Here is a 98,150-nt window from a genome sequence, read left to right as displayed (position 1 = left end):
TTTGCCGTGTTTTCCTGAGTTGACCACCTGTCAACAAGAGCGGGTGGCTGCGGCCATTGCTGAAATCCTCTCAGAAAAAACCTGCCCGTAGCACTGGTTATGGTGATTTCAAATTACACTGAAGCGGCTTGTAGATTCCAGACCTCTTTCTCTTTGGGAGAGGGGCTGGGGATGAAGGAGTGATGAGGGGACTGCGGTGTTGTGGAAACGAAGCCGAAAACTAGTTCCACTACTTCAACAGACGGGAAACCTGGGGATCTTCTCCTCAGAGCAGGAATCAAGGCGCCAGGTTCGCTTTCTGCGCCGCTTCCGCTTTACCCGTATCGGGGGGCGGTTTATCGGGATCGCCCTGTTGGTGAGTATTGCTGCTTTCAACACCGGCAACAATCCCCTGTACTTGTTGCTGGGGATGCTGCTCAGCCTCATCCTCATCAGCGGTACCCTCTCTGATATCACCCTCAAAGATTTGGAGGTGAGCCGGCAGTTGCCCAGCCACATTTTTGCCGGTCAGCCTGTCTTGCTGGGGCTTACGCTCATCAACCGCAAACGGCGCTTGCCCAGCTTTTCGTTGCAGGTGAGCGAACGCATTGAGGGGCTGAGGCGGGAAGATTGGCCTTCCAGCTATGTTTTGCGGGTGGATCCCGGTGCCAAGGTGGACACTTTTTATCAGCATACTTTTTCAAGGCGGGGAGTCTGGCAGTTGCAAGGTTTTGAAGTTGCCACCAGCTTTCCATTTGAACTCTTCCGCAAGGCGGTAGAGATTAGGGATCCCCAAACGGTGATCGTGTTTCCGCGGCTCGCCCCGGTTCAAGGATTGGCGCTGTGGGATCAGCTCAGCAGCGGCAACCAATTGCACCCCCAGCCTGGTCGAGAGGGAGACTACCTGAGCTTACGGCCCTACCGCCCCCAGGACGATGTGCGCTCTGTCCATTGGAAGATCTCGGCCAAACGGGATCAACTAATCGTGCGGGAGTTGGAGCGTCCACGATCCCAAGCCATCACCCTCTGTTTTGAAAACCGCTGGCAGCCCCAGAAAGAGAGGCCCGAGATCCATCGAGACAAGTTGGAGCGAGCTGTAGAGCGCTGTGCCGGGATCCTCTTCTACTTGATGCGAGAAGGTTACCCGGTAGCACTTGTTACGTTACAAGAGCGGACTCCTTTTGGGTCAGACCTGGCCCATCAAAATCACCTGCTGACCGTGTTGGCACGACTTACTTTTGTCGGGGATCCCCAGCTCAGCCCTCCACTGGAAAGAGAGCCTGATCCCTCTGTCAAGTTTGACCTCACCCCTCAAGATCGCTGTGTGCTGCTGGCCCATCCCGACCAGGATGGAAAATCTGCCCCGGCCCATCTCATCCACACGGGATCGCTGTTGCAATTTATCCCAATTGAGTGAGCTTCAGGCCCATTTTGATAGCAGGATCCATCTGAGATTGTTTGGAAAGCTTGGGCGCAGATCCTTGCAAAGCTTTAGGTTAAACTGCTGAAGAAGTGGTGGTTCACTGCTCCAACTTTTGTCGCAATTCTGGAATGGCCCGCCGCATTTGTCGATAGCCCTCCTGAATAATCGGATCTGCTTGATGAAAATCGAAGATCCCATACTGGCTCAGCTTGGGTTGTAAGAGCAAATCCGGCGGATGTTCGGCTAAAACACTGCGGGTAACGATTTGCTCCATCACGTTCAACGTCTTGCCAATAACGTCGAAAATATTGGGACCAGAGGGCTCATCTGGAAACCATTGGCTAATTTTTTCTTGGATCCCTTGTTGTAGGGATTGATAGCGTTTGCGAATGCGGGTGATGAAGTTGGTTTCTTCTTCGATCACTTCTCCTTCAGCATTCAAGCGCTGTCGCCGTTGAAGGGTTTCTTCCACCTCTGTTTCTTCCAGTTGCGACTCCACATCCGCGGGATCCACATGGTTGAGATTGACCGCAACAACAACATCGGCCCCCATCTCTCGCACCACCCGCACTGGCACCGGGTTGACAATGCCCCCATCTCCGAGATAGCGCCCTTCGTAGTAAAAGGGTGTAAAGATCCCTGGGATAGAGATGCTGGCCCGCACGGCATCTGCCATTTTGCCCGAACGCAACAGCACCTCCTGGCCTGTGATCAAGTCGGTAGCCACACAGCAAAAGGGGATCCCGGCCTCTTCAATACACAGCTCTTGCAAATGTTCTGTCAGCAGCTCATAAATTTTGTTGCCATCCAGCAGGCCACAGGTGGGAAAGACCACATCAAACAAAGACAGGATCATCTTCCAGTTGAGATCTCGCACAAAGTCTTCCAGCTCATCCAGTTCTCCCGCTGCATAAATGGCTCCCACAAAAGCGCCAATGCTCGTCCCAGCAATGTAGTCAACGGAGATCCCAGCCCGCTCTAGAGCTCGAATCACACCAATATGAGCCCATCCCCTCGCTCCGCCGCTGCCCAGTGCTAATCCCAGTTTTTTGCCCATGATTGCTCCCTCAAAAAGAGACCCAAAAGACCTCAAGAATCCTAAACCTTGCTCCCTCTAACAATTAGGTACCTGCCCTTTCCCGCAGATCGGGAGGCAGATAGCTGCGTTCCCCTAAGATTTCCAGAAGGGGGCCATAGCGGTCAAACTTGACCACGCTGACCGAGGCGGCCAAAACCTCAATGCGATCCCGGTAGCGACCCAGGTCGATGCCCAGCAGGCTGCAGAGAATGACCCGAATGGTGGCCTTGTGGGAGACGATCAAGACGTGGCCGCCTGTCCATTTTTCCTGGATCTCGGCCACAACCGGCATGGCCCGATTGGCAATTTGCACGGCGGTTTCGCCCCCCGGAGGGGCGTTCCAGGCCGGCTCGGTCATCCAGCGCCAATAGGCTTCTGGGTAGGCTTCTTGCGCCTCAGCGTGGGTTTTGCCCTCCCACTCGCCGTAGTGAATTTCTCTTAGGCCCTCTCGAATCTGCATCTCCAAGCCAACTTTCTCGGCCAGGGGGCTCAAGGTAGCCAAGGCACGCCGCATCGGGCTGACGTAGAGAGCTTGCCAAGGGATCCCAGCATAGGCTGCGGCAAAGGCTTCTGCCATTTGTTTGCCTTCGGGGGTGAGGTCGGGATCCAGAGCGCCGCAAAAGCTGCCGGAACGGCTGTAGGGGGTTTCGCCGTGTCTGAGGAGGTAAAGTTTCAGGCTCATGGGAGATGTGCGGATGGGTGGTGAACTTCGCCACTCTAGCTCTCCTTATCCCCCTTCGGGGCGGTGGTTGGTGGTGGGGATGTAGATGCGGCTGCCCGCCCACTGCAATTTTTCCCGCAGAGTGCGAAAGTAGGAGAGCTCTTTTTCCAGGATCATCAGCTTGGCCGGTGTAGGCGCTTGCTGAATGTGAACCCACTGGCCGGGATTCACCGACTGAGCCAACACGCCATCTGTCCACAAGCGGGTCAACCCTTCGGGATCGGCAAGAGGCCAAATGTCCACCCTGGCTGTGCCGCTGATGACAATAGGACGGCTAGACAAACTCAGGGGACAAATAGGGGTGATGATGATGGCGTCGAGGGTGGGCTCGAGGATGGGGCCATTGGCTGCCAGAGTGTAAGAGGTGGATCCCGTCGGTGTGGCCACCAGCACGCCATCCCCGTGGTACTGATCCAAAATCTCTCCGTTGACCTCGATCTCCATGATCGCGGCAGGCAGCCGTTCTCGGTTGATTGGCTTCAGGCAGATCTCATTGAGGGCATAGTAGACTTCGCTAACCGGGCGGCCCTGGGGTTTTCCCTCTCCACGGGCGGCCAAGGGATCCCCTTGCCCCAACTGCGGCTGTTCCCAAATCTGGGCTTGCAACATCATGCGGGCTTGCAAGAAAAAATCTCCTGCCTGAATGCGATCCCAGGGATCCTGTTGCAGCACCCGCTCCGACTGGGCCAAAAACCCCAGCCTACCCCCCGCTTTGATCGGCAAAATCGGGATCCCATGGGGAGCTAGGTATCGTGCCGCCGCCAACACCGAGCCATCTCCCCCCAGCACCACTGCCAGATCGATGGGATCCGAGGTGGCCTCCAAAAAGACTGGGTAGGGGTTGTGGTGCAAGCCAGTGGGAGCTGTCAACACCGTAACACCGCGCCGGCGCAACTGCTCCGCACACCTCTGGCAGGCGGCTTTGCTCTCCCGATCCCCCTCTTTGTAGGCAATCACCACCAAGCCCAAGTCCATGGTCAACCTCATCAAGGGATCCCTGTCGATTGTCCCCTTCTTCAGACTGGGGATTGCTCAGGATAATCCAGACTATCCCCCCCAAAGTTAACCAGAAAATGTTCTCTTGGACGGTGAAACCGATCACCGCAGCTCTCCCTTGAGCGTCACTGCCCCCGCCAGAGCTTTCTTCTACAACTTTTAAGTAACAGTTAAGTAAATCTGAGAAGTCACCTTGAAGAATCAACCGAAAACCCCGCCATTTCCAACAGATGGCCCCAATCCGGATCCCTGAGTTCAGCCGCGACCTAGGCTGATGCAGACCTCAGCAATTCGGTTTATGGTATGGACATTCCCCCTGCAATTCCTCTTCTCCAAGCTGCAAACCCATGACCGCAGATCTCACCAACCGCATTTTGGGCAACCGCTACCAGCTGATTCAAGAAATTGGTAGCGGTGGTATGGGATCCGTCTTCCGCGCCTTAGACTTACACAACAACGGCCAAGAGGTAGCTGTCAAGATCTTATATGCCCCCATGCTGCTGAGCCGGGGCGACTTCCAGACAGACTTGCGCCGTCGCTTTGCCGAAGAGATCCGCGTTAGCACCCTTCTGGGGCAGCATCCTCGCATCGTCAAAGTTCTGGATCACGGCCAAGAGGGGGAGCAAGCCTATCTGGTGATGGAGTACCTCAAGGGGCAGGATCTGGGCAAGCTGATCCGAGAAAAAGGGGCTTTGCCGGTTCGACAAGCCGTTCGACTAGCCTTGCAGGCCTGTGAGGGGCTGCACTTTGCCCACACGTTTCAGGCCAAGGTAGAGGGTCGCGAGATTCGAGGCGTTATCCATCGCGACATCAAACCCAGCAACCTCTTCATCGAGCAAGTTTTTCAAAATGGCAAGCTTATCCCCCAACTGAAAATCCTCGACTTTGGCGTGGCCAAAACCCTGGCGGATCACACCCTCAGCCTGGGCACCCAAAAAGGGGGAGGATTTATCGGCACAGCTCGCTACGCCTCTCCCGAACAGATACGGGGCAAAGCCTTGGATGCCCGCTCGGATATCTACTCCTTTGGGGTAGTGCTCTACGAGATGCTGACGGGATCCATGCCCTTTCAGCTGGAAACCGACTCCCTGCACAGCTGGATCCACGCCCATTGCTACGAAAGCCCAATCGAGATCAACCCGAAGGCAGCCCCCCAGCCGATCCCACCCCCTTTAGCAGCCGTGGTGATGGATTGCCTGAAAAAAAACCCAGACGAACGACCGCAAACGATGCAGGAGCTGGGGGAACGACTGCTGCAAGCCTATGACCTGACGGCAACCACCCAACTCTCTAGTGGCCAAGCCAGCACTGTGATCCTGCCCACCGGCAGCGCTAAGGCTCAACGGGATGCTCCACCCTCTTCTGAGTCCAAGCCACCGATCCAAGCCACCCGCAATACAGGATCGGCTTCTGGAGCCTTTGAAGATATCCGCGATGAGGATCTGGATCTCATCGAAGATGAGCCGGTCTCTCCCCCCTCCCCAGGTGCAGGGATCCCCTATTACATCACCGAGCGGGAACCCTCCTCAGCAGAAGCTTCGCCGGAAACACCGGATCCCTCTCCCCAAAGTGAGGATGAAACTCCCAAAACGCTCTCCACAGTGATCCCAGCCAGCAACGCTCTCCCGACCGTTCAGGATCCCCCCGTCGCTCGCCCTGCCACGCCGGCACGAACCGATACTCCCCGCACTCGCCCTCTGCGGCAAGCTGCCCCCCAAACGGTTCTGCAACCTTCCGACAGCAACCTGAAGTGGGTTTTGGCCAGGGGATCCCTAGGCGTCATGGCTCTGCTGGCTGCCTTTTTGCTGTGGCCACGCCCAACGATCCGCGATAGCCGGGAAGAACCGGATCCGATCCCTACCGCTGAAGTAACCCCAACGCCTACACTCGAACCTGCTCCCACTCCAACGCCGACACCCACCCCGACTCCGACACCGGCACCCACTCCCACTCCAACGCCGACACCCACCCCGACTCCGACACCGACACCCACTCCCACTCCAGCGCCGACACCCACCCCGACTCCAGCACCAACACCCACTCCGAGACCGACACCCACCCCGACTCCAGCACCAACACCCACTCCGACACCGACGCTTACCCCTATCCCTCGATTCACCCCGCTTGTCCCTCGTACTCCTACCCCCACCCCGACTCCATCCCCCACTCCCACTGCCACACCTGCCCCAGCAACGCCAACACCTGCGGCAGAGCTGGCCCTCAGCGGCGAGTGGCTTTACGAGGGAGGATCTTTTATCTGGCAGGGATCCCTGTGCAAGGTCAATGTTGCGGCTGGCGTCCAGGAAACCGTCTCCATTCGTCAGGAGGGCAACCAGATCAGCGTTTCCTCCCCCAGCTTTTCTGAGCGCAGCGGCCAGCTTATCGGCAGCCAACTTTCTGTTAGCGGCAGGATAGGGGGTAGCGGTACCCCAACCGTTGCTTGGAGTGGCACGGTCAGCCCTGACGGGCGCGTGATTCGCGGCAGAGCCACCTGTGGCAGCGCTGACTTTGCCATCAAGCTCACCCGCCAGAGCTAGAGGCCGACACCCCCCCCTCGGTCTCCGCCACCGCCGTTTTCCCTGTCGTCAGGCTTCTGCTGGATGGGAGGGGGAGGAGGAGGCGCGGCAGAGGTTTCCCTCACCACCTCGAGGGTATAGGGACCTCGGCCTGGGCTACCCGGAGCAACGCTGCGGGCATTCTGGGCCCAGTAGCTTTCCACCAGCACTAAGTAACAGCGGTCTAGCCGTACTGGGATCGTCAGCTCGGAGGTGGTGAAATCACCAGGCTTTGCGTCATCGTTGATGAAGAAGAATTCCGGATCAGTCTCCCTGTTGACATCAAGACCAAAGATGACCAGCACAGGGTCGAAGACTGGACTAGTTAGGCGGATAGTAACTCCTGTAACATTGGCTGCAGAAGGAAAGTAAAGGAATCCATCGACATAAAAGGTAAACGTGCCAGGGGGAGGTGGAACTTCCCGGGCATTTATGACATTGTCCCTCTCATCGAAGTAGATCTCCAAGTCGCTATTTGGCCCCAAGGTTCCACTGCGCCTATCCCCCTGTCGGCGCAGACCAATCGATGCAAAAAGGCCTGGACTGAAGGCTTGTTCGCAGACGTTCACCAGAGGCGGTATTGTACTCCCTCCACTTCCTCCACAGCCTGCCAAAACCGCAGCCGAGGCCAAAAGGCCCAAGAAAACCCTCTGCAGGGATCCCTGCGGAGTTCTAGAAGCATTCGATGCTGGCCCTGGCATAAGCACTCCTCCGGACACCGGATGTCAATGTTCCTCTAGATTACGATACTCTGAGCAATTCTCAGCAAAATGCAGATCACTGACAGGATTTTCCCACGTTTAGGCTTGCACCGGCCTGGGGGAGCTGTTTCACTGCTGGCATCGAGAAAGGAGCTTCCAGAGTGTAGTGGAACCATTGAGCCCATCTTGTCCTCAGGAAGGGATCCAGAGCAAAACCCTTTTTCGCGGTGGGCTAATCACGACCAGCGTCGGGCTTCTTGGTGAGGAAGAAATGGGCCAGGGCTGCCACACATTCTCGATCTTCGAAGAGTAGGTGGCATCGCTGCCGAACCTCCTCAGCCATGTGGTAGCGAAACTCAGAATCGGATCCCAGTTTTACGGCCAAATCCTCGTAGCTTTTAAGATCCGAGGCAATTAAGCTGTCCAGCTCCATTCTTTTGAGAATGGCATAGGTATGCCGCCCCCGCATCAGCTTTCCAGGGCAAGTGATTACAGGTAACCCAATCGCAACGGCTTCTAGGGTGGTGATCCCACCTGACCAGCCATAGGAATCTAACATAAGATCGGCACAGCGGTTGAGATCCAAGTAGTCTTGATAATCCAATCCGGGCAGGATCAGGCAGTGGTCTTCTACATTGAGGCCATACAAAGAAAAAGCCCGGGTGAGCCGTTCCCGAAATTGTCGGGCAATAGCAGCATTGGGTAGAGCCAAAAAAACAAATTGAGCGTTGGGCACTCGCTGAGCAATAGCGGCAAAAAGATAGTCATATTGGGGCAGATATTTACCCAAGTATTGACAAGCTAGGTAAACCACTGCATCTTCACGCAGGCCGAAATCCTCACGATAGCGCTTTTGCTGAGGCAAAACCGGCTTTTCGAAGCAAGTGCCCAAATGAGGTAGCCGGATCAAGGTTTCACTGTAGTGTTCCTGAGCATTCTCCGGCTCCATTAAATCGCTGGAAAGGAAATAGTCAATCGTAGAAAGCCCAGAAGTTACAGGATGAGCCCAAGTGGAGCACTGTATCGGTGCCAGTCGCAGGGAAGCCAGTTGCAGAATGAGAGGCGAAAGGCCGATCTCCAAATACACCAAAATATCCAACTGATCCTGTAGGATTTGTTGGGCTGCATCCTCGAGGCTGCTGGGAATGTGCCTAAACACATCGGCATATTGACGATACCGGTCTGTCATGAAATCGGTTCTGGGATCCAAGTGATAAGCGAAAACTTGAAACTTCTGCTTAGAGTTAGCCTGTCCATCAATCCAATTAGCATTTAGGTACTTAACCCAACCCAGAGATAAGCGGCTGTAAGAGCAAGCTCGCATGGAAGCTGAGGCAAACCCAACTCGGAGGGGATCCCCTGGTTGGGATTGGCAAGGAAGATATCTCCAATCGGGATAACAGGCGTTGACTATGCGTTGAACAAACTGGGCATATTTTTTCTGCAAATCCAGGTCGTTGTAGCCTTGGTACTGTAGGTAGTGATTGGTTCCCAGTCCTGACGCCCACAGCGCTCTGCGACGTTGCTCCTCCGTTTCTAGGGGAGTTTCCTCAATAAGACAATCCAGATGCTCGATAAAGCGAGCACGAAAGGAGTTGAGTTCTTCCTCGCTCCGATAGACTGCTGGCAGATACAGATGATAAAACCAACGAGCCTGTTCTAACTGGGGATCCAAAGCCATTGCTTTCTCCAGGTGATCCAACGCAACAGCGTGTTCTCCTTGATCTCGACAGGCGATGGCCAGATTCAGATGCACCTGCGCCAAAGGGATCCCTGTCTGTTCATCCGAGTTTTCCAGTAGAGGATTGAGTAGGGCAATGGCTTCTTCGCTACGTCGCAGGTTAACTAAGATTTTTCCAGCTTGAAAGGCAGATCCAGCAGCGTGTGGATTCAGTTTCAGGCTTTGCTGATAACAGGATAGCGCTTCCTCCAGTTGACCCAAAGACTCATAGACGACACCCAAATTGTGGTGATACAGAGCCACTTCGGGATGTTGCTCAATGGCTTCTGCAATGAGAGCCGCTGCCAATTCCGAGTCTCCTCTGGCTTGAGCTACCGTTCCCAACAGGTGAAGGGCATCTGCATGCTCAGGAAAATCCGCCAAGATTTCGGAGTAAATGGCCTCTGCTTGCCGCAGATCTCCTGCCTGCTGAGCTCGGATCCCGGCCAGAAGTTTGTCTGTAGGTGTCAAGTCCGACATCCGCTACAAAGTGGCTAGAAATTCCCCAGATTTCTCTGCCCAGTATAGTCATTTCAAGTGGATACAAACATCCCCCAAGCTCCACCATTAGCCCTTTTCCCAGAGGAAGAGGGGAGTTGGGGATCAACGGAACAACAGTTTCACTGCTATTGGGAATGCCCCCGTTGTGTTGCTTCTGAGTTGTTGATGTTTGGATGTCTATGTCGGCATTTCGAGGACTTGTAACTCGCTTTTCCAAACCGGTAAGCGAGGAGAAGGGCAACCTAACTCAAATCCGCTGCCACCCGGTGGGCGCAGGCAAAGCCGGAGAAGGCAACGGCATTGAGCCCTTGGCCGGGGAATGTGCTATCCCCCACGCAGTATAGGTTGGGGATGGCGGTGCGATTGAAAGGCATGCCCAGCAAGCCCCAGGGATCCCGGCTGGGAATGGGCCCATAGGTGCCGTTGCTGCGGCTCAAGAAGCGGCGGTGGGTGCGGGGGGTGCCTATCTCTCTGAGCTCAATGTGGGATCCCAGTTGGGGCCAAAGGGCCTCCAGGCGGCGGATAAGCCGGTCGGCGGCTTGCTGTTTCTGGGTCTGGTACTGGCTTGGGCTTAACCCTTGCCAGGTGGATATCCAACTGGGGGTAAAGGCATGAACAATGTGGCGGCCCGGGGGAGCCAGGTCGGGATCCAACAGGGTGGGGACGGAGACGAAAAGGGTGCCCTGCTCAACCTCCATCTGATCCCAGTCTTCCAGGAGAATGTGGTGACAATAGCGTTCGCCGGACAGGGCCTCGGCCCGCACCCCCAGGTGCAAGCTCAAGAAGCTGGGGGATTGTTGGTAGCGTTTTTGCCACTGCCGCTCTGCCGTGGGTAGGGATCCCGGCCATAGACGCTCAAAGGTGTCCCAGCGGGTGGCATTGGAGATGATTGTGCGGGCAAAGAGCTTTTCCCCGCTGGCCAGTTCTACGCCCACCGCCCGACCTCTTTCTTCCAGGATCCGCCGCACGGGTGCTTTGTAGCGGATCTGCCCGCCATGGGCCTCTAGCCCCTGGGCCAACTTTTGGGCGATCTGCCCCACCCCCCCTTTGGGATAGTTAATACCGCCGTAGTGTCGGTCACAAAACACCATCCCGGCGTTGATCAGGGGCGTGCGATCCGCCGGCACCACCGACCAGCAGTAGCACTCCATGTCCACAAAGCGCAGCAAATCCGGATCCCGCAGACAGCGCCGCGCCACCTGGCCCACATTCACCGGCAAATAGCGCGCCAAGGTCAGGCAGCCGAGGGGATTGCTCACAAAAGAACGAAATAGATAGCCCCACTCCTCCAACGAGAGCAGCTCCATGGCGTTGAGGCTGTTGAAGATGGGCCACAGGCTATCGTAGAACCGGCGAATGCCGGCGGCTTCCTGGGGAAAGTAGCCGGATAGCTCCTGCAAAAACTGCCCGTAATCCCGGTGTACTCGGGGATTCAGCCCCTTGGGCAGGTGGTAGGCAATCTGCACCGGATCGGGGATAGAGTCTATGGACTGGCCCACCGCTGCCAAAGCCCGTGTCAGCAAGTTAGTGGTGCCTTGGGTGCCCAATCCAAAGATCATGGAAGCGCCCACGTCAAAGCGGTAGATCCCGTTGCCTAAGGGATCCGGACGCTCAAAATAGCCGGCGCTGCCCCCTGGAATGAGGTATTTTTCCAGCACCAGCACACGGTATCCTTTGGCAGCCAACTGGCTGGCCGCGACCAATCCCCCGATCCCAGCACCGATGACGATGGCATCCCAAGCAGGGGAAGGGGTGTGCAGAGCCTGCAAGAAGGTCTGAGAAGGCAAAGTTGAGGTCAAGGGATCCTTCTGGAAACTCAAACGCAAGATCAGTATCTTTACCGTACCAGAGGTTCTAGGGTTTCCCCATGAGTTGAGCTCCCCTGGGAATGAGTTTGCCCAGATCTGCAAGATCCCCAAATAGAGATTGTGGCGCGGGCTACGGAACCGAATTCACGAATTTGCTATACAGAATCCGGCCACACGACACAGATGGTTTTGCCATGTTGGTGACCCAGCATCCTGTCTTTCGGCGCTTTTGGTACCCGGTGATGCCCCTCAGCCGATTGGAGCAGGGATCCCCGCAACCTTTCGAGCTGCTGGGAGAGAGGATCGTCCTTTGGCTGGACAAAGCCGGACAGCCCCAGGCAGCCGCAGATCGCTGCTGTCATCGGTCGGCGCAATTGTCCAAGGGAATCGTCTGTGATGACCATATCCGCTGCCCCTACCATGGCTGGGAGTTTGATGGCACGGGAGCCTGTGTCAAGGTGCCGCAACTGCCGGATCAGGCCCGCATCCCGGAGAGCTACCGCATTCCCGCCTATCTCTGCCAGGCCCGCTATGGCTATGCTTGGGTGTGCTTGCATCCCCAGCCTCTACGGGGGATCCCGGTCATCCCAGAAGCCGAGGATCCCAGTTACCGGCTCATCCACGAGTTCTACGAACGCTGGGAATGTGCCAGCTTGCGCATCTGCGAGAACGAGTTCGATGCCGCCCACATCAGCTTTGTACACCAGAACACCTTTGGCAGTATGGAAGACTTGGTACCCAGCCACTTCGAGGTCGAGGAGCTGGACTACGGGATCCGCACCCGCACAGTGCTCGGTGTAGCCAACCCAGAGCTGCAACAAAAAAACCTGGGCATTGCTGCCGCCAAAACCGAGCGCACCACCACTTCAACCTGGCATTTGCCCTTCACCAACCACCTTCACATCCGCTACCCCAATGGCCGCAGCCATGTCATCGTCAACATCCCCACCCCCATCAACGACCGAGCCTCCCAGGTGGTGCAGTTTTGTTTGCGCAACGACACCGAGGCCGATACCCCAGCCGCCGAGGTTATCCGCTTTGACCGGGCCGTGACCCTGGAAGACAAAGCCATTTTGGAGACCACGGATCCCGACGTGCCCCTCACCCTCAGCGCCGAACAGCACATGCTCACCGATAAGCCCGGGATCCTGATGCGCAAGCAATTGGCGGCTCTGCTTAAAGCCCACAGCAGCTCCTCAAACCAGATTTTCTAGGCTGCGGGTGCCGGCGTAGCGGCTGTAGGCGTAGATCAACCCCAGGGTGAGGCCGGTAACCAAAAAGCTGAGGGCCGCCCCGAAAGGATAGTCCAGGCTGGAGCCAAACTGCAACTGAATCACATTCCCGATCAACAGCGTTTTGCTGCCCCCCAACAGATCCGGCACTACGAACATGCCGAAAGCCGGGATCCCCACCAGAATGAGGCCCGCCGCCAGTCCAGGCAAGGTCTGGGGCAGAAGCACCCACCAAAAGACCTGCCAACCCTTGGCATAGAGATCCCGTGCCGCTTCCGCCAGCCGCCAATCGATGCGCTCCACCGCCGTGTACAGGGGCAAGACCATGTAGGGCAAAAACGTGTAGACCATGCCCAGATAAACCGCCAGCCAACTGGGATACAGAGCCGTTTGCGGTGGGATCCAGCCCAGCCAGGCCGCCAAGCGAGCCGGCCACCCTTCCGGGGCCAGCACCACCATCCAGGCATATGTGCGGATCACCAGGTTCGTCCAAAAGGGCACCACCACCAAGGTGAGCAACAGATCCCGTTGTCGGGGTGGGTGGGCGGCAATGAAGAAAGCCAATGGGTAGGCCAGCAGCACGCAAAAAAAGGTGGTCACCCCCGCCACCAGCAGGCTGCGGCCCAAGATCTGCCAGTAGATGGGCGTCCATCCCAAGGGGCCAAAGCCGAGAATGCGCAGATAGTTCTCCAGGGTCAGGGGCAGTTGAATCTGGCCAAACTCCCCGCGGCTGAGAAAGCTGCACACCAACAGCAACAGCCCCGGCAGCACCAGAAAAAACATCACCCACAGCACCCCTGGCCCAGCAAAAATTAGGCTGCGCCCCAACTCCTGCCAAGGGGTGAGCAGCTCCCCAAATCGCACCTGGGCTTGGCCAGGGATCCACTTGCCCACAGGAGATGGCAGCTTCAACATCCAGTCTCCTCCTGACGGGGATCCGGTCGCAAACGGATTAGGCTTTTCGGGGGTAGGTGGGCCACCAGCGCTGCGCCGATCTCAAACCCTGCATCCTCAATATCGGTGTTGAGGGCCGTGGCCTTGAGCTGCTGACCTTGGTTTGTCCGCAACAGGTATTGGTTCTCAGCCCCAGTGTAGATGAGGTTTTCCACCCGCACCGGCACCTGGTTGGGCAGCAGATCCCAGCCGCTGCGAGAGAGCTGGATCTTTTCCGGGCGAATAGCCAATTGCACCGGTTCCGAGCTGGCCGGGATCCCCAAGACCTTCAGCTTTCCCAAGGGCGTATCCACACAGTCCGTCCCACAGGCGATCCCCTCGATCAGGTTGCTGGCCCCTAAAAAATCGGCTACGAAGGCCGTCGCCGGGCGCTCATACACCTCATCGATAGGGCCCACTTGCTCAATGCGCCCCGCCCGCATCACCGCCACCCGGTCGCTGGTCACCAAAGCCTCTTCTTGGTCGTGGGTAACGAAAATAAAGGTCATGCCCAGGCGGCGCTGCAACTCGCACAACTGCACCTGAAGCTGCTTGCGCAACTTGGCATCCAACGCCGACAGCGGCTCATCCAACAAGAGCACTTCCGGCTCGTTCACCAAAGCCCGAGCCAAGGCCACCCGCTGCTGCTGTCCCCCCGACAGCTCATGGGGCTTCCGCTTGGCCAGAGCTGCAATCTCCACCAATTCCATAGCAGCCGCTACCCGCTTGCGCAGAGCTTCTCCCCGCACACCCCGCATGCGCAGGCCGAAGGCGATGTTGTCCTCCACCGTCATAAAAGGGAAAAGGGCATAGCTCTGAAACACCGTGTTGACGTTGCGCTTGTGGGCGGGCAGGTGGCCTACCGGGCGACCTCGAATCACCACTTCCCCAGCATCGGCCATCTCCAGGCCGGCCAGGATGCGCAGCAGGGTGGTCTTGCCGCAGCCGGAAGGGCCCAGCAGGCCGAAAAACTCCCCCCGCCGAATGTTCAGCTCAATGCCATTGAGGGCCACAAAATCGCCAAAACGCTTGTGGAGGCCGGTTACTTCCACATCCCAGTCGGGATCCCGGACGGTGGAAGTACTGGAGATGACACTCGCGATCACAGTTGACAGCGCTGATAAAACCATCTAACCCAGTATGCAAGTCTCCGAGAAAATTGCAGTTATTCTCCACACCAGGGGCACCAGTTCCACGCTCAGCCCTGCAAACGGGGATCCCTGGCCGTAGCCTTTCCAGATGGGAAACGTTGGGAACAAAGGACTCCGTCTCGCTATCGCGAACGGCCCCATAATAGGGTATGCATGGGTTGCTGCCAAAACAGCTCCTGCCCCGGCCCTCAATAGGTATCAGGGATGGGATCCTCAGGCGGCGCAGGCTCTTGCATGGGCCAAACCCAATCTGTGAGGTCTTGGGAAGGGATCCCTTCCGGTAGCAGCCCATGGCAGCGGGAGCGAAACAGACAACTGTTGCAGCGCTCAGTGTGGGGGGTCATGGGAAAGTCTTGCGCCTCCAGTTGCCGCAGGTGGTTCAGAGTGGCTCTTAGGTGGGCCAGGTCTTGCTCATAGGCGGCGGCGCTGTAATACCGGTGGAAGGGCTGCTGCGGATGTTGCACATACCAAAAGGTCAGTTGCACCTGCTCCGGCTCAAAAGGGCCTTCCAGGGGCAGCTGCTGGGCCACCTCGCAGAGCAGCAGAGGGTAAAGGCGCACCTGCCAGTCTTGGGCCAACTGTTCATCGCGAGGACGTTGACGCTCAGTTTTCCAGTCCAGGATGTGCAGGGATCCGGGGATAATCACCAGCCGATCCAAACGGGCTATCAACTTAAAGCCCTCAATCCGTTGCCACAGGGGCAACTCCGCCAACACCCGTCCCTGGGGATGGGCATGGGAGCTGGCCAAGAACACCTGCCACCACTGCTGCACCCCTTCATCCAGGCCGGACAAACGCGGCTCCACCTGCCGCCCGCGGCTGTGCCACTCCACCAAACGGTGAAACTGCCGTCCGCGCCTCTGCTCCAGCTCGTGCTCAAAAACACTGGCAGCGGGCCAGATCAACCGCTCCAGGTACACATAGCGAAACAGGCGGGGGCAATGGTCCAGCAAGGCCAGCGAAGAGGCGGAGAGGTTGACCTGCTCAAGACTCAACCTCTCCAGAGAAGGGGCAGAGCCTGGTCGCGAAGCAGGCGTAGCCTCAAAGGGGGCAATCGGGATCCCAGACATGGGCAAGTTCTGGCGAGGGTGGGATAGTTCAACTGTTCGCGCTAGCAGGACGGAGTCCTTTCCGCCAACCCCATCCGCTTTTCCGACATAGAGCCTGGCCCGGAAGGGAGCTGGATTGCCGTTGGCCCTCAGAAGACAGAATCCCTGCCTGGACAGCCAGACCCGGAACCGTCTGTGGTTGCGCTAGGTTCCCACCGGACTTGCCCAGACCCAGATGGCGACCATCCCATCCCAGAGCAACAGAAGCAGAGCAAAACATCCTAGGAGCCCGTACATCCAAGGCTGAACGTAGGGGCGCAGCCCGCCAATCTCCAGTTGAGCGTGCCGTCGAATCTCAGCCAACAGCTGCTTGAACCTGGTCACCCGCATCGGCAAAAGTACGCGATCCCCCCCTCGGCTGACCAGGTAATACACCATACCACCCTGGCTGGTGGAGCGGGGCTCAATGCGCTCGATATCGGCCCACCGGATCTGCCACTCCTGCCGCACAAAAGGCGGCACCCAACTGGGGTAGGTGGCCTGCATGCCCTCTTCGTCCAACTGAATCTGCTGGCTCAGGGATCCCAGGACTACCCCCCATCCCAGCAGCAGAGCAATCCAAAGGGATCCCAGCTCAAGAGGTGTTGCCTGTTGCCGAGCCAGCAGGATGGGTAGGGGCAGAACCAGTCCCCAGTACAGAGCCTGCACAGCGCAGCGAATTAAGGGAGAGATGGGGAAGGTCATCGTCGGCAAGATGAGGCTGGCTTTATCAATAAGATAGCGCTAGATAGCGCTTAAAAAGGCACCTCCTCCTCCAAGGACTCCGTCCCGCTGAGGCGAACGGCAAGCTGAGAAGACTGCTCACGCCGGTAGGACGGATTCCTTACTGCATTGGGAAAGTCTACGGGATGAGGACTCCGCCCCGCTGACGCGGACGGCTCTGCTCCTGTTGGCGAGCCGTAGGTCTCACCGGAGAGCAGGTCAGGGGATCCCTCGGCTTCTATAGCCTCTATTGAGGAGAGCTCTTCCGTGGCTCCCGTCACGTCAGACTCCAACACCCCTTCCAAATCCACCAAGCTGCCGTTGAAGTGGTCGGCAAAACGGCGGGCAATCTCCGCCAGCTCCTGGGTTAGATCGAAGGACTGCCCACCGTGCAGGGTGTCGCGGCGCTCTGCACGACTTGGAGAATCGGTCGCGACAGCGGTGCGGAGCACTTTGTTCGCACCGGCGGGAGAAAGTCCTTGGGTTGCCAAGCCGGCCACCTTGGGGCCACCCATAGGATTGTCCCGCTCAGGCTCTGGCGAAGGTGGGCTGGAGTCAGAAGGGGAATGTTGCTGTCGCCGGGCAAGGCCGTGGCTCTGCGGTTCTGCTCTGGGCTCCCTTGAGGAAGCACGACTGTTGGTGCTATCGCTCTGCAACCCCGGCGTGGTGACAGGATCCGGGGCCACGGGGGCGGGGGGCAGGTCTGTTTCTCGGCTGGGCAATGCCGAGGACTCCGTCCCACTGACGCGAATGGAAACATGCGGCCCGCTGGAGCGCTGCACAATCAAGTTGAGCTGCACAGGACGCTGGAGCAGGTTGTGGAGCACCGACCGCAGTTCGGCTTCTTTGCTGCGCACTTTTTCCACCAAACCCTTGCTGGGAAAGGCGAGGGTAATTGCCTCAGGAGTCTCTTGGTACAGGTGGCCGGATCCCATCAGAGCCTTGGTGAGGGGAGAGAGGCGCTTGAGGAACTCGTCCCAGTGGGGGCGCAGCAGCTTGACTGTGGCGGCGTCCCTTGCCGGTTCTCTGGGCTGCTCCGAGGACTCCGTCCGAGTAGCGCGATCTGCCTTCTGGCTCCCAGCAGGGGATGCTGGCGCAACAGACTTGGCAATTGCTGGGCCAACAGTTGGCTTATCTGGCTCATCAACAGGGAGTGGAGAGACAGTTGCAGCCGCTGCAGGGGCTGGAGGGGTGGTGGGGAGAGACTCTGTCCCCTCCGGGGGAGTCATCTGGGGTGCAGGAGATAGGTCAAGGGCTGGGGAAGGACTCTGTCCTGCTGACGCGAACGGTTCTTTATCCTCGGCCACCATGCTTGGGCGAAGCTGGCCCAGCAGATCCACCAGGGCAATTTCCAACCACAGTTGGGGCTGTCCGCTTTGGCGAATTTGCGGCTCACACTGGCGCAGATGGCTCTGGGCTGCCAGCAGCATCTCCACCGAGTAGCGAGGGGCCCGTTGCTGCAGAGCTTCCCAGGTGGAATCCGTTACAGCCACCAACTCCCGTTGCCGGGGGGCCGTCTTGACCAGCAGCAGATCCCGATAGAAGGCCACCAGGTTCTGCAACACGACCAAGGGCTCTTTGCCCCGCTCCAACAGTTGCCGAGTTTGGCCGAGTACCGCCTGCACATCCTGAGCCAGCAGCGCATCCATCAGAGCCAAAAGCTGCTGTTCCGGGATCCCGCCCACCAAGTCCCAAACCGCCTCCGGGGTGATGGATCCTTCCAAGAGGCTGAGCTGGTCCAGCAGGCGTTCGGCGTCCCTCAGGCCCCCTTGGGAAAGTTGGGCCACCAGTTGCAGCGCCTCCGGCGTGATAGGGATCCCTTCTTGGGCGGCGATCTTGCCCAGGTGGGCCACCATGTCGTCGAGGGGGATGCGGCGGAAGTCAAACCGCTGACAGCGGGAAACAATGGTGGGCAAAACCCGCTGCGGGTCAGTGGTGGCCAGGACAAATACCACGCGGGGGGGCGGCTCTTCAAGAGTTTTCAGCAAGGCGTTGAAGGCCGCATTGCTGAGCATGTGGCACTCGTCGATGACATAGACTTTGTAGCGGCTGTTCACCGGGGCAAACTGGGCCCGCTCGATCAGCTCGCGGATGTTGTCTACGCCGGTGTTGCTGGCCGCGTCAATCTCGAGAACATCCAGGGAGGCTCCCGCAGTAATGGCGCGGCATTGGCTGCACGCCTGGCAGGGATCCGGCGTCGGCCCCTGTTCACAATTCAAAGACTTGGCCAAGATGCGGGCGCTGGAGGTTTTTCCCGTGCCCCGCGGCCCGCAGAACAAATAGGCAGGCGCCACCCGCCCCAGCCGGATGGCATTGGCCAGCGTTTGCACCACCGCTCCTTGGCCGACCACATCGGCAAAGCGCTGCGGGCGGTATTTTAAATGCAGGGGTTCATAGTTGCCAGCGGTGGCCATTTCCGGGATCTCCAAGCAAGCAGCGCCCCAACCGGAACCGCGCAAGAGCTCTGCTCTGCTGACGCGATCCCACCGGGGCTCTCCTATTCTGGCTTCTCGATGGCGGGATCCCTCCCTGCCCATCAAGAGCAGGGCTGGACACCAGAGGGGGAGACCGGCAGAGCTTTTGTGCTCCGCTCCGCTGAGGACTTGGGATCCCGGCGACGCAGAGAGGGAAGCTGGGGCAGTTGCACTCTCCAGCCGGGCGAGTCAAGCTGATCCATGTGCTGCACGCGGTAGCTGAGCTGATACACCTCCTTCCTGAGCTGGCGATTCTCTGCCTGGATGGCGGCGATGCGCTCGCGAATGGGCTGAAGGCGGGCCTGCAGCTTGCGCCGGTAGAGCTCCGGCAACTCCTGGATCATCTGCTCCAGCAACTGCTTCTCTTGGTAAAGCTGCTCGATCTCCGCCTCATAGCTGCGAATTTGCCGGTGTTGCTTTTCTTGGCGCAGCTCCAGAAGGTCTATCTGGCCCTGCAAGATGCGATTGCGCTCTCGCAAAAGCTGGATTTCCCGCTCCCGCGCGGCCAGAGCTTGAGCAAACTCCGTCTTGCCGATGCAACCTGCTTCCTGCATCGTTTCTCCCTCAACCCATCCGTACATGGATACCAAGGGATCCGTCCCACCAGACCCTATCCGTCACTGTATCCGGCCCGCGGGGGTGAGGCAAATGGCCTCTGGCCCGCCGACGCCAAAGCTTGCTTCACCTGGGCTTCCAGCTCAGCCAGGGATCCGGAGTTGTCCAGCACCACATCGGCACGGCGCACTTTTTCCGCCAAAGGCCACTGGCTGGCGATGCGAGCTTCGATTTCTGCCGGTGTAAGAAGATCCCGGCGAGCAAGGCGTTGCCGCTGCTGCTCTGGAGTGCAAGTCACCACCCAAATTTCATTCACCCACCCCTGCAGGTGGGCTTCAAACAGCAACGGGATCATCAGACAAACGGTTTGGGATCCCTGCCCAGAAGAAAATCCTACCCCGCTACGCTTTTGGGAGGCAGGCTCTTCCTCAAGCGGCACCCCATGGACTTTAGAGCTCTGCTCCGCCAACGCGGACAGAAAATCTTGCAGTTGAGCTCTAACGAAAGGGTGGATTTGGGCCTCTAGCCAAGCCCGCTCAGCGGCATCTGCAAACACGATCTGGCCCAACTGCCGGCGATCCAGATCTCCAGAGGGCGTTTGGATGGCCTTTCCATAGCGTTCCAGCACCCTGTCTCGAATAGGGGATCCCAATGCCAAAGCCTGGCGGGCCATTTGATCGGCATCGGCCACCGGGATCCCGTGCTGCTCCAAGATGCGGGCGACCGTGGATTTGCCCGTGCCCACTCCGCCTGTCAGGCCGATGATTCGCATAGCTGTCGTGGTTACGGTTTAGCTTGCTGGGGTAGAGGGGCGCTGCCAGGGTAAAGCCAGTTGAAGGTTTTTCTTCAAGGGGAGGCCGTTTTTGCAGCCAGCGGAGAAGAACGGTGCTCTGCCGCAGCCGGCAAAGGAGAGCTGGGCGGCAGCAGGCTATACTCAAAGCCCTCCACCAAAGCCCGACAGGAGGCCTCGATGATGTTGGTGGAAACCCCCACCGTTGTCCAACGGCGGTGACCGTCGCTAAACTCCACCAGCACGCGCGTTTTGGCCGAGGTGCCGGCTCGCCCATCCAAAATGCGCACCTTGTAATCAGACAGGTGAATCGCCTCCAGTTGGGGATAGAACTCCAGCAGCGCCTTGCGCAACGCCCCATCCAGAGCGGCCACCGGCCCATTGCCTTCCGCCGCCGTCACCCGAGTCTGCCCCTGCACCGCGATTTTCACCGCTGCCAACGATTGCACATCCGTTGCCTCGCCACTGGGATCCCGGTCTTTGCTGTTCCAATCGGAGCGGGTGGTGGTCGTCACGTTGAAGCTGAGCACCTCAAAAGGATGGGAGCGTTGTCCCAGCAAGCCCCGCACCAACAGCTCAAAGCTGGCCTCAGCAGCCTCAAACTGATAGCCCTGCAGCTCCAAAGTTTTCAGCCGCTCCAAAATCAAGCGCGCCTGTGGATCCGACTTGTCCAGCCGGATCCCGAATCCGGCCATTTTGTGGAGAATGTTGCTCAGCCCCGCCTGTTCTGAGACCACGATGCGGCGACAGTTGCCCACTTGCTCGGGGGCGATGTGCTCGTAGGTGAGGGGGTTTTTCTGAACGGCGCTGACGTGGATCCCGCCCTTGTGGGCAAAGGCCGATAGGCCCACAAACGGAGCATGGTCATCCGGGGCCAAATTGACCACCTCGCTGATGGAGCGGGAGATCTCCGTCAGGTGCTTCAGCTTCTCTTGCGGCAGACAGCGATAGCCCAGCTTCAGTTGCAAGTTGGGAATGACGCTGCACAGGTCGGCATTGCCGCAGCGTTCCCCATAGCCGTTGATGGTGCCCTGCACCATGCGCGCCCCTGCCTGCACCGCCGCCAGGGCATTGGCCACAGCAGTGCCGGAGTCGTTGTGGGTGTGAATGCCCAGAGGCAAATGCCGCAGGTGATGGGATTCTGCCAAGACGGCTGCGGTAATCTGGGCGATCTCATGGGGCAGGGATCCGCCGTTGGTATCGCAGAGAACCAGCCACTCCGCCCCCGCCGCCGCCGCTGCCGCTAGGGTTTGCAGGGCATAGTCGGGGTTGTGGCGGTAGGCGTCGAACCAGTGCTCGGCATCGTAGATGACCCGCCGCCCCTGGGATCGCAGATAGGCAATGGTGTCGCGGATCATGGCCAGGTTTTCCTGCAGCGTGGTGCCCAGGCCCTCGGTGACGTGGAGATCCCAAGACTTGCCGAAGACGGTTATATAGCGGGTGCCCGCCGCCAAAATGGCCTGCAGCATGGGATCGTCTGCCGCCCGCCGCCCCGGCTTGCGGGTAGAACAAAAAGCCACCAGCTCGGCTTGCTCTAGGGGCTCTTCCCGCATCTGCCAGAAAAACTGCACATCCTTGGGATTGGCTCCTGGCCAGCCCCCTTCAATAAACGGGATCCCCAGCCGATCCAGCAGCTTGGCAATCTGTAACTTGTCTTGCACCGACAGCGATAGACCCTCTCGCTGGGCCCCATCCCGCAGTGTGGTGTCGTAGAGAGTGATGGTGGCTGAGCAACCCAGATCAATCTTCATATCGCATCAGTTTCTTGTAAAAGGCGGTGGAGAAATCCGGCTGTTGTCCGCGCTGCACCAAAGAGACGACATCAATCAGATAATCCACAAACTCGTAGTTGGCGATGGAGAGCTGATAGGTGAGATCTGCATCCTGAGCAAAGATCACCTGAACCACCGTCAGATCCGAAGGCAACGGGGACGTATGCCAACTGGCCAAGAAGCGGACAGGCTCTTCCCCCTCGATGGCCCTCTGCCCTTCCAGGCTGGCTTTTTTGTAGAGGCCCACCGCGAGGGCTAGGTACTGTCGGCGGGCAACGGCGTAATAGGGCTGATAAACGGCCACTTCTGGCGGGCTGGCGGGTTCAAGTTGCAAAGCCATGGTGCGCTAGGAGAGGGGTACCGCTTTTTCTAAGTTTCATGAAGTTCTGCAAGATAGGTGGGATCCCTATAACCAAGTAGATATCTCTGCATTGGCTGTAGCAAGTGTCGCCGGAAAAAGCTGTGAGGTCAATTGCGGCAGAGAACCCAGAAAAAATTATAAGGGGCCACTGCAACCCATCTTATTCAGCGTATCGCGAAGCGGTGCGGTTCCCGGTAGGGTGCCGGAGGCATAGCACCATCGCGACAGCAGGTCAGCGGACTACGGATAGATTGCCCAATTGTCTACTTTTCCTTGAGGGATCCCGCATCCCATGCTGGGGAGAAGCGTTGGAAAGTCGGGGATCTCTGGGAAAGAATAGAAAGAGGGGGGATCCCTGCCCCTGATAGCAACCGGCTTTTCTCCTGCCGGCAATAGCGAGATGGCATCCTTGCCTGGTTATCCAAACGCTTGGCATCTTCTGTCTTCATGAGCACAGCCCAAGGCCCAACCGCTTCTCGTCTCGACCTTCTCCCCCCGGGAGAGGGAGGAACAACGGCCAACCTCCTGCTGGAGTGGGATCCCGTCCTGCAGCACAAGTTCCAGCAGCTTGTCCAGATCTTCGCCGAGATGGAGCAGGTCTTGGTGGCCTACTCGGGGGGAGTTGACAGCAGCTTGGTGGCCAAGTTGGCCTGGGATCAGTTGGGGGAGCGGGCCCTGGCTGTCACCGCTGCTTCTCCTTCGCTGCTGCCCGAAGATTTGGAAGAAGCAATTCAGCAGGCTCGGCAAATCGGGATCCGCCATCAGATCGTCGAAACCCACGAGCTGGAGGATCCGAGCTACGCCGCCAACCCTGTTAACCGGTGTTACTTCTGCAAAAGTCACTTGCACGATACCTTGCGCCTGTTGGCCCAAGCCCAGGGATATAACCATGTGGTGGATGGTCTCAATGCCGACGATCTGGCCGATTACCGACCGGGGACACAGGCAGCTCGGGAGCGCGGCGTGCGTTCCCCTTTGGCGGAGGTGGGGATGAGCAAGCTGGAGGTGCGGCAATTGTCTCGCCACCTGGGGCTGTCTTGGTGGGATAAACCGGCCCAACCCTGCCTCAGCTCTCGCTTTCCCTACGGGGAGGCAATCACCCCTGAGAAGCTGCGTCGGGTGGGAGCGGCGGAGCGCTACTTGCGCAGCTTGGGTTGGCGGCAGGTCAGGGTACGCTCGGAGAAGGACACCGCCCGCATCGAACTTCCTCCGGATCAGATCGTGGAGTTTGTGCAGAAAACCAATCTGGAAGCGCTGGTCAAGGCCCTGCAATCCTTCGGCTATCTCTATGTCAGTCTCGATTTGGAGGGCTACCGCAGCGGCAAGCTCAACCGAGTCCTCAACCTTTCCCAGTTGGCCACAAGCTAGCGGGCTGGGGAAGCCGTAGGGGATCTGTGTTGAAGTTTTGCGCCGGGTGATTATGAGAGGGTTGCGGTTGCTCTGGCTCTGCTTGGGGGTGCTGGGGTTGGCAGTTGCCGGCCCTGCTGCGGCTCAGGTGGAGTCCCAGAAGAAGGGGGTCGCCCAGCCCATAAGTACGACCGACCTCGGCGCCCTTGCCGACCGAACGTTACGGCTGCGTTCTGATCGGCAAACCTTCGACCAACGGGCGGAAGTTTTCCAGGCGGAAGGCAATGTGGAGATGCGGCTGGGTCGCTCTGTGTTGCGGGCGGATCGCCTGCGCATTGAGCTGCGACAGCGGCGGGCTGTGGCCGAGGGCAATGTTTCTATTCAACTGGATCGGCAGCGCATTCAGGGATCCCGCCTAGAATACGACTTTGAGCAAGAGCGGGGATTTTTGGAAGAGGCCTTCGGGCAGGTGGATATTGGCCAGTTGCAGGCCAGTGGATCCCCGGCAGCCGCCCTCTCTCCGCAGCGGCTGGTGCGCTTTCGTGCCGTTCGCATCCGCTTCGATGCCACCACCTGGGAAGGAGAACAGGTGCGGCTGACCAACGACCCGCTGGATCCGCCGGAGTTGGAGATTCGCAGCCCACGGGTGACCTCCACTCTTCAGGCAGATGGTTCCAGCCTGCTGATTGCCGAGGCGGGGCAATTGGTTTTCGACCAGGTCTTGTTTCTGCCCCTGCCCATTCGGCTGCGCTTCGACTCGTTGAACCGTCAGCCTCCGGTCAGCATCTTCTACGACGATTTCGACCGAGAAGAATTGCGACGGGGCCTGATCCTGCAACCCAACTTCGAGCTGCTGCGGGATCCCAACGTGAGCTTGGTGCTCTCCCCGCAACTGTATCCACAACGTCTTTGGGGCAGTGAGCAGGGCCTTTTGGATGGGATCGGGCTGCGGGCCGATTTTCGTTGGCGGCAACCGGAAGCCAACGCTCAAACCTCGCTGTTTGCCGAGCTGCGGGGGATCGTCTTCCAGGAGTTTGCTCAGCGCTTGCGAGCCCAGGTCGAACACCGCATCACCACCGGCGATGGTGGAGAAGTCGCCTACACCTACGCCTATCGGGAACGCTTCTTCAGCGGTCGCCTGGGGTTTCAAATTGTGGAAAACCGCCTCGGTGCCAGCTACCGCTCACCCACCCTGCGCCTAGGGAATACCGGCTTGGATCTCAGCTACCGCATAGCCGTCGACTACATTGATGCCTTGGGGCAGCCGGATGAAATCGACACGGATCCGGAGTTGGCCTTAGCCAACACCACCGACCGCATTCAGCTCTCCCGCCTGCAACTGGGGGCAACCTTGAATCGCTCCTTTCCCCTCTGGAGCCCTCCCAAGACGGCGGCGGATCCCCCACCCCGCTTTTCCGCTCTGCCCATCGAGCAAGGGATCTGGCTCAGCACCGGTGTGAGCAGCAGCCAGTCTTTTTACTCCAATGGCCGAGCCCAGAGCTATACTGCCGGCAGTATTGGCATTGATGCGGTGATTGGGGCTTTTGTGGCCGATACCTTCGACTACACCAACCTGAGGGTGACCTACTCCAACGGTTTTTTGGCCGGAGCCTCGCCATTTTTGTTCGACCGCATCACCACGCGGGAACAGCTCGTCCTGGGCTTTTTGCAACAACTGTACGGCCCGCTGCGGGTAGGGGCAAAGACAACGGTAGATTTGCAGTCGGGCCAGCAGGTGGATGTCGTCTATCGCCTGGGCTACGACCGCCGCACCTATGGCTTTAGCCTGCAGTACAATCCGGTGCGCCAGTCGGGGGCTCTGGAGCTGCGGGTGGAGGGCCTGAACTGGGATCCCGGCCAATCCTCGCCGCAGCCGACGACGGGATCGAGGATCCAAGAGCCCTGATCCCCAAACTCCAAGGGAACGGAAAAATGTAATCCTGACTACTACTCTGTGGAGATTTTCTATGAGAAATTACCCCAACTTGGGGAGAAATCCTACCTCAAATCTGCCTTGAATTGCAGAACCCTTCTGGACATCGAAACGGTAAGGTAAGATACAGAAGTTACAGTCATTTTAAACAGGAATGAGACCTTTCCGTGGCATTGCTTCCTAACTCTCCTCTCCCAAAGGAGAGGGGCTGGGGGTGAAGGATGACTCCCTCTGTAAGCGGCGCGGAACGCTTGGGAAGTGTTTCAATCTAGTTTGGAATGACTATGAATGACTATGTTTTTCCAGGATTGATTTCTGCCAGTTGGGATCGCCGTATCGCAGACTACCGCAGTGATCCCCAGACGGTGTTAGGGTAGATGGTAGGCTGAGCAACGTGGTCTGGTAATCTGAATTATGCAAACACTCGATGCAATCCCCGATAAAAAACGAGCAGAGCGAATAACCTGTAGCTACATCAATGCGACCAGCTCTATTCAGGTGGTTCGCATCACGAATATCGAAAACTGGTACTTTGAGCGGGTGGTCTTTCCAGGCCAGCGGCTGCTCTTTGAAGCGGTGCCTGGAGCCAAGCTAGAGATTCACACGGGCATGATGGCCAGCTCCATTCTGGCAGACACCATCCCCTGTGAAAAGCTGCGCGTTCGAGAAACGGAGCCGGCGACCGTAGGCGCCTAAATCCCCAGAGGCCAGCGGTGCGGACTAGGTTTCGCGGCCTTGCTGCTTTCTCTCTTCTCTTTCCGAACTGGGGGAAGGCTGAGGTGAGGGGCTGGCGGAGCGGCGCGGCTTGGGAGGTAGGGGGATCTCCAGGAAACGGGCGCTCAATCTCACCAGGCTGGTCTCTTGGGGCGGCCAAGGGATCCCCAACCAACGGGCTGTGAGCTCCAGCAAGCTGGGGGGTGGTGTCGGCGTAGGAGTTGGCGTGGGTGATGGGGTGGGATAGAGATCCAGGCGCGGTGGCCGTGGGGTGCTGACCCGAAAAGCATCGGGAGGGGGTTGGGTCAGGGGTACATTCGGATCCCCGCATCCCAGCAAGCCCAGCCCGCCGGCAAGCAACAGGCCGTACAATTTTCGAGTGCCTCTACTGCCCATGAATACGCTGCTGGACACCTCCAACAGGGTATCATCGAGAGCCCAAGGTTCTGAGCTGAGCTTGTAGATCTGCCTCCAGGCCGGACAGCTCACGAGCCAGGGTTGCGTAGCGGTTGCCAGTCAAGTTTTTGGCGGTAAACTGCTCCAGCAGTTGCTGATCCCGGGCAACCATTTGGTTGAGATACTGAGCCACAGAGGCTTGTGGATCCTCGATCAAAGCTCGGCACACCTGTAGGGCCATCACCAGTTGGGCCCGCACCTGCAAAAACAGCGACTGGATGTACTTTTGCTCAGCCTCACTGAGTTGCCGAAAATCCCGCCAATGCTGCCCCCCCTGCAGGGATTGTTGGAGCTCGTTGACCCAGTGGTTGTAGTCTTTTACTTTGCGGGCCAGATCGGTGGCAAACTTCATCACCTCGGGGGTGCTGTTGAGCAGATGGGCTTCCTGCCAACGCTGCCGGATGCGATGCAGGCTTTTTCCCAAGCGCAAGTTGGCTCTCAGGATCCCCAGCACGAGCAGCAGCAGGATCCCGGTAGCTGCGGCATAGGGCACCCAAGAGCCGGGATCCCGCATCCCCAAGAAGATGACCAAGGCTATTGCCACCCAACCAAAGGCCAGCATGCCCCAGGAGCGTAGCCGCTGTTGCTGCAAACGCAGGTACTCTGCCCGCAGATCAAAGGCCTCGCAGCAAGCGTCCAGATCGGCGGCCATGAGCTGGCGAAACTCGTCCGCGGAGATCGGTTCCACATTCATCATCGAGGGCACCCTTAACGCAAGTGGATCGAGGCCGAACGGCATCAAGACCTGCCCTGCCAATCACGGGCAGCTTCCGTACTTTCTTGTAGAGGCTCCAGGGTTTCGCTGGCCGGAACCACCATCAACCCATACCCTCCGCTGCGGCAAAAATCGACGATCTCCTGCGTGTCAAAGCGTTCTGCCACGGGCTTGGGCAGTCCCTGTTGAGCCAACCGCTGCGCATATTTTCTTGCCGCAAACGAGCTCTCGAAAGCAATGACGATATCTTGACCCCCAACCTGGCGCGTGCAGATTCCCTCCTGCCCATTGGCTTGGTAAAGCAGCACAATCACCTGGGGGGGCAAGTCCTCTGGGCTGACCCAAGACAAACCCTTCTCAGCCTGGGATCCCCCGCTGAGCAATACATCCCGCGCCTCATTCAGCCGCGCCAGTTGCGCCTCTAGCAAGGGTCTTTGTCGCTCGTCCTCCAGTTCTGCGAGGGCAGTACTGAGGGTTTGGTATTCCTGAAACAGTCGCCCCCGGATCTGCCGCTCGGTTGCGTCCGGCGGAAGGTTGAGAATCTGAAGGGCTTCGGCGGTGTTCATCATGGGCTCTGATTTATTCAAAATCATTGCCTAGACTAGCTGCTTTGAGAGTCTCTGGAGAGAAATTCTCCTATGATCGTGGCTGCCCGCTTTCTCGGCCAGACGAGAGGGTGGGCTCACCAAATGCGGCGATGATGACTTCCATCTTGGGGCTGCTCAGCAGGGGAATTGACCTGGGGTTGGTCAGATAAAGAGGGAAGGGGGAAGCCCAACTCAAAAGCCTCTCGTGCCAGCAAAGCCAGCAGAGATGGATTCAACTGGGCGCGTTTCACCCGCTCTTTGAGACGATTCCACAGGTGTGCTCGGTGGATGCGTTCCAACTCTTCTCGCTGTTCACGTATCATGTTGTTCCCACCTCTCTTGTATCAATCCTAACTAAGCAACAGGGGAGCCGGTGTCAGGGAACTTTGATGGATTTTAGGAGATGGGATCCTCATTTTCTCCGAGTTGACCCGCCGGGATCCCTGGGGTTGCCAGCAGGGAACACCATTCACATCTGTAATTTCTTGTGTTGCAGCAAGCCCGTCTTCGGAATGTACAAGGGCGGGATCCGACAGTTTTTCTAGGGACATTTTGGGATCCCTGCGCGCCTTAGAGGTCTTCCACACAGGGAACTGCGGCCTTGACAGGGCCAGCTTGCCCCAATCTATCCAAAAAATGCTGCAGGAGCTGAAAACCGGGTGGGTTGAGGCTGTAGTAAATCCAGCGCCCCTGCTGGCGAGCATTGACCAATTTCGCATCCCGCAGGGTTTTTAGGTGAAACGAGAGCTTGGATTGGCTCACCTTCAGCTCCTCGCAGAGATCACAAACGCACAACTCACGCCCCTGCAGCAGTTGCAGCACACGCAGGCGAATCGGGTCGGAGAGAGCGTGGAATCCCTCCCGCACCTGCTCATCTGTCAAATTCCCCTCTACCTCAACCAGGAACGAAACCATCATTCAACCAGGGTAGCAGGAGTTTTGCGCTCCAGTTGTCGATCAGTTGGACGGCAGGGAAAAGGCGCAACAGTCAACCGGCTCAGCGACGGTAGGTCAACCGCGCTTGAAGATAACACTGCCAACATTCCGTTGCCAACTTTGTGTTCTCTTTAACGTTTCTTGTTGCTGCCTTCACAAGCTCTCTACAGTTTCGCTGGAATCAATCACCGGGATCCGTTATGCGAGAGACACAGTTGCACCGGCTATGGCTGGTGTTGCTGGAAAAAGCTGCTTTGAATCATCTGTTGAAAAGCCTGGGCTGCTCGCGAAGTGTGCAGAACCCTCGCGAGAGCATGCCTCTAACCCCCAAAACCCTGAACTTTGCTGAATTTACTGAGCTTTAGGCGGTTTGGCAAAAGTCATTGAGAGGGATATAGTAGACCAAGTTTCCCCCTGATCCTTGAGTCCACCGCAACGGTTGCCGGGAAGTGAAGGGGGAAAGCGCTCGGGGGGTATTCCTCAGGGCTTTGCGGGATACCGCCTTCCTGCTCAGAGATAGGCAGGATGCGATTGCTTCTTTCCTGAACCATGTTCAGGAGAGTTCAGCGTGAATGTATCAGCATCTACAAACGGCTCATCAATCTTTTGCCAAGACGGAGACGTTAATCCCGACACAGGGATCCAATACGAGCTTGGCAGGTGGCGATTTCTTGGGGGGTGAGGTTGTCCCAATTGACGTCGCGGCGCAGCACCAAGCCATTGTGCCCGGTGATGAAACGGGGCAGCTCTGCTTGGTCGATCACGCTCAGATCCCGCATGTGATAAGTGGTGTAATAGGTAACATCTGGGCTCTCGAAATCTACGTCGATAAGGGTGAGGGTCTTGCGGGGGGGCAGAGGGCTGCCCAAGAGGGGACGAGGGCCAGAGCCGAGAATGCCGCAGTGAAGCAGTTGCAGTTGCCCTTTGTGGCCAGGGTAGTAGCCGTGGTCGTGGCCGCTGATGTAGGTGTGGACGCGGTACTTCTCCAGCAGAGCCCGTTTGGCATCCGCCTCCAGCAGCACTTCTCCCGGATCGTCGCGCCCGACAGTGATGGCGTAGAGGGGCAGATGGCCGATGACAATGCGCAACTTGGCCTTCTGAGCCCGTTCGCTGGCCAGAGCCGCTTCCGCCCAGGCCATTTGTTCGGGCGGGATGTAATTGCAGGTGGCATCCCAGACTAGGTAAAACACATCGTCTTTTTCAAAGGTGTAGTAGAAGGGAAAGTCCCCCCGATCCACAAAGTTCAAACCTGGGTCGTGGGCCGGATCGTTCCAAAACTCGCGGGCCAGATCCCGTTCTTTTTGAAAGAGAAAGCCGCCCCGCGTGGTGCGGGCACAGGAAGCATCGTGATTGCCCAAGGTAAAGCCGTAGGGAAGTTTGGCCGCACGGATTGGGCCAGCCACATGCCGGTCGAAGGCTGCCCACATGGCGCGAATGCGCTCCTCCGACAGGCGGGGATCCTGACCGGCCACCATATCTCCTCCTCCCAAAACAATATCCGGCTGAAGATAGGGGATGAGGCCGATGCCCCGATCCACCTCTGGGTCGTATTCCACCGAGCCGTAGATGCCGTTCATGTCACTGATGACCAAGAGGCGCAGATCTCGGCGGGGGGGGATGTAGAGGCCATGGGGGGCATCTGGATGGGGGACGACGGTGGGGGTGGGCTGGGGGGTAGGAGAGGGGAGAGCGGCTCTAGGGGATCCCATCCCTGGGGCTAGATGAGAGGGCTGCTGCCGACTGGCCCAATAGGCTCCTGCCAATCCACTGCTGCTGGCCAACCCCAACAAACCCAGAATTACCTTGCGCCGCTGCATGATCTTTGCCCCCAACACTCCAGCGGTATTGTAGAAAATCAAAAGGCTGATGTTGGGCTCTTCCATCTGCGCACGGCCTGGACTCGGCTCGAAGATGGCTATGCGCGGCAGCTCTTGTAGAGTTCGGGGTGTTTTTTGAACAACTGTTGACGCACAAATGCTACCTTGGTAGAGATGAGCAACTACCTATCTCAGACTCGGTATGACTTGAGGTTTTCCATGCCTCGCCCCTTGGATTCTTTGGAAGCTGCTTTGGAACGGTGCCGGGAGTGCAATCTGCGTTTGAGCCGACAGCGCCGTTATATCCTGGAGCTGCTGTGGCAGTGTGGCGAGCACCTCTCCGCCCGCGAGATTTACGATCGCCTAAATCAGCAGGGCAAACCGATTGGCCACACGTCCGTTTATCAAAACCTGGAAGCTTTGGCCAGCCACAACATTGTCGAGTGCTTGGATCGTGCCGATGGGCGCCGCTACGGCAACCGCACCCATCCCCACAGCCACGTGAACTGTCTGGATAGCAACCGCATCTTGGATGTGGACGTGGAGCTGCCGCCTGAACTGCTGGCCCAAGTGGAGCAACAAACGGGCACCCGCATCCAAAGTTACCGCATTGAGTTTTTTGGGGTGGAAAAGCCTGCGGAGTCCCAGCCGTAACCTTGGCAAAGGGATCCCTGCTGCCCTGAGCAAAAGTTGGGCAAAGGTCAGTAAGCCCGGTTTTGGCCTTTGGTGATTTGGGACTGGATTTGCTCGAGAGAACTGGCAGGGGCCAGGCATTTGTTGCCCCAGCACACCAGCCCTAAAGCTCCTTCCGGCAGAGGTTCGGCTTCGGTGGGGAGAGCAAAGACAGTGGTGGGCCAAGATCGTTGCTGAAAGGCGGGAATGGAATCGGCCTCCAGGGTGACTTTCACCCAATTGCTATACCAATCCAGTCCGGCAAAAAGGCTGGGGCAGGTGCGCGGCTGGGTGCTCATGATGTGGGCAAAGGTTTTCAAGGCCTGCTCTGCCCGCTCCAGGTAGTCCAGATCTCCAGTGAGGGCGGCAAGGCGCACCAGGTTGGCAATGGCCACCCCATTGGCTGCAGGGGTAGCGTTGTCCTGGAACTCCTTCTCTCGCACCAACAGCTCAGGGGCACTCTGGGCATCGCTGACAAAGTATCCCCCCCTGGCCGGATCCCACAGTTGCGCATCCATCTCCTGCTGGAGCTGGAGGGCAGCCTGCAACCAGTCTTGAGGGGTGGGATCCCCCACCAGGGGCAGGCAGGCTTGCTGCAAGTCCAACAGGGCCTTGATCAGCAGGGCGTAATCTTCCGATTTGGCGGGCACCTGAGCTGTGCCATCGTAGTTCAGGCGCAACAGGGATCCGGTCTCAGGGTGGCGCTGCTGGCTGAGGATGAATTGGGCTGCCCGCAGAGCGAATTGCAGATAGTCTGCGTTGCCGAACACTTGATAGGCCCGCGCCAGGCCGGAGATCATCAAGGCGTTCCAAGAGACGATCATCTTGGTGTCGGTGACAGGTGGGATCCGCCCCGGCCAGGATTGCAGACGGGCCGACTGGGCATCCACTGCCGGAGGGAAGGGAACTCGTCGATCCGCAGAGCCATAGCGTGCCTGAAAAAGATGGGTGGTCAAGGCGGCTTCAACTTCTGGCGGCAACGCTCCTCCCTGTTGGCGCTGCAAGACGATGCAGCCGGGCCGATCGGGGAAATTGCCCCCCGGAGACAGGTCAAACGCCTGCTGCAAGGCGCGGAAGGTTTCTTCCCCCAAGAGATCCTGCAGCTCCTGCCAGCGCCAGACGTAGAACTCTCCCTCCTCTGGCTCTCGATCCTCTGCCCGGGCAAAGCTGTCGGCATCTTGAGCGGCGTAGAAATACCCGGCAGGGGCGGTCATCTCCCGCGCCACCCACTCCACCGTCAGCCGCACCGCCCGCTCAATGGCCGGATCTTGGATACCGTGCGCCCACAGATCGGAGAGAAACTCTAGGATCTGCCCGTTGTCGTAGAGCATCTTTTCAAAGTGGGGCACCGTCCAGGTGGGATCCACGGTGTAGCGGTGAAATCCTCCGGCCACATGGTCGAAGATCCCTCCCAGCACCAAGGCCATGCCTCGCTCTTTGGCCCGTTCCAGAGCGCTCTGCGAGCCGGGGATCCCTTCTGGTGGGTCGAAGCGGGCCGAACGCAATACCAACTGAGCGTAGGGCATCATGGGAAATTGCTGCACCGCCCCGGCATTGGCGAGCAAAGGCTGGATCTTAGGGATCCCAGAGCGCAGCAGGTCGGCGGGAATGTGGTCTTCCGGCACTAAGTCGCTGAGGGTGGTCAGAGCCGTCAAAATCTGGCCTTTCATCTCCTCTATTTTTTCCTTTTCCTGCCGGTAAAACTGCAGGATGCGCTGCAGCAAGGCCAGAAACCCCGGGCGGCCAAAGCGGGGCTCTACAGGAAAATAGGTGCCGGCGTAAAAGGGCACCAGGTCATCGGGCGTGAGGAAAACATTGAGGGGCCACCCCCCCTGCCCGCTCATAAGCTGCAACGCCTGCATGTAGATGCTGTCGAGATCGGGCCGCTCCTCGCGATCCACCTTGATGGGCAAAAAATGGGCATTCAAAAAGGCGGCAATTTCAGGGTTGGAGAAGGCCTCGCCCTCCATGACCGTACACCAGTGGCAACTGGAATAGCCGATGGATAGGAAAATCGGCCTATCCTCGGCCCGGGCTTTCTCCAGAGCTTCTGGGATCCAAGGCCACCAGTCCACCGGGTTCTCGGCGTGCTTGCGCAAATAAAGGCTGGAACTTGTGGCGAGGCGATTGGCCATGAGTACACCCTCTCACCCTTTTTGCTTTTCAGGCTAGCGCGTCCTCCTCCCAAGGCAGAGCCAACCCACTGTTGTTCAAGATACACTCACCCAGGATCCCTGTCGGTCAAGCCTGCTTCTGCTCGGCAGCCGGGACTAAAAACTCCAGAGGGCGCCCGTGCAAGACCAAGGTGGTGCTGGGGTTTTCCACAAAGCCGATCCGCTCGTAAAAGCCGCGCTGATGGGTTGTGAACAGGTAGATGCGCTCCACCGACTGCAGGTGGGGATGGCTGATCAGGGTTTCCACCAACTTGCGGCCAATGCCCTGACGTCGGTAATCGTGATCGACCACGATATCCCAGAGGACGGCCCGGTAAACCCCATCGGAAGTGGCGCGGCCAAAGCCAATCAGGCGCTCCCCATCCCAGGCGCTGACCACCGGATGGCTGTGAGCAACGGCCCGCTCCATCTCCTGCCGCCGGCGATTCTGCGCCCAAAAGGCATTGCGGTTCAACAGCAGGAGAAGTTGATCCAGATCCAGCTCGCCCCGCTCCAGAGAGAAGCGAATGTTGCGGTTGTCCACCGGCTGACGAGAGAGGGCAATGACAGGCTCAGGAGAGGGATCGGGCATGAAGAAGACCTTTGCAGCAGTGAGGGTTGGCAAGGAAGGGGGAGTTCAGCAAAACACTTGGGCCTGACGAACGGAGACTAGCTGGCCGAGGCATTGTCGGCGGTTGGCCCCGCCTGCTCTAGGGCATAGGCTTTGAAGCGCTCCAGATCTGCCTGGATGGTGCTCTCCACCACTTTGCCCACAAACAGGCCATCCAAGATTTTGCCGAGGATCCCCGGGAGCTTGTAGGCCACCGACAGCTTCACAATGGTACTGCCTTTGCGGTCGTAAAAGCGCAGCGCGCCCCGATTGGGCAGCCCCTCCACCGAACTCCAGCCGATGTGTTGGTGTTTCACCACCGTGTGGGTGCGGGAGATCCAACTGAAGGTGAGGCCGCGGGTATCCAGTGTCCACCGGGACAGCTCCTGATCCAGCAATTCCACCGAGCGGATCCACTTCATCCAACGGGGCATGAGGGTGAGGTTGGCCCACAAATCCCATACCTGCTCGATGGGAACAGGCACCTCCACCTGACAGGTATGCTCTAGCCAATCCGACTCTGACATAGGGCCTCCCACGCAACACCCGGCAGAAACACAAACCATCCAGGGGCTTGACCACAACGCCTCGGAACGGGATCCCTGCCTTTACAAAATTTTATATCGACCTAAGATAGCATTATCGGCCTCGTGAAAGTTTGGGGCTCTGCGCTTTTTGGCAGCCCGGTTTCTTTTTCGAGCAAGTTGCGGCTGCCCCCCATGAGGGCAATGCAGAAGGCAGGTATCATGATTGCCATCTGCAAGCTTCACTTGCAAGGGTTCGATGCATCCACTCGGTTGACTCGACGGAACGACCTCACCATGGTTTCTCAATGGAAACAGCATCTGAAGAACTACTTCGTGGCGGGGTTGCTGGTGGTGATCCCTCTGGCAACTACCATTTGGCTGACGGTGGAGGTGGCCACCTGGAGCATTGGCTTTCTGACCAGCATTCCGAAGCAGTTCAATCCCATCCAGGGTTTGCACCCGATCTTGATCAACCTCATTGATCTGGCGGTGGGCCTGTTGACGCCGATTGTGCTCATCCTGTTGATTGGCTTCATGGCCCGCAACATTGTCGGCCAGTGGCTGCTCAATCTCAGCGAACAGTTGCTCCATGCGATTCCGGTGGCGGGTCTGGTGTACAAGACCTTGAAGCAATTGGTCAGTGTTTTGTTTGCCCCCAACAATCAGCGCTTTCGGCGGGTGGTGCTGGTGGAATATCCCCGACCAGGAGCTTGGGCGCTGGCCTTTGTGACGGGCACCATTCAAACTCCCATTCGGCCCGATGGGCCGCAGCGCTCCCTTGGCCTGTTTGTGCCCACCACCCCCAATCCAACGACGGGCTGGTACGCCATTGTGCCGGAAGACCAGGTGGTGGAAGTGTTCATGCCGGTGGAAGATGCTTTTAAGATGCTCATTTCCGGCGGCATTGTCACCCCTGAGAGTTTTGAAGCGGGGCTGCAGCGGCGAGAAGGAGCTTTGGCCGTGACCATGCCCAGTTTGCGGGAGCTGGTGGAGCAGGAGCGGGTGGCAGGATCCTCCAGGGCCGACTCGGTGCGCTCCGAGGTAGGTTTTGAGAGCGAAGGGATCCCTTAATCCTGCTTTCCTGTCCCTGCAGAAGGGCCGGGCTGCCAGAGCTGGTACTCTTTGGCCTGTTCCAAGCGCACATAAAAAGGCCGCATTTGCCGATCCAATGCCTCCACTTGCTCGGGGGAAAAGGCTTTCCAATCAGCGCGGCTGGCCCAGCGGAGGATGAGGTGGACAAGTTCGGGATCCTGCTGATCCAGCCAAACTTCTTTGCCCAGAAAACCCGGATGCCGGCGCAGGGCGGATCCCCAAACCTGCTCGTCTTGCTGAAGAAAGGCTGCTACCCCACCGGGAGGAACCCGGAAGCAGAGATGTTCAATAGCGATAGGGCCGGGCGGGCTGGGATGGGTTGACACAAGAACAAGGGCGACAAAGTTAGAGATGGGGATGTGGTCAATTCAAATAGCAACAAGACACTGGCCAGTGCAACAGCTCTGTTCGCGAAAGCGGGCCGTAGGTCTTATCCCTTCACCAACGGAACCAGGCTCTCACTCCCGTACTTCTGAACCCATCCCCTCAAGACCCTGGAGTGCTGAATTCTCTCTTCTCGATCCCGCTCTCGATACCCTAACTCTTTTTTTTCGTGTTATTTGCAGCTTCCTGAGAGCATAGTAAATAGCACTGGGTTGGACGCCGAACCTCTGGGCTCTCTCCTTCAGTCGAGCTTCTGGGTACTGGTCCACATCTTGCTGCAGGGCGGCCAAGTCTATCTTGCGTTTCCGGGTCTTGACTTTTGTCGGCCTAAGATCCTCTCGATTCAGCCAGCGATAAACCGTTGCGCGACTGACTTTGTAAATCTGTGCGGCTGTGGTGGGGCTGCCCCCTTCCTGGACATACCCTACGACTCTTTCTCTCAGGTCTAAGCTGTAGCCCATGGAGCTTTCTCCTGAGTCTGCCTTCATGCCATCTTACTTTAATACCGTCTCATCATCAACTGAATTGACCATAGATCTTCGCTCCCCACAAGATCCTCTCAAGACTCGAGGGAAGAAGCTGTCAATCGTTGCAGGGTGGGAATGAAGTCGGGGTAGGAGATGCGGGCACAGTCGGCTCCTCTGAGGAGGGTGGATCCCTGCGCTCCCAGGGCTGCCACCATCAGACTCATGGCGATGCGGTGATCCTCGTGGCTATCGACCTCAGCTCCATGAAGGGGGATCCCTCCTTTGATTTCCAGGCCATCGGGATATTCGGCGACCTGGGCTCCCATGCGGCTCAACTCTTGGGCCATGGCTGACAGGCGGTCGCTTTCTTTCACCCGCAGCTCTGCGGCATCGCGAATCACCGTGATCCCTTCGGCAAAGGCCGCCGCCACCGCCAAAACCGGGATCTCGTCGATCAGGGTGGGGATGAGATCGCCGGCGATGGTGCAGCCGCGCAAGCGGGCCGAACGCACCCGCAGATCTCCCAGGGGCTCGCCGGCCATTTCCCGGCAGTTTTCAATTTGAATATCGGCCCCCATCTCCTGCAACACCCGTAGTGCACCGGTACGGGTGGGGTTGAGGCCCACATCCCTTAGCAGCAATTCGCTCTCGGGCACAATGGAGGCGGCCACCAGCCAAAAGGCTGCCGAGCTGATATCTCCCGGCACCTGAACTTTTTGGCCCACCAGGTGGGATCCTCCCACCACGGCCACGGTTTTTGTTTCCGGATCCACCTGAATGTTGGCCCCGAAGGCCCGCAACATCCGTTCCGAGTGATCCCGAGAGAGAGCCGGCTCGGTGACTTGGGTGGTGCCTTCCGCCAGCAGACCCGCCAGCAAGAGGCAGGATTTTACCTGCGCTGAAGCCACCGGGGAGCGGTAGTGAATGCCCTTGAGGGATCCCCCTTGTACGGCCAAAGGTGCCAAGGTTCCACCGGCCCGTCCCCAAATGCTGGCCCCCATCTGCCGCAGTGGTTCTACCACCCGTCCCATGGGCCGCGAGCGCAGGGAGCGATCGCCAGTGACGGCAAAAAAGCGCCCGGCCTGGCCAGCCAGGATCCCCAGCATCAGGCGCAAGGTGGTGCCGGAGTTACCTGCATCCAACACGTCTGCCGGTTCTTGCAGCTGGCCCAGGCCAACTCCCCGAATGCGAACACACTCGCTGTTGAGCTCCGAAATATCTGCCCCCAGCGCCCGAAAGCAGGCTGCCGTACTGCGGGGATCCTCTCCCAGCAACAGCCCTTGGATGGTGGTTTCTCCTTCGGCCAGGGATCCCAGCATCAGGGCGCGGTGGGAAATGGACTTGTCGCCGGGGATGCTCACTTGGCCGCGCAGGCCCTTGGCCGGCGAGAGAGTGAGGATATCGGTAGAAGAAGAGTGAGTCAACACAGCAACTCTGATGGCAGACTGGGCAAAAGCGGCAGCAGTCTCATCTTACTCAGGCCCGGACTCATGCCCCAGAGATCTTACCAGGGATCCCAAGACAGCCTGTCTTTTGACGGCCACCCCTCTTTTCCCAGAGGATCACCTTAACAACATGGATTCCTCGGTCGGGGCCTGGCCTCGGCCTTTTTTTTGCAGATACTGAACTTTGTAGCAGCAGAAATAGAACCCCCGCAGACCGTGCTTGGCAAGGTGTATCAACACGATTCCGTTTTGACCGAGGAGGTGATGGCCTACCTGCAACCCCAGGGGGGCGGCACTTTTCTGGATGTGACGTTGGGAGGGGGTGGGCACAGCTTGGCGCTGCTGCGGGGGGGAGCTGCCCGAGTGGTGGGGTTGGATCGGGATCCGGCGGCTCTGCAGGCGGCGCAAGCGCGTTTTGCAGCAGAAGGGATCCCCGGCAGCCGCATCCAACTGTGGCACCTCAATTTTGCCGATTTCGATCTGCAGCAGCATGGCTTTCGGGATGAGCAGGGGCAGGGGATTCCCTTCGATGGCATCGTGGCCGACTTGGGGGTGAGTTCGCCGCAACTGGACTGCCCTGAGCGGGGATTTAGCTTTCGCGGAGAGGGGCCGCTGGATATGCGCATGGATCCCAGTGCCGCTCAGGAAACCGCTGCCGATTGGGTTAATCATCGCCCGGTCGAAGAGTTGATCGAGATTTTCACCCGTTACGGCGAAGAGCGATTTGCCCGCCGCATTGCCCATCACATCGAGCAGGCTCGTCCCCTCGCCACAACCACTCAGTTGGCCCAGGTGGTTTGGCAGGCAGTACCTCCGGCAGCTCGGCGAGGCCGCATCCACCCGGCCACCCGCGTCTTTCAGGCGTTGCGCATTGCCGTGAACCGAGAACTGGAGGCTTTAGAAACCTTGCTGGCCCAAGCCCCCACTTGGCTGAAACCCGGCGGCAGGTTGGCCGTGATCAGCTTCCATAGCCTTGAAGATCGCTTGGTGAAATGGGCCTTCCGCAGGGATCCCCGTTGGCAGGTGCTCACCCCCAGGCCCTTGTCCCCTTCCGAACTGGAACGGCAACGTAATCCACGGGCCCGCTCTGCCAAACTGCGAGTGGCTGCCCGCAGCAGTCAGATGTAGGTTTAGGTTGGTTCTCCCGCTCTCAAGAGATCGGCTACCGTGAAGCGGACAGCTGTCCTGCTGAGGCCGGGAATCGGGAGAAGGGGGTTGCTGTTGGGGGGCGCGGGGAACTAGGGTGAAGCGGAACCGGCAGTCCTGCACCGTCGGATCCCTTGGTGTGTGTGAGGTTAAGCCCCATGGTTAGCCAGCCTTTGAACGCAGGTCTTGATCGTCCCAAAAACCCTCGTCGCCACAGACGGTCTTCTGCTCTGAGCCGACCCCTCTCCGGTACAGTTCAGGCCAGCCGCACCCAACCTTTGAATTTGAAGTTGAAATCAGCCCATCCTCGCAGCCAGCATCTTGCTTGGGCAGAACACCTAGCCTGGTGGAAGCAAATCTCCACAGGGATGGCTATCCTCTCCGGCGTTTCAGTGTTGAGCCTTTACAGTTGGACTGTGCATACCCAAAGCCGGTGGAGCCAGCGTTACCAGGTGTGGCAGCAGATGCAGCGCAACGAACGACAGTTTCTGCTGACTCAGGAATCCATTGCCAATTCTCTCCGGGAAATCGCCGACCGCTCCGAAATGGTGCCGCTGGTACCGGATCGGATGATCGAGGTGCCGATTGCCTCTCCCAGCCATGTTGAACCGGATCCAGCCCACCAGACGACAGCCCCGCCTGAAATCGAAAAAGCTCCTCTTTTCTACCCGGTTGGGTACTAATTCATACGGATCCCGCCCATGACGGCTAGGCCAGCGTCCCCATCTTGCTTTCCCAAAAGCTGTGGGTCTTGTGAAGTCTCAGCGTATCTCTGTTCCCTAAAAGGCTAAGGGATCCCTGGGCCTCGCGATCTGGAGTAGCAGCGGGCTATCCTTCAACTGCTTACAAAGCAGTGAAGAAATCTGGCCTAAATGGGATGTGGCCCATCCGAAGCCCTGGGATTGCCGTTGGGATCCCGTTCACCCCTGGGGATGACATCCCCCCTGGCAGGATAGGAACTCCAGAGCAGGGGATGTATGATGCCTAGCACGGCTTTTTCGGAGCAATCGCAGAGAAAGCTGTACCGACAGGTTGTCCTGGGGATCAGCCAGGGCATGTAAAGGGGAAAGTCCGGTGCAAATCCGGCGCTGTGCCGCAACTGTGATGGGCTTGGGCTAGACCCATGCCCTCAGTCAGGATGCCCGCCTGCGGTTTTGGCTCGCATTTCTTCCGCGTCGCACGGAATCAGGAGCTTTAGGAAAATGAATCCCATTCTAGGTCTCAGCCTGGCGCTGGGGGGCTTTGTTTTGGGGATCCCAGCGTGGGCGCAGCCGGCAGCTTCCCCGCCCTCAGCTCAAGAGGTTTTGGAAACCGGCGTTAGCGCCGAGATTTTAAATCAACCCGTCACCACGCCTTTTCGTCGCCCCGGCTTGCTGCGGGATTCTTCCCGCCCGGTTTACGTCATTACCCGCCAGCAAATTCGAGAGCAAGGGGCAAGAACCGTTCAGGAGGCCCTGCGCTACCTGCCCGGGATCCTCAGCGACGGCACGGCGGGAACCCAGTTGGGAGCCCTTAGCTCCCAGTTTATGCGGGGAGGACGAACGGCCCAGGTGTTGGTGCTCTTGGATGGCCGCCCCATTAACGACCTGGGCTTTTTTGGCGGGTTCGATCTGTCTCAGATCACTACAGATGTGGTCGAGCGTATTGAGATCTCTCCAGGTGGGGGCTCCACCTTATACGGCTCCGATGCCGTTGGCGGGGTCATCAACATCGTGACGCTGGATCCAAAGCCGGGATCCGAGACCGTGCTGGAAGCGGCTATCGGCAGCTACGGCCTCAACGAGCAAGGGATCCAAAACCGCGGCCAGGTGCAGGATCTGGGCTGGGTGGTCAGCTATCGCCGTCTGCAGAGCAACAACGACTTTCCCTTTGAAATTAGGCGTTTGGGCAAAGCCGGCAGGCGGGAAAACTCGGCGGTGGAGTACCACAACCTACAAGCCAAGCTCACCTGGCAATTGGCAGAAGGCCAAGTCCTAACCGGAAATGCCCTTTATCTCAACAAAGCGTTTCAGGTGCCTGGCAGCACCGAGTTTCCCTCCCCCGATGCAGTGCAAAACACCAACGACCTGCTGTTAGATCTCAGTTGGCTGTGGAATCAAGAGAAGGGATCCCTGCAAGCTAGGGTATTTTTTGACGACCTCAACTATCGCTTCAGCGCCCCACAAAGCCAGGGATCCCGGGATGAGATCCTGCGAACGGGGTGGGGATCCCAACTGCAATACACCTGGAAGGCTGCTGAAAACCTGGAGCTTACTCTAGGAGCAGACTACCGATCCATTTCAGCTCGCAACACCACCTTCTCCTTTGCCAGGGGATCCACCAATGTCAACTACGACAATACCGTGAACCAAGGGGCCCTCTTTGCCCGCCTGGATTACAAGCCACAGCCCAACTTTTATCTCAACTTAGGTGTTCGCCAAGATTCGAGCAATCTGGTCAACGGTTCGGCCACCTCTCCTGCCGCAGGGATCCGCTGGGTTTTGGCAGAAGGCACCACCCTGAGGGCCAATTATGCCGGCAGCTTTCGCACCCCCTTGATCTCAAACTTATTCTTTCGTTTGCGGGGCTTTTTTGAAGTCGACGGCAACCCCAATTTGCGCCCGGAGCGGGGAGAGAGTTTTGACATTGGCCTGGATCAGGCTTTGGGAGATTTTGGCCTACTGCGCTTGACCTTTGCCCATAACCGCATCCGCGATGGCATTACCTTTGTCAGCACTGGCCCGCGCAGGGGAACCTACGAAAACATTGAGCTCGTGGAATACACGGGCTTGGAAGCAGCCCTGGATTTGCGATTGGGGGAAAACTGGACTCTTTTTGCCAACTACACCCTGAACGATCCCATCATCCGCTCGGCGCTGGATCCCAAAGCGGTTGGCAAACAGCTAGCCTTCGTGGGAGCAGACAGCTTCAACCTGGGCCTGAGCTACCGCGATGCAGAGGATCGGTATGCCTCAGTTTTCCTGCATCACATTGGCACTTTCTTTACCAACAACGCCAATACCCAATCTCTGCCCGGCTACACCAACCTGGCTCTGCGGGGAGGGATCCCAGTAGCAGAAAATCTCGCTCTCGAGGTGGGAGTCGATAACCTGCTGGATGAGCAATATGAGGTTTTCCCCGGCTACCCCGGAGTGGGTCGCACCGTTCGGCTTAATTTAAGGGGCCAATTTTAGAGCGACTTGAGGCTGACTTTTAGCTGTCTAACTCACTGCTGAATCCTTGGCCAAGACATTGAGATCGTCTTTGCCTCTTCTCACACCCTTTGCTTGGACAGAAACCTATGACTATATCAAGGAGCACCATGTCTCGATCAACTTCCCAGTTGCCAGTTCAAGCTGGCAGCGCTGCTCAGCAACCCAGCGGTCATTATCTCTGGGTTTGCATCACCTGCGGATCTCAGTGGGTTAACGGCCAAAAAGAAGGGACTAGCAAGGGAGAAATGCTGCTGTCTGCCCTGCAATCCCAAACCCTCCACCCCCAACTAACTCTAAAACCAGTTGCCTGTATGAGCGCCTGCAGCCATGCTTGCGTTGTTGCGTTGGCAGCACCTCAAAAGATGACCTATGTTTTTGGAGATCTGGATCCAAAAGATGTGGAGCTGATTCTGCAGACAGCAGAGCTCTACCTCACCAAGCCAGATGGGATCCTACCCTGGGCCGAGCGCCCTCTCAAAAAAGGGGTGATTGCTCGTATTCCACCACTGCACTGAGGAGCTTTCTCATGGCCACTTTTACCCCCTGGATAACCCCCCTCCATCAAGCTTGGCAGGAAGTTTCTTTAACGGGTTGGACAACCCTTTATGAAGGGATCCCTGCCCACATCGACTGCTTGGGGCCGTTGCTCTACGAGCTGTTTCAAGAGCACTGGGCCGAGATCCAGGTGGGCCATGTGGCGGAAGGCGGGGTGCTGGAGCTGGCTTTCAAGAAACCTCCAGCTTTGTGCGTGCTCTACGATGGCTATCTAACCGTTGCCACCGAAACTTGGCACCTGCATTTGTGCCTGGAGGAGCACCAAGGCGGCCCCCATCGCAAGACCCCACCCGAGCTGCGCCGCAAAAGATTGGTTAGCCGTGCTGCTCTCTACCGGCGCCTCAATCCCCAAGGTCAGCCCCGCATGTGGGGAATCCAATTCTGGAATGGAGCAGAAGAGCCTTTGCTGCAGATTTTTCTGCCCAGCCCCTTTTTGGGGCCAGAGGAAGACTACCTGCCGGAAGGCAAAGCAGATTACCAAAAGCTTTCTCTTTACGAGCGCATCCACGCCATCTATGTGCAGGGGAAAGAGCGGATCCCCTATGAGGATAACCCTCTTAAACGTCCCTACCTTGCCGTCTGTCGTTCCAGCCGTTGTTATCCTTCCCGCAACTACCAACCGGTTGTGGAAGCTCTGGAATTGGCTCTTCGAGAAGCCAACCTAGACGTACAGGTTATCACCTCAGGCTGCTTGGAAGTTTGCCAACAGGGGCCCGTGGTTTTTTACTCTGGGGATCGCACCTGGTACAAGCGGGTTACTCCCCAAGTAGCTCGGCAAATTGTTTTTGAGCATTTGCTTAATAGCTGTCCTCTGAAAGACCACCTTTTTCCAGGAGATTAAAGCATGATTGGCCTGCAATCGAGTGCTCAACCTATCCCCAGATCTTGCCGCTTGATCTCAGCCCCACTTTGGATACAAGCTGCTCAAGATTTGGCCCAAGGCTGGTTCTGGCCCAGCTTGTTTACCACCGTCGGCTGTCTCAGCAATATTGCTTATACATGTACCCTTCCTTTTGTAACTGTTGGTATTGTTGCAGGCACAACTTTAACCCGCCAAAGGGCAATCATTAGTGCTTTGATGATTTGGCTGGCCAACCAAATCTTTGGCTACACCTGGCACAACTATCCCCGCACTCCCGATTCGTTTGCCTGGGGGTTGGTGCTGGGGATCGGCACGGTGGGGATTGCTCTTGCTGGCGGTTACCGACCTCTGTTTTCTCAGTCCAAGCCGCTTCGGCCAAGGCAACTGCTGCTGAACTATCTCTGGATCCCGGCCATGCTCATCTTGGGGTTTCTGGCTTTTGAAGGGCTGATTTTGGCCGCCGGCCTGGTTTTGGGGGGAACGGAGGGCCTGACCCTGCCCATTCTGGGCAAAATCTGGCTGCACAACTGGCTGTGGACAGGACTTTGGATCGGGATCCACGCGCTGCTGGTGTGGGACAGAGGACGTCGCCGGGTGTGGCTGGGAGAGGAGAAACTGCGGTGAGCTGCTCCCGTACAAGCTCTTCCCATCCCGTCAGCGGTGCGGAGCACCTTTGCAGTGATCTAGAGCATCCCCAAGAGGGATCCAGGCCAAAATAGGGGCGACCTATGTGGGAGGGGATCCCTTTGCAACTCAGTCGCGTTAACAGTGAGGAGCATTCCTGCCATCCTCTGCTCTTGGCTTCCCAACGCCTCTTGCTGTTCAGCGGCAAGGGAGGAGTGGGCAAAACAACCTTGACCTGCGCGCTGGCTCGCCAACTGGCCCAGGTGGATCCCCAGCGCCGTCTGCTCCTGATGTCCACAGATCCCGCCCACTCGTTGGGGGACGTGCTGCAAATCTCGGTTACGGATGTGGCCCAACCCCTGCCGGATCGCCCCAATTTGCAGGTGCGGGCTTTGCAAGCGGAGATTTTGCTGCGGTCTTTTCGGCAAACCTATGGGCCGGCCCTGGAGCTCATTGCCGAGCGGGGCAGTTGGTTTGGCCGAGAGGATCTGCTGCCAATCTGGGATTTAGCCTGGCCGGGGGTGGATGAGCTGATGGCGATTCTGGAGGTCAACCGGCTGCTGGCTGGGGAGGAGGTGGATACCGTTATCTTGGACACGGCCCCCACCGGGCACACCCTGCGGCTGTTGGAGCTGCCCGACTTTTTGGATAATCTGCTGGCCGTGTTTGCCACCTTTCAGGCCAAGCACCGGGAAATCGCCCAAGCCCTGACGGGCACCTATCGACCGGATGAGGCGGATGCATTTTTAGCCCAGTTGCAGAGGGAACTGGAGGGGGGCAAAGCCCGCTTGACCACTCCGGAGAGCACCTCTGCTTGGCTGGTGATGATCCCGGAGCAGTTGAGCGTGGCGGAAACCCGCCGCTTTTGTCAGCAACTGCAAAACCGCCGCGTGCCCATCGGCGGTCTTCTGGTCAATCAGGTGCTGCTTGCAAGAGAGAATAACAGCCAACCTTCGCTGCCCGCTGCTCTCCCCTCTCCTCTCTACTTGGCGCGGCAACAGGAACAGCGGCGTGTGCTCAAAGCCCTACAGGAGGAGCTGCCCGGATATCCTATCTGGATCTGTCCCTATCAACTGCAGGAGCCAATTGGGTTAGCGGCCCTGGATGAGCTGGTTCAGCAGCTTCGCCCCTTGCCAGAGGTGCTGCTGGAGTTGGAAGGGATCCCAGAGCAAAAAGCAGAGAGCCAAGAGAAGAGAAAGTCTCTCTTCTCCACCCTCTTCCCTTCCTTCAAGGGGATCCCGTCCCTACCGGATTTTTTGACCCAAGGGATCCGACTGGTGTTGGTGGGGGGCAAAGGGGGTGTGGGCAAGACGACGGTGGCCGGGGCCCTGGCTTGGACCTTGGCCAAGCGCCATCCCGACAAGCAGCTCTTGCTGGTCTCCATCGATCCGGCCCACTCGTTGGGGGATCTGTTTCAGACGAAACTGGGTCAGGATCCCATTCCCCTGCTGCCCAACCTGCTGGGGCAGGAGGTCGATGCGGCGGCGGTGCTGGAGCAATTCCGGCAGGATTATCTGGAGGAGGTGGCGGCCATCTTGGCAGGGGAGGGGACGGCAGGGGTGGAAGTCCAATACGACCCACAGGCGTGGCGGCAACTGCTGCAGATGCCCCCACCCGGCTTGGATGAGGTGATGGCCCTGTTGAGTGTTCTCCGACAGGAGACGAGCGGGCAGTTCGACCTGGTGGTGCTGGACACGGCTCCCACAGGCCATCTCCTGCGGTTTCTGCAGATGCCCCAGGCTCTGGAAGGTTGGGTAAGCTTGGCCCTGAAGCTGTGGCTGAAATATCGGGATGTGGTGGGCAGGTCGGAATGGGCGCAGCGGATGCGGGAGCTTTTGGCCCAGGTGCGGCAGCTTCGGCAGCAGCTCCAGGATCCCCAGCTTGTCACCTTTATCCCCGTCTTTAACCCCGAGCAGGCGGTTCTGGCAGAAACCGAGCGTCTTTTGGCGGAATTGGATGCTTTGGGGATCCCTCATCCCTACGCCGTTCTCAATCGAGTGTGGTTAGAGGATTCTACCCCCTTTGGAGAGGCCCTCCGCCGTCGTCACCAGGCTCTTCTGGCCCAGCTCCCCCAGCTATTTTCCCAGCAGGCTATCTTGATCATTCCCTCGCTGCATTCTCCCAGCGTGGAGAATATCGGCTCCTACTTATTGGCTCCTCAGGAGCCCTAACCTAGGGGTAGACCTTGCTCACCCAAAGCGTTATGGATCCCAAGTTGGAAGAACGCGCCCGCGAGCTGCGCACCCTGCTGCAGAAGGCCAGCATTGCCTACTATGTCCACGATGCTCCCATCCTGGAAGACAGCGTTTACGACCGCCTTTACCGCGAGCTGCAAGAGCTGGAGCGGGCTTACCCTGAACTGGTCACCCCCGATAGCCCTACTCAGCGGGTGGGAGAAAAACCTGCAGAGCATTTTCCCACGGTCTTCCACCGCATCCCCCTCTACAGTTTGGAAAACGCTTTCAACCCAGAAGAACTGGAGGAGTGGCAAGAGCGCCTGCTGCGAGTTTTGGGCCGTGCCCCTGTTCCCGACAGCAGGACAGAGGGAGAGCTGGAATATGTCTGTGAGCTGAAGATTGATGGCGCCGCCTTGGCCCTAACCTACATCGAGGGTCTTTTGGAGCGGGGCGCTACTCGGGGGGACGGGCAGGTCGGAGAGAACATCACCCCCAACGTGCGCGCCATTCGTTCCATTCCCCTGCGGCTGGCGACAGCAGATCCGCCTCCCGTTTTGGAGGTGCGGGGGGAAGTCTATCTGGCCCTAGCCGAGTTTGAACGGATCAACCAAGAGCGTCGTTCCGCTGGGGATCCCCCCTTTGCCAACCCGCGCAACTGTGCTGCCGGCACCTTGCGGCAGTTGGATAGCCGCGTTGTGGCTGCCCGCAAGCTCAGCTTCTTCGCCTACGCCCTCCACTGGCCGGAAGGATGGCCCGCCGGGGATCCCCCGCAAACCCAGTGGCAGTGTCTGCAGCAGCTCAAGGAATTGGGATTTCCGGTCAACCCCCTCTCCCAGGTCTGTCGGGGCTTGGGGGAAGTGATCCAGTTTTACGAGCGGTGGCGGGGTGCCCAGCTCCCCTACGCCAGCGACGGGGTGGTGGTGAAATTGAACTCCTTGCGGCTGCAGGAGGAGGCCGGCTTTACGCAAAAATTTCCCCGCTGGGCCATTGCCCTCAAATACCCAGCTCAAGAGGTTCCCACTCGCATCCGCGCCATCGTGGCCAGCGTGGGCCGCACCGGCGCCGTCACCCCGGTGGCAGAGTTGGAGCCGGTTCCTCTGGCCGGCACCCTTGTCAGCCGCGCCAGCCTGCACAATGCCGATCGCCTGCGGGAGCTGGACGTGCACATCGGCGATACTGCCATCGTGCGCAAAGCCGGGGAGATCATCCCGGAGGTGGTCGGGATCCTAAAAGAATTGCGCCCTGCCGATGCCGTTCCCTACAGCCTGCCCAGCCAGTGCCCGGAATGCCACACCCCCTTGGTTCGTCCCCCCGGCGAAGCCGTGACCCGCTGCCCCAACCCCGAGTGCCCGGCTAAGTTGCGCGGCCAATTGCAGCACTGGGCCAGCCGCGATGCTTTGGATATCGAAGGCTTGGGGGAAAAGCGGGCAGCCCAATTGGTGGAGAACTTGGGAGTGCGCACCGTAGCCGATCTCTACCGCCTCACCCCAGAGCAGTTGCAGGGCTTGGAGGGGATGGGATCCCGCTCCAGCCAAAAGCTGGTGCAAGCCATTCAGCGCTCTCGTCAACAGCCCTGGGAACGAGTGCTCTACGGGCTGGGGATCCCCCATGTGGGGGTGGTCACCGCCCAGATTTTGGCCGGCCATTTTCCCACCCCTGAGCTTCTGGCCCAGGCCAGTGCAGAAACCATTGCTCAGATCTACGGGATAGGCGCGGAAGTGGCCGAAGCGGTGGTGGCCTGGTTTGCCAAGCCGGCCCATCGTCGCCTGTTGCAGGAGTTGCAGGCGCTAGGGATCCCCGCTCTTCCTCAGCAGGAGAACCCTGCCGTCTCCCAGATCCTGGCCGGGAAAAAATTCGTAATCACCGGCACCTTGCCCACCCTCTCCCGCCAGCAGGCCAAGGCTTGGATTGAGAGTCGGGGGGGCAAAGTCACCGCCAGCGTCAGCCGCCAAACCGACTACGTAGTGGTGGGCTCTGACCCCGGCTCTAAGCTGGAGCAAGCCCAACAACTGGGGATCCCCCTGCTGACCGAAGCGGAGCTGTTGGCGCTGGATCCCACCGTGGAATCCGGTGATCTGCATCCTTGACAGGGTGGATCCCCGAAAAACTTGGGTAGGGTGGGTTGTCTTAGCGGCAGGGATAATTTATGATTCACCTCTAGTGAGGAGTGGACGCCAATAGGGGGAAGCGAACGCAACACGGACAGTTCCTTCCCCTTTTTGGTTGGAGAAAGGCGCGATTACTCCCAAAAGTATCCAACTTAGCTGAAAGATTCCTTTGCCTCCGATGACTGCCTTTGCCAGTGCCAGGTAAGTTCAACTATGATGGGATCAGCGGAGACGCATGTTTCCGTTCACTCCTCACACCATCTTCCGCTCGGCGTCAAGTCGGGCGGTTTTTCTATAAATCCGTCCAAAGGATGTATGACCATTCCCGATAGCAGCGAAACGGCTCACCCCTTCCATTTCCAGTTTTCCTCCTTGTAAGACACTTGGGGAGAACCGAGGCTGTGGCGTTTGCACGGGTAGCGCAGAGCGCTGGAGAAGCTTATGGTCACTTTGAAGCAAGAATGAAACACCTCCGTTGCATTGCTTCCCAGCTCCCTTTTGAAGAGTGGGTGGTCGCGGAAGCGACACGGAGCGCTTGGGAAGTGTCTCAATCCAGTTTGAAATGACTATATCTCCAGTCTTTCCAGTTGATCCCCATGGGAATCTCTTGGCACCGTGCCCCCTTGGGGATCCGGAAACAAGCCCTACGAGCCCAGTGGAGATGCTAGACTAGTATGTCAGTGAGATTCCACCAACTTCGGCCTCCTTACGCTTTCGCAGCCAATTTGCGACTGGATTGGAAGGTTTAGTTTTCTTCTGGCTTTTGCCGGATTAGGATAGCCAAGAGCAAGCAGCAACGAGGATCCCATGGCCAAATATGACTCCCATCTAAAGTGCTCCTTCTGCAACAAGTCACAGGATCAGGTGCGTAAGTTGATTGCGGGGCCGGGGGTCTACATCTGTGACGAGTGCGTGGAGCTCTGCAACGAGATTTTGGATGAGGAACTCTACGACGGCAACACTCCTCCTGCTGCCGCCCCTGCCGGCGGCCGGCGTGAAGCTCCTAAAAAATCCTCCCGCAGCCTGCCTTCTCTGGCTCAGTTGCCCAAGCCGCAGGAGATCATGCGCTATCTCGACCAATATGTGATTGGCCAAGAAAAAGCTAAGAAGGTTTTGTCGGTGGCGGTTTACAACCACTACAAGCGTCTGGCTGCCAAGGCCAACCCCGGTAGCGTCGGAGTTTCGGAACTGGATGAGGTGGAGCTACAGAAGTCCAATATCTTGATCATTGGCCCCACCGGCTCCGGCAAAACCCTGCTGGCGGAAACCCTGGCCCGCATGTTGGATGTGCCTTTTGCGGTTGCGGATGCCACCACCCTTACGGAAGCTGGCTATGTGGGCGAGGATGTGGAAAACATCCTGTTGCGCCTGCTGCAGGTGGCGGACATGGACGTAGAAGAGGCCCAGCGCGGCATCATCTACATCGACGAAATCGACAAAATTGCCCGCAAAAGCGAGAACCCCTCCATTACCCGCGATGTCTCCGGCGAGGGGGTGCAGCAGGCTTTGTTGAAGATGCTGGAAGGGACAATAGCCAACGTGCCTCCCCAGGGAGGGCGCAAGCACCCCTATCAAGACTGCATTCAAATCGACACCTCCAACATCCTCTTCATTTGCGGGGGGGCTTTTGTTGGCCTGGAAAAAGTGATCGAGCAGCGCATCGGCAAGAAATCGATGGGCTTTATCAAGCCAGGGGAGCAATTGTCGGTTAGCCGCGAGCAACGTATGGCCAGTGCCCTCAAGGCTTTGGAGCCTGAAGACTTGATCAAGTACGGCATGATTCCCGAATTCACGGGGCGGCTCCCGGTAGTGGCGACTTTGGATCCGCTGGATGAGAAGGCGCTGGAGGCGATCCTGACGCAGCCCAAAAACGCCATTCTCAAGCAGGCGCAGAAGCTGTTGCGCATGGACGGGGTGGAACTGGAGTTTGAACCTGCCGCCATTGCTGCCATTGCCAAAGAGGCTTATCGCCGCAAGACCGGGGCTCGCGCCCTGCGGGCTATTGTGGAAGAGCTAATGCTGGATGTGATGTACGAGGCACCCTCCCGCCGCGACCTAAAGCACATCCGCATCACCGCAGAGATGGTGGAGCGCCGTTCCACCCGCGAGCTGATTCCTCACCCCTCTACGCTGCCCAAGCCTGAGTCGGCCTAGAGTCGCGGCCCTTCCGATCCCTGCTGGATGAACTTATGATCTGTTCTTGAAAGAGGGGGCAGGAGATCCTATGGCAGGGACTGCGTTCCGCTGGCGCGAACGACAGCGGGTGGATCGTGAATATGCGGTAATTGGTCTGGGGCGCTTTGGTTCTAGCTTGGCTCTCACCTTGATGGAGCGAGGGCACAATGTCTTGGGGATCGACCGCAGCCGTGAGATCGTGCAGCGCCTGGCGGATCAGCTGACGCAGGTGGTGGCCCTCGATTCCAGCGATGAAGATGCGCTGCGAGCGGTGGATATCCTCTCCTTCGACACGGTGGTGGTGGCCATTGGCAGCGATTTTGAGAGCAATTTGCTGACGACGGTGGCCCTGAAAAGTCTGGGGGTGCGCAATGTGGTCTGTAAGGCGTCGACCGAGCGGCAACGCTCTATTCTCCTGCGAGTGGGGGCAGATCGGGTGGTGTTGCCGGAGCAAGAGGCAGGGCGCCGTTTGGCTCAGGTGTTGACAGCACCGGGGATCCTAGATCAGCTAGAGCTGGAGCCGGGCTACAGCATTACGGAATTACAGGTGCCGGAGGCGTTGGTGGGCCATACGCTGGCGGAGTCGGATCTGCGTCGCCGCTTCGGCATCACGGTGCTGGTGGTGAAGCGAAAGCAATCGCTGGTGGTCTCTCCCCCCGCAGACTACCTGCTGGAAAAGGGGGATTTGCTGGTGGTTCTGGGGGCCAATACCAACATCTCGCGGCTGAATGAAATGTAGGGAGGGCTCCGATGAGAGAGGGCTCCGTCCCGCTTCCGCGAGAGGAGGGCTCTGAGCGCTTGGTTCCACCGGTACCATCCCGCGCCCGCCACCTGCCGACACCGGGCTCGGCATTGTCTCAGTCCTCTAGGGCCTTTGGGAATCGTCTGCAGTGGTTTTTCGGGGGGGACAGGCGTCGCCCGCTGCCACCGCCATTGCGCCTGGTTGTAGGGTTGGGGCTCTTGGCAGTGGTGGGAACTTTGGTGCTCATGTTGCCGGGGATCGGGCGCGGGGATCCCTTGAGCTGGAATGAGGCGCTGTTTACGGCCATGTCGGCCCTGAGCGTGACGGGGCTCTCGACGATTGTGGCGGCGGAGGATCTCACCCTGTTGGGCCAGATTGTGCTGCTGATCCTGATTCAGATTGGCGGGGTGGGCTTCATGGTGTTGGCGGTGGTGGTGTTTCAATTGATCGGGCGGCGCATTTCCCTCCTCAATCGCTTGGCGCTGTGCAATTCGCTGGGTCTAATCGATCCGGGGGCGATCCTGGAATTGACTCGGCGGGTGCTGCTGGGGGTCACTCTCATTGAGTTGGGGGGGGCTCTGCTGCTCTGGGTGCACTGGCGGGATCTCTATGGGCCGGGGCGGGCAGTTTTTCTGGCTATTTTTCACGCGGTGTCGGCCTTTTGTAATGCAGGATTTGACCTGTTTGGCCGGGAAGGGATCCCTACAGACGGTCTGTCGCTGGCGATTTTGGCCGGTCTGATTTTTATCGGCGGTTTGGGCATCCCAGTTTTGTCGGATTTGTTAACCTGGCCATGGGGCCACCGCCCCTCTCTGCACACCCGGATTACCCTGGGCGTGGTGGTGGTTTTGCTCTGCACGGGCGGCATTGGCTTGTTTTTGGGAGAGAGCTTGCCCGGCGGATCCCTGCTGGAGGTAAGCTGGCCCCGCCGCTTGGGCCTGACGTTTTTTCAGTCGGTTTCTGCCCGAACGGCTGGGTTTGCCGGGATCCCCATTGAGGATTTGACCCCGGCAAGCCAGTTGCTGCTGATGGCTCTCATGTTTATTGGGGCAGCCCCAGCTTCTATGGGGGGCGGCATGACCACCGGCACCTTGGCGGTGTTGGTGTTGGCCCTCTGGGGCTATGCCCGCGGTTTGCCCAGCGCTCAGATTGCCGGGCGCAGCTTGGATCCCTCCATGGTGCGCAAGGCGGCAGCGGTGTTAACGGTTTCTCTGTTTGTGGTATTGTTGGCGGCTTGGTTGATTTTGCTGACCCACAGTAACAGTAGGTTGGATCCGGTGTTGTTTGAAGTGATCTCCGCCTTTGCCACCTGCGGCCTCTCGACGGGCTTTACCGGGGAGCTCAACTGGTTTGGCCAACTGATCATTGTGCTGGTGATGTTCTGGGGCCGGTTGGGGGCATTGACGATTGTCTTGGCCTTGGCTCAACAACAGCCCCGCCCGTTGGTAACCTACCCTGAAGAGTCGATCCTAATCGGTTAGTCCAGAACTGAGGAGAGAGCAGCCTCCGTTAGACTGAGTAAGGGATCCCTTCGTCCCTCTCGTTACCGGGAGCCATCCGTGTCCAAGTTCCTTTTAATTGGTTCTACTGAGCCCTTCAGCGGTAAGTCGGCTGCCATCTTGGGTTTGGCCAAGCATCTGCAGCAGCAAGGGATAAAAGTCACCTATGGGAAGCCCATCGGTTCTTGCGAGCGGGAAGATTGCTCGCTGGAAGGGGGCGATCCGGATATGCGCTTTGTGGCGGAGTCTCTGCGGCTGACGATGGATCAAATGCCGCCGATGCTGCTCCGGCTCAACGAAGAGGCTTTGCTGGCTCAAATGAAGCGAGCTCCCGGGGATCCAGCTCCAGAGTGCCCGGTTGCCCCTCTGTTGGAGTTTGTCCAGCGCTCCCCTGCCGATTTGGTGCTGCTGGAAGGCCCAGCCGATCTTTACGAGGGGGAATTGTTTGGCCTGTCGCTGGCCAAGATGGCCCAAGCCCTGGATGCTCCGGTACTGCTGATCAGTCGCTACCATTCCTCCTTGGCTGTTGATTCTCTTCTCTTTGTCCATCGTCAACTGGGATCCCGCTTGGCAGGCGTGCTGCTGAACGATGTGCCACCTGACCAAATGCAACCGGCAAAAACGATCATTCGGCCTTTTTTGGAGGGACACGGGATCCCGGTGCTGGGGATTTTGCCCTCCCATCGCATTTTGCGCAGCATCAGCGTTGGGGAGTTGGTGCGGCAACTGGGTGCCGAGGTGCTCTGCTGTCCGGATCGGATGGACCTGATGGTTGAAGACATTGCGGTAGGGGCGATGAACGTCAACTCGGCCTTGAAGTACTTCCGTAAGCTGGATCACAAGGCGGTGATCACCGGCGGAGACCGCACCGATATTCAACTGGCCGCCCTAGAAACTTCCACCCTCTGCCTGATCTTGACCGGCAAGCTCCCTCTGGATCCCCGCATTCGGTCTCGAGCAGAAGAGCTGGAAGTGCCGATTCTCTCGGTGGATCTGGACACCTTCACCACCATCAACCGCATCGAACGGGTTTTTGGGCAGATTCGCCTACACGAGGAGGTGAAAGTCCGCTGCATCCAAGAGCTAATGTCAGCAAATTTTGACTTTTCCCGTCTCTATGCCCATTTGGGCTTAACACAACCCCTAGTGTCGGCGGCAGGTGCGTAGGATAAAGTCATTAAGGCTTCTCTACATCTGGTGTCTAAATAGGTAGTTCTCCGAGAGCGAGCACTATACCTGATCAAGATGAAATAAGCTCAGTTTTGACGCGCTGGTCTCTAGTGTCTGATGCTTTCCAGTATCTGCAATGATTTCTGCAAAAAAACGCAGGGATCTATCGCCGGTTTGGCCTACTCACCGAATTCGAGAGATATCATGCGAGTATTCATCACCTCAACACACCACTCCTCCCCCAGATTTTCTGGGGGTTTTTGTTCGTACTGTTTTTAACCTTGTGCGTCAGTGTCACGTAAGCTGATGTTGACGGGGTTTATGCTGCTAATAGTGTGAAACAAAGCTTTTCTGAAGCTGAATACACTAAACAGTGGTGCCGGCACGCCCTTCTGCAATAAGATGCAGTGTCTGTTGTCGAGCCGGGATCCCAAATGTTGCCGTTAGCGCCGGATGAGCACCATGACCAAGGTTTCACGGATGCACAGCCGCAAAGGAGCGGGCCCCAGCCGTCTGGTTGCCTGCCCCCACAGTGGCATCTTCACCGACGGGGGATGTTCTCCCAATCCGGGGCCAGGGGGATGGGCTGTGGTGGTGGTTCAAGATGATCAAATTGTGGAAGAGTTTTGGGGAGGGGATCCCGATAGCACCAGCAACCGCATGGAACTGACCGGCTTAATTCGGGCTTTGCGGTATTGCCGTGACACCCAAGGCAACAGCGTGGACACCATCTACAGCGATTCCCACCTCTGCGTGCAAACCTACAACCGTTGGATGTCGCAGTGGGCAGCGCAGGGGTGGCGGCGGCGCACAGGCCCGGTGGAAAACCTGGATTTGATCCAGGAACTGTATCGGCTAAAGCAGCAGTGCCCTCAGGTGCAGGTGGTTTGGATCCAGGCTCACGAAGGGTTGCGCTGGAACGAGTACGTGGATGAGTTGGTCGCTCGCGCCCGGCCAAAGTAACAATTTCTACATATTCCGATGTATGAGGCTGCGATCACAGACAGGCTCTGAGTCCATCGCCTATCCTCAAGAGGACGGCTCGTCGCAGGTGTGATATGAAGACCCAACTTCAGTGCCGGTTTCGTCCTCTCTCCCTTACGTTGATGGCGGTGGGGGGCTCTTGGCTCCTGGGATCCTGCCAACTCAGAGGGCCACAGGTACAGTTGCCCGGCGATGTTCTGCCGGAAACCGCGCTGGTTCCCCAGTCGGCGCCCCTGGTGCTGACCTTTTCTACCCAACCGGAAGAATCTTTTCGCACTCACCCTGACCTTTTGGCCCAGTGGGAGAGCTGGACGGCAGAAGCTTTGGCTGAAACCGGCAAGGAGTTCTCTCGGGAAGAGATGCAAGCTTGGGCTGGCGAGCAATTCACGATGGCAGTGGTGATCCCCAATCTGGTGCCCGGAGCTGCCGAGCCGGTGCCTGGGATCCTGTTTGGAGCCAGCACCCGCAACGCTGATTTGTCTGGGCAATTCTTGGCCCAGGTGCGGCAACAGGCAGCAGCAGAAGGGGCCAACTTCGAGCAGCGCCAGGAGCAAGGGGTCACCTTGTATGTGCAAACCAACGGAGAGCCGGGCGAGCGATGGGTAACTGCTGAGTTTGGCAACCGCTTTGTGGCGGTGGCCAACGACCCGAGGGTGATGCAGCAGGCGATTGCTGTGTATCGCGGCGAAGCAGAGCCGATTGGCCGCTCCGAAAGTTTCCGCACCGCCGTTGGCGATCTCTACAAGAAGAGCGGCACGCTGGCCTTTGCCTACTTCAACTTCCAGGCTTTGCAGGAGGATCCCGAGTCTTTCCAAGACTGGATGCAGGATCTGGATCCGGCGACGCTGGGATCCCTGCAACCCCTGCGCTCTTTGGCCATGGCTGCCCACTGGCAGGAGCAGGGCCTGCGGCTGCGCATGTTGACCCAGACCGATCCGAAAACCCAGGGGCAGGGAGGGTGGCAACCGGCTCGCGGCGAACTTATTCAGCGGCTGCCCGGCAATGCCCTGGCGGTGCTGACCACCCAACAGATCGCCCAGCGCTGGCAAGCCGTTGTGCCTGAGCTGGAGAAAGATCCGCCGGTCAAAGAGTCGTTAGAGGAGCTGCGGGCTGAGTTTCGCGCCAATACTCGCTTGGACTTGGAAAAAGATCTGCTGGCCTGGATGGATGGGGAGATGGCCTTGCTGGTGGCACCGGATGCCCAGGCCCATCCGCTGTTGCAGGGCATGGGAGCAGCCCTGGTGATCAAGACCAGCCAAAAAGACAAGGCCAACGCGGCCCTGACTCAGTTGGATCGGCTGGCCCAAGAATCGGGAGTAGGGGTAACGGAAGCCGGTGGGCAGGTGATCTGGGCGGATCCCTTGTTTAACCGCCCGCTTTTGACCCGCGCCTGGGAAGGCAACTATTTGATCGTGACCAGCAGCACGGCGGCGCTGCAAACCCTCGCCCAACGCCAGGGCAATTTGCTTCCCCAAACCGAGCCGCTGAAAACCCTCTACGATCAGTTGCCCAAGCCCAACTACGGCTACTTTTTGCTGAATTGGCAAGGGATCCGAACAGTGCTGGAGGCCACACTACCGGGTGGTTTGGCAGGCTTGGAGCCGGAGGCCCGTGAGCTGCTGACCCGCATCGATGGGCTGGGGATTACCAGCTACCCTGCCGGGGATCACGCCTTTGGGGTGGAGCTGCTGGTCACCGTGCCGCCCAAGCCACAGCCGTAAGCTCTTTCCCCCCTCTCCCTTGGGGAGAGGGGCTGGGGGTGAGAGCTACAGCCGAATCAAGCCATAGGTGAGAGCATAGCGCACCAGCTCGGTGCGGCTGCTGGTGCCTGTCTTGTTCAGCAGGCGGGTGACGTATTTTTCCACGTTGCGCACGCTGGTTTGCAGCTGCTTGGCAATCTCCTTGTTCATCAGCCCTTCTGCCACCTTCTCCAACACCTGTTGTTCCCGCGGCGTCAGCTCTACCTTGATGGGTGGGGGCAGGGGGGTGGGGGCAGAGGTCTGGGCAGGCGTGGCTGTGGCAAGGGTGCGCTCCGACAGCAGGGCGCGAATCGAGGCCAGCTCGCGGGCCACCACCTCCGAAGGGCTGGCAGCGCGGGATCGCTCAATGAGATTGGAGACGATGGCCACCAGCTCCTCCGGATCGAAGGGCTTGGGCAAATAGGCATCGACACCGGCCCGGTAACCCTGGATGCGGTCGGCGGTCATCCCCTTGGCGGTGAGGAACACCACCGGCAGATGGCTGTAGGGCTCGAGTTTTCGCAGTTGGGCCAAAAATTGATAGCCATCCATGCCCGGCATCATGATGTCGGAGATGATCAACTGAGGCTGGGCCGTGCTGAGCAGTTGCAGAGCCTGCTGGGCGTTGGCCGCCGGGATCACCTCAAAGCCGCTGTCCTCGAGGTAGGCTTGCACCGCTTCCCGTAAGCCGGGTTCATCATCTACTAGCAGAATGCGGGCTGCTGGACTGGCAGCAGGGGGTTCGGGTTTGGCTGGGGGAGAAGAGGCCATCTGCAGCTCCTGGGTAGCGTTCAAGCGTTTGGCGGCACCTGCCATCCCATATCTCTACAATCTTCCTACTAACCTGTGGGCAATCTCAGGCGAAAACAGGAGCCTTGGGGGGAGCTTTCCACCTGGAGATCTCCGCCCATCCGGGTGGCCAGGTCGCGGCTAATGGCCAACCCCAGCCCCTGCCCTGGCTTAGAAAGATCTGCCCGAAAAAAGGGATCGAAGATCCGCTCCAGGTTCTCAGGGTGGATGCCGGGGCCATTGTCACAGACGGCAACGAACACTTCCCGTTGCGAAGCAGTTGAGGGATCTTCACCCAACTCCACCCTCAGCCGGATCTCACCTGGGGGCGGGGTGTACTTGCAAGCGTTGTCGATCAAGTTATCAAGCACCTGCCGCAGGGCACGCGGATCGGCTTGTACAGGGGGTAGGGAAGGGGGCAGGACGGCTTGAAAGTGGTGTCCCTGGGTTTCGGCCAAGGCTTGATAGATGGGAATCCACTCCCGCAGCAGGTCGGCCAAGGAGAGGGGCTGAAGCTGGAGGGGGGCCGGGATCCCGTCCAAACGCTCGAACTCCGCCAGCAGCTCCTGCAAATGCTTGCATTCCTGTTCAATGCTCAGGCCAATCCAGTGGTTGCGATCCTCGGGGGGCAAGCGTTTTTGCAATAACTTGGCCAGCGTGCTCAGGGCGGTGAGAGGATTGCGCATTTCGTGAAGCAAAGTGGAAAGCTGCTGGGCAGAGAGAGTGACCCCCTTGACCTTGGGTTCTCCGGCTCCGCAGACGGGTTCAGGCTCTGGGTGGTGTTCAGCAACTTTTCTGGCTCTCGGCATGGATCCAATCCCTAGACTCTCCCGGCGCTGGCAGATCGATCCTAGCCCCATCTTCCCTGGGTTCCGCCACATCAGCGTTGAGACGGTATCGGGATCCCAACCGGGTGGCTTATAGCTGGCGGGGCAGGTAGATGTTGAGAATTTCCCCCCGACGGGCGCGGTGGCGCACGGTGAGGTAGCCCCCCAAGGCGCGGAACAGAGTTTGGGTGACGGGAAGGCTGAGGCTCACTGCACCGGTATCCGGCTGCACGACCAACAACTGCCCAATCGCCTGAGGGGATTTGGGCTCTGAGGCAACAGTGGCGTCGCTGCCCTCAGGTGTGTTGACCTGAAACTGAAGTTTGACCAGCTCCCCTGCGCTGACCAACTGGGCGCGAATGTGGCTGCCAGCCGGCGTGCTGCGGGCAATGCGGTCGACCATGCCAAACAGCACCGCTTCCAGCGCCTTGGGATCGCTGACCACATCCGGCAGCTCATCGGGAATCTCCAACTCCAGTTGGGATCCCCGCCGTTCCACCTGCTCCTGCCAGCGAGGCAGGTTTTGCCGCACCAAGTCCACCAGCGCAATGGGCTCTAGCTGAAGCCGACGCCCCTCCTGTGGGGTAGCAGCGGGCATCACCGTTTCTGTAGCCTGGAAAAACAGCCCGAAGCGGTTGATTTGCTCGGTACATTCGCGGTCAATTTTCTCCACGTATTCCCGTACCCGCGACGGCAGATCGTGCCGCTTCAGGATGAGACTAACCAAGGTGCGGATGGTGCTGAGGGGCGTCTGGATCTCGTGGATGAGAGCCCGCAACAGTTCTGCCTCCGAAAGGCTGTTCTGTTGGCCTTGACCGGCAGGCTGGCCATGGGAAGGAGGAGACCGCCGCTTCTGCCAATCTTCTGGCCGGGTTGTGGGCGCAGGGGAGTTCTCGGCTCTGGCGGGGGGTAAGCGAGCGGGCGGGGATCCCGACTCGGCCAAGTTTCCCAGCAGAAGAAGGCTGCTGAAGCGGGCCAGCACCCGCACATGGGGCTCCATCAGGGGATGGTGCTTCATCAACTGCTGCCAGAAGGGCAAGCGATCCGGCCTACCCTGTTGAACCCGCTGCTCCAGGATCTGCCAAGCCCGATGCACCACCTCCGGCTCAAAAGACACCATCATCCCCCTCTGCCGCGTGTGGGGGTGATGCCCTTGGGCGGCCACCGCCGAAAAAACAGGGGTGAGCACCAGCAAAAAAGGCTCCTCCACCAGGGGATCCTGCGGCAGGAGAGGGATCACCGTCTGGCCAGGGGTCAGAATCGACTCGGGGGACAAGTCGGGGGTAAACAGCCAGGGATCTTCACGGGCCAGCTCCCGCAGCTTCAGGTTTGGCTCTGGAGCGTCAATGGGCGACGGCAGTTGAGGCAGCGGCTCCCGAACCACCCAGGGGGGCCACCAAGACACCGGCCCACCGATCACCACCCCAAACTGTCCAACTTCTTGCCATAGCTGGAGCAGGGCTGCCACCGTCTGCTGCCAGGAGCGCTCTCCTGCCCCCGGCAACCATTCCGGCAAGGGCAGATCGGCCCACAAAGCTTCCATCAAGGACAGAAATCGGCGGCTGTTCACGGATCTCTTTGACCCATCCTTCCCTTGTAGGGTAGCGGTTGTGGCCCCTCTGGGGCAGGGGAAAACCTCACCTTTTCCGGGGCGGATCCCCGTCTTAGCCAGTGATAAGAATCCTCGTCTTGTGAGGCGGCGAGCCGGTCAAATCAGCCTATCCGTCCATCCGGCAGGGTTGCCCCGCGCAAATTGGCCCCGCTGAGGTTGGCTGTGCTCAGATCGGCTCGGGTTAGGATTGCCTCGCCGAGATCGGCATTTTCCAGGTTGGTGCGGCCCAAATAGGCATCCACCAGGTTGGCACACCGCAAATCGGCCCCGGCCAGATTGGCCCGACTGAGATCCGTCCGCGCCAGTTTGGCCGAGCACAGACAACTGGCGGAAAGATCGGCTGCGGCCAGATCCGCCTCGCTTAAGTTGGCCTCTGTCAAATTCACCTGGCGAAGTATCGCCTCCTTCAAGTTGGCCCGCGCCATCTGCACCCCTTGCAGGTCTGCCCCCAAAAAAGAAACCCCCCTCAGGTCGGTCTCTCTCAGGATGGCTCCCTGCAAACGGGCTTGCTGCAGGCTGGCCCCTTGCAAGTTGGCCTTGATCAAACTGGCCTCTTTTAGGTTGGCCCCGCTCAGGTCGGCCCGTGTCAAATCCGCTCCCGACAGGTTGGCTCCGCTGAGATCAGCGCGGCTAAGATTGGCGTTGCGCAATACCGCTCCCCGGCGGCTATCGAAACGGAGATTGGCCCCCCGCAGGCAAGCCCCTCCCAAGTTGGCACTGGTGAGGTTGGCCCAGCGCAGATCCGCATCCAGCAGGTTGGCATCGATCAACAGAGCCAGCGTCAGGTTGGCCCCATGCAAATCTGCCCCTTGTAGGGTGGCGCCGTGCAACTGGGCATCTCTGAGATCCGCCTCGCTCAAGTCCGCCTGGCTGAGGTTGGCCCCACCAAGGTTAGCCCCGACGAGGTTGGCCTTCTGCAGCTTGGCCCGCCCCAAGAAGGCGAAGATCAAATTGGCACTGTGCAGGTTTGCTTGGGAGAGATCCACCCCGATCAAATCGGCCCGGCTCAGGTCAAGGGCGGCCAGGTTCTCGCCGGCAAAGTTGATCCGTCCTGCCCGGTAAAGCCGAAGCAGATCCTTGGCATCCATAGAAGAGAGGGGAGAGCTCAGAGAAGTGAGAGAGGAGCTGCACTGGTGGTTATTCTAGATAAGGATCCGGGCGTTTCCCCAACACTCGGCGCGGCTGATCGTGAGTGTTGAACGGGATCCCCGAACAGCGGGCTTGGCTCTCAAACCAGTCCGAACAGACGGCGCTCTGCCTCCTCCATGCGATCCAAGAAAGCAGCAAATTTGGTGGAGATCTCCCCCACTTCCTGCAAAAAGGCGCGTAGTGTTTGGTACTTGAGAACCAAGGCTTCCTCTAGGGTGCAGGTTTGGAACTGCTCATCCAACGCCTTGCCCAACTCGCTCAGGGCCTGTTCGATAGCAGTTTTGACAGAGCCGACGCTGCGCCGCACCAAACGCATCACCTCCTGCTCCAACTGCGGCTTTTGACGGGCCAGCTCGCTGCTGGCCAAGACTTGTCTCAGGGAAGCATAGGGATCCGCAAGGTTGGTGGGCACCTCAGTGATCGCCTCCGGCAAAGCGTATTCCCCACTGCTGACGTGAGGGGGCTGCACCAAGCGCCACTCCGATTGTTCTAGCTTTTTCAAGATCCCCATGAACATTGCGGCGGATCCCTCGACATCCCTCAAGAAGCCGCGCAGCACCTGGTGTTTGAGGGTCAGATATTGGACGGGATCCTCATCCTGCAGACCTTCGTCCAGGGCGTTGCCCAACTCGCTTAGGGTGTTCTCGATGGCAACCATCAGGGATCCGGCGCTGCGATGGAGCAGTTGGCGGCAGGACTCTGGGATCTCCTGTCGCAGGTCAGAAGAGGGGCCGGGTGGTGTTGCCGGGGTCGCAAAAGCCGAAAGCTCTGCAGGCTCTTCCTCATCCTCTGGGATCCCAGCGTCAATCCAAGTCATGGGGCTGGCCAGGGACTCTGCCTCGCCCGCGCGAGCGGCATCTTCGGTATTCAGCCAATCCAGATTGGCGGAGAGAGGCTCAGCAGCCAATCCTCCGCCGGGGAGGGTCGCTGGGGGCACGTCAACGTAAAGAGGCTTCAGCATCTGCAGCACAGCATTGGCGGCTTGGCCATCCTGATCCGGCTCCTGCAACTGCTGCACCGCCTCCTTCAGCCGGGTTTCCAGTTCTTGGGGGGAGTGGCAGGCATCGTAAAGGGCTCTGAGCAGTTCGTCCAGGCTGTGGCGTCGCAGGGCGGCCAACCCTTGCAGGGTGGGCTCTATTTTGTGGTACAAAGCCGTGAACAGAACCAGCTTGGCCCGCAAAGGACTGGTTTGCCGCATCACCCCTGCCCGCAACTCGAAGGGATCATAGTCTTGCTTTTGCAGTTGCAGACCGCCATATTCCAAGGACAAAACAGGCGAGGGCGTAGCCCAAACTGAGGGATCCGCTTGAGGCTGTTGATACAGAGGCTGTAGCTTGTTCAGCAGCATCTTGGCGACGCGGGCATACTCGGCTTTTTTGTTGATGCGGCTGATGGCCTCTCGAAAGCGTTGGCCCAAAGCATCAAGGGTAGCGTGCTCACGGCAAAGCTGCTCCAGCAGGGCTTTCAGATCTATCTGGCTCAACTTGCTGACATCGCCTTCCCATGTGCTGGTGCAGGCAAAGTAAACCAGCTTTTTCACTCGGTCTGCGTACCCGCCCTGCTGCACTTCTTGCACAACAAGGCCAAAGGGATCCGAGACTACCATAGGGAGCTGCCAAGCAGGAGTAGGTGAATTTAAGAGGAACTTTGCGGTTTTTGAACAGGGACGGGTACCTTGCTGGGCAGAATAGCATATCCTTCCCAGGCAGAACCCACCTGATGTTTGCCCAGGGATCCCCCAGCCATCAAGTGGGATTTGGCGGATTTTGCGCCTTTCTTGATCCGGATTGAAGAGTAAGTGGGCTCGCCTTCACCCAAAAGATAGGTCTGTGTTGGCTGCAGTCGGTGTTGCCGGAAAAAGGCAGAGAGGTTGGAAGATCAGCAGCCTATTTTCTGCAGGGCTTTTTCCACCTGCACCACATGGCGGTTCAGTCCCAAGTTTTTCGCCGGGATCCCCAGGGCCAGGCCCACCAATTGTGGCAAATGCAGGATCGGGATCCCCAGCTTGCGCCCGATCACCTCTTCCACCTCCGGCTGCCGAGAGTCCAAGTTGAGGTGACACAGGGGACAGGGGGTGACCAAACAATCCGCTCCCGCCTCTATGGCCTCCAGAAGATGCCGGCCTGCCATCGAGAAAGACTGCTGCGGGGCATAGCTGGAAATGGGCCAGCCGCAACACTGGGTGCGCCCGCGATACCAAACAGGGGTGGCCCCCAAACGCTCGAAGAGATCCTCCATCAAACGGGGATCCCGTGCCACATCAAAGCGGGAGATGTCGTAGGCCCGCAACAGATAACACCCGTAGAAGGCAGCGCAGCGCAGCCCCAAGAGGGGCCGCTTGACCTGTTGGGCCAATCGCTCCAGGCCGTAGTCATGAACCAGCACCCACAGCAAATGGCGCACATCGCCTGTGCCCTGGTAACGGCTCTCACAGCCCCCTTTCTGGCACAGGGCTTGCACCTGGTGAAAGTACTCTGGATTCGCGGTTTTCGCAGCTTTTAACTTTTCATTCACGCGGCCCAACACCCCCTGACAGGTGCTGCAGTGGGTGAGCATCGGCAACCCCAGCGCCTCGGCCAAAGCCAGGTTGCGGGCATTTACCGTATCTTCCAGCAGCTCCGATTCTTCTTTGAAGGTGCCAGAACCACAGCAAGAAGCAGCCTCCAGCTCCACCAGTTCAATGCCCAGATGCCGCGCAATCTGGTCGGTGGAGTCGTACAGCTCACGACAGGCCCCTTGGGCCACACAGCCGGGGTAGTAGGCGTAGCGCAAAGGTGAAGGAACAACAGCGCCGACATTCTCCCTGCCCTAAATGGCAAGGATTCTTTCCCAGGTTGCAGGATGACTCCTACTTCCTGGGCTACACCACCTTTGCAAGTGGTGAGGGATGCTATGACCCCAACTACTGGGATGAACTCCCAGATACTTTCCCTGTTGACACTGCGCCATATTCAAGTTGGCGGAGTTCATTCAACACCATAGCACAAAGCCGACCTGGTTGCGTCAGCGGGCCGTAGGCCTTAGGGCGGGGCTGGCAACCCAGTTTTCTTGGTCAGCAGTGCAGTTTTTGACAGGGTGCCGTAGGCATAACGCTTTAGACAGCAGGGCTAGGCGCTGGCCGCCTTCTTCGGAGTGGGCTGGAGCTTCACCCCGTTGGGAATGCAGATTAAGTTTTGATCCAGCACCTGCACAAACCCTTTCGAGCGCAGGGATCCCAGAAGGCGAGTCACCGTCACACGAGTGGCCCCAATGGCATCCCCAATCTGGGCGTGGGTAAGGGGCCAGGGAAGATACATCCCCTGTTCACAGGGCTGCCCATACTCCTCGATCAACAGGCTCAAAAAGCCCTTGAGGCGGTCGATGGCGCGCCGTTGGCCCAAGTTTCCCAACCACAGCAGCTTCCGTTGCAGTTGCTGGCGAAAGTTTTCCTGGACTTTCTGGTGCAAGTAGGGCCACTGCTCCAGGTCTTGCCAGTAGAACCACATCACCGTGGTGCGGTCGGCGTGGGTGCAGGCTTTTAACTCAAAGCGCTCTGGGTTGCTCAGCTCAAAGGGAAACCCAGCCGTGATAAACCCAACAAAGACCTCCCGCCGCTCTGGAGTTTGGCTGACCAAGCGCACCACCCCCTCTTGGGTGATGTACACCAATCCCGGACGGGTGGGGATGCGCACGTCTTTGGGAAAGGTGCGACAGCGGTAGTGCTCCTCGGCCCACTGGCAAAGCTCACGCCATTCCTGAGCCTCTGTTGCCGATGTGATGGAAACAAGTGACATGAGATCAACTTCCTGTCGCTCGAGCGACCTGATGGGTTTTACAGACTCCCCAGCTTTGCCCCGCTGTTCGCTTTAGCGGGAAGGAGTCTCAAGGGGATATGGATGAGGAAACAGCAAGATGCAAACAAGAAGGCACAACAAAGAGGAAGGAAACCGCAGGGTTTACTTTACCTTAGCTTCATAATGGCACTTGACCTCATGGGGTGACATTGTGTTCCTACTGATATTGTTCGAAAGGCTACGTCCAATAATAACCTCAAGAGGCCGTGAATTTTCAGATTTCGTCGCTGAACTTGGCTACCTGAGGGATCAGAGCGGATCGTTGGGTCAGACTGGTGTATGTCTAAGGGCGGGTGTGGGGTGGCTGCGATGAACATTCTCATCAGCAACGATGATGGCATCCAGGCGGCGGGGGTACGTTGTCTGGCCGCTGCTCTGGCTCGGCTGGGCGCACATCAGATCACGGTGGTCTGTCCGGATCGGGAGCGCTCGGCCACCGGCCACGCCCTGACGTTGCACAAGCCGCTGCGGGTGGATCCGGTGCGGGAGGGATTTCCTCCAGAAGTGCAGGCCTGGGCCTGTTCGGGCACACCTTCCGACTGTGTCAAGTTAGGTCTGGACGGGCTATTGGATCATCCTCCCGATTGGGTGATTTCCGGCATCAATCAGGGAGCCAATCTGGGCACGGATGTGCTCTACTCCGGCACCGTCTCGGCGGCAATGGAAGGGCTATTGGAAGGGATCCCCAGTTTGGCGGTGAGCCTGGCCAGCTTTACCCATCAGGATTTTCAGCCGGCAGCGCAAGTGGTGCTGACGTTGCTGGAGAAACTGAGCTTGAAGCCCTTGGGGGAGCCCATGCTGTTGAATGTGAATGTGCCGCCATTGTCGGCTGCCGAGATGCGCGGCATGGTTCTAGCTCCTCTGGGCTGGCGCAAATACACCGATATCTACGAGAAGCGGGTGGATCCGCGCGGCAAGGCCTACTACTGGCTGGCAGGAGAGGTGGTGGAAGAGGGGGTGGATCCCCGCTCGGATGTGCGGGCCGTTGCGGAAGGCTATGTATCGATTACGCCCCTGCAGCCGGATCTGACGGCCTACGCGGCCTTTGATAGCTTACAGCGCTGGGGGCTCTCAGCTTTTGGCTCATGAATTTTAAGCCGGTGAGCTGGGGTCAGCGCCGAACAATGTCATCCCCTCCAAATTTTGGGTCGAACTCGGCGGGAAAGCGGGTGTTGGCACTGTAGATTGCCCCTTCCAGAAAAGCGCTCTTTAGGTTGTCCATCGACAGATTGGCCCCTCGCAAATCCGCCCCCGTTAGATCCGCCCCACTTAGGTCGGCGCCACGCAAATTGGCCCCACTCAGGTTGGCCTCGCCCATCATAGAGGAGACTGCGTAGAAACTCCCGTCAGCGCCAGCAATCGTTTCGCCACCCCTTCGGCAACCGGCATGACCGACAGTCGCGTGCCCCGTCGTACTACTTCCAGCTCCTCTGGGGTGAAGGTGTCTCGCAATTCAGCCAAAGGGATCAATCGCCCAAAGGCTGAGACAAACCGCACTCGCACCGTATGCCAGCGGGGATCCTCGCGGGTAGATTTGGGATCATAGTAGGGGCTGGCAGGGTCGAATTGGCTGGGATCCACCACCTGGGTTTCTAGGATTGCCATCAGGCCAGCAATACCAGGGGGGTTGGCGTTGGAGTGGTAGAAAAAGGCGCGATCCCCAGGCTGCATTGCCTTCAGATAGTTGCGGGCTTGGTAGTTGCGCACGCCATCCCAAAGGGTTTGGCCCTCCCGCTGCAAATCCCAGATGCTATAGATGCTGGGCTCAGATTTCATCAGCCAATAGTTCATGGGGCACTAGGCTCTGGGAGCAGATAAGGGGGAACAACGGGCAACAAACTCGACAAAGTTGCGCAGCATCTTCAAGCCGTAGGGGCCGGACTTTTCTGGGTGAAACTGGGTAGCAAACAAAGCGCCGCGGGCAATGGCGGCTACACAGGTTTGGCTCCCGTGTTGGGTCGTGGCAGCCACCCAGGCTGGATCGCTGGGCACACCGTGATAGGAATGGACAAAATAGGCCCAGGTTTGATCGGGGATCCCTGCCCAGAGGGGAGAGTGGGCTTGGGTGAGTTGCAGTTGATTCCAGCCCATGTGAGGGATGCGCAGGCCCGCCTCTGGCCGAAAGCGCTGCACCCGTCCGGGCACGATGCCCAGCCCCGGTTCCACCCCCTCTTCGCTGCTCTCAAACAAAACCTGCAGACCAATGCAAATGCCCAAGAAGGGCTGCTGCCGCTGCACCGCCTCCCGGATGGGATCCACAAAGCCTCGCTCTCGCAACTGCTGCATGGCCGGATCAAAAGCCCCATCTCCCGGCAGGATGATCCCGTCGAAACGCTCCAGCCCGACCGGCTCTGTTACCAGATGCACCTCTGCCCCGGCACGCTCCAAGCCTTTGCAAGCCGAATGCAAGTTTCCGGCATCATAGTCGATTACCGCCAGGCGCACAGCTCCCATGGGATCCCTCCTCGTGAGGAGTTTCGGAGTCTATCAGTATAGTGGTTCTATCCCGTTTGAGCTGACCCATGGCTGTGGCAACGGCTTTGCACAATCCCACTCCGACCGATACTGCTCTGCAATGCTGCCGCGACCAGGTTGATTGGCCTGAAGCAGCTTACCTGCACATCCCTTTTTGTCGGCAGCGCTGCCACTACTGTGATTTTGCCACGGGCTTGGGCACCCGAGAGTTGATAGAAACTTACGTGCAAATGCTCTGCCGAGAGATCGGCAGCTCCTACCGCTACCGCCATCTGGCCGGGGATCCCAGACCGTTGACCAGCCTTTTTTTCGGGGGTGGCACCCCTTCTCTGCTGACGGTGGAGCAACTGGGGCGGATCTTGACTCAATTGAGGGAGAGGATCCCGTTTCATCCTGACTGTGAGATTTCCCTAGAGGCCAATCCCGGCACCCTGACCCGAGATCAGTTGGCGGGCTATCGGGCATTGGGGGTTAACCGCATCAGCTTGGGGGTACAAGCGTTTCAACCGGAGCTGCTGGCCGCTTGTGGCTGCCTGCATGGGGTAGAAGAAGTTTACGAGGCTGTATCTGATCTCAAAGCGGTGGGCCTTGATAATTTCAATCTGGATTTGATCTTTGGGCTGCCTTACCAAACCTTGGAGCATTGGCACAACTCTTTGCAAGCTCTCATTGAAATTAACCCTCCCCACGTCTCCATCTATGATCTGACGATTGAGCCGGGAACCCGATTTGGCCGGATGTACCGACCGGGAGATGCGCCTTTGCCCACCGAGGAAACCACGGTTGAAATGTACGTGATGGCGCGGGAGCTGCTCACCGAAGCGGGCTACATCCACTACGAAATCTCCAATTTTGCCCGCCCCGGCTACGCCTGTCGCCACAACCGAGTGTACTGGGAAAATCGCCCTTACTTTGGCTTTGGTATGGGATCCGTTGGCTACGAGGGTGGACGGCGCATTCAGCAACCCAAAACCCTTTACCACTACTTTGAGCAGGTGAAAGCTGGAGTCTACCCCCTCCCTCCTGAAGCATCTCCAGAGGAAGTTTGGATGGATACTTTGATGTTGGGGCTGCGTTTACAGGAAGGTCTGGATTTGGGCCATTTGCAAGAGCGTTTTGGCCGGGCAAAGGTCGAGCAAGCTTTGGAGAAGCTGGATCCCTATTTCGAGAAGGGCTGGGCCAGTTGCGAGGCGGGTCGGCTGCGGCTGATCCCACCCAATGGCTGGCTATTTTCCAATGAGATTCTCAAGGACTTACTGGCTTGATTCCGACGGTTACTTTCACAAGATTTCTCACCAGAGCCCCCTATCCCAATTGGCCGAAAACTCAAGCTTTGAGGAGCGTAGGCCATCACCATTTCCAGCAGCCATTAAACCCAACATTTCACAGATCACAGATCCTGAGATCTCTAATCTTGCAAGAGGGGTTGAGGGGAAAGATACGGAAGCCCAGAGGATCCCTATCGATAGTTGACAAATTGCAGCGCCACCGGGTAGTCCTGCTGCCTAAGCATTTGAATGACCGCCTGTAGCTCGTCTTTATCCTTGCCGGAAACGCGCACCAGATCCCCTTGAATGGCAGGCTGCACTTTCTTAAAGTTGTCGCGGATTTGCTTGGCAATCTGTTTGGCCAGTGTGGCATCAATGCCCTTTTTCAGGTGAACCACCTGGCGCACTCGGTTGCCGCCGGCGCTCTCTGGGGGTTGGAAGTCGAAGATCTTTAGGGATAGACCCCGCTTGGCCGCTTTGGTAAGAAGCAGATCCCGAATGGAGTTGAGGGCCATGTCGTTGGCGGTGGTGATGGTCAGGGATCCCTCCTCCAGCTCAATTTCCGTCTGAGTATCCTTGAGGTCGTAGCGCTGTTTGATCTCCCGTCGGGCTTGATCTACAGCGTTCACCAGTTCCTGCCGATCGAAATCGCTGACGATGTCAAATGAGTAGGTAGAGGCCATACACCCTATCCTCGCTATTGTTCAGTATCTTAAGCCCTCAGCCAAGCAGGGATCCCTAACTCTCAGAGAAGCTACAACAGGTAGAAGGATCCCAGTCCAGATTTACGGAGAAGCAGGATGGCCGATGTTGTTTTAATTACAGGCGCTTCTGAAGGCATCGGCAGAGCTACTGCCTTTACCTTTGCTCGTGGGGGTTACCGATTGGCGCTGGCTGCCCGCACTGCCGAAACCCTGAAGCAAACGGCCATCGACCTAGAGCAAAGCCTCAACGCCGAGGTCTTGGCCGTTCCCACCGATGTCACGCAGCCAGAACAGGTGCAAAACCTGGTGGAGAGAACCCTAGAACGCTATGGCCGCATCGACTGCCTGATCAACAACGCCGGCATCTGCATGAGTGGCCCTTTTTTGCAAACTACCCTGGAACACTGGCAGGCTTTGATGGCGGTCAACTTTTGGGGCTACCTCCACACCATCCGAGCCGTGCTCCCCGACATGTTGAAGCGCAAAAAAGGCCAGATCATCAACGTGGGATCCATTGGCGGCAAAATGCCCCTGCCCCAGATGAGCGCCTATTGTGCCAGCAAGTACGCGGTCAGTGGGCTGACAGAAGCGCTGCGTCTGGAACTGCAACCCCAAGGGATCCAGGTGATCGGCGTCCATCCGGGCATCGTCAGCAGCAATTTCCTCAAGCGAGCCATTTTTCTGGATGAGGTGGGGCCAGCGTCCTCTCCCGATGGCCACTCCCAAACCTCAGGTGGCAAAGCCCGCGAGCAAATGCAACAGGCGCTGGAGAGTTTTTGGGTCAGCCAGCCGGAAGAAGTTGCCGAAGCCATTTGGGATGCCGCTCGCCAGTCCAAGTCAGAGGTGGTGGTGGGCATGGCCCAATGGGCGGTAGGAGCTTACACCCTCTTCCCCGGATGGGTCGGCTCATTGCTCCAGAATGTTCCTCGCTAGCCCACTGGATCGGTCGAGAGTTCTGGGGCGCTGGATGAGCGATTCTGCAGACCCAGCGATAGCAGGAAGAAGGCTAAACTTCGGTATAGTTTGAGGTACGGTTAAACACTGGTATTGACAGCGGAAGTATGGTTGAATCTGTGCCTTCTCCTTCCGGTACCCACCAGCACATCTTGATCGTGGAAGACCGAGATGGCCGCCGTACCCAGGTGCTGGGATCCGCCAAATACTTCATCGGTCGGGACTTGGCGAACGACATCTGTCTCAACTCTCAGTATGCCTCCCGCTACCACGCCATGCTGCTGCGGATTCCCGCCGAGCGAGAGGGAGAATATTGCTACCGCATTTTGGATGGGGATCTGGAAGGTCGCCCCAGCACCAATGGCTTGTTGATCAACGGCCAGAAATTGACCACCCACCAGCTCAAGTCGGGGGATGTGATCACCTTTGGCCCCGATGCCAAAGCCACCTACAAAATTGTTAAGGCTCCCTAGGCCCAGATCTCTGCAGAGCGTGCAATCGCCCCCCAATCAACAGCAGCAAAGCCAGCACCAAGGCCATCTCCGACAGCAAGGTCGCTAGGGCCGCCCCCTGCCAACCCCACCTTGGGATCCAAACCGCATTCAAAAGCCCATTCAGCCCCAGAGCCATCAGTTGCAGACGGCTGCGGGGCTTTTGCAACCCTGCTCCAGTGAGCAGGTGAGATAGCAAAAGGTGGATCCCTTCCAGCAAAATGACCGGGCTGAGCCAGCGCAGGATAAGGGCCGTTTCCCGGTAAGCCGATCCCAGCACCCAAGGGATTCCGTAGGATCCCAGCGCCAGCCCCAGAGCAGCCAAACTGCCGTAGCCCACCACCCAAGGGAAAAGCTGCCAGGCGTAGCGCCAGCCTTGCGGAAGGCCCTTCTGCCCTTGGCGGCACAGCTCGGCAAAATGGCTGGTGAGCAGGGCGATCATCGGCGTTTGCGAGAAGTTGATCACCCGATAGGCAGCGCTGTAAAGACCCCCCGCCGCTGCTGAGGCCAAACGGGGCAAGAGCAGCTTATCCAAATCGGTGAAGGTTTTCACCGCGGCCAGCCCCACCGCAAAGTCCCAGCCCGCTGTCAGCCGTTCCCGCAGATCTCGCCAGCTCAGGGCCAAGGGGGGAGAAGGCTCGCTCCACCGTCCCATCCCCCTCGCGATCAGCAGCAGCACGACCAACACCATCAGGCCGTACAGAACAGCCCATTGCACCAGGGATCCCCAGCCTAAGGCCACCGCCAACAACACTGCCCCCAATCGCCCCAGCGCCATGCCCGTGTCGATGAGGGCTACCCCAGCAGCCTGCTCTCTCCCGATCAGGATCCCCCTGTACACCTCTGGCACCGCGATGAACAGCAGATCGCTCAAAAGCAATACCCCCACCACCGCTGCTGGCGTCCCGGCCAGCCAAACGCTCAAGAGGGGCCACAACACCAGCGCCATCCACCCACAGCCCAATCCCGCCAGCCATAAGCTGGGGCCAACCCCCTGGGTGCAAGTCAGGGATCCCTGCCGGCTGAGGCGCTGGATCAGCAGTTCCGATTGGCCCAAATAGCCAAACGGGGCGGCCAGGTTGCTGCAGGCCAAGATGGCGGAGAAAACCCCGAAGGCTTCCGGCCCCAACAGCCGCGCCAAGAGGATGAAATAGGCCCCAGACAACCCCAGGCGCAGGCCATTGCCCACCATCAGCCAGGCAGCCTGGCGTAGCCGCTGTTGTTCTGCTCTATCCACGCTGCCACTCCTGGACGAGGCTTGCCAGAGCCAGGGATACTGGATGGATGCTGAGAGGGCCCGCCCAAGAGCGGGCATCTCCTCTTGATTTTGGGTGTATGGGTTGCAATTCTTCTGGCAAGTTCATGGCCAAACTCTACCCTGTCAGCGACGCCACGCGAAGCCCCAACACCTTGACCGGACGGGATCCAAAAGCCCTGTTCTCCCCCCATTCCAGGCCGCCTGCCCCTCGCCGGGTGCTTCCCCCACCCCCGCCGGACGGCGGTAGTCCTCGTTGGCTGGGATCCGCATCGGCCAAAACGGTGGGGCAGGGCTATCGGGCCGTTGTCTTGCTCTTGCTGACCAGTCTGCTGCTGTTTGGAGGGCTGGGATCCCGTCTGGCCTACCTGCAGCTAGCGCGCACCCAGTATTACCGCCAGCTGGCCGATACCAACCGCATTCGCCTGTTGCCCCAGCCGCCAGAACGCGGACGCATTGTGGATCGCAACGGCGTATTGCTGGCGGGCAGCCAATTGTCCCACTCGGTCTTCCTCTGGCCTCTGGTGCAGTCGCGGCAGCGCTGGCAGGAGATGATCCCCAAGTTGGCAGACTACTTGAACATCGCCCCTGAGGAGATCGCCCAAAAGCTAGAACAGGCCGGATATCGTTCCCCGTTTCCCGTGCGCATCCTGCGCAACGCCAGCCCCCAGGTGGTCATTCAACTGGAGGAGATGAGCCGCGAGCTGCCGGGGGTGATGGTGGAGGCGGAGACGGTGCGGTTTTATCCCCATGGCGACTTGGCTGCTCACCTGCTGGGCTACACCGGCGAGATCTCGCAGGAACAACTGCGGGCGGATCCCAGCTATCGCCTGGGGGATATTGTCGGCCTGATGGGAGTGGAGGAATTGTTTGAGAGCCATCTGCGCGGCCAATGGGGAGGGCGACAGGTGGAGGTGGACGCTATGGGGGAAGTGCTGCGGGTGCTGGGAGAACAAGCGCCCCAACCGGGCAACACCCTGCAGCTCACTTTGGATGTGCGCCTGCAGCAGGCGGCAGAGCGGGCGCTGGGCCAACGCAAAGGAGCGGTGATCGCCATGGATCCCCGCGATGGGTCGATCCTGGCCATGGCTAGCTACCCCACCTTTGATCCCAACCTCTTTTCCAGCCGCATCACCCAAGCCCAGTGGGAGAGCCTGCAGCAGCAGGATTTTCCCTTCCTCAACCGCGGGATGCGGCCCTATCCCCCCGCCAGCACCTACAAAATCATCACCACCGCTGCCGGGATCGAGTCGGGTGCCTTTCCCCCCAACACCGTGCTGCAGACTGGCCCCTACATCCAGGTGGGGGGGTGGCGCTTCTGGGACTGGAACCGCGCCGGCTTCGGACGGCTGAACTACCGGCAGGCGATGGCCTACAGCAGCGACACCTTTTTCTACCAAATTGCTCTCGGCACCAAGGCTGCCCCCTTGCAAGAATGGTCGCGCCGCTTTGGGTTGGGGCAACTGACCGGGATCGGCCTCAAAGGGGAAGCCGCGGGTCTGGTGCCGGATGCTGAGTGGAAGCAGCGCCACTGGCGCGAGCCCTGGTATGTGGGCGACACGGTCAACATGTCCATCGGCCAGGGATTTATTACCGCTACGCCGCTGCAAATGGCGGTGGTAACGGCGGCAGTGGCCAATGGGGGCTGGCGGGTGCGCCCCTTGCTCTCGCACCAGGTGATCCCGGAAAGCCCTGTGCCGCTGCGCCAAAAGGTAGGTCTTTCCCCTGCCACCCTGGAGATCCTGCAGCAGGGGCTGCGAGATGTCGTGGTTTACGGCACTGGCGGCAACGCCAACCTGGGGCCAGGATTTCCCCCAACGGCTGGTAAAACCGGCACCGCAGAGGATCCGCCGCGGCGATCCCACGCTTGGTATGTTGGCTATGCTCCCTACGACCGGCCCGAATTGGTGGTCGTGGTCTTTCTGGAAAACAGCGGCGGTGGGGGTGGATCACGGGCCGCTCCCATCTTTCGAGAGGTGATGCGGGCCTACTTCCGACCCGAGTCGTGAGCCCTAGCTTTCTGTCGGATCCGAGCCAACTGGGTATATGCAGTCTCTTGTCTCCCAGAAAATTGCGTTAAGATCCCCTAAAACCCCTTGCCCAGCAGGCTTCTGCCCTAACTTAGCTGTAGAATATGTCAGTGATTTGGAGCTAAACTGCCGCAATCCTGCCATTCGCGCCGGTGGCGCCTTGGCGCATTACAGGGCAAGCCCCGCTCCCACACACCGAGAACTCTCTGGGCCGCGGTCGCTCCGCAACGCCAGAGCGAGTCTGCGATCCGGAGAACGCTCTAACTCTATTGCCTAACTCAGAAGGAGATCAGGATGAACAAGGCAGAACTTGTTGATGCCGTCGCTCATCGCGCCAATGTAACCAAAAAAGAAGCGGAGGCTGTCATTTCGGCAGCACTGGAGATCATCGTCGAAGAGGTCGCATCCCGCGATGAAAACGGTGAACCCAAGGGGAAGGTGACCCTGGTGGGCTTCGGCTCCTTTGAGGCTCGCAAGCGCAAAGAGCGGGAAGGTCGCAACCCGAAAACCAACCAAAAGATGGTGATCCCAGAAAGCATTGTCCCAGCTTTTACGGCGGGCAAGTCGTTCCGCGATGCAGTAGCAGGGGGGAAGTCTTAATTTCGCCGGGTTGGGACTCGGCTGCTGGGTAAGGCGTGGAGCGGCCTCGACACGGTGGCAATCGAGCTTGGGGAGCAGCGATCGCCGGCTGCTCTCCTGATGCAATTCTCGATTTTTCGGCCAGCTTGAACCCGCTGGGCCCGCCGCAGTCGGTCTTGCAAGCTCTGGGTCAGGTGCTGTCCGCAGCAGATCCGGTTGTTGTCAGCCGTTACCCGGATCCCGACTATCGGGAGTTGCGCATCTGTTTAGCCAACCATTGGGCTGTCGATCCCGAGTGGATTTTTGTGGGCAATGGGGCGGCGGAGTTGCTCACCTGGGCGGCCCGGGATGCGCAAGGGCGGGAAGTATGGCTGCCCCAGCCTGCCTTTGGGGAGTATGCACGGGCTCTGCGGGCGGCAGGGGCGACCATCAAGCCACTGCCTTTTTTCCCCGGCCAGGGATCCCCTAGTTTCGCCTTTCTCCAGGAGCCGCTTCCGGCGGCAGGCAAGGGGAGCCGAGTGCTCTGGCTGAACAACCCCCACAACCCGACGGGCCAGCTCATCCCGCAGCAAGACATCCTGCCTCTCCTGCCCCAGTTCAACCAGGTGGTGGTGGACGAGGCTTTTATGGACTTTTTGCCGGGGGAGCCCACCCTGAGCTCAAACTCCAGCTCGTCGGCAATGCCCCGCAGCCAAACTTTGATCCCCTACCTGGCGGCTCATCCCAACACCATCGTCATCCGTTCCCTCACCAAGTTTTTCACCCTGCCCGGCTTGCGCATTGGCTTTGCGGTGGGGCACCCGGATCACTGGCAGCGCTGGCGGCAGTGGCGGGATCCCTGGAGCGTCAACGGATTGGCGGGAGTGGCAGTGGCGGCAGCTTTGGCCGATGAGGACTTTCGCCGGCGCACCTTCGCCTGGCTGCCCGTGGCCCGAGAGCATTTGTTCAGGGGTTTGCAAGCACTGCCCGGCTGGGATCCCTGGCCTGGTCAAGCCAATTTTGTGTTGGTGCGCTGCCCTGGCTCTGCCACGCAAATTCAGCGGGCGCTGCTGCAGCGGCACCGGATTCTGGTGCGGGATTGCCTGAGTTTTCCCGAGCTGGGAGATCGCTACCTGCGCATTGGCCTGCGCACCCTGCCGGAGCAGGAGCAGTTGTTATCCGCCTGCCGGGAGATCCTGGAGAATAGCTAGGGATTTTTCTGCGGGAGAAATTCTCATGCCCGAAGCTACCGCCTTTTGGCCGGAATGCGATGCTCCTCTTGTGCGGGGGGTAGCCCACTACAGCGACCTGGAGTTGCTGCGGGCCTTTCAACGGCAGCCGGAGGTGGCCCGCTACTTCATCGGCCTGTTTTGCCGCTACTGCAAGTGGGTGGACGGGATCCTTGCCGAGCATCTGCCGCCAGAGCAATGGGCTGCCTGTCGAGAGCAGGTTTGGTTGCGGCTTTACCCGCGCCTGCAGCGCCTAGATGTCCACAGCCTTGTGGGAGAAGGGGATCCTGTGCTGCGACCCTGGCTGGCGGAGCAAACCCGTGAGCTGATCCAATCCTTGGATGGGATCCCCACCCACCCTCAAGCTTCTCACGGCCTCAACTCCACCAGAGGCGGGGCAAAGTCCTCTCTTTCACCGGCACTGGCCTGTTATTTGACCGCCGGTTTGGATACCCTGCCGGGAGATCTGCGCTTCATTCTGCTGCTGCGGGATCGGTTTGGCTGGTCACCGGTTCGCATTGCCGACCAACTCAAGGCTGACGGATATTACCTCGCCCCAGAAGACGTGGATGCCATCGTTGCCTCTGCCCGCCAGATCTTGCTTCAGAACCTGCCGGCAGACGTGCGTGCCCTCTATCTGGAGGCAAAGCCCTAGAAGACTGCCATAGCCCTGTGGCATGGTGATTTATGGCAGGGTATAGAGCGCTGGCAATCCTTGTTCCCAAGGTGGGTTCTCCTGTTAGGCTGTTTCCGGCTGTAACAGTGGATCGGCATTGTTTGCTCTCCGACTTTACATCAAGTTGAGTGTGGGCTGTCTATGAGTCCTTCTCCGCTTCCCCCAGACCCTACCCAACCCCTGTCTCCGGCACAGCAGTCCCATTCACATCAAGTTCCTCAACCTGCTCTTCAGGAGGCGCTGAGCCATCTGCATTTGGATGTGCTGAAAGAACTGGAGCGATTCCGCCTCTGGCAGCGTTTGCAGCGCATGGACTCTGTCCCGCCGCCGCGAGCAGGTCAGCTTGGGAATACCAGCTCTGTACAGCGCCCTTCACCTGTACTCATTCAAGAGGTGGTGGAAGACTTGGAAGAGGAAGAGATGCCGCGGCCCTCCGGGGCCTTTTCGCCCCTCTGGGTCTTGCTGCTGTGGGTGCTTTCCTGCGCGGGGATTGGCTTTGGGGTGCGCTGGCTGATCTGGCCGGAAGAACTGTCCCTGCCCCAAAGTGCTGCCAGCAGGGCGGAAGAAGGGATCCCTGCCCAGGTGGATCTGGCCCAGTTGCCCTTGATCCCAGTGGAACCGGTGGAAGGGCAGGTGGGAGAGGAGTTCTATTTCGGTGGCTTGGATCCGGATCGGCTGGCGCTGGGCTTGGCGGCCACCCCAGACTGGAAGGACTTGCAGGTGGATCCCCTTCAAGACGTTCCCAACCTGCTGGATAGCCTGCAGACCGACTTGGCCTTGGCTTCCGAGGAATCTGCTCCCCCCAGGTCACAAACGGTGGAGCAGTTGGCGGCCAGCCTGGAGCGCCCATCCCAACCTTCACCGCCTACCTCTGTGGGATCCCTGAACGTGGTGCCCCTAAGCGAAAACAACATAGACTCCCTGGGGCCGAACCGCGGCGAGGGAACCTTCTTGGTGCTCACCACCTACTCAGGGGCAGAGAGCTTGGCACGTGCTCGAGAAGTTTCTGATGGGGCCTTTGTCAAAGATGTGAATGGCCAGAAGTTTGTGCAGTTGGCAGCATTTGAGCAACTGGAGTATGCCCGCTATCATGCGGAAACCCTGAAAAATAAGGGCTTTAACGTTACAATTGCTGAGCAGTAGCTTTGAGGACTACAGATCCCGAATCCAAGGGATCCGAGAGAGAGGTAGCCGCTGCCAGATCCCTTCGCTTCCTTCCGGATCGAGCAAACGCCAGGCCAGTAACCCGGTTGCCGAGAGGAAAACCAGGGCCAGCAACAACGCAAGGGCATTCTGTAGGCTTTTCAAAAAGGGCCAGAGGCGGGCTGTGCTCGGCCCCACCTGAGCAGCTCCAGACCGCTGCCGCGCCTGGGCGGGGGGGTTCCCGGAAGCTGGAGAGGAACTCAAGGGACGGGCAGGTGGAGGGAGGGTAGAGGACGTCAACTGGGCGGCAGGAATGGGTGGCCCTGGTAACCGATTCAAAGCCATAATCACAGCCTGAGGGCGCTGCTGCTGACGCATCCACCGGTTCAGCTCTGCCAGAGAGATGGCACAGAGGTTGTTGAGACCCAGACCCTGAATTCGCCCCACCAAAGGCCGGTCGTTGCTGACCAAAACCACCAGCGTTCCCGGCTGCTGCTGGGCCAGGGCATAGGCGCATTCGGCAATCGCTTCTTCCAAGCGTACCCTCATGGACTGATCGCCGGCACCAGCACCACCCACCAGGGCACGGGCTTCTGAGACGGCAAACCCTAGACTGGGCCAGTGGCGCAAAAACTCGCGGGCTGTCGATTCTTCCTGGGGATCAATGGCCTGCCGGCTCAGGCGTTCTAGCTCGGCCATCACTGCCTGTGGCAGCACACACACCCCAAATCGAGCCCACTCTTGCCATAGAGCCAGACGACCGGCCAGGATCACCGGGCTATCGAAGACGAGGAGAGGCGGGATCTCGGCCATGGGATGCGCCAGCGTTGGACTTAACCTCAATTGTGTAGCTTCCCCGAAGACTTGGGTAGCAGGGATCCCTCTGCCAGGCAGAGGCGGATGGCCAGTGGGTAGAGGCGGTGCTCTTGGGTCTGGATGCGCCGGTAAAGGGATTCCACAGTATCTTCGGGCAGAACCGGCACGGCTGCTTGGGCCACGATGGGGCCACTGTCCATTTCCAAGGTGACCCGATGGACAGTGCAGCCGGCAATTTTCACGCCGCACTTCAGGGCTTGTTCAACGGCACGCAGGCCCTTGAAACTGGGCAGCAGGCTGGGATGCAGGTTCAAGACGCGATCCGGGTAGGCAGACAACAACACCTGGGTAACCAGGCGCATCCACCCGGCCATGATCACCCATTCCACGTGATGCTGCCAGAGCACCTGGACAATGGCGGCGTCCAGATCTTCGCGACGGGGGTAGTCTCGGTGGTCGAGCAAAACGCAAGGGATCCCTCGCTTTTGGGCCCGCTGCCGCACGTAGGCTTTGGGGTTGTTGGTGATGACCACAGCAATCTGGGCCTGCAGTTCCCCAGCCTCAATGGCTTGAGCAATAGCCTCGAAATTGCTGCCATTGCCGGAAGCCAAAATGCCGAGGATCCCCGGTTGAGAGGGCGCTGGGATCCCGTCGGGATCCGGCCAGAGTAAGCTGGGCGAGTTCATGAGCGTTTGGTGGGAAAGTCTGCAGCCCCGCTATTTTAAACCCAGACAGCCTCCCCTCTGGTTCTGGCCAGGTTGATCCAGAGAGGGATCCAAAAACTTGACCGTCGCCGGCTTTGACAGGCGCACCCGCGCCATCGAGCGCTGCACGGATCAAGCCCAAGAGAAGCTGCGGGAGATGCCTCAAGAAATGCGGAAAATGCAGCAGGAGATCCGCGATCTCTCAAGCTCCTCCAAAAATAGGCCAAGTCGATCAAGTCGATCCCAGCAGTTGAGGCCGGATCTTATGGACTCCGTCCCACTGTGGCGAGCGGCCACCTGATCTAGAGTGGGTCTAGAGTGGGAAAGCATGGGCAGTGGGTGTGAGAGCATGGCTCCTTTGCAAGGACGACGCCGGCGGTTTTGGATTTGCAGCATGGTAGTCATCCTGGCCGGGTTTATGGGATCCCTGCTGGCGGGATCAGCGCAGAACCTGGGAGCACAAGCCCAGCAGGGCCTGACTCAAGCCCAACTGGAGCAAGCTCAATATGTGCGCAGTTGTGGTGGTTGCCATGTGGCGTTGCCCGCCCAAGTGTTGCCCACCGAAACCTGGCGACGGCTGCTGCAGGATCCCAACCACTATGGCCAGCAGATCCAGCCCCTGAGCGGCGTGGCTTTACAACTGGCCTGGGGCTATTTGCGGCCCAACTCCCGGCCCCTGCGACAGGGGGAACAGGTGCCCTATCGCTTGGCAGATTCCCGCTATTTCCGCGCTTTGCATCTGCAGGTGGAGTTTCCCACTCCTGTGCGGGTGAGCGGCTGTGTGGATTGCCACCCCAGGGCTAATGGGGGAGACTTTGCCAGTCTCTCTCCAGAATGGCAATCTTGAGGAGCGCAACTGAGGCGATGCAGGTGGATCTGGCCACCATTCTGGCAGGCTATGCCCAAGGCTACTTTCTGATGGCCGACGAAGAGACGGGATCCCTGGCCTGGTACGGCACCGACCGGCACGCGGTGATCCCCCTCGATGAGCGATTCCACTGCCCCCGTTCATTGCGGCCCTTGGTGCGCAGCAATCGCTTTCAGGTGCGGCTGAACTGTGCTTTTGAGCAGGTGGTAGAGGGCTGTGCCGCTCGTCCCCAAACCTGGATCAGCCCTGAGCTGAAGCAGATTTACGCAGCTCTGCGCCAGGCCGGCTTTGCCCACAGCTTTGAAACCTGGCAGGGAGAGACCTTGGCAGGCGGGATCCTGGGTATTGCCCTTGGGGCGGCATTTATCGGCGAGTCCATGTTCTACCGCATTCCCAACGGCTCGAAGGTGGCCCTGGTGAAGTTGGTGGAGCACTTGCGAGAGCGGGGCTTTCGCCTCTTCGACGCTCAGTTGATGAACCCGCATCTGGCCCGTTTCGGCGCCTTTCTCATGGATGGACAAGAGTACCTGAAGCTATTGCAGCAGTGCCTGGGGATCCCTTGTCGGTTCGATTAGACCTGTGATGCTCAAAGCGACAGGCTTCCCAATAGCTGCTGTTAGATCATTGCAGCGGCTCTTGGTGGGAAACTTGGTGGAAAATGAGGGAGGACTCCACTCTGCTGCTGTGAGCGAATACATCCCGTGGTGGGCCAGCACATGGGATCCGCTCTGTTCCCGTCAGTGGCAGATGAGACTGGCTCGCAAACACCGTTCGTTGCCGTCTGTGCTCTTCTGCGCTCAGAACGAAGAACTATTATGCTCAGACCAAAGAACCATTAGATTAGATGGGCATTGTTATAAGGTGAGAGGAGTTCTCTACTGCTGTTGAGATTGTCATGAGCCAAAAGCTTCTGTTCGTCTGTCTGGGCAACATCTGTCGTTCTCCCACCGCTGAAGGCATCACCAATCACCTTTTGCGCAGCAGCGGCCTTTCGGAAGCGATTCTCTGCGACTCAGCAGGTACGGCAGCCTATCACATCGGCAGCCCCCCAGATCGGCGCATGCAACAAGCAGCCCGATGCTATGGCCTAGAGCTACAAGGCAAGGCCCGCCAGATTCGACCTGCCGACCTGCGCGAGTTCGACCTGATCCTGGCCATGGATCGACAAAATTACCGCGACATTCTCAGCTTGGATCCCCAGGGAAAATATGCCGAGAAAGTGCGCCTGATGTGCAGCTATTGCCGCTCCCATTCTGATGAGGAAGTTCCGGATCCCTACTACGGGGGTGAGGCCGGATTCCATTATGTAATCGAGCTGCTCTGGGATGCCTGTAGCGGCTTGCTGGAATCCCTGGTTCCCGGGATTCAATGCCCGCCGTTGCCCCCCCCGTGCTTGAGAGATTATTCGTCAGATCTGTATTCTTAATGAAACTTGATGAAACTTGACAGATAAGTCTGGACAACGGGATCCCTTTTGGCTAACTTTGTGGGCGGGATCAGAGTAGCTCCTGAACAGCTTTGGAAAGTTGGTTTTCTTGCGGTTTGGCCTTATAGCTGTATAGATTCGAGGGTTGTCTCTGACACCAAAGAGACGCTGGAGACAAGTGAGTTGACATTCGCAAATATCAAAAAAATATGTGGGAGGGTCACGATGGATGAGCTTTTACCAGGGCTGATTGCCGTTGCCCTTTACGCCTTCTTTAGCTACACCTTAATGGTGATTGGAGAGAAGCTAAACGTGCCGAATGCTTGGTTAGCTTGGATCCCGATTGCTAACATCTGGGTGATGTGTCGAGCTGCTGGTAAACCCGGCTGGTGGGTGATCCTCTTCTTCATTCCCCTAGTCAACTTGATCTTCGGTATCTGGGTGATCTTTGCCATTCCACCCCGCCTGAATAAATCCCGCTGGCTGGGTCTGCTGGTTTTCCTGCCTGTTTTGGGAGCTTTGCTCTACTCAGGCATTCTGGCCTTCACTTGAATTAGCCAGCCTTGCCTTGATACAAACTAAACAATCGAAAAAGTCTACCACTTAAGCAAGTTGAAGCTCTCCATATCGATAGTGGCGCGGTTGCGGTAGATCCCCAGCACGATGGCCAAGCCCACTGCGGCCTCGGCAGCCGCCACAGTGATGACAAACACCGAGAACACCTGGCCGCGAATCATCGCTGAATCGACAAAGTTGGAGAAAGCCATGAAGTTCAGGTTCACCGCATTGAGCATCAGCTCAATCGACATCAGGACGCGAATCGCATTGCGGCTCACAATCAATCCGTAAATACCAATGCAGAAAAGAATCGCTGCCACCACCAAGAAAAACTGCAGTTGCAACATCGCGATGAGCTCCATGTAGATACACAACGACAGGGGTCTCGGGAAAGCTCTAGGTTTTATGGCCGAGAGCAGTCAGCTTTAGCGGGTGCTCACCAGCTCTGCCGGTCGTTCTGACTCTGATTCCAGCTGGGGTCGGGCCCGCTCCAGCAAGCTCAGATCCCCTTCTCCGGCTTGGGGAAGAACAAACTCCCGCCGCGCCAAGACAATGGCCCCAATCAACGCCATCAGCAGCAAAACAGAAGCCAGCTCAAAAGGCAGAAGATAATCGCTGAAGAAGTGGCCGCCGATCACCAACACACTGCTCAAAGGTTGGATCGGCTGCAGCGGCCAAGGGGTGTTCAAAGCCATCGCGGCTAGAAGGGCAAACAGACCCAAACAGACCACCGCCGTCACTCCGTTGCGCAGCCAGCCCAGCTTCAGAGGAGCAAAGTTGTAGCGCCGATTCACCAACATGATGGCAAACAGGATCAACACATTAACCGCGCCGACGTAGATCAGAACTTGGGCTGCGGCCACAAAATCGGCATTCAAGAGGAGATACAACCCGGCCATGCTCAGGAAAACGCCCCCGAGCAGAAAACCGGAATAGACAATGCTGGGGGCCCAAACCACGCCTAGCGCGAAGCCAATGGCCATCGCCGATAGCACCACAAACGTAACCAGTTGTACGCCTTCTCCGAGGGTCATGAGAGATCCGTCCTTAGCCAGTTTCTATTGCTGCTCCCTTACCACTGTACTGTCCTGGCGGATTTAAGAGAAGCCCGACTCCTTTTTCAGATCGATAGAGAAATCTCTAGAGTTGGGTCTCACCAACTGCCGCCCGCTCCGCCACCTCCGCTGCTACCGCCACCGAAGTCTGAATCTCCACCTGAATCTCCACCGAAGTCTGAATCTGTGTCTGTGTCGCTGAGCTCGGGGATGACCACCTCTCGCTCGCTGCGGTACCCGCAGATAGGACAGCTCAGGATTTCCAGCTTCAAGCCGCTAGAGGAATAGGTGGCTTCCCTGAGAACCTGTGTGGTGAGGTCGAGGGTGAGGGCTTGGCACCGAGGGCAGTAAAGGTGTCGGGAGAGCGTGCCTTCGCGCACAACCACAGCTATTCCTTGACAGGTAGGACAAAACCAGCCGTAGTAGCGAGCTCTGCCGCGGCTCCTGGCCAGGCGATGCTCTTGGGGAAGGTACTTATCCAGAAGCTGGGGCTGGATGAGTCGCATGGGTCGACCACAGGCTTGACAGACCACTGGCTGAAAAGGGATCCCACGCTTCCGGCTCAAGGTGCCGTCAGTGGCCATAGCAGCCACAACCGGCAGAGCGAACCCCAGCCAGTTGCCGCTGGACAATCCTAGGAACACGCCAAGGCAGAGGGATCCCGAATAGAGGAAGAGACGAATGGGGTCGCTCTGAACCGAAGAGAGCACAGCACCTGTTCTTGGATCTCTGCGTGTCAGGGAGAGGACTTGTCTTCCCCCTCGCTCAGCCCTTAGAGAGACGGGCATGCGAGAGCGCTGCCACCCCAGTCCCAAAATGATGATCCCCAGCAGCAGCAGGATCCCTTCCACCAGGGAAGAATCAATGCCCTGGGCCACTGCCCCAGAAGAAGTTGCAATCGTTGAGGTGGTAACTCCAGAAGCTGCCGCAGGAACATTGGCAACGGGCTGGCCCTGCAACACCGAGGTCAACTGCCGCACCCCCGCCAGAGTGCCGCCATCAAAATCCCCATTGCGAAACCGAGGCAGGATCTGCTGGTCGATAATCTGCTGGACTCGGCTGTCGGGGAGGATAGCGACCAGGCCCCTGCCCGTTTCGATTTCCACCCGCCGATCCCCTACCGAGATGAGAAACAAAACCCCGTTGTTTTGGCCTGCCTTGCCGATCCCCCAGTAGTTAAATAGCTGCGTGGTGAAGTCTTTTGGTGTTGCATATCCCTGAGTATTCGGCACGGTAACCACTGCCATCTCGGCACTGGTGCGCTGCTCAAGCTGAGTGATAAGACGGTTGAGCTCGTTTTCGGTGCTGCTGCTGAGGATGTTGGCGGTATCGGAAACCCACCCTCCATACTGACGGCGGGGGTTGGGCACTTGTTCAAGGGTAATGGCCCAAGCGGGCTGCGGCAGCAGGGATACAACTAGCAAAACTGCCGCCCAAACTTTCGGCATGGCTTACCTGGCTGAGCGCTGCCTAGGTTCTAGCACAGCTGTCTCGGCTAGACTGGCAGTCCTTTTCCCAGGGAGAGAGGGGAGTTGGGGAACGGTTGAGACAAGCCGCTTCTTGTTGCTGGTAATTGTTAACAGCAACCGGCCCTCAGTCCGGCCAAGGGAGCCAGGCTTCTTCTTGCCATTCCACTTCAAAGCACTCCCGGGCGGCCTGGAGAAAATGTTCGATCAAAGCAGGGATCCCTGGCGCCGTGGGGCAAATGTCGTAGATACCAATCACCTGCGAGCCGGGCAGATACCGTTCCCACAGCTCTAGATTGGGTTGCAATAGGAGGGATCCCTGTTGCAGGATCCCCCAAGGTTGCCACAGTTGGGCGTTGCCCATCAGCTTTTTGCCCTGCCAGCTCAAGTCAGCACGGGTACGGGAGGCAAAGCAACTGGTCTTGTTGCGGTAGCCGGGATCCCGGTGGCTTCGGCCGTGAGCAAAAGCGGGCTCATCTATGGCAATGCCCAGCTCCGCCAACCCCTGCACCCAAAAGCGGCAACAGAAGTCGTACACCCAGGCCCGCTGCAAACTGGGCAACCTGGCTTGCAAGTAAGAAAGGGGCAACACCAAGCTGTAGGTCAGCTCTGCTGCATCCTCAGCCGCCTGATGGAGCACCGCCCTTCCCCCCGTGGGTCGGCGCACAATCGGGATCCCTGGCAGGGGATCTGGCCAAACCTGGTGCCGTCCCAGCGAGAGGGTAAGCTGATCCCAGCCATAAAAGCGCAGGCAGGGGTGAGGGTCATGGCGCAGCCGCTGCAGAAGCCAGGCATCCTGCTCCATTTGCCGGGCCCCAGAGGCCACGCGGTAGGGGAGCCAGTATCCCTGGGATCCCATCCTGGCAAAGCCAGACCTTAAACTTTGGGGAACTCCGCCTGGAGGGGCTCATCATATTCATCGGCCAAGCTGGCCACAATGGTGATGGCCCGGGAAATTTCGCCCGCTGTGATCCCTTCCAAGGTGCGGTAGTGGTTCAGCACCACCTGGTTGTTCCAGATGCAAAAGCGCGCCTCTAGGGTGTCGCTCCAATTCTTCTCCAGGAGCTTCTGCATCAGCTTGGCCGGTTCTGCCACCGGCAGAGAGAGAACGGGAGACCATACCAAAAGAGTGTCTTCTGGGGATTCGCCGCTCAGATGGACGAACACTTCTGCCGTGCCGTAGGTGAACTTCCAGGTGTGTCCCTGCTCATGGTTTTCGTAGGCCGCATCCTCTTTGAGGCTGGAAACCACCGCCGAGACAACCTCAACGCAGCGAAGGGGCTCTGGAAAAACCTCTGGCGAAGGGTTAAAGGTGCTCATGAGCGGCTCACTGTAGACCATGGTCTTCCCCCTATTCCCTATCCAACCACCTCAACTATACCGCTATACCGCCTAAGACTCCGACCTATCCGGTCATCGCTTTGGGATCCTCAACTCAGGCGAGAATGAAACCGTTGGCAATGGTTCACTAAGTGGCCGGACAGGTGAGGGCAAGCGATCCCCCCCCGCCAACTGGAGAGAGAGCCTGTTCAAAAGTCTTTCGAAGAACCTGAGGGAAGCTCTATGGAATCTCCATCTCATCTCCCCCAGAAAGCCATTGGTATTCTTGGAGCCCTGCCCGAGGAAGTGGCCATGCTCACCGCAGCAATGGAAACCTGCTCCATCCATACCCATCTGGGGCGACAGTTCCACCAGGGATCCCTGGCGGGGCAACCGGTGGTGGTGGTACAAGGTGGGGTGGGCAAGGTGCGGGCGGCAACCACGGCGGCTCTGTTGGTGGCCCATTTCCCTTTGCAGGGGATCATTTTTACCGGTGTGGCCGGGGCCTTGGCCGATCACCTGCACATGGGAGATGTGGTGCTGGCCCATGCGGCGATTGAGCACGACTTTGGCACCGGACGACCCGAGGGCTTTGTCTTGGGGATCGACTTTATCCCAGAGCTGCGCCACCCACTGGCCGAGGCCGATAGCGCCCTCTACGACCTGATTGTGGCCCATCCCGAGCGGATCCCTCTCCACCCCCTACAAGGCCGGGATCCCGTCATCCATCAAGGCTTGGTGGCCACCGGCGATGTGTTTGTGGCCGACGCAGACCTACGCCGACAAATCCGAGAACGCACCGGCGCTTTGGTGGTGGAGATGGAAGGGGCAGCCGTGGTGCGAGTAGCGCAAGAAGCCGGGATCCCTTGTTTGCTGGTGCGCTCGGTTAGCGATGCAGGGGACGATACGGATTTCTTGAGCTTTTTTCAAACAGCAGCGCTCAACTCGGCCGCAGTCGTCCGCACCATCCTGCAAAGTCTGCCCCCGTCCTTGCCTTAGCCCGACTGTGGGGATCCGGGGATCCCCTTTCCCAAGGAAGAGTTGGGCTGGATCGCGTTGGCGTTAGTTGTTCATCTCCCGCTCCAGCTTGGCCATCGAGATCTGGCTTTCCAGGCGGGAAATGCCTTCGCGAAGGGTTGCCACCTGTGCTTCAACTTCATCCAAAGATTTGCGAACCGCTTCTGCTGCGCTCATGTGCTGGTTGCGCCGAACCAAAGCCTCGCGGGCAAGGTCATCCTGGTTCTGTTGGCTGGCTTTCTCAGCCCTGACAAACCAATCTTCGGCCTTTTGCAAAATTTCGTCGTACCGCCGTTCCAGTTGCTTGCGACTGGCCAGGGTTGTGGTCAGGCTGCGCTGCAATTGTTTCAGATCCCGCTCCATCTGCCGGATGCTCACCCTCTGTCGGCTGGGCTTTCTCCACAGCACCTTGCTCAGACCCACCATCACCACCGCAGTAGCAATCCCCACACCCGCAGCCGCCGCCGGATTTTCACGAATCAAAGAACCATCCAAAACATTGACCCCCGCAAAGGCCGAGGTTTGCGTGGCCGTCTCCCGAAACTCCCAAGGCATCACCGGATTGCGTTGCTGCCAGAAGCCTAACCGCGCCGCTTGGGCCGCCTCTTGGGCTTCTAGGTAGCGTTGCCGATTGGCCCCGTGCAAAAAGCGCTCGTAAACCACCGCCTGACCCTGGCGCAACATCTCCAAATTCACCAAACCATCGGCGTTGTACACCTGGGCAATGTGAAGCCCTTCCGGTGTGACATAGAGGGTATCCACCTGCACCAGGGATCCCGTCGGGAGCAAGTTTTGCAAAGCCTCTTGGGATAGCCGCCCCCAGCGCCCTTGGGTCAGCTCCGGCGCATCCACATAGGCCAGACGGAAACGGGTTGGCCTGCCGTTCAAGTCCGCCCAAAAGGTGTCCCCATCTACCACCGACCGCACCCGGGCCGTCCCGGAAGATTGTGCTGCCGCTGGAAGAACAAGCCAACTGCCCGAAAGGACAGCCACAGTCATCAGAAGGGAAGTTCTTGAGGTCATGGGGGTCACTCCTATTGTGCAGAACAAGAACAAAAGTTAAGAAATAATAAGATAGGGAAGTTTCGGGAACCAACCGGAACCCCAGGCCGTCTCCAGGACTTGCTACGGGGCTGGCCACTGTTTTCGCATTGCAATTTCTCATTGCAAAGTCAGCAGGGCCAGCTACTCTCCACGTGAGAGAGGCAAACTTTTCCAGCGGATTCCAGCGGAAAGCTGCGGCTCTTGAAGAGTCGGCCCGTTGGGTTGGCTTAATTTGGGTTAGAGTTTAGCTCACCTTCTGGGGCAACGTCACAGCCCTAGGGCGCAATCTTTGTCCCCCGGATCAAATCACAGGCGCAAGCGATAGGGTTCTTCGTCGGGGAAGTCGGGCAGAGGAGGGGGCAGGATCTCGATCTCTCCGGTGGGCAGCGTTTGCAGCACGGTACCCAACTGGACCAGTTGTTCCAGGACGTACAGGCGGGTATCCCGGTCGGTGGTGGAGTTAAACACGCTCAGCCAAACATCGAATTGGGAACGGCGGCTGAGGGGGCTGCGGGCAATGTTATCCCCCAACTGGCGAAATTCATCTCCAGGCAGGCCCACCTGCTCTCGCCAGGCAGCGGCTTGGTAGTAGTCATTGCGGCCCGCTTCCGCATCCCTCAGAAACATAAAGTTAAGTAGGGCGCGATCCACATAAAGTCGCCAGGCGTCAGGGTTGTTTTGGGGGTTGAACTGCTGCAAGCCGCGATCCAAAATCTCGACGGCTTTTTCCGGCTGGCCAGCCCGATAGGCCAACACCAAACTAGAGAGCCGGTAGCCCAAGAGGAAATGGGGATCCAGCCGCAGCATGTGATCGAAGTAGTCGTAGGCCAGGCCATAGCCAGTCAGGGTGCGAGCCGGTGCATCCCCGTAGTACTGGATCAGCTCCAGCCACAGCCAGGAAGCCCCCAAGTTGCGGTAGCCCAGCCACCCCAGCGTATTGGCCAGGGCAATGTTGCGGTTTTTGCGGGCCTCGGCATTTTCCAATTCTCCCAGATTGATCCGCTCCAGCATCGGCAACTGCAGCCGCACCACCAGGATCCCACACAGAAACGCCCCCCCAACGGCGGCCAGAGTGCCTGCCAGGGAGAAGCGAGAGCGACGACGGGGCAAGGAAGCAGTAGCCATGGCAAGTTTTTTGCGGATCCCTGAGGCTGTCGCGAACAGGGCTACACTCAATCATAAGTTGAACCGTTGAGCCTTTCCCCTGCCCATGGCCAGCTCTGCCCTCTCCGCTTCGGAACGAGCCTTGAGCCTTTACGAGGCTCTGCCCTACCCCAATGTGCCCCTCTCGCAGACGGCTCGCAATGCCCTGCCGGAGATGTTCAAGATGAGCTATACCACGGCTCAGTACCTGCGCACCCATACCATCGTCCCGCCAGAGGGCAAGGTGTTGTTGAATGCCGGCTGTGGCTCCGGCTGGGAAACGTTGATGATGGCCGAGGCCAATCCAGGGGCCCAGATTGTTGCCTGTGATCTGTCTCCGGCTTCGGTCAAGCTTACCGAGGAACGCCTGCGCCACCACGGCTTCACAGATGCCGAATTTTATGTCCTCAATCTGCTGGAGCTGGAGCGTCTGGGGATCCAATTCGATTTCATTAGCCTCAATGATGTTTTGTATTTGCTGGAGGATCCCACCGAGGGCCTGCGGGCCATGAAAAATGTCCTCAAGCCCGATGGCATCATCCGGGCCAATCTCCACAGCCGCTATCAACGGCAGGTGTTTTTCCGCCTGCAAGAGGGGTTGCAAAAGGTGGGGCAATTTGACGTTCCGCCAGCAGTAGGGGCCAAGAATGTGCGGGAGTTCATGGGATCCCTTCGGGAAGAAGTGGCCCAGGCGGTGCTCTGGAACCCGGCCAACTATGCCGAAGATGCGGCCATTATGAATAATTACCTACTCTCCAACGACAAGGGGTTCACGATCCCCGACCTGTTTCGCATGTTGCAGCAGGCGGGGTTGAGCTTTTTGAGCTTGGTGGATAGGCCCGACTGGTCGGTGGAGTCTTTGTTTAAAGAGGTACCTGAGTTTGTGCGGCAGCGGTTGGCAACCCTCAGCATCATGGAGCGGCTGCATCTGTATGAACTCCTTCGCCCTGTCCATCGCCTCATCGACTTTTGGGCCGAGCATGCCGGCTCTTCGCCGGTGCTGCCTTGGAGTGACGAAGATTGGCTGTCGGGATCCGTACAATTCAATCCCCTGTTGATGGACAACCCCCGCTTTCGCCAGGAGTACAGCAAAGCCCTGCAAGAGAAGCGGCCCTACGAAATGCAGTGGACAGGGGCCACCCACCGGCGGATCAGCATCCCTGCCGAGAAAGTGAGCTGGTTGGCGCCACTGCTTCAAGGACCAACGCCGGTTCGAGAGCTGATTCAACAGGCCGTCCAGTTGGGATCCCCAGATGAAGAACGAACAACCGCTGAGGTGCTGACCTTCCTAACCAACCTAGAAGACTTTCTTTTTTTGATGCTGCAATAGGCAGCTGATACATTTACGCTGAACACTGCTGAACATCACTGTTCAACTATGCAGCGATAGCATTCTGTTTGCTTCCATTCGCGTTAGCGGGACGGAGTCCAAACAGAATGGCGGTATCCCGCAAAGCTTTGAGTAGAATACCCAAAGCGCAGTTTCCGTGTCGTCCTACTACCAATTTTCTGCTTTGCTTTGGCTACCATGTTGGCAGACTCGAAAGTAAACAGAAAGATCAACTGGTAGTAATCCGTACTGAACACATTATACATTATTTTCAGTATAGTTGAGCTTATTATTGACTAGAGTCATGCTCCCCAAGTTCTGGCTGCCCATACCTGTCTGTTGTTTGTAACCTATGAGTCAGATGTCTGCCCGGTCGGGATCTTACTGGCGCGCAACCCTGACGCGGTGGTTCCCACAGCCTCTGGATCGCTGGGTGGCCGGGATCACCCTCTGCAACCTGGCCATCGGGGTGATCCTGGTGGTGTTGGGCAACCACACAGCTCCTTACGTGCGGGACTTTAACTGGCAACAGCAACGGGTGGGGGCGCAAGAAGTGCAGATGGTGCTCACCTTCAACCGCCCGATGGATCCCGTCAGTGTTGAAGAGCATTTGGAGATCCAGCCCCCTCTGCCAGGCCGAATGCGCAAGCTGGGTCGCCGCTTTTTTTGGACGCTGACAGAACCAGCCCCTTACGGCCAGACCTACCGGGTGCGCCTGCAGGCAGCCGTGGATGAACGGGGCCAGCCCATGGCCCAGCCCTTTGAGGGGGAATTCCGCACGCCGGATCGGCAGTTGCTGGGGATCAGCACCGAACCTGCCCAGCGAGGGCGAATGTTTCTGTTCAACCTGGAGACGGGAGCCGCTACTCTGCTGACTCCAGCTGGGGTCAAGGTAACCCAAATGCAGCCCAGTGCTGATGGCCGCTTCGTGTACTATTTCGCCACGGCCACCAACCTACAGCACCAGGATCTGTACCGGCTGGATCTGGAGGATCTGTCTTCGCGGTTGCTGCTGGATCATCAGGGTTACCAAAACCTGCGCTTCCAAGTCTCGCCGACGGGGGAACTGGTGGTGGCAGAGCGGATCCCGCTGCAACGGGATCCCATGGCTGCCGTCCAGACGGAGCTGTGGATCCAGAAAACGAGCCGGGATCCCTTTGAACGTCTAGAGCTGGATACGGCGGTGGGGGGAGATTTTTTCATTAGCCCCGATGAGAGCAGCCTGCTCATCTCGCAGGGACAGGGGGTGGGGATCGTACCCTTGCATCCACGGGCGGCAGCGGAGAGCTTTCTAGCCCAGTTCGGCCAAACCTTAGCCATCCGCCCCGATGGGGCTTTCGGGGCTTTGCTGCGCTTCAATCCCGACTACACCCGCAGCCTCTCCATCGTCAGCAATACCGGCAACAGCGAGGAGATTTTGAGAACCCAGGGATCCATCCTGAAAGGGGCTTTTTCCCCGCGGGCGCCCATCTTCTACGCCTTGGTCAGTGAGGTCTCTCACGTTAGCGGTGCGGAGCATTATTCTGTTGGCGAGGTCGCGATGGACTCCCCCAGCTACACCGAGTCGCCCCGCCTGCTGGCGATAACGCTCGGCACTGAAGCAGGCAACGCCATAGAGGTGGTTCGAGCCACCTATCCCGTCGATCTGGACTTCAGCATTTCCCCGGATGGACGCATGCTGGCCTACACGCTCTTGGAACCGTTCCCAGGGATCCCGGATCCCTCGGCTCCCCTTAGCCGTAGCGGGCAAGCCATCATGGCCTCGCAAGTGTGGTTGGTGGATTTGCAGGACGGGCTGCCCATTCCTGATGGACAAAGTGGTTCGCACCGCTGGCGGGAACGCCGCCTACCGCTGGGCAGCAGCGCCCTAGCCTGGATCCCTTAGGGCGAGAAAGCCACTTGGAGAACAAACCTGCCTAGAATCAAGACAGGGTGTGCGAGGAGAGGTGATATGCGGCTCATTGACGAGCAGGGGCGGCTTTTGGGAAAGGTCAGCCTCTTGGATCTGGGAGCTCTGGCAATTGTGGTGGTGGCCATTGTCGCCGTCTTGTTCTTTCCGGGTCGGCAGGCGGGCAGTGTCGTCCAGGTGGGAGGTGGCCCCACGCTGCCGGTGGAAGTGGATATGATCGTGCGCGGGATCAGCAGCCGCTCTATGGAACCTTTTCAGGCGGGGCAGAAGGCTGACCTGATCATCCGCAACCAGCCCTACGGCCAGGTGGAGGTGGTGCGAGTGGAAAATGTCAGCCGTACGGTGCCAGTGGTTTTCCCCGATGGGCGGGTGCAGAACTTGCCCGATCCCGAAGCCTATCGCCTCGACCTGGTATTTACGTTGCGAGGGCGCGGCCAGCGGACGGAGAATGGCATCGTCCTGGGCAACAATCGCGTCAAAATCGGTGTTCCCCTAGAGCTAGAGACCTTTGACTACAACTTGCGCGGCACCGTGATGGACGTGCGGCTGCCGCAATCGTAGAGCATGACTCTAGTCAATAATAAGCTCAACTATACTGAAAATAATGTATAACATGTTCAGTACGGATTACTACCAGTTGATCTTTCTGTTTACTTTCGAGTCTGCCAACATGGTAGCCAAAGCAAAGCAGAAAATTGGTAGTAAGACGACACGGAAACTGCGCTTTGGGTATTCTACTCAAAGCTTTGCGGGATACCGCCATTCTGGTTGGAAACAAACAGAATGCTATCGCTGCATAGTTGAACAGTGATGTTCAGCAGTGTTCAGCGTAAATGTATCAGGATGTCAACCCCAATGCAGCTACAGGAAATTGCCCAAAAATTGGGGTGTGCCTACGAGGGGGATCCCACCCTGGAAATTCACAGCGTGGCCAGCCTGGCGGAGGCTCGCCCAGGGGAGCTGAGCTTTCTCAGCGAGGCCCGCTACCTACCTCTCTTGGAGCAAACCCAGGCCAGCGCCGTCATCGTGGAGGAAGGGCTGGCTTTGCCCTGTTCCATTGCCTGCTTGCGGGGCAGGGATCCCCGTCTGCTCTTTGCCCAGGCCATTGAGCTGTTCTACCAACCCTACCGCCTGCCCGTTGGCATCCACCCCACCGCTGTGATCGATTCCAGCGTCGAGCTGGGGGAGGGGGTGGCCATCGGGCCGCACGCGGTGGTGATGGAGGGAGTGAAAATTGGCGACCACACCCAAATTCACCCCAATGTCACCATCTATCCCCACGTGCGGATTGGATCCCGGTGTCAGCTTTTCGCCAACTGCGTTATTCACGAGCGCACAGAAATTGGCGACGACTGTCTGATCCACAGCGGCGCTGTTATCGGCGACGACGGCTTTGGCCACATTCCTCTGGCAGATGGCTCCTGGCGGCGCATGCTGCAGGCGGGCCGAGTGGTGCTGGAAGACAACGTGGAGGTAGGCAGCAACACCACCATCGATCGGGCTGCTGTTGGGGAAACCCGCATTGGCCGGGGCACCAAGATCGACAATCTGGTGCAAATTGGCCACAGCGTGAGGACGGGATCCCACTGCCTGATCATCGCTCAGGTGGGCATTGCCGGCAGCACCCAGTTGGGCCACCACGTCATCTTGGCCGGGCAATGTGGCTTGGCCGGGCATCTTCACATCGGCGATGGCGTGCGTGTAGCCGCCCAGACAGGTGTAACCAGCGATATCCCTGCTGGTCAAACGGTGGCCGGCTACCCCCACCAACCCATTGCCGAATGGCGCAAGAGCATGGCCGTCCAGCGGCACTTGCCTGAGCTGCAACGTACCTTGCGCAAGCTGGAAGCTCGTGTGGCCAAGCTGGAACAGAACGAGGAATCATAAGAGACGGCAAAAGACGTGGATCCACATAAGTCTCCCGCCTTGTCCTGTCGGCCCTAGCTCTGCTCCAGCAACGACCGCAAAGTGTTCAGGTACTCGTTGATGTTGCGCCGGTTGCCGCCGAAATCATATTCCCCAACACGGCCTTCGGAAGTAATGTGTAGACGAGTATGGCCAGGATCCCCTTCTATTGGCGACAGCGAAACCGTTAGATCGTCCACGAACTTAAAAAAGTTGGTGCGGGAGATCCCCTTCACTTCCATCGCCTCAGCATCCACAGAGACCAGTTCCCCCCGCTTCCAAACTTGAAAGGCTTGCTCAGCCGCTTTTAACACCTGGTCTGGGCTAGCTGCAATCACAACTTCCTGTTGGGCGCGATTGTAGGGGGATCCACTCAGGGTGGCCGCTTGTAAGGTGGGGATCCCGCTTGCCAAGCCGAAAAGCAGCACCGCTATCACCACCAAAAGTTTCCAGAAAGACATGCGGACAAAAGGAGAAGTTTACATCTCTTATTATGCCTTTCAGTTAGTAGAACGCTCCTGTTATCACCCTGTCGGCCTGAAGCAGAGCACCTGCCGGTGGTTCTATCGATGGGTTAGCCTACAGCTAATTCACTTGCCCCGAGTGCAAAAATGCTGGCCCAAGAAAAACTCCAAGAGAAAGCCGAGGAAAAGATTACTCCCCTCACCCGCCAGCAACTGGCGGAGCTCATGCCCTCAGCCCAGGGGCTGCTCAGCGATGAACCCGAAATGGAACACTCCCTGCATGCCCTGCAGCTTTTGATTCTGGTCAGCTGCCTCGCCCGCCTCTGGCAAGACCGCAACGACTACTTCCTCGCCTGGAACCTCACCGTCTACTACAGCCGAGAGCAACTCAAAAATAAAGACTTCCGCGGGCCAGATCTGTTTTTGGTCAAAGGGGTAGAAAACCGCCCCCGCCCTTCTTGGGTGGTGTGGGAAGAAGGTGGCAAATACCCGGACTTGATCATCGAGCTGCTTTCGGAATCGACTGCCAAAGTGGATCGGGGTGAGAAGCGGGAGCTTTACGAAAGGATTTTCAGGACACCGGAGTACTTTTACTATTCTCCGGAGACGCAGGAGTTTATGGGTTTGCGACTGAGGGGGGAGAAGTACGAGGAGATTGAGCCAACGGAGCAGGGCTGGCGCTGGAGCGAGATGCTGGAGCTGTATCTGGGGATCCATAACCAACAACTGCGCTACTTTTTCCCCAATGGGGAGCTGGTGCCTACTCCTGAAGAAGCTGAGAGAATCGAGCGCCAACGTGCTGAGCAAGAGCGACAGCGAGCAGAGCGCCTGGCCCAGAAGCTGCGGGAGCTGGGGGTGGATCCCGATACCTTGTAAGGGTAAAGAGAGGAGAACTGGCAATGAGTGACATACTCCCGACCCCGACTGCTGGCAGTACGGAGCGGGCTTCTCGCTTCATCGGGGAGCCTACGCAAGAACCCTCCACGAGCAGACACGGAATGTCCTACCGCGTAGTTGCACCAGATTCCGGCAAAAGCCGTTTTGTGCAACTACTCCTATCATACACCATGTGGGGGTATCTGTATCCCGGCACTGACCCTACGGGTACAGTGCGGGGCTTAGCTACCCCCACACCCCCATAAGCTAACCCGAACCCAATTACTGAGGTGCTGGATCCGGTTTATCTACCCGAGTTGCCCCCCACCCAAGACGAGCTCCCCTACGACGACAGCGAACCTATGGAAAGCTGGCGGCACAGGTGCCAGATGGACTTGCTCATCTCCACTACCCAAACCTGGTTGCAGCAGCGCCCTGATGGCTTTGTCGGTGGCAATATGTTTCTCTACTACAGCTTGGAGCAGACCAGCGGCCGCAATTTCAAAGGGCCGGATTATTTTGTGGTGTTGGGCGTGCCTAAAGGCGAGCGCAAAAGCTGGGTGATTTGGGAGCAGGGCAAAGGGCCGGACGTGGTGATTGAGCTTCTTTCTCCCAGCACTGCCCAGGAGGATAAAACAAGCAAAAAGCAACTTTATGAGCAGATTATCCGGGTGCCGGAGTACTTTTGGTTTGACCCGTTTGATCCAGAAGACTGGGCGGGGTTTCGGCTAAGGGGCGGCCGCTATGAGCCAATTCAAGAGGATGCCGAGGGTTGCTTGCCGAGCGAGGTTTTGGGATTGTACCTAGTGAAGTGGGAGGGCAGGTTTCGGGACATCGAGGCCACCTGGATTCGCTGGGCCACTGCTGCTGGGGAACTGGTACCCACCGAGGCCGAACTGGAGCAGCAAAGGGCTGAGCAGGCCGAACAACGGGCAGGGCGCCTGGCCCGGAAGCTACGAGAGCTAGGGGTAGATCCAGACGCCCTGTAGACAGCCAAGTAACTCAAGACAACAGATGGATCCCTAGGAGGCCAACAGCAACACAGGTAGCTTTTGAATAGCAGGCCGTAATCCCTTGGGAAAGCGCTCCCGCTTCAAGGGATAGCGATAGTTGAGTTGGGGAATAAGTCTCTCCCATTGATAGGGGTTCAAGCCAGTTACCACTGAACAGAACGGCTCTCTACTGAGCTCTAACCCCTCTTCCATGAGCCTGAGAGCTATGTTGCCTGCAGCTATCTCCAGAGTTTGATTGGCCAGTTGCGGATCCGGATCCCCTAGGAAGATCAGAGCATAGTCTTCTGGCTGAGGACTGCGCAGAATTGGCTCCAGCAAGCCCTCCAGTTCTTGGATAAGCTGCTCTGTCTCCATTTCCCAGTAGGGGAAAAGGCCCACGTTGATCTTGCTCAGGCGGATCCCTTGTGGTTTGGAGGTTTGTATCAAACCATCTGTGATTACCGGCCAGTTCTCAGAGGGACTTAACCATACAGCACTAGGCCAACCCTGAACCTCTAGGCTATCTGGCTTCCAGCCATATGGTTCAGCTACACTGTGCAGCCGGAAGAAAACTCCAAGCTCCTGCTCAAAGTCATGGACAGCCTTTGCACACCCTTGCCAGTCTTGATAGTCATCAACTTGGATGAACCCCCTGGGATTAACTTGATGGTAGAGATGACGGAAAATATCCATCGTCGACTGATACCAGTCTGCATCCGCATGCAGCAAGGCAATCTCGCCCACCTGCTCTCGATAAACAGGCAAGGTGTCGGAAAAGAGCCCTGGCACAGGAACAATGAGATCCCAGACCCCTAGTTCCCTGGCAATCACCTCTAAGTTCTCCGAAATGGGTGCCGCTAAAGCACCGGATCC

Annotated in this window: 92 protein-coding genes, 2 pseudogenes and 1 riboswitch; of the genes and pseudogenes, 44 read left to right on the top strand and 50 right to left on the bottom strand. The window is 58.4% G+C overall.

Annotation, left to right across the window (positions count from 1 at the left end):
• Nucleotides 1-355 precede the first annotated feature (355 nt).
• Nucleotides 356-1,396, top strand: a complete 1,041-nt coding sequence (locus tag ACVWYZ_RS07040; RefSeq protein WP_457466620.1) for a DUF58 domain-containing protein — start codon at nt 356-358, stop codon at nt 1,394-1,396.
• A gap of 103 nt (nt 1,397-1,499) precedes the next feature.
• Here ACVWYZ_RS07040 and ACVWYZ_RS07035 read toward each other — a convergent pair whose 3' ends face one another.
• The 3 genes from ACVWYZ_RS07035 to ACVWYZ_RS07025 all read right to left on the bottom strand — a co-directional run bounded on the left by ACVWYZ_RS07035 (nt 1,500) and on the right by ACVWYZ_RS07025 (nt 4,176).
• Nucleotides 1,500-2,459, bottom strand: coding sequence for a patatin-like phospholipase family protein (locus ACVWYZ_RS07035; RefSeq protein ID WP_457404047.1), 960 nt, complete (start codon nt 2,457-2,459; stop codon nt 1,500-1,502).
• 64 nt (nt 2,460-2,523) lie between these two features.
• Nucleotides 2,524-3,162 carry a histidine phosphatase family protein gene (locus tag ACVWYZ_RS07030; RefSeq protein ID WP_457466619.1) on the bottom strand — a complete coding sequence of 213 codons (639 nt, stop codon included), beginning with the start codon at nt 3,160-3,162 and terminating at the stop codon, nt 2,524-2,526.
• A 45-nt stretch (nt 3,163-3,207) separates the two neighbouring features.
• Entirely contained in the window at nt 3,208-4,176 is a 969-nt protein-coding gene (locus ACVWYZ_RS07025; RefSeq protein WP_457466625.1) for an NAD(+) kinase, read from the bottom strand.
• Between the two features lie 368 nt (nt 4,177-4,544).
• Between ACVWYZ_RS07025 and ACVWYZ_RS07020 the strand changes: the two genes are divergently transcribed.
• On the top strand, nt 4,545-6,734 hold the full coding sequence (locus ACVWYZ_RS07020) for a serine/threonine protein kinase (RefSeq protein WP_457466618.1): 2,190 nt from the start codon (nt 4,545-4,547) through the stop codon (nt 6,732-6,734).
• Here ACVWYZ_RS07020 and ACVWYZ_RS07015 read toward each other — a convergent pair.
• The 3 genes from ACVWYZ_RS07015 to crtH all read right to left on the bottom strand — a co-directional run bounded on the left by ACVWYZ_RS07015 (nt 6,731) and on the right by crtH (nt 11,473).
• Complete coding sequence (locus tag ACVWYZ_RS07015) at nt 6,731-7,219, bottom strand: hypothetical protein (protein ID WP_457466617.1); 489 nt, start codon at nt 7,217-7,219, stop codon at nt 6,731-6,733. The two genes, ACVWYZ_RS07020 and ACVWYZ_RS07015, sit on opposite strands and share 4 nt — an antisense overlap.
• 466 nt (nt 7,220-7,685) lie before the next feature.
• Nucleotides 7,686-9,653: an O-linked N-acetylglucosamine transferase, SPINDLY family protein gene (locus ACVWYZ_RS07010; protein ID WP_457466616.1), complete on the bottom strand. Its 1,968-nt coding sequence runs from the start codon at nt 9,651-9,653 to the stop codon at nt 7,686-7,688.
• 263 nt (nt 9,654-9,916) lie between these two features.
• Nucleotides 9,917-11,473: a carotenoid isomerase gene (gene crtH, locus ACVWYZ_RS07005; RefSeq protein ID WP_457466615.1), complete on the bottom strand. Its 1,557-nt coding sequence runs from the start codon at nt 11,471-11,473 to the stop codon at nt 9,917-9,919.
• Nucleotides 11,474-11,676: 203 nt separating this feature from the next.
• Between crtH and ACVWYZ_RS07000 the strand changes: the two genes are divergently transcribed.
• Nucleotides 11,677-12,696: an aromatic ring-hydroxylating dioxygenase subunit alpha gene (locus ACVWYZ_RS07000; protein WP_414374929.1), complete on the top strand. Its 1,020-nt coding sequence runs from the start codon at nt 11,677-11,679 to the stop codon at nt 12,694-12,696.
• On the opposite strand, the gene ACVWYZ_RS06995 is transcribed toward ACVWYZ_RS07000, so the two are convergent.
• The 9 genes from ACVWYZ_RS06995 to ebsA form a co-directional block, all read right to left on the bottom strand.
• Nucleotides 12,679-13,629 (bottom strand): ABC transporter permease, encoded by a 951-nt coding sequence (locus ACVWYZ_RS06995; protein ID WP_414342559.1) that lies wholly within the window; start codon nt 13,627-13,629, stop codon nt 12,679-12,681. The two genes, ACVWYZ_RS07000 and ACVWYZ_RS06995, sit on opposite strands and share 18 nt — an antisense overlap.
• Nucleotides 13,623-14,762 (bottom strand): ABC transporter ATP-binding protein, encoded by a 1,140-nt coding sequence (locus tag ACVWYZ_RS06990; RefSeq protein ID WP_457466624.1) that lies wholly within the window; start codon nt 14,760-14,762, stop codon nt 13,623-13,625. The genes ACVWYZ_RS06995 and ACVWYZ_RS06990 overlap by 7 nt, the downstream gene beginning before the upstream one ends.
• Before the next feature lie 224 nt (nt 14,763-14,986).
• Complete coding sequence (locus ACVWYZ_RS06985; protein WP_457466614.1) at nt 14,987-15,868, bottom strand: PD-(D/E)XK nuclease family protein; 882 nt, start codon at nt 15,866-15,868, stop codon at nt 14,987-14,989.
• A 183-nt stretch (nt 15,869-16,051) separates the two neighbouring features.
• A complete protein-coding gene (locus ACVWYZ_RS06980) occupies nt 16,052-16,591 on the bottom strand; it encodes a hypothetical protein (protein ID WP_414331790.1) in 540 nt (179 codons plus the stop codon).
• Nucleotides 16,592-16,641: 50 nt separating this feature from the next.
• Nucleotides 16,642-19,023 carry a DNA polymerase III subunit gamma/tau gene (locus ACVWYZ_RS06975; protein WP_457466623.1) on the bottom strand — a complete coding sequence of 794 codons (2,382 nt, stop codon included), beginning with the start codon at nt 19,021-19,023 and terminating at the stop codon, nt 16,642-16,644.
• A 122-nt stretch (nt 19,024-19,145) separates the two neighbouring features.
• Nucleotides 19,146-19,637 (bottom strand): hypothetical protein, encoded by a 492-nt coding sequence (locus tag ACVWYZ_RS06970; protein WP_457466613.1) that lies wholly within the window; start codon nt 19,635-19,637, stop codon nt 19,146-19,148.
• A gap of 56 nt (nt 19,638-19,693) precedes the next feature.
• Nucleotides 19,694-20,410: a dephospho-CoA kinase gene (gene coaE / locus ACVWYZ_RS06965; protein WP_457466612.1), complete on the bottom strand. Its 717-nt coding sequence runs from the start codon at nt 20,408-20,410 to the stop codon at nt 19,694-19,696.
• A gap of 74 nt (nt 20,411-20,484) precedes the next feature.
• On the bottom strand, nt 20,485-22,179 hold the full coding sequence (gene cimA, locus ACVWYZ_RS06960) for a citramalate synthase (protein WP_457466611.1): 1,695 nt from the start codon (nt 22,177-22,179) through the stop codon (nt 20,485-20,487).
• A complete protein-coding gene (ebsA, locus tag ACVWYZ_RS06955) occupies nt 22,169-22,540 on the bottom strand; it encodes a type IV pilus biogenesis protein EbsA (RefSeq protein ID WP_414343182.1) in 372 nt (123 codons plus the stop codon). The genes cimA and ebsA overlap by 11 nt, the downstream gene beginning before the upstream one ends.
• A 468-nt stretch (nt 22,541-23,008) precedes the next feature.
• On the opposite strand from ebsA, the gene larE reads away from it, so the two are divergent.
• From larE to ACVWYZ_RS06940, 3 genes are all read left to right on the top strand, one after another.
• Complete coding sequence (gene larE, locus ACVWYZ_RS06950; RefSeq protein ID WP_457444427.1) at nt 23,009-23,929, top strand: ATP-dependent sacrificial sulfur transferase LarE; 921 nt, start codon at nt 23,009-23,011, stop codon at nt 23,927-23,929.
• Nucleotides 23,930-23,981: 52 nt separating this feature from the next.
• Nucleotides 23,982-25,814 (top strand): DUF3769 domain-containing protein, encoded by a 1,833-nt coding sequence (locus ACVWYZ_RS06945; RefSeq protein WP_457444429.1) that lies wholly within the window; start codon nt 23,982-23,984, stop codon nt 25,812-25,814.
• Between the two features lie 438 nt (nt 25,815-26,252).
• Nucleotides 26,253-26,537 (top strand): DUF1830 domain-containing protein, encoded by a 285-nt coding sequence (locus tag ACVWYZ_RS06940; protein ID WP_457392674.1) that lies wholly within the window; start codon nt 26,253-26,255, stop codon nt 26,535-26,537.
• Nucleotides 26,538-26,561: 24 nt separating this feature from the next.
• Here the strand turns inward: ACVWYZ_RS06940 and ACVWYZ_RS06935 are convergent, their stop codons facing one another.
• The 5 genes from ACVWYZ_RS06935 to ACVWYZ_RS06915 form a co-directional block, all read right to left on the bottom strand.
• A complete protein-coding gene (locus tag ACVWYZ_RS06935) occupies nt 26,562-26,951 on the bottom strand; it encodes a hypothetical protein (RefSeq protein WP_414399573.1) in 390 nt (129 codons plus the stop codon).
• Nucleotides 26,952-26,982: 31 nt separating this feature from the next.
• Entirely contained in the window at nt 26,983-27,708 is a 726-nt protein-coding gene (locus ACVWYZ_RS06930; protein WP_457466610.1) for a hypothetical protein, read from the bottom strand.
• A gap of 41 nt (nt 27,709-27,749) precedes the next feature.
• Complete coding sequence (locus ACVWYZ_RS06925; protein WP_414374936.1) at nt 27,750-28,295, bottom strand: DUF3110 domain-containing protein; 546 nt, start codon at nt 28,293-28,295, stop codon at nt 27,750-27,752.
• A 113-nt stretch (nt 28,296-28,408) separates the two neighbouring features.
• On the bottom strand, nt 28,409-28,636 hold the full coding sequence (locus ACVWYZ_RS06920) for a hypothetical protein (RefSeq protein ID WP_457466609.1): 228 nt from the start codon (nt 28,634-28,636) through the stop codon (nt 28,409-28,411).
• Nucleotides 28,637-28,883: 247 nt separating this feature from the next.
• Complete coding sequence (locus tag ACVWYZ_RS06915) at nt 28,884-29,228, bottom strand: ArsR/SmtB family transcription factor (RefSeq protein ID WP_414330075.1); 345 nt, start codon at nt 29,226-29,228, stop codon at nt 28,884-28,886.
• Between the two features lie 221 nt (nt 29,229-29,449).
• Here ACVWYZ_RS06915 and ACVWYZ_RS06910 point away from each other — a divergent pair, with 221 nt between their 5' ends.
• Nucleotides 29,450-29,614 carry a hypothetical protein gene (locus ACVWYZ_RS06910; protein ID WP_457466608.1) on the top strand — a complete coding sequence of 55 codons (165 nt, stop codon included), beginning with the start codon at nt 29,450-29,452 and terminating at the stop codon, nt 29,612-29,614.
• Nucleotides 29,615-29,872: 258 nt separating this feature from the next.
• Here ACVWYZ_RS06910 and ACVWYZ_RS06905 read toward each other — a convergent pair whose 3' ends face one another.
• A complete protein-coding gene (locus tag ACVWYZ_RS06905; RefSeq protein ID WP_041437268.1) occupies nt 29,873-31,066 on the bottom strand; it encodes a metallophosphoesterase in 1,194 nt (397 codons plus the stop codon).
• 219 nt (nt 31,067-31,285) lie between these two features.
• Here ACVWYZ_RS06905 and ACVWYZ_RS06900 point away from each other — a divergent pair, with 219 nt between their 5' ends.
• Nucleotides 31,286-31,720 carry a Fur family transcriptional regulator gene (locus ACVWYZ_RS06900; protein ID WP_457466607.1) on the top strand — a complete coding sequence of 145 codons (435 nt, stop codon included), beginning with the start codon at nt 31,286-31,288 and terminating at the stop codon, nt 31,718-31,720.
• A 47-nt stretch (nt 31,721-31,767) separates the two neighbouring features.
• Here ACVWYZ_RS06900 and ACVWYZ_RS06895 read toward each other — a convergent pair whose 3' ends face one another.
• The 3 genes from ACVWYZ_RS06895 to ACVWYZ_RS06885 all read right to left on the bottom strand — a co-directional run bounded on the left by ACVWYZ_RS06895 (nt 31,768) and on the right by ACVWYZ_RS06885 (nt 35,028).
• Nucleotides 31,768-33,873 (bottom strand): thioredoxin domain-containing protein, encoded by a 2,106-nt coding sequence (locus ACVWYZ_RS06895; protein WP_457466606.1) that lies wholly within the window; start codon nt 33,871-33,873, stop codon nt 31,768-31,770.
• A 106-nt stretch (nt 33,874-33,979) separates the two neighbouring features.
• On the bottom strand, nt 33,980-34,483 hold the full coding sequence (locus ACVWYZ_RS06890; protein ID WP_457466605.1) for a GNAT family N-acetyltransferase: 504 nt from the start codon (nt 34,481-34,483) through the stop codon (nt 33,980-33,982).
• Between the two features lie 77 nt (nt 34,484-34,560).
• Nucleotides 34,561-35,028 (bottom strand): SRPBCC family protein, encoded by a 468-nt coding sequence (locus tag ACVWYZ_RS06885; protein WP_457466604.1) that lies wholly within the window; start codon nt 35,026-35,028, stop codon nt 34,561-34,563.
• A gap of 294 nt (nt 35,029-35,322) precedes the next feature.
• Here ACVWYZ_RS06885 and ACVWYZ_RS06880 point away from each other — a divergent pair, with 294 nt between their 5' ends.
• Nucleotides 35,323-36,099, top strand: coding sequence for a DUF502 domain-containing protein (locus tag ACVWYZ_RS06880; protein WP_457466603.1), 777 nt, complete (start codon nt 35,323-35,325; stop codon nt 36,097-36,099).
• Here the strand turns inward: ACVWYZ_RS06880 and ACVWYZ_RS06875 are convergent.
• From ACVWYZ_RS06875 to aroA, 3 genes and pseudogenes are all read right to left on the bottom strand, one after another.
• Nucleotides 36,096-36,446, bottom strand: coding sequence for a TIGR03792 family protein (locus ACVWYZ_RS06875; protein ID WP_414399567.1), 351 nt, complete (start codon nt 36,444-36,446; stop codon nt 36,096-36,098). The genes ACVWYZ_RS06880 and ACVWYZ_RS06875 overlap by 4 nt on opposite strands.
• A 122-nt stretch (nt 36,447-36,568) precedes the next feature.
• Nucleotides 36,569-36,965, bottom strand: a pseudogene (locus ACVWYZ_RS06870) (IS630 transposase-related protein); the annotation flags it as partial.
• Nucleotides 36,966-37,063: 98 nt separating this feature from the next.
• Complete coding sequence (gene aroA / locus ACVWYZ_RS06865; protein WP_457466602.1) at nt 37,064-38,398, bottom strand: 3-phosphoshikimate 1-carboxyvinyltransferase; 1,335 nt, start codon at nt 38,396-38,398, stop codon at nt 37,064-37,066.
• Between the two features lie 246 nt (nt 38,399-38,644).
• Here aroA and rsmH point away from each other — a divergent pair, with 246 nt between their 5' ends.
• The 14 genes from rsmH (at nt 38,645) to ACVWYZ_RS06795 (ending at nt 57,373) form a co-directional block, all read left to right on the top strand.
• Nucleotides 38,645-39,544 carry a 16S rRNA (cytosine(1402)-N(4))-methyltransferase RsmH gene (rsmH, locus tag ACVWYZ_RS06860; protein ID WP_457466601.1) on the top strand — a complete coding sequence of 300 codons (900 nt, stop codon included), beginning with the start codon at nt 38,645-38,647 and terminating at the stop codon, nt 39,542-39,544.
• Nucleotides 39,545-39,720: 176 nt separating this feature from the next.
• Nucleotides 39,721-40,245: a hypothetical protein gene (locus ACVWYZ_RS06855; RefSeq protein WP_457466600.1), complete on the top strand. Its 525-nt coding sequence runs from the start codon at nt 39,721-39,723 to the stop codon at nt 40,243-40,245.
• A 329-nt stretch (nt 40,246-40,574) separates the two neighbouring features.
• Nucleotides 40,575-40,726, top strand: a riboswitch (cobalamin riboswitch).
• A gap of 38 nt (nt 40,727-40,764) precedes the next feature.
• Entirely contained in the window at nt 40,765-42,735 is a 1,971-nt protein-coding gene (locus ACVWYZ_RS06850; RefSeq protein ID WP_457466599.1) for a TonB-dependent receptor plug domain-containing protein, read from the top strand.
• 107 nt (nt 42,736-42,842) lie between these two features.
• Entirely contained in the window at nt 42,843-43,271 is a 429-nt protein-coding gene (locus tag ACVWYZ_RS06845; protein WP_457466598.1) for a DUF1636 domain-containing protein, read from the top strand.
• Between the two features lie 11 nt (nt 43,272-43,282).
• Complete coding sequence (locus ACVWYZ_RS06840) at nt 43,283-44,152, top strand: (2Fe-2S) ferredoxin domain-containing protein (protein ID WP_457466597.1); 870 nt, start codon at nt 43,283-43,285, stop codon at nt 44,150-44,152.
• Between the two features lie 234 nt (nt 44,153-44,386).
• Complete coding sequence (locus tag ACVWYZ_RS06835) at nt 44,387-44,797, top strand: hypothetical protein (protein WP_457466596.1); 411 nt, start codon at nt 44,387-44,389, stop codon at nt 44,795-44,797.
• Between the two features lie 122 nt (nt 44,798-44,919).
• Nucleotides 44,920-46,968: an ArsA family ATPase gene (locus tag ACVWYZ_RS06830; protein ID WP_457466595.1), complete on the top strand. Its 2,049-nt coding sequence runs from the start codon at nt 44,920-44,922 to the stop codon at nt 46,966-46,968.
• Nucleotides 46,969-47,000: 32 nt separating this feature from the next.
• Nucleotides 47,001-49,061 carry an NAD-dependent DNA ligase LigA gene (ligA, locus tag ACVWYZ_RS06825; protein ID WP_457466622.1) on the top strand — a complete coding sequence of 687 codons (2,061 nt, stop codon included), beginning with the start codon at nt 47,001-47,003 and terminating at the stop codon, nt 49,059-49,061.
• A gap of 828 nt (nt 49,062-49,889) precedes the next feature.
• Nucleotides 49,890-51,236, top strand: coding sequence for an ATP-dependent protease ATP-binding subunit ClpX (gene clpX, locus ACVWYZ_RS06820; RefSeq protein WP_457466594.1), 1,347 nt, complete (start codon nt 49,890-49,892; stop codon nt 51,234-51,236).
• Nucleotides 51,237-51,306: 70 nt separating this feature from the next.
• Nucleotides 51,307-51,996 carry a potassium channel family protein gene (locus ACVWYZ_RS06815; RefSeq protein ID WP_414329043.1) on the top strand — a complete coding sequence of 230 codons (690 nt, stop codon included), beginning with the start codon at nt 51,307-51,309 and terminating at the stop codon, nt 51,994-51,996.
• 11 nt (nt 51,997-52,007) lie between these two features.
• Nucleotides 52,008-53,480 (top strand): TrkH family potassium uptake protein, encoded by a 1,473-nt coding sequence (locus tag ACVWYZ_RS06810; protein WP_457466593.1) that lies wholly within the window; start codon nt 52,008-52,010, stop codon nt 53,478-53,480.
• A gap of 78 nt (nt 53,481-53,558) precedes the next feature.
• Nucleotides 53,559-54,665 carry a phosphotransacetylase family protein gene (locus tag ACVWYZ_RS06805; RefSeq protein WP_457466592.1) on the top strand — a complete coding sequence of 369 codons (1,107 nt, stop codon included), beginning with the start codon at nt 53,559-53,561 and terminating at the stop codon, nt 54,663-54,665.
• Nucleotides 54,666-55,130: 465 nt separating this feature from the next.
• Nucleotides 55,131-55,631: a ribonuclease H family protein gene (locus ACVWYZ_RS06800; RefSeq protein ID WP_457466591.1), complete on the top strand. Its 501-nt coding sequence runs from the start codon at nt 55,131-55,133 to the stop codon at nt 55,629-55,631.
• 95 nt (nt 55,632-55,726) lie between these two features.
• Nucleotides 55,727-57,373, top strand: coding sequence for a DUF3352 domain-containing protein (locus tag ACVWYZ_RS06795; protein WP_457466590.1), 1,647 nt, complete (start codon nt 55,727-55,729; stop codon nt 57,371-57,373).
• A 45-nt stretch (nt 57,374-57,418) separates the two neighbouring features.
• Here ACVWYZ_RS06795 and ACVWYZ_RS06790 read toward each other — a convergent pair whose 3' ends face one another.
• From ACVWYZ_RS06790 to ACVWYZ_RS06760, 7 genes are all read right to left on the bottom strand, one after another.
• Complete coding sequence (locus ACVWYZ_RS06790; protein ID WP_011432966.1) at nt 57,419-58,162, bottom strand: response regulator transcription factor; 744 nt, start codon at nt 58,160-58,162, stop codon at nt 57,419-57,421.
• Between the two features lie 68 nt (nt 58,163-58,230).
• Nucleotides 58,231-58,989 (bottom strand): sensor histidine kinase, encoded by a 759-nt coding sequence (locus ACVWYZ_RS06785; protein ID WP_414351954.1) that lies wholly within the window; start codon nt 58,987-58,989, stop codon nt 58,231-58,233.
• A 109-nt stretch (nt 58,990-59,098) separates the two neighbouring features.
• Nucleotides 59,099-60,577 carry a sensor histidine kinase gene (locus tag ACVWYZ_RS06780; RefSeq protein WP_457466589.1) on the bottom strand — a complete coding sequence of 493 codons (1,479 nt, stop codon included), beginning with the start codon at nt 60,575-60,577 and terminating at the stop codon, nt 59,099-59,101.
• Nucleotides 60,578-60,720: 143 nt separating this feature from the next.
• The gene (locus ACVWYZ_RS06775) at nt 60,721-61,707 is read right to left on the bottom strand and encodes a pentapeptide repeat-containing protein (RefSeq protein WP_457466588.1); all 987 of its coding nucleotides are present in this window, start codon (nt 61,705-61,707) and stop codon (nt 60,721-60,723) included.
• 140 nt (nt 61,708-61,847) lie between these two features.
• Nucleotides 61,848-63,374, bottom strand: a complete 1,527-nt coding sequence (locus ACVWYZ_RS06770; protein ID WP_457466587.1) for a hypothetical protein — start codon at nt 63,372-63,374, stop codon at nt 61,848-61,850.
• A 272-nt stretch (nt 63,375-63,646) separates the two neighbouring features.
• Complete coding sequence (locus ACVWYZ_RS06765; protein WP_414356497.1) at nt 63,647-64,540, bottom strand: CoB--CoM heterodisulfide reductase iron-sulfur subunit B family protein; 894 nt, start codon at nt 64,538-64,540, stop codon at nt 63,647-63,649.
• A gap of 335 nt (nt 64,541-64,875) precedes the next feature.
• Nucleotides 64,876-65,541 (bottom strand): Crp/Fnr family transcriptional regulator, encoded by a 666-nt coding sequence (locus tag ACVWYZ_RS06760; RefSeq protein WP_414356496.1) that lies wholly within the window; start codon nt 65,539-65,541, stop codon nt 64,876-64,878.
• Between the two features lie 369 nt (nt 65,542-65,910).
• Between ACVWYZ_RS06760 and surE the strand changes: the two genes are divergently transcribed.
• Entirely contained in the window at nt 65,911-66,690 is a 780-nt protein-coding gene (gene surE, locus ACVWYZ_RS06755; protein ID WP_457466586.1) for a 5'/3'-nucleotidase SurE, read from the top strand.
• A gap of 22 nt (nt 66,691-66,712) precedes the next feature.
• Here the strand turns inward: surE and ACVWYZ_RS06750 are convergent, their stop codons facing one another.
• The 3 genes from ACVWYZ_RS06750 to hisH are packed head-to-tail and all read right to left on the bottom strand — an operon-like array spanning nt 66,713 to nt 68,055.
• Entirely contained in the window at nt 66,713-66,922 is a 210-nt protein-coding gene (locus tag ACVWYZ_RS06750; protein ID WP_414328915.1) for a pentapeptide repeat-containing protein, read from the bottom strand.
• The gene (locus ACVWYZ_RS06745) at nt 66,919-67,392 is read right to left on the bottom strand and encodes an EVE domain-containing protein (protein WP_457466585.1); all 474 of its coding nucleotides are present in this window, start codon (nt 67,390-67,392) and stop codon (nt 66,919-66,921) included. Before ACVWYZ_RS06745 ends, ACVWYZ_RS06750 begins: the two co-directional genes overlap by 4 nt.
• 6 nt (nt 67,393-67,398) lie before the next feature.
• A complete protein-coding gene (hisH, locus tag ACVWYZ_RS06740; RefSeq protein ID WP_414521891.1) occupies nt 67,399-68,055 on the bottom strand; it encodes an imidazole glycerol phosphate synthase subunit HisH in 657 nt (218 codons plus the stop codon).
• Nucleotides 68,056-68,123: 68 nt separating this feature from the next.
• On the opposite strand from hisH, the gene hemW reads away from it, so the two are divergent.
• On the top strand, nt 68,124-69,341 hold the full coding sequence (gene hemW, locus ACVWYZ_RS06735; RefSeq protein ID WP_457466584.1) for a radical SAM family heme chaperone HemW: 1,218 nt from the start codon (nt 68,124-68,126) through the stop codon (nt 69,339-69,341).
• A gap of 194 nt (nt 69,342-69,535) precedes the next feature.
• Here the strand turns inward: hemW and ACVWYZ_RS06730 are convergent, their stop codons facing one another.
• Nucleotides 69,536-70,027: a YajQ family cyclic di-GMP-binding protein gene (locus ACVWYZ_RS06730; RefSeq protein WP_011432526.1), complete on the bottom strand. Its 492-nt coding sequence runs from the start codon at nt 70,025-70,027 to the stop codon at nt 69,536-69,538.
• 117 nt (nt 70,028-70,144) lie between these two features.
• Between ACVWYZ_RS06730 and ACVWYZ_RS06725 the strand changes: the two genes are divergently transcribed.
• Both ACVWYZ_RS06725 and ACVWYZ_RS06720 read left to right on the top strand, forming a co-directional pair.
• Nucleotides 70,145-70,981, top strand: a complete 837-nt coding sequence (locus ACVWYZ_RS06725; RefSeq protein WP_414383766.1) for an SDR family oxidoreductase — start codon at nt 70,145-70,147, stop codon at nt 70,979-70,981.
• Nucleotides 70,982-71,109: 128 nt separating this feature from the next.
• Nucleotides 71,110-71,475, top strand: coding sequence for an FHA domain-containing protein (locus tag ACVWYZ_RS06720; RefSeq protein WP_011432528.1), 366 nt, complete (start codon nt 71,110-71,112; stop codon nt 71,473-71,475).
• On the opposite strand, the gene ACVWYZ_RS06715 is transcribed toward ACVWYZ_RS06720, so the two are convergent.
• Nucleotides 71,462-72,730, bottom strand: a complete 1,269-nt coding sequence (locus tag ACVWYZ_RS06715; protein WP_457466583.1) for a lipopolysaccharide biosynthesis protein — start codon at nt 72,728-72,730, stop codon at nt 71,462-71,464. The two genes, ACVWYZ_RS06720 and ACVWYZ_RS06715, sit on opposite strands and share 14 nt — an antisense overlap.
• Nucleotides 72,731-72,855: 125 nt before the next feature.
• On the opposite strand from ACVWYZ_RS06715, the gene mrdA reads away from it, so the two are divergent.
• From mrdA to ACVWYZ_RS06690, 5 genes are all read left to right on the top strand, one after another.
• Nucleotides 72,856-74,757: a penicillin-binding protein 2 gene (gene mrdA, locus ACVWYZ_RS06710; RefSeq protein ID WP_457466582.1), complete on the top strand. Its 1,902-nt coding sequence runs from the start codon at nt 72,856-72,858 to the stop codon at nt 74,755-74,757.
• Nucleotides 74,758-75,072: 315 nt separating this feature from the next.
• Nucleotides 75,073-75,378 carry an HU family DNA-binding protein gene (locus tag ACVWYZ_RS06705; RefSeq protein WP_414347234.1) on the top strand — a complete coding sequence of 102 codons (306 nt, stop codon included), beginning with the start codon at nt 75,073-75,075 and terminating at the stop codon, nt 75,376-75,378.
• A gap of 35 nt (nt 75,379-75,413) precedes the next feature.
• Nucleotides 75,414-76,547, top strand: a complete 1,134-nt coding sequence (cobD, locus tag ACVWYZ_RS06700; RefSeq protein WP_457466581.1) for a threonine-phosphate decarboxylase CobD — start codon at nt 75,414-75,416, stop codon at nt 76,545-76,547.
• 25 nt (nt 76,548-76,572) lie between these two features.
• Nucleotides 76,573-77,220, top strand: a complete 648-nt coding sequence (locus ACVWYZ_RS06695; protein ID WP_457466580.1) for a hypothetical protein — start codon at nt 76,573-76,575, stop codon at nt 77,218-77,220.
• 282 nt (nt 77,221-77,502) lie between these two features.
• A complete protein-coding gene (locus ACVWYZ_RS06690) occupies nt 77,503-78,384 on the top strand; it encodes a hypothetical protein (RefSeq protein WP_457466579.1) in 882 nt (293 codons plus the stop codon).
• 9 nt (nt 78,385-78,393) lie between these two features.
• Here ACVWYZ_RS06690 and ACVWYZ_RS06685 read toward each other — a convergent pair whose 3' ends face one another.
• Complete coding sequence (locus ACVWYZ_RS06685; protein ID WP_457466578.1) at nt 78,394-79,197, bottom strand: PIN domain-containing protein; 804 nt, start codon at nt 79,195-79,197, stop codon at nt 78,394-78,396.
• 26 nt (nt 79,198-79,223) lie between these two features.
• On the bottom strand, nt 79,224-79,886 hold the full coding sequence (purN, locus tag ACVWYZ_RS06680) for a phosphoribosylglycinamide formyltransferase (protein ID WP_457466577.1): 663 nt from the start codon (nt 79,884-79,886) through the stop codon (nt 79,224-79,226).
• Between the two features lie 412 nt (nt 79,887-80,298).
• Between purN and ACVWYZ_RS06675 the strand changes: the two genes are divergently transcribed.
• The 4 genes from ACVWYZ_RS06675 (at nt 80,299) to ACVWYZ_RS06660 (ending at nt 82,750) form a co-directional block, all read left to right on the top strand.
• Nucleotides 80,299-80,751, top strand: coding sequence for a hypothetical protein (locus ACVWYZ_RS06675; RefSeq protein WP_457466576.1), 453 nt, complete (start codon nt 80,299-80,301; stop codon nt 80,749-80,751).
• 17 nt (nt 80,752-80,768) lie between these two features.
• Entirely contained in the window at nt 80,769-81,347 is a 579-nt protein-coding gene (aat, locus tag ACVWYZ_RS06670; RefSeq protein ID WP_414398929.1) for a leucyl/phenylalanyl-tRNA--protein transferase, read from the top strand.
• Between the two features lie 320 nt (nt 81,348-81,667).
• The gene (locus ACVWYZ_RS06665) at nt 81,668-82,198 is read left to right on the top strand and encodes a low molecular weight protein-tyrosine-phosphatase (RefSeq protein WP_457466575.1); all 531 of its coding nucleotides are present in this window, start codon (nt 81,668-81,670) and stop codon (nt 82,196-82,198) included.
• A gap of 225 nt (nt 82,199-82,423) precedes the next feature.
• Entirely contained in the window at nt 82,424-82,750 is a 327-nt protein-coding gene (locus ACVWYZ_RS06660) for a DUF5684 domain-containing protein (protein ID WP_011432901.1), read from the top strand.
• Nucleotides 82,751-82,794: 44 nt separating this feature from the next.
• Here ACVWYZ_RS06660 and nuoK read toward each other — a convergent pair whose 3' ends face one another.
• The 5 genes from nuoK to ACVWYZ_RS06635 form a co-directional block, all read right to left on the bottom strand.
• Nucleotides 82,795-83,100: an NADH-quinone oxidoreductase subunit NuoK gene (gene nuoK / locus ACVWYZ_RS06655; RefSeq protein ID WP_414328814.1), complete on the bottom strand. Its 306-nt coding sequence runs from the start codon at nt 83,098-83,100 to the stop codon at nt 82,795-82,797.
• An 81-nt stretch (nt 83,101-83,181) separates the two neighbouring features.
• The gene (locus ACVWYZ_RS06650) at nt 83,182-83,790 is read right to left on the bottom strand and encodes an NADH-quinone oxidoreductase subunit J (protein ID WP_011432903.1); all 609 of its coding nucleotides are present in this window, start codon (nt 83,788-83,790) and stop codon (nt 83,182-83,184) included.
• Between the two features lie 119 nt (nt 83,791-83,909).
• Nucleotides 83,910-85,259 (bottom strand): TPM domain-containing protein, encoded by a 1,350-nt coding sequence (locus ACVWYZ_RS06645; RefSeq protein WP_457466574.1) that lies wholly within the window; start codon nt 85,257-85,259, stop codon nt 83,910-83,912.
• Nucleotides 85,260-85,404: 145 nt separating this feature from the next.
• Nucleotides 85,405-86,136, bottom strand: coding sequence for a lipoyl protein ligase domain-containing protein (locus tag ACVWYZ_RS06640; RefSeq protein ID WP_011432905.1), 732 nt, complete (start codon nt 86,134-86,136; stop codon nt 85,405-85,407).
• A 17-nt stretch (nt 86,137-86,153) separates the two neighbouring features.
• A complete protein-coding gene (locus ACVWYZ_RS06635) occupies nt 86,154-86,618 on the bottom strand; it encodes a YbjN domain-containing protein (RefSeq protein WP_414328810.1) in 465 nt (154 codons plus the stop codon).
• Between the two features lie 222 nt (nt 86,619-86,840).
• Here ACVWYZ_RS06635 and ACVWYZ_RS06630 point away from each other — a divergent pair, with 222 nt between their 5' ends.
• Nucleotides 86,841-87,596, top strand: a complete 756-nt coding sequence (locus tag ACVWYZ_RS06630) for a 5'-methylthioadenosine/adenosylhomocysteine nucleosidase (RefSeq protein WP_414357952.1) — start codon at nt 86,841-86,843, stop codon at nt 87,594-87,596.
• A gap of 63 nt (nt 87,597-87,659) precedes the next feature.
• Here ACVWYZ_RS06630 and ACVWYZ_RS06625 read toward each other — a convergent pair whose 3' ends face one another.
• Both ACVWYZ_RS06625 and ACVWYZ_RS06620 read right to left on the bottom strand, forming a co-directional pair.
• Nucleotides 87,660-88,637 (bottom strand): PspA/IM30 family protein, encoded by a 978-nt coding sequence (locus ACVWYZ_RS06625; RefSeq protein ID WP_011432908.1) that lies wholly within the window; start codon nt 88,635-88,637, stop codon nt 87,660-87,662.
• A gap of 327 nt (nt 88,638-88,964) precedes the next feature.
• Entirely contained in the window at nt 88,965-89,783 is an 819-nt protein-coding gene (locus ACVWYZ_RS06620; protein WP_457466573.1) for a hypothetical protein, read from the bottom strand.
• Between the two features lie 85 nt (nt 89,784-89,868).
• Here ACVWYZ_RS06620 and ACVWYZ_RS06615 point away from each other — a divergent pair, with 85 nt between their 5' ends.
• The 5 genes and pseudogenes from ACVWYZ_RS06615 (at nt 89,869) to lpxD (ending at nt 94,927) form a co-directional block, all read left to right on the top strand.
• Nucleotides 89,869-91,131, top strand: coding sequence for a class I SAM-dependent methyltransferase (locus tag ACVWYZ_RS06615; protein ID WP_457466572.1), 1,263 nt, complete (start codon nt 89,869-89,871; stop codon nt 91,129-91,131).
• Nucleotides 91,132-91,492: 361 nt separating this feature from the next.
• Nucleotides 91,493-93,016, top strand: coding sequence for a hypothetical protein (locus ACVWYZ_RS06610; RefSeq protein ID WP_457384492.1), 1,524 nt, complete (start codon nt 91,493-91,495; stop codon nt 93,014-93,016).
• Nucleotides 93,017-93,082: 66 nt separating this feature from the next.
• Complete coding sequence (locus ACVWYZ_RS06605) at nt 93,083-93,601, top strand: DUF4330 domain-containing protein (RefSeq protein ID WP_457384493.1); 519 nt, start codon at nt 93,083-93,085, stop codon at nt 93,599-93,601.
• A gap of 55 nt (nt 93,602-93,656) precedes the next feature.
• Nucleotides 93,657-93,840 (top strand): annotated as a pseudogene (locus ACVWYZ_RS06600) (hypothetical protein); the annotation flags it as partial.
• A 55-nt stretch (nt 93,841-93,895) separates the two neighbouring features.
• Nucleotides 93,896-94,927, top strand: coding sequence for a UDP-3-O-(3-hydroxymyristoyl)glucosamine N-acyltransferase (gene lpxD / locus ACVWYZ_RS06595; RefSeq protein ID WP_457466621.1), 1,032 nt, complete (start codon nt 93,896-93,898; stop codon nt 94,925-94,927).
• Nucleotides 94,928-94,980: 53 nt separating this feature from the next.
• Here the strand turns inward: lpxD and ACVWYZ_RS06590 are convergent, their stop codons facing one another.
• A complete protein-coding gene (locus ACVWYZ_RS06590; protein WP_457466571.1) occupies nt 94,981-95,406 on the bottom strand; it encodes a DUF1499 domain-containing protein in 426 nt (141 codons plus the stop codon).
• Between the two features lie 150 nt (nt 95,407-95,556).
• Here ACVWYZ_RS06590 and ACVWYZ_RS06585 point away from each other — a divergent pair, with 150 nt between their 5' ends.
• Both ACVWYZ_RS06585 and ACVWYZ_RS06580 read left to right on the top strand, forming a co-directional pair.
• Complete coding sequence (locus tag ACVWYZ_RS06585; protein ID WP_457384496.1) at nt 95,557-96,285, top strand: Uma2 family endonuclease; 729 nt, start codon at nt 95,557-95,559, stop codon at nt 96,283-96,285.
• A gap of 290 nt (nt 96,286-96,575) precedes the next feature.
• Nucleotides 96,576-97,274: a Uma2 family endonuclease gene (locus ACVWYZ_RS06580; RefSeq protein ID WP_457466570.1), complete on the top strand. Its 699-nt coding sequence runs from the start codon at nt 96,576-96,578 to the stop codon at nt 97,272-97,274.
• 33 nt (nt 97,275-97,307) lie between these two features.
• Here ACVWYZ_RS06580 and ACVWYZ_RS06575 read toward each other — a convergent pair.
• The coding region (locus tag ACVWYZ_RS06575) for a TylF/MycF/NovP-related O-methyltransferase (RefSeq protein WP_457466569.1) at nt 97,308-98,150 on the bottom strand (843 nt) is incomplete at its 5' end.

The organism is Thermostichus sp. MS-CIW-37 (genome assembly GCF_054060065.1).
Note: the sequence above shows the minus strand (reverse complement) of the source record. Positions and strands in the feature narration are given on the sequence as shown.

Bases quoted from the DNA above. Each gene is read 5' to 3' on its own strand.
- ACVWYZ_RS06880 (WP_457466603.1), top strand. From the start codon at position 35,323: ATGGTTTCTCAATGGAAACAGCATCTGAAGAACTACTTCGTGGCGGGG.
- ACVWYZ_RS06930 (WP_457466610.1), bottom strand. From the start codon at position 27,708: ATGATGAATGTGGAACCGATCTCCGCGGACGAGTTTCGCCAGCTCATG.
- ACVWYZ_RS06910 (WP_457466608.1), top strand. From the start codon at position 29,450: ATGCGAGAGACACAGTTGCACCGGCTATGGCTGGTGTTGCTGGAAAAA.
- cimA (WP_457466611.1), bottom strand. From the start codon at position 22,179: ATGAAGATTGATCTGGGTTGCTCAGCCACCATCACTCTCTACGACACC.
- ACVWYZ_RS06745 (WP_457466585.1), bottom strand. From the start codon at position 67,392: ATGAACTATTGGCTGATGAAATCTGAGCCCAGCATCTATAGCATCTGG.
- ACVWYZ_RS06605 (WP_457384493.1), top strand. From the start codon at position 93,083: ATGCGGCTCATTGACGAGCAGGGGCGGCTTTTGGGAAAGGTCAGCCTC.
- ACVWYZ_RS06695 (WP_457466580.1), top strand. From the start codon at position 76,573: ATGCCCGAAGCTACCGCCTTTTGGCCGGAATGCGATGCTCCTCTTGTG.
- ACVWYZ_RS06845 (WP_457466598.1), top strand. From the start codon at position 42,843: ATGACTATATCAAGGAGCACCATGTCTCGATCAACTTCCCAGTTGCCA.
- ACVWYZ_RS06630 (WP_414357952.1), top strand. From the start codon at position 86,841: ATGGAATCTCCATCTCATCTCCCCCAGAAAGCCATTGGTATTCTTGGA.
- ACVWYZ_RS06925 (WP_414374936.1), bottom strand. From the start codon at position 28,295: ATGATGAACACCGCCGAAGCCCTTCAGATTCTCAACCTTCCGCCGGAC.
- ACVWYZ_RS06815 (WP_414329043.1), top strand. From the start codon at position 51,307: ATGGCAGGGACTGCGTTCCGCTGGCGCGAACGACAGCGGGTGGATCGT.
- ACVWYZ_RS06775 (WP_457466588.1), bottom strand. From the start codon at position 61,707: ATGGATGCCAAGGATCTGCTTCGGCTTTACCGGGCAGGACGGATCAAC.
- ACVWYZ_RS06975 (WP_457466623.1), bottom strand. From the start codon at position 19,023: ATGGCCACCGCTGGCAACTATGAACCCCTGCATTTAAAATACCGCCCG.
- ACVWYZ_RS06890 (WP_457466605.1), bottom strand. From the start codon at position 34,483: ATGCCCGATCCCTCTCCTGAGCCTGTCATTGCCCTCTCTCGTCAGCCG.
- ACVWYZ_RS06995 (WP_414342559.1), bottom strand. From the start codon at position 13,629: ATGTTGAAGCTGCCATCTCCTGTGGGCAAGTGGATCCCTGGCCAAGCC.
- ACVWYZ_RS06590 (WP_457466571.1), bottom strand. From the start codon at position 95,406: ATGTCTTTCTGGAAACTTTTGGTGGTGATAGCGGTGCTGCTTTTCGGC.
- hisH (WP_414521891.1), bottom strand. From the start codon at position 68,055: ATGGGAGCTGTGCGCCTGGCGGTAATCGACTATGATGCCGGAAACTTG.
- ACVWYZ_RS06970 (WP_457466613.1), bottom strand. From the start codon at position 19,637: ATGCAGGAAGCAGGTTGCATCGGCAAGACGGAGTTTGCTCAAGCTCTG.
- larE (WP_457444427.1), top strand. From the start codon at position 23,009: ATGAGCACAGCCCAAGGCCCAACCGCTTCTCGTCTCGACCTTCTCCCC.
- ACVWYZ_RS06640 (WP_011432905.1), bottom strand. From the start codon at position 86,136: ATGGGATCCCAGGGATACTGGCTCCCCTACCGCGTGGCCTCTGGGGCC.
- ACVWYZ_RS06785 (WP_414351954.1), bottom strand. From the start codon at position 58,989: ATGCCGAGAGCCAGAAAAGTTGCTGAACACCACCCAGAGCCTGAACCC.
- surE (WP_457466586.1), top strand. From the start codon at position 65,911: ATGAACATTCTCATCAGCAACGATGATGGCATCCAGGCGGCGGGGGTA.
- ACVWYZ_RS06730 (WP_011432526.1), bottom strand. From the start codon at position 70,027: ATGGCCTCTACCTACTCATTTGACATCGTCAGCGATTTCGATCGGCAG.
- ACVWYZ_RS06720 (WP_011432528.1), top strand. From the start codon at position 71,110: ATGGTTGAATCTGTGCCTTCTCCTTCCGGTACCCACCAGCACATCTTG.
- ACVWYZ_RS06760 (WP_414356496.1), bottom strand. From the start codon at position 65,541: ATGTCACTTGTTTCCATCACATCGGCAACAGAGGCTCAGGAATGGCGT.
- ACVWYZ_RS06840 (WP_457466597.1), top strand. From the start codon at position 43,283: ATGGCCACTTTTACCCCCTGGATAACCCCCCTCCATCAAGCTTGGCAG.
- ebsA (WP_414343182.1), bottom strand. From the start codon at position 22,540: ATGGCTTTGCAACTTGAACCCGCCAGCCCGCCAGAAGTGGCCGTTTAT.
- hemW (WP_457466584.1), top strand. From the start codon at position 68,124: ATGGCTGTGGCAACGGCTTTGCACAATCCCACTCCGACCGATACTGCT.
- ACVWYZ_RS06795 (WP_457466590.1), top strand. From the start codon at position 55,727: ATGAAGACCCAACTTCAGTGCCGGTTTCGTCCTCTCTCCCTTACGTTG.
- ACVWYZ_RS06855 (WP_457466600.1), top strand. From the start codon at position 39,721: ATGGTTAGCCAGCCTTTGAACGCAGGTCTTGATCGTCCCAAAAACCCT.
- lpxD (WP_457466621.1), top strand. From the start codon at position 93,896: ATGCAGCTACAGGAAATTGCCCAAAAATTGGGGTGTGCCTACGAGGGG.
- purN (WP_457466577.1), bottom strand. From the start codon at position 79,886: ATGAACTCGCCCAGCTTACTCTGGCCGGATCCCGACGGGATCCCAGCG.
- ACVWYZ_RS06685 (WP_457466578.1), bottom strand. From the start codon at position 79,197: ATGGCCGAGATCCCGCCTCTCCTCGTCTTCGATAGCCCGGTGATCCTG.
- ACVWYZ_RS06945 (WP_457444429.1), top strand. From the start codon at position 23,982: ATGAGAGGGTTGCGGTTGCTCTGGCTCTGCTTGGGGGTGCTGGGGTTG.
- ACVWYZ_RS07020 (WP_457466618.1), top strand. From the start codon at position 4,545: ATGACCGCAGATCTCACCAACCGCATTTTGGGCAACCGCTACCAGCTG.
- ACVWYZ_RS06980 (WP_414331790.1), bottom strand. From the start codon at position 16,591: ATGACCTTCCCCATCTCTCCCTTAATTCGCTGCGCTGTGCAGGCTCTG.
- ACVWYZ_RS06985 (WP_457466614.1), bottom strand. From the start codon at position 15,868: ATGTCTGGGATCCCGATTGCCCCCTTTGAGGCTACGCCTGCTTCGCGA.
- ACVWYZ_RS06675 (WP_457466576.1), top strand. From the start codon at position 80,299: ATGGTAGTCATCCTGGCCGGGTTTATGGGATCCCTGCTGGCGGGATCA.
- ACVWYZ_RS06660 (WP_011432901.1), top strand. From the start codon at position 82,424: ATGGATGAGCTTTTACCAGGGCTGATTGCCGTTGCCCTTTACGCCTTC.
- ACVWYZ_RS07000 (WP_414374929.1), top strand. From the start codon at position 11,677: ATGTTGGTGACCCAGCATCCTGTCTTTCGGCGCTTTTGGTACCCGGTG.
- ACVWYZ_RS07025 (WP_457466625.1), bottom strand. From the start codon at position 4,176: ATGGACTTGGGCTTGGTGGTGATTGCCTACAAAGAGGGGGATCGGGAG.
- ACVWYZ_RS06790 (WP_011432966.1), bottom strand. From the start codon at position 58,162: ATGGCCTCTTCTCCCCCAGCCAAACCCGAACCCCCTGCTGCCAGTCCA.
- ACVWYZ_RS06850 (WP_457466599.1), top strand. From the start codon at position 40,765: ATGAATCCCATTCTAGGTCTCAGCCTGGCGCTGGGGGGCTTTGTTTTG.
- ACVWYZ_RS06800 (WP_457466591.1), top strand. From the start codon at position 55,131: ATGACCAAGGTTTCACGGATGCACAGCCGCAAAGGAGCGGGCCCCAGC.
- ACVWYZ_RS06635 (WP_414328810.1), bottom strand. From the start codon at position 86,618: ATGGTCTACAGTGAGCCGCTCATGAGCACCTTTAACCCTTCGCCAGAG.
- ACVWYZ_RS06705 (WP_414347234.1), top strand. From the start codon at position 75,073: ATGAACAAGGCAGAACTTGTTGATGCCGTCGCTCATCGCGCCAATGTA.
- ACVWYZ_RS06625 (WP_011432908.1), bottom strand. From the start codon at position 88,637: ATGACCTCAAGAACTTCCCTTCTGATGACTGTGGCTGTCCTTTCGGGC.
- ACVWYZ_RS06615 (WP_457466572.1), top strand. From the start codon at position 89,869: ATGGCCAGCTCTGCCCTCTCCGCTTCGGAACGAGCCTTGAGCCTTTAC.
- ACVWYZ_RS06895 (WP_457466606.1), bottom strand. From the start codon at position 33,873: ATGGCCAATCGCCTCGCCACAAGTTCCAGCCTTTATTTGCGCAAGCAC.
- ACVWYZ_RS06920 (WP_457466609.1), bottom strand. From the start codon at position 28,636: ATGATACGTGAACAGCGAGAAGAGTTGGAACGCATCCACCGAGCACAC.
- ACVWYZ_RS06905 (WP_041437268.1), bottom strand. From the start codon at position 31,066: ATGCAGCGGCGCAAGGTAATTCTGGGTTTGTTGGGGTTGGCCAGCAGC.
- mrdA (WP_457466582.1), top strand. From the start codon at position 72,856: ATGGCCAAACTCTACCCTGTCAGCGACGCCACGCGAAGCCCCAACACC.
- aat (WP_414398929.1), top strand. From the start codon at position 80,769: ATGCAGGTGGATCTGGCCACCATTCTGGCAGGCTATGCCCAAGGCTAC.
- ACVWYZ_RS06750 (WP_414328915.1), bottom strand. From the start codon at position 66,922: ATGATGGGCGAGGCCAACCTGAGTGGGGCCAATTTGCGTGGCGCCGAC.
- clpX (WP_457466594.1), top strand. From the start codon at position 49,890: ATGGCCAAATATGACTCCCATCTAAAGTGCTCCTTCTGCAACAAGTCA.
- ACVWYZ_RS06900 (WP_457466607.1), top strand. From the start codon at position 31,286: ATGCCTCGCCCCTTGGATTCTTTGGAAGCTGCTTTGGAACGGTGCCGG.
- ACVWYZ_RS07010 (WP_457466616.1), bottom strand. From the start codon at position 9,653: ATGTCGGACTTGACACCTACAGACAAACTTCTGGCCGGGATCCGAGCT.
- ACVWYZ_RS06935 (WP_414399573.1), bottom strand. From the start codon at position 26,951: ATGGGCAGTAGAGGCACTCGAAAATTGTACGGCCTGTTGCTTGCCGGC.
- ACVWYZ_RS06770 (WP_457466587.1), bottom strand. From the start codon at position 63,374: ATGGTAGTCTCGGATCCCTTTGGCCTTGTTGTGCAAGAAGTGCAGCAG.
- ACVWYZ_RS06665 (WP_457466575.1), top strand. From the start codon at position 81,668: ATGAGCCAAAAGCTTCTGTTCGTCTGTCTGGGCAACATCTGTCGTTCT.
- ACVWYZ_RS06725 (WP_414383766.1), top strand. From the start codon at position 70,145: ATGGCCGATGTTGTTTTAATTACAGGCGCTTCTGAAGGCATCGGCAGA.
- ACVWYZ_RS06645 (WP_457466574.1), bottom strand. From the start codon at position 85,259: ATGCCGAAAGTTTGGGCGGCAGTTTTGCTAGTTGTATCCCTGCTGCCG.
- ACVWYZ_RS06620 (WP_457466573.1), bottom strand. From the start codon at position 89,783: ATGGCTACTGCTTCCTTGCCCCGTCGTCGCTCTCGCTTCTCCCTGGCA.
- ACVWYZ_RS06810 (WP_457466593.1), top strand. From the start codon at position 52,008: ATGAGAGAGGGCTCCGTCCCGCTTCCGCGAGAGGAGGGCTCTGAGCGC.
- ACVWYZ_RS06610 (WP_457384492.1), top strand. From the start codon at position 91,493: ATGTCTGCCCGGTCGGGATCTTACTGGCGCGCAACCCTGACGCGGTGG.
- ligA (WP_457466622.1), top strand. From the start codon at position 47,001: ATGGATCCCAAGTTGGAAGAACGCGCCCGCGAGCTGCGCACCCTGCTG.
- ACVWYZ_RS07035 (WP_457404047.1), bottom strand. From the start codon at position 2,459: ATGGGCAAAAAACTGGGATTAGCACTGGGCAGCGGCGGAGCGAGGGGA.
- ACVWYZ_RS06585 (WP_457384496.1), top strand. From the start codon at position 95,557: ATGCTGGCCCAAGAAAAACTCCAAGAGAAAGCCGAGGAAAAGATTACT.
- coaE (WP_457466612.1), bottom strand. From the start codon at position 20,410: ATGCGAATCATCGGCCTGACAGGCGGAGTGGGCACGGGCAAATCCACG.
- ACVWYZ_RS07030 (WP_457466619.1), bottom strand. From the start codon at position 3,162: ATGAGCCTGAAACTTTACCTCCTCAGACACGGCGAAACCCCCTACAGC.
- ACVWYZ_RS06650 (WP_011432903.1), bottom strand. From the start codon at position 83,790: ATGACCCTCGGAGAAGGCGTACAACTGGTTACGTTTGTGGTGCTATCG.
- ACVWYZ_RS06885 (WP_457466604.1), bottom strand. From the start codon at position 35,028: ATGTCAGAGTCGGATTGGCTAGAGCATACCTGTCAGGTGGAGGTGCCT.
- ACVWYZ_RS06915 (WP_414330075.1), bottom strand. From the start codon at position 29,228: ATGGTTTCGTTCCTGGTTGAGGTAGAGGGGAATTTGACAGATGAGCAG.